The following is a 115,343-nucleotide window of genomic DNA, read 5'->3' as shown; positions in this document are numbered from 1 at the left end:
CATGCCAATCACCGGCTTTGCCTGCAAACCCGATGATGTGCCCGACCTTATCAAGATGGTGGGCGGTGCCCCTCTGGTCATTAAACTGCTGGAAGGCACTCAGGGTATTGGTGTGGTGCTGGCAGAAACCCGCAAGGCGGCAGAAAGCGTGCTGGAAGCTTTTATGGGCCTCAAGGCCAATATCATGGTGCAGGAATTTATTGAAGAAGCCGGTGGTGCCGATATTCGCTGCTTTGTGCTGGGCGACAAAGTCATTGCAGCCATGAAGCGTCAGGCTCAGGAAGGTGAATTTCGCTCCAACCTGCACAGAGGCGGGGAAGCCCGGCTGGTGCGTATTACGCCCGAAGAACGCAAAACTGCGGTAGCATCGGCCAAGGCCATGGGACTGCAAGTAGCCGGAGTAGACTTGTTGCGATCCAGCCGTGGCCCTCTGGTGATGGAAGTAAACTCTTCTCCCGGTCTGGAAGGCATTGAAAAGGCAACCGGGAAAGATGTGGCCGAGCTGATTGTAGAGCATATTGAGAAAAATCTGCACCGCAAAACCCGCAGCCGGGAGCGAGGCTGATGAGCCATCACTTTGAACTGGCGGGTCAGTCAGTGCCGGCAGGCCAGCGCCGGACCATGCAGCTGGCGCTGGCCCAGCTTTATACCCAGTCGCCACTGACAGTACCGGTGGAAGTAGTGAACGGCAAGCAGCCGGGGCCGGTGTTGTTGCTGTGTGCCGCCATTCACGGTGATGAACTGAACGGTATTGAGGTAGTCAATCAGGTGCTGGCGAAAATCAATCCGGCCCGGCTGAAAGGCACTCTGGTGGCCGTGCCTGTGGTCAACGTATTTGGTTTTATTCACAAATCACGCTATCTGCCGGATCGGCGCGATCTGAATCGCTGTTTTCCCGGCTCGGAAAAAGGCTCACTGGGGGCCCGGGTGGCGCACTTTTTTGTCAATGAAATTGTCAGCAAATGCAGTCATATTATCGACTTGCACACGGGGGCCATTCACAGGGCCAATCTGCCACAGATACGGGCTCAGCTAGACTGCCCGGTAACCCGGCAAATGGCAGAAAATTTTGGTGCACCCATTATTCTTGATGCCAGCATTCGCGATGGCTCACTCAGGGCAGTGGCAGAAGCTCAGGGGGTGCCGGTGATCCTCTATGAGGCCGGTGAGGCACTGCGCTTTGACCCTTTGCCCATCAAGGCGGGCGTGCGCGGCGTGATTCGCGTGATGCGTGGCCTGGGTATGCTGAAAAGCAGCACGGTCAAGTCTGCCAGCGAGGCCATTATTGCCCGTAGCAGTACCTGGATACGGGCCGAGCACGACGGCCTGCTGCACCTCAAGGTACGGCTGGGAGATCGTATTCGCAAGGGGGATATTCTGGGGACTATCAGCGCTCCTTTGGGAGCCGAGCAGTGTCTTATTGTGGCTCCGCGCAGCGGTATTGTGATTGGCAGCCTGACCATGCCGCTGGTGAATGAAGGCGATGCCATCTGTCATATTGCCCTGTTTGATGAGATCAAACAGGCGGAGCTGACGGTAGAGCGCTTTGTGGACGAGCTGGATATTCAGCCGCCGGCCATGTGAGCGTCATAGAAAAGGGGCAGCCAGTGGCTGCCCCTTTTGGTGTCGTCGGCTCCTTCCTGAACCTGAGTTGCTCCCTGCATTCCCTGACCTGACCGCTCCGGGTCTTCCCCTTTCCCGCTCCGTCGGGCTTGTCCCTGGCTCTTCCATGAATGGCTGCGCTCCTGCAACCAACCGCTTCGTCCTGAAGGTATCCCTTGGCGTTCCCTTGCCTGTCCCCTTGGTCTTCCCGGACCTTGTCCTTTGCCGTTCCTGGCTGCCGGCTTGCCTGCCAGCACTGTGTTCCTTCTGGAAATAACTATACCTTACCCAGTTCCGGGAGCAATGCAGGCCAGGCACGAACCTGACTGCTCAGATTTCAACCTTAAAATTAAAAGCATTAAAATTCATATACTTATAAAAAGATACAGCTAAAACCATATATCAAAAGCGCCTTTTCCCAGACTGCTTTGAGAGATCGCTTACAAAAAATAAGGGGAATAGGGAATGGGGATTAGGGAATGGCAAAAAAATGCCGGGCTTGCCCGGCATTTTTACAGATTAAAGGTGTTGGCCTCAGCCCATCATTTTCGCTTTCAGGGCGGTGAAATCGGCCGGAATGGTCTCGGACAGCGATTCCATGGCATTATGCTTGGCCAGTGGTCCCGGCAGTTCAACATCCTGCTCCAGAATACGGTCAACACTTTCCTTGAACTTGGCCGGATGGGCAGTACACAGGAAAATGCCCACTTCGTCCTTGCCCCGCTCCTTGTTAAGCAGATCCCAGGCGATGGCACCGTGGGGCTCGCACAGGTAACCCTGTGCAAACAGACGTTTGAGCGCATCTTCGGTCTGCTCGTCGTTGAGCATGCCGGAGGCGATATCAGACAGCTCCCAGCCCTTAACCCGGCACAGCTCTTCCACTCGCGGCCAGTTGTTGGGACGACTGACGTCCATGGCGTTAGACAAAGTAGCCACAGTGGCGTTGGGTGCCCAGTCCCCGCTTTGCAGATAGCGCGGCACCGTATCGTTGGCGTTGGTGGCGGCCACAAAGCGCTTCACCGGCAGGCCGATGGCCTTGGCGATGAGTCCGGCAGTCAGGTTGCCGAAGTTGCCGGACGGCACGGAAATCACCGCCTTGTGGCGTTGCTCGGCGGGCAGCTCGGCCACGGCTTCAAAGTAGTAGCACACCTGGGCCAGCAGCCGGCTGATGTTAATGGAGTTGGCGGAGTTCAGACCCACGGCGGCCTTCAGCTCTTCATCGTCAAAAGCCTGCTTCACCAGCGCCTGACAGGCGTCGAAGTCGCCCTGTACCGCAAAGGTGCGAATGTTGTCCCCAAGCGTAGTGAACAGCTTTTCCTGCAACGGGCTGATTTTGCCCTCGGGATACAGAATAACCACGTCGATATTGGGCAGACCATAGAAAGCATGCGCCACGGCGGCACCGGTGTCGCCGGAGGTGGCAGTCAGAATGGTGATCTTGCCGTCGCTGCGCAAAGTGGCCAGGCACTGGGCCATAAAACGGCCGCCGAAGTCCTTGAACGCCAGGGTCGGGCCGTGGAACAGCTCCAGGGCGTAGGTGTGATCGTCCACCTTCACCAGCGGTGCCGGGAAGGTAAAGGCCTGCTCCACCATGGCGGTCAGGGTGTCTTGTGGGATCTCGTCACCGATAAGATGCTGCAGAATGGCCACGGAGCGCGGCACCAATGGCTGCTCCAGCAAGGCATCCACATTGGCCAGCGGGCTTAACTGCTCCGGAAAGAACAGGCCCTGGCCGCGGCCCAGGCCCTGTTTGACGGCCCCGGCAAAATTGATGGTTTCTGCATTATCCTTGATGTTGTACAACTTCATAGTCTGGTTCCTGTGACTCGTGCGCCTTCGGCGTCGAGTTTGCAAATGTGGCAAAAGCCATCCTGATTCTGAATAAAGTGGTCGGCCAGCCAGGCCTGCAGTTTCTCTGCCTGATGCAGATCCTTCATCACCGTAAACACGGTGGGACCACTGCCGGAAATGCCAGTGGCCAATGCGCCCATAGCGGCAGCATGCTCACGCACTGCATTAAAGCCCGGGATCAGCTGGGCGCGGTAGGGCTCGGCAATCACGTCTTTCAACATGGCGGCGGCCAGTTTTTCCTGGCCGGTATGGCTGGCGTGCACAAAACCCGCCAGCCGGCGGCCGTATTCCAGGCAGTCCTGACGACGATACTGGGCCGGCAGAATTTCCCGGGCGGCAGAGGTAGACACGGCAATGCCCGGGTAGCACACCACCCAGTACCATTCATCGAACGAGGGCAGGGTCTGGCTGACCACGCCGGCTTCGTCCAGCACCAGCTGCATGCCCCCCAAATGACAGGGGGCCACGTTGTCGTAGTGGATGGAACCGGAAATCTGGCCTTCCAGCTCGCCCATCAGCAGCATCAGCTCATGCTCGCTCATGGCGTGGTCATAAAAGGCATTCAGCGCCACAAAGGCGGCAACAATGCTGGTGGCACTGGAGCCCAGCCCCGAGCCCACCGGCAGGTTCTTTTCCAGGGTCATGGTCAGCGGCTTGCGCGCCAGGCCCTTTTTGTCGAGCGCCTTTTCATAGGCCAGCCAGCAATCGTAAACGATGTTCTGGGTATGGTCGTCCGGCAGCTTGTGGGCATAGGGGCCGGCGTTGGTGAGCTGGAATTCGCCGCTGGCATTTTCTACCAGCACTCTGTCTCCCAGCAGAGAGCCGTCGAGGGGGGCCAGTGCGGCCCCCAACACATCAAACCCCACACTGACATTGGCGGTAGAGGCCGGCGCATAGGCTACAACACTCATTTAAATCTCCTGCTTCCAGTTATGGGTGCGCAGCAAGTCGGCAAACACGCCGGCTGCGGTTACATCGGCACCGGCACCATAGCCGCGCAGTACCAGCGGAATGGGCTGGTAATACTGGGTATAAAACGCCAGCGCGTTTTCGCCGTCTTTCACCTTGAACAGGGGATCATCCCCGTCCACGGCCTTGATCACAACCTTGCATTTACCGTCCTCAATGGCACCCACATAGCGCAGTACTTTGCCCTCGCCCGCTTCGGCGGTTTTCTCGGCAAACCAGGCATCGGCTTGTGGCAGACGGGCCATAAAGGTCTCGATATCGCCGCTGGCATCAAACCCCGGCGGCAGCGCCTGCTCTACCTCGATATCGTCGAGATCCAGCTCCATGCCCGCTTCCCGGGCCAGGATCAGCAGCTTGCGGGCCACGTCCATGCCGTTCAGGTCATCCCGTGGGTCCGGCTCGGTAAAGCCATTTTCCCGGGCAATACGAGTGGCTTCGGCAAAGCTCATGCCGTCGTCCAGTTTGCCAAAGATGTAAGACAGGGAGCCGGAGAGAATGCCGCCAAAGGCCTTGAGCTGGTCACCGGCGCGGATCAGGTTCTGCAGGTTTTCAATCACCGGCAGGCCTGCGCCCACGTTGGTTTCATACAGAAATTTGCGGCGGGTGGAGCGGGCCGAGCGACGCAGCTCGCGGTAGTAGTCCAGGCTGGCGGTGTTGGCCTTTTTGTTGGGAGTAACCACATGGAAGCCGGCGGATAAAAAGTCGGCATACTGATCGGCAATAACGTCACTGGTGGTGCAATCTACCAGTACCGGGTTAATCAGATGGCTGTCTTCCACCAGCCGGGTGACCCGCTCCAGGCTGAAGCTGTCCTGAGCCTGCTCCAGCTGATCACGCCAGTCGTTCAGGCTGATGCCATTGCGGTCCAGCAGCATTTTGCGGGAGTTGGCAATGCCCACTACCCGAATGCCGATGTCCTGGGCTTCCAGCACCGGCTGCTGCCGGCGGATTTGCTCCAGCAAAGCGCCGCCCACGCCGCCACAACCCACCAGGAATACATCAATAAACTGGCGGCTGGAGAAAAAGTTCTGGTGACAGGCCTTGATCGCTTCGGTGACCTTCTCTTTACCAATCACCGCCGAGATGGAACGCTCACTGGAGCCCTGCGCAATGGCCACGATATTGATGGAAGCCTCGGCCAGGGAGTTAAAGAAGCGGGCCGACACGCCCCGCACGGTGCGCATGCGATCCCCCACCAGAGAGATAATGGCCAGATCGTCGATGACATCCAGCGGCTCCAGCAGCTTGTTCTTGAACTCCAGCGCAAATTCGTTGGCAATGGCCTTTTGTACCTTTTGCTTGTCAAAGGTGTGAATACAGAAGCTGACACTGTATTCCGAGGAGCTCTGGGTGATCAGCACTATGCTGGCACCGGCGCGGGAAATACAGGAGAACAGCCGGCCGGCCATGCCCACCATGCCCTTCATGCCCGGGCCCGAGATATTGATCATGGTCATGCCAGCCAGATCGGAAATACCTTTTACCTGCAGATCGTCGTCGCTGCATTCGGGGCCGATCAGCGAGCCTTCGCCCTGGGGATTGCCGGTGTTCTTGATAAGACAGGGAATATGAAACTGGGCGATGGGCGCGATGGTTTTCGGATGCAGTACCTTGGCACCGAAATAGGACAGCTCCATGGCTTCCTTGTAGGACAGCTGGCGCAGCAGCTTGGCATCGGGCACCAGGCGCGGATCGCAGTTATACACGCCGTCCACGTCGGTCCAGATCTCGCAGCACTCGGCACCCACACAGGCAGCCAGCACGGCGGCGGAATAATCGGAGCCGTTACGGCCGAGAATAACGGTCTCGCCCTTTTCGTTACCGGCGGTAAAGCCCGGCATCAGGTAGACGCAGTCGCTGCGCAGGCCCTTGTCGATAAACCGCTGACGGGAGACTTCAATATTAACCTGCGCTTCCAGCACACTGCCTTCACCCAGCAGCATGTCCTGCGGCACTATCACTTCCACCTGCTCACCGCGGGTGCGCAACAGCTCGCTCATGGTGGCGATGGACAGGGCTTCGCCCCGGCTGAGAATGCGGGCCTGAATATTGTCGGGGCACTGTTGTAGCAGGCTGACACCCTGCAGCAGCCGGGTCAGCTGGTTCAGCTCCCGCTCTACGGTTATCTTGAGAGCAGCGTCATCCAGACCGGCGTACTTGCTCTTGAGTCCGTCGATAATGCCGTGAAAGATCTGCTCTATGTCTTTCAGTACCGGGGCCGCTTCCAGGCCGCGAATGGTCTGCTCCACCACGGCCACCAGATGATTGGTCACCTTGGCCGGGGCCGACAACACCAGTGCCACCTGGGACTGGCGCTGATTGTTGACCACGATATCGGCCACGGTATCGAACCGCTCGGCATTCGCCAGCGATGTACCGCCAAATTTCAGGACTCGCATTCATTACTCCCTGTGTAAAACTAAAAAAGCCCGTATCTGATGGGGACACGGGCTTTTCGATTCAAATTTTGTTTGTCGTCAGCGCATCAGCCCGCCCCGGTGCCACTCATGGTGGTGCCGGTAATAATAATGGTGGTGGTGCGGATGGAGTGCAGCATGACATACAACCTGTAACAACGAATGGCATAGCAATACCCTGTGGCTGCGGACTTGTCAACCTGGCTCCCCGGGTTTGAGGGCCCGCTCAAGGTCCTTGCAGAGCAGGTGCAGCAGGTTCAGATCGCGCTGCTCCAGCACAGGCAACCGGTCTTTAACCCATTCAGCCAGTTTTTCCTGCTGGGAAACTCCCACCTTACTCAGTAATTGCTCTGTTTTTTGCTGCAACACACGAAGCTGAGCGCTTTCGGTCTGACCGTTGTTTTTTTGCGCGCTTTCTGGTGTCAGTCCCTGGCTCAGCTCCCAGGCATAGAGCATGATGGCCTGACCCAGATTGAGTGACGGATAGCTCACCTTGAGCGGCAGGTAACTGATGATATCGGCCTGGGCCAGATGCTCGTTGCTGAGGCCCGACTCCTCGCAGCCAAACAGTATGGCGACCTTGTGTACCACTTTGTTATTGATCTGGGTCACCGCCTCACGGGGCGTCAGATAGTGCTGATAGCGGCCACGCCGGCGGGCCGTGGTGGCAATCACCAGATCCATGTCGGCCAGCCCCTCGGCCAGGGAGGGAAAATGCTCGGCCTGCGCCAGAATCTCCTGCGCACCGTGGGCCACCCAGCCCGCTTCATCCTGCTCATGCACCCGGCTGTTAATCACCCGCATGCGCTCAAAGCCCATTGTCTTCATGGCCCTGGCGGCAGCCCCCACGTTCTCGGGGCGCGCCGGCGATTCCAGCACGAAGTAAAGCTCCACCGCCATTATTCGTCTTCCTCAAAATACCAGTAGCCCTGGTTCACCAGCGGCAGCAGGCAGTCGAGCAGATTACGGGGTTCTTTCAGGCAGGCCACTTCCGGGCCGCAGATGCGAGCCTGATCGCACAGCAGGGCAATGGCGTCAGTATCAGGCTCGGCCAGCTGATAACGGTCACCGTCAAGATAAAAGACGTTCTCGCTGCTTTCATGGTAGAAACAGCGCACCCCACCCAGGCGGTAGAGATGGTCACCATGATCCAGCCGCAGCACCAGTTCTTCCAGACTGTAGGCCGGCTCGGCCACTTCCAGATCGAGATCATGCCTGGCTTCCGAGATCATTTCGCCAAACCAGTCATTAAGGCGGGCGTCGTCGTTCAGCAGCTCCTGCATCAGGCCTTTTACCTGCGTCATTACGCTGCTATCGAGACGGCCATGAGCGCTGGCGGCCGCCATGCCGGCATCATCAAACCGCGGCGTAATATCCACATGAGCCAGCAGATGATCAGCAAAGCCGGAGAACAGATCTTTGGCGTCGGGGGCACGAAATCCGATGGAGTAGTTCATGGCCGGTGTGTCGGCATAGCCCTCGTGGGGGCAGCCGGGCGGAATATAAATCATGTCGCCGGGCTGCAGCACTTCGTCGATCACTGCTTCAAAGTCATCGCAGTGGCGCAGAGCACCGTGGGCTGCAAATTCGCGCAGGCTTTGACGCTCCCCTACCCGCCAGCGACGGCTGCCACTGCCCTGCAGAATAAAAACACCGTATTGGTCGATATGAGGGCCCACACCGCCACCGGGGGTGGAGAAGCTCACCATCACATCATCAAAGCGCCAGCCGGGAATAAACCGGAACAGCTCGGCCAGGTCCTGTACGCCCGGATGCCACTGGTTCACCGCCTGCACCAGCAGGGTCCAGTCGGTTTCCCCCAGATGATCGTAGCTGTCAAAGGGCCCGGTTTCCGCCTGCCAGCGTTCCTGCTCACGCCACACCCGGCGGGACTCAATATGGGGTTCCAGCGCCAGGCCGGCCAGCTCGTCGGGGCTTAAGGGATCTTCAAAGCCCGGCAGGGCGGCCTTGAACAGACACGGTTTGCGCTGCCAGTCGTGGGCCAGAAAGTGCTCGATATCCAGGTTGAGTGGGCTGTGCATGAAAAACTCGCAACGGGGGCATAAAGTTGGTGAGTATTATGCCCCTGCAAGGGGCACAATGTGAAGCATCAGTGCGGTTGCACTTCGCCGGCAAGCTATGTCAGCCAGCTTCGAGTGTCTCAGGAAATACCTGTCAGCTCTTACAGCTGCTCAAAGGCTGGGTGGTAGGTCACCAGACCGGTGGGTACAGGCTGCTTTAAGGCCAGTGCCATAAAGGCATCGCCGGCATCAGGATAAGGACAGCTCAGCCCCAGCTCGCTGGCCGGACGAAAGCCGAAACGCTGATAATAGGCCGGATTGCCCAGCACCACTATGCCGGCCCAGTCAAAGTCGCTGGCGGCCTGAATGGCTTCGCGGATCATCTCGGTGCCCACCCCCTGATTCTGGCAGTCGGGCCACACACTCACCGGCGCCAGCCCCAGCCAGCCGATGTCTTCACCGTTTACCAGCACCGGACTCATGGCCAGGTGGCCGATAATGGCCCCCTCGTATTCCGCTACCTGACTGACGGTAATGGCCCCCTGCTCGCGCAGGGACAGCACCAGATCCGCCTCGTCAGGGCGGTTAAAGGCGGCAAACACCACCTCGTCTATCTCGTCGCCATCACCGGGACGCTCGGTTCTGCAGATCAGCATGCCAGCCTCTCACATATTCAGGGTGCCAGGCGGGAAATGACCCAACCATCATGTTCGCGCTGATAAATAAAGCGGTCATGCAACCGGTTGGCTCCGCCCTGCCAGAATTCCACCGAGTCGAACTTCACTCTGAAACCGCCCCAGAAGCTCGGCAGTGGCACTTCACCGCTGGCAAACTTCTGCTTCATTTCCAGAAACTTGGCTTCCAGCAGACCGCGGGCTGAAATGCGGGATGATTGCTTTGACACCCAGGCACCAATCTGGCTGTCTTTGGGCCGGCTGGAGAAATATTTCATTACCTCGGTGGCGGCGAGCTTTTCCACCCGGCCGGTGACATGCACCTGACGCTCCAGTGAGTGCCAGGGAAACAGCAGGCTGATACGCGGATTCTGATTCAGGTGTGCCGCCTTGCGGCTGCCCATATTGGTGTAAAACACAAAGCCCTGCTCATCCACCTGCTTGAGCAGCACAATACGCTGATAAGGCTGTCCCTGCTCGTCTACTGTGCCCACTACCATGGCGGTAGGATCGGGCACACCGGCAGCAATGGCCTGCTGCATCCAGGTTTCAAACAAGGCAAGGGGGTCGTCGGGCAGGTCATTGCGGCGCAGACCGCCCTGCAGGTATTCACGTCGGTAATCTGCCAGCTCCATGAAAATGGGTTCCTTTTGCTGAAAGTGGTTTCATTGTGCAAAGCCGCCTGCCAATTGGCAAGCAGCTTTACATAGGCAACAGATACAAAAAAGCCGGAGAAAATTTCCCCGGCTTTCGGTGTTATTGCTCAGGCTTATTCGGCGCTGTCGGATTTGGCTTCTTCGGTTGCCTCGGCGGCAGGCGCGGCTTCTGCCTCTTCCGGCTTGTTGGCTTCCTTGATGGACAGACGAATGCGACCCTGACGGTCCACTTCCAGTACCTTCACCTTGACCTTGTCACCCACTTTCAGGTGATCGGACACATTTTTCACCCGCTCTTCGGTGATCTGAGAAATGTGTACCAGACCGTCCTTGCCGGGCAGAATGTTAACAAAGGCACCGAAGTCGGCCAGACGCACCACCTGACCTTCATAGATGGTGCCGCTTTCCACTTCGGCGGTCAGCTGCTCAATGCGGTGAATGGCCAGTTTGGCGGCTTCACCGTCAACGGCGGCAATTTTCACAATGCCGTTGTCATCCAGCTCAATGGTGGTGCCGGTTTCTTCGGTCAGGGCGCGAATGGTAGCGCCGCCCTTGCCAATCACATCACGGATCTTCTCGGGGTTGATCTTGATGGTGTGAATGCGCGGGGCAAAGTCGGAGATATCGGCACGGGGGGCCTGCAGGGCTTCATCCATCACTTTCAGAATGTGCAGACGAGCATTGCGGGCCTGCTTCAGGGCCACTTCCATGATCTCTTTGGTGATGCCTTCGATCTTGATGTCCATCTGCAGGGCAGTCACACCCTCGTTGGTACCGGCCACCTTGAAGTCCATGTCGCCCAGGTGGTCTTCATCACCCAGAATGTCGGACAGTACCACAAAGCCTTCTTCTTCTTTTACCAGACCCATGGCGATACCGGCCACCGACGCCTTGATCGGCACACCGGCGTCCATCAGGGCCAGTGAAGTACCACACACAGACGCCATGGAGGAAGAGCCGTTGGACTCGGTGATCTCGGACACCACACGCACTGTGTACGGGAACTCTTCCTGGCTCGGCATCACGGCGGCAACGCCGCGCTTGGCCAGACGGCCATGACCAATTTCACGACGCTTGGGGCTGCCGACCATGCCGGTCTCGCCCACACAGTAGGGAGGGAAGTTATAGTGCAGCATAAAGCGGTTGGCGCGCTCACCGGTCAGCTCGTCAATCAGCTGAGCATCACGCTCTGTGCCCAGGGTAGCGGCAACCAGCGCCTGAGTTTCACCACGGGTAAACAGGGCAGAGCCATGGGCACGGGGCAGCAGGCCGGTGGCCACGTTCAGGGCGCGGATCATATCGGGCTCACGGCCGTCGATGCGCGGCTCACCGCGAACCACACGACCACGGACGATGGTTTTTTCCAGCTTGCCCAGCAGCTCCTGAATATCCTTGATTTCCGCTTCCGGGGTGTCGGTCAGAATGGCAGCCTGAACCTTGGCCTTGATGTCGGAGATGGCGTCACGACGGGCGGTTTTGTCGGTGATACGATAGGCTTCACCCAGCTCGGCAGAGGCCAGCTCGGCAATTTTGGCCTTGAGCGCTTCGTTTTCGGCTTTGGGCTGCCAGTCCCAGGGCTGAGTGCCCACTTCGGCAGCAAATTCGTTAATGGCGTTCACGGCGGTCTGCAGTTGCTCGTGACCGTACATAACGGCACCCAGCATCACATCCTCCGGCAGAACGGAAGCTTCGGACTCTACCATCAGCACGGCACCGGCAGTACCGGCCACCACCAGATCCAGCTGGCTGTCTTTCAGCTCGCTGATGCTGGGGTTCAGCACGTATTCACCGTTCATGTAACCCACGCGGGCGGCACCGATGGGACCGGCGAAAGGAATACCGGAAATGGCCAGAGCGGCAGAAGTACCCAGCATGGAAATGATGTCCGGGGCAATTTCCGGGTTAGCGGACATCACGGTGGCAATCACCTGAACTTCGTTTTTGAATCCTTCGGGAAACAGCGGACGAATGGGGCGGTCAATCAGACGCGCGGTCAGTGTTTCGCCTTCAGTGGGGCGGCCTTCACGCTTGAAAAAGCTGCCGGGAATACGGCCGGCGGCGTAGGTACGCTCCTGGTAGTTCACCGTGAGCGGAAAGAAGTCGCGGCTTTCGTCGGCTTCACGCTTGCCAACCACACTCACCAGCACGGAAGTGTCGTCGATGCTGGCCATGACAGCGGCGGTGGCCTGGCGGGCAATCACGCCGGTTTCAAGAGTAACGGTATGCTGACCGTACTGGAAGGTCTTTACGATAGGATTCACGCGGTAGATTCCTTTAATTGTTTGATTCTTTAATACGCCGGCACAGTATACTTGATTCCTGTTTAAAGGACAGAATGACAAACAGAAAACAGCGGGAAGCAGGAAGCGGTAGACTTGTTTGACTTACAGCTGACAGCTTATGGCTTCAAGCTATGTTTTACGGGCATTAAAAAAGGGAGCCGAGGCTCCCTTTTTAACAAGGCTTTGGAGTCGATTAACGACGCAGGCCCAGCTTGCTGATCAGGTCACGGTAGCGCTCTACGTCTTTACGCTTCAGGTAGTCCAGCAGGTTACGACGCTGGGATACCATGCGCAGCAGACCGCGACGGCTGTGGTGATCGTGGATGTGCTGCTTGAAGTGGCCCTGCAGGTGGTTGATCTGGGCGCTCAGCAGAGCTACCTGCACTTCGGGAGAGCCGGTGTCGCCTTCGCCACGGGCGAATTCGGCAACGATCTGGGCTTTGGTTTCAGCATTTAGTGACATTGTGTCTACTCCAAAATAAGCATGAATGAATTCCAGCCGATCACTAATTCAGCCGGAAGGAAGGACGGCATTCTACCAGCAAAGGCGCACTTGGCAACCTTAAATCACCGTCAATTAACGTACCAGACGGCGCGGCGCTACCTTGCCGTCATCGTCGATTTCACCGACACCGACAAAGCGGCGGTCATCGCCCACCGTCATGCGCACAAAGCCGTCGAGGGGCGCGCCGGACACCTGCACCGCCTGGCCGTGCAGCAGATAACCCGCCACCAGCTCGGACAGGTTCACTTCCGGCAGACTCTGCACAGCGGTATCCATGGGCAGCAGCAGCGGATCCAGCTCCAGCCGGGGTGAAATGTCATTGGCCTTGCAGTTATCGAGAATGCACTGCAGCTGCTCCAGGGTCAGCATGCGCTCCGCCGGATAACCGGCTACCGCCAGCCGGCGCAGCACGGCAACGTGAGCACCGCAACCCAGGCGCTCACCCAGATCGTCCACTATGGTACGAATGTAGGTGCCCTTGCTGCAATGTACTTCCAGCTCCACTTCGTCCCCTTCAAAGCGAATGAGCTTGAGCTCAAATACCGTGATGGGGCGCGCTTCCCGGGGTACTTCTATGCCTTCCCGGGCGTACTGGTACAGGGGCTTGCCCTGATATTTGAGCGCTGAGTACATGGACGGCACCTGCATGATGTCGCCGCGGAAATGATCCAGGGCTTCAATCAGCTCGCCGGTGGACACATTGACTGGACGGGTCTCAACCACTTCGCCGTCGGCGTCGCTGGTGTCGGTCCGCTCGCCCAGTTTTGCCACCACCCGGTAGCGCTTGTCGGCATCGAGCAAAAACTGGGAAAACTTGGTGGCCTCACCCAGACAGATCGGCAGCATGCCGGTAGCCAGCGGATCCAGTGCTCCTGTGTGGCCGGCCTTGGCGGCGGCATAGATGCGCTTGACCTGCTGCAGGGCATCGTTGGATGTGATGCCCGCCGGCTTGTCGAGCAGCAAAATGCCGTCTACCTCACGGCCGCGAAAACGTCGCTGACGCCCCATCTCAGTCCTGCTCCTTCTCGTCTTCATCGTTGCGGCCGGCACTGCGGCGCTTGTCTTCTTCCACCGTGCTCGACACCAGGGTGGAGATACGCATGCCTTCCACCAGGCTCTGGTCATAGGAGAAGCGCAGCTCGGGGGTCACCCGCAGGCGCATGGCCTTGGCCACCAGGCTGCGAATATAACCGCTGGCTTCTTTCAGTACTTCCATGCCCTGCTCTACCCGCTCGGCATCGTTGTCGAGAAAGGTCACAAACACTTTTGCATAGTTGAGATCACGGGACACTTCCACACCGGATACGGTGACCATGCCCAGACGGTCGTCTTTGATTTCCCGCTGCAGGATAACGGCAATTTCTTTTTGCAGTTCCTGACCTACCCGGCGGGTTCGGCTGAATTCTCTGGCCATACTTTACTTCCAAGACAAAGGGGGCCTGCCGGCCCCCGTTGATTACTGTGTTCAGACGTGGTTCACCGCCACCTTACAGGGTGCGCTGTACTTCCACAATCTGATAAACCTCGATCTGGTCGCCTACTCGTACGTCATTGTAGTTCTTCACGCCGATGCCGCATTCCATGCCGTTACGCACTTCCTGAACGTCATCCTTGAAGCGACGCAGAGACTCCAGCTCGCCTTCGTAAATCACCACGTTGTCACGCAGCACGCGGATCGGGTTGCTGCGCTTGACGTTACCTTCGGTCACCATACAGCCGGCGATAGCACCCAGTTTGGGTGAGCGGAACACGTCCCGCACTTCCGCCAGACCGATGATTTCCTGCTTGAACTCAGGAGCCAGCATGCCGGTCATGGCCTGCTTCACTTCATCCAGCAGCTCATAGATAACGCTGTAGTAGCGCAGGTCAATCTCTTCCGCTTCAATCATGCGGCGAGCAGAGGCATCGGCACGCACGTTAAAGCCCAGAATGATGGCGTTGGACGCCGCAGCTAGGCTGGCGTCGGTTTCGGTGATGCCACCCACGCCGGAGCCAACTATCTTCACCTTCACTTCGTCGGTGGACAGTTTCATCAGCGAATCGGCAATAGCTTCGATAGAACCCTGTACGTCTGCTTTCAGTACCAGGTTCACCTCGGCCACTTCGCCTTCGTTCATGTTGGCGAACATGTTCTCCAGCTTGGCTTTTTGCTGACGGGCCAGCTTGACTTCGCGGAACTTGCCCTGGCGGTACAGTGCCACTTCACGGGCTTTCTTCTCGTCCCGCACAACAGTGGCTTCATCACCGGCAGTGGGCACGCCGGACAGACCCAGAATTTCCACCGGAATGGACGGACCGGCGGATTTTACTTCGCGGCCCAGCTCATCCTTCATGGCACGTACCCGGCCATATTCCAGACCACACAGTACGATGTCGCCCTGATGCAGAGTACCGTCTTGTACCAGCACGGTAGCAACCGGTCCACGCCCCTTGTCTAGACGGGATTCAATCACTACGCCAGAGGCCATGGCGTCATATACTGCAGTCAGTTCCAGAACTTCGGCCTGCAGCAGAATGGCTTCGAGCAGCTCGTCAATGCCGGTACCGGCCTTGGCAGAAATATGAACAAACATGTTCTCGCCGCCCCACTCTTCCGACATAACGCCGTGCTGGGACAGTTCGCTCTTGACTCGATCCGGATCGGCTTCCGGCTTGTCCATCTTGTTTACCGCCACAATCAGCGGCACTTCAGCGGCCTTGGCGTGCTGAATGGCTTCAATGGTTTGCGGCATCACACCGTCATCGGCCGCCACCACCAGCACTACGATATCGGTGGCCTTGGCACCGCGGGCCCGCATGGAGGTAAAGGCCGCGTGTCCCGGGGTATCCAGGAAGGTGATCATGCCGTTCTCGGTTTCTACATGGTAGGCACCGATATGCTGAGTAATACCACCGGCCTCACCAGACGCTACCTTGGTACGACGAATGTAGTCGAGAGTAGAGGTTTTGCCGTGGTCAACGTGGCCCATAATGGTCACCACAGGAGCACGGGTTTTACGCTCGGCGTCAGTATCACGATCAGACAGTACCCGCTCTTCCAGCTCGTTTTCACGACGCAGCACCACCTTGTGACCCATTTCTTCGGCCACCAGCTGAGCAGTTTCCTGATCGATCACCTGGTTGATGGTCACCATGGCACCCATCTTCATCATGGTTTTGATGACTTCGGCACCTTTTACTGCCATGCGGTTAGCCAGCTCGGCGACAGTGATGGTTTCACCAATTTCCACTTCACGGGTTACCGGCTGAGCCGGTTTCTGGAAGCCGTGCTTCATGGACTTGGGCGTCATTACCTTGGCGCGTTTGCCTTTGCGCTGACGCTCATTGCGGCTTTCGCGGTTTTCCCTATCTTCCTTGGTCTTGCCACCCTTGCGTTTCTTGCCACCGGTGCGACGGGCTTTCTGCTCTTCGCTCTTGTCGGCCTCATCTTCAGCCGCACGGGCGTGCTGATTGGTGGTGACATGATAGTCGGCGTCTTCCGGCTTTTTGGCCGCTTCTTCCGCCCAGCGTTTTTCATTTTCTTCTGCTAGCTTGCGCACTTCTTCTGCCTTTTGCTGGGCTTCCAGCTCGGCTTTGCGCAGTGCTTCCTGTTCGCGCTGCTGCTTGAGTTTTTCTTCTTCGCGCTTGGCCATGTCGTCCGCCTTTTTCTGCTCTTTGCTTTTCGGGGTTGCCCCCTGCTCGGTGTTTTTCTGAGCCTGCAGCTGAGCCTGACGAGCTTTTTCTTCAGCTTCACGTTTGGCCTTTTCTTCGGCTGCACGCTTGGCTTGTTCGGCTGCTTCTCGTTTGGCCGCTTCCTCGGCCTCACGACGCGCCTGAGCCTCGGCTTCCTGGCGCGCCTTTTCTTCCTCTTCACGACGCTGTTCTTCGAGCGCGTCACGTCTTACATAGGTGCGCTTCTTGCGCACTTCTACCTGCACTGCCTTGTTCTTGCCACCGGCACCCTGAACACTGAGGGTACTGATGGTTTTACGCTGCAGGGTCATCCGTTTGGGTTCTTTATCGTCATTGCCACCGTGCTGCTTTTTAAGATGAGCAAGCAGAGCGGCTTTTTCAGTTTCAGAAACGGAATCGTTACCGGATTTCTCCATGCCCGCCTCACGAAACTGCTGGATCAGACGATCAACCGGCGTGTCGATGTCACTGGCAAGTTGCGTTAATGATACTTCTGCCATTCATTTACCTCCGATGATCTTATTCCTGGTTCTGTTCTCCGAACCAGCAGATATTACGGGCAGCCATGATGAGTTCGCCCGCCTGGGCTTCGTCCAGACCTTCAATGCCTTCAAGGTCATCAATGCCCTGCTCTGCCAGCTCTTCCAGATCCGCAACACCGCGGCCAGCCAGCTGATAAGCCAGTTCGCGGGTCATTCCAGGCAGCCCCAGCAGATCGTCTGCCGGCTCTACCCCTTCAAAAGATTCTTCCTGGGCCAGTGCTTTGGTGGTCAGTGCATCTTTGGCTCGAGTACGCAGCTCTTCAACCGTGTCTTCATCCAGCCCTTCTACGCTCAGCAGCTCACTGACCGGCACATAGGCAATCTCCTCCAGAGTGGAGAAACCTTCACCCACCAGCAGAGCAGCGAAGTCGTCGTCAATGTCCAGGTTGTTCACGAACAAATTCATGGTCTTGTCGTTTTCAGCCTGGTGCTTTTGCGCCAGATCTTCATCGGTCATCACGTTCAGCTCCCAGCCGGTGAGCTGAGACGCCAGACGCACGTTCTGACCATTACGACCAATTGCCTGAGCCAGGTTGCCCGCTTCCACGGCGATGTCCATGGAGTGGGCATCTTCGTCCACGATAATGGACGCCACATCCGCCGGAGCCATGGCATTGATCACGAACTGGGCCGGGTTGTCATCCCACAGCACTATGTCTACGCGCTCACCGCCAAGCTCGCCGGATACTGCCTGCACCCGGGCACCACGCATGCCCACACAAGCACCGATGGGATCGATACGGCGATCGTTGGTTTTAACCGCTATCTTGGCACGGCTGCCCGGATCCCGGGCGGCGGCCATGATTTCAATGATTTCTTCGCCAATTTCCGGCACTTCAATGCGGAACAGCTCTTTCAGAAAGTCCGGGCTGGAACGGCTGACAAACAGCTGGGCACCACGGGCTTCGGGGCGAACCGCATAGAGCAGACCACGCACCCGGTCACCGGAGCGGAACGACTCACGAGGCAGCAAATCTTCACGGAAGATCACTGCCTCGGCGTTGTTGCCCAGGTCCAGAATCACGTTATCGCGGGTGGCCTTTTTTACCACGCCGGTAATGATTTCGCCTTCCTGATCCTGGAACTGCTCCACCACCTGCATGCGTTCGGCTTCACGTACTTTCTGCACGATAACCTGTTTGGCGGTCTGAGTAGTAATGCGGTCAAAGACGACAGATTCAATCTGATCTTCAACATAATCACCCACTTCAATTTCCGGCTCATCAATCTGAGCCGCTTCCAGGGTGATTTCCCGGTAAGGGTTAGTCAGGGCTTCCTGATTTTCTACTACCTGCCAGCGGCGGAAAGTGTCGAAGTCACCGCTTTTACGATCAATGGCAACCCGAACGTCGATGTCGCCGTCATATTTTTTCTTGGTGGCCGTAGCCAGCGCGGTTTCCAGCGCCTCAAAGATTTTTTCGCGAGGCACCGCCTTTTCGTTGGAAACGGCGTCTACAACCAGCAATATTTCTTTATTCATGTCCGATGGCCTCGTCAGTCAAAATTCGGAACCAGATTTGCTTTTTGAATGTTGGCGTAGGCCACAGGAAACTCCTGGCCATTCACCTCGAGCCGGACCATGGTGTCGTCAGCAGACACCACTGTGCCCTTGAGTTTACGGCGATTATTCACTGCCATACGCAATGCCAGTTCGGCTTCCTGACCGATAATGGCCTGATAGTGGGCCGGCTTGAACAAGGGTCGTGCGAGCCCCGGGGATGAGACTTCCAGATCATACTCGGTGGAAATGGGATCTTCCACATCCAGCACGGCGCTTACCTGCCGGCTGACTTCGGCACAATCATTGACATCGATGCCCTTCTCGCTGTCGATGTACAGCCGCAGCGTCGAATGCCGGCCGGCGCGAATATACTCGAGCCCCAGCAGCTCAAAGCCCAGGGCCGCAACCGGCTCACTGAGCATTTCGGTTAATCGTTGTTCCAATGTAGCCAAAGCTACCCCCCTTCAAAAACAAAAAAAGGGCTCGCAGCCCAGTTTAAAGTGCATTGATCCTGCCAATGCCGGAATACAGATAACAAAAAGCCCCGATTTTCAAATCGGGGCTATTCACCTGTACCCTGATTGTCGCCTCGCAGCGACCATTCATCGTGAGCAGACGACGAACGTGAAATTGGTTGCGGGGGCCGGATTTGAACCGACGACCTTCGGGTTATGAGCCCGACGAGCTACCAGGCTGCTCCACCCCGCGTCCGAAATCGTGCGAGATTATAGTCAAATTGAGCTAACTTCTCAACTGTCTATAAATTGGTGCCGAGAGCGGGACTTGAACCCGCACGCCCATACGGGCACTACCCCCTCAAGATAGCGTGTCTACCAATTCCACCACCTCGGCTAAAACTTTATTGCGGAACGTCGCTGCTGTTACCAGTAACAGGCACGTCGTTCTGAGCAGGAGCTTCTATAACTTCAGGAGCCGACAGGTCTTCCCACTCACTGCTTTGCTTGGTTGCGTTGGTAGACAAGTTACCAAGCACCAGGCTGACCACAAAGAACCCAGCTGCCAGAAGTGTGGTCGTTTTGGTCAGGAAGTTACCTGAACCGCTGGATCCGAATACTGTATTGGATGCACCTGCTCCGAAAGAGGCGCCCATGTCTGCACCTTTTCCTTGCTGTATCAGCACCAGACCTATCAAGGTCAGTGAAATCAGCAGGTACACCACCAAAAGAATCTCGTACATGTTGCTACCTTTGGTTGGCGCTTGCGTCCCGGACCACTCTGCCCTTGGGAGCGGGGCTAATACTAGCCATACCCTCATCCGGATACAAGCGCAATTTCAAAAAAAACTGCCGACTGCATAAAAAGCCGGCAAAGCGATGATTCAACAACCGTTTAACCCAAGCTGTAAGCGTTCAGCCGCCCGAAGTGGTTTAAAGGCTCCGCATACGGTTATATATCTCAGTTGCCCGTATGAATGCCAAAACCCCGTCGGGTTGCTTACAGCTGACAGCTTCCAGCCTCGGCGCAGCCGGGCGAGCTTACAGCTACGGCGAAGCCGTTAAAGCTCCGGCGAAGCCGGTCAGGCAGGTATGGCGTTGGCGATATGCTCCGCCAGACGGCGCACCTGCGACTCATCAGCCCCTTCTGCCATCACCCGAATGAGCGGCTCAGTGCCCGACTTTCTCAGCAGCACCCGGCCATTGCCGGCCAGCTCGGCTTCGGCGGCGGCCACCCGCTGTTTTACGTCTGCATCGGCCAGCGGATCGGTGCCGGCAGCATAGCGCACATTGATCAGTACCTGCGGGAACAGCGTCAGACCATTGCGCAGTTGCGCCAGGTTACCGCCACTGTTCAGCAGCGCCCGCATGACCTGCAGCGCCGCGACAATGCCGTCGCCGGTGCTGTTGTGATCCAGGCTGATAATATGGCCGGAGTTTTCGCCACCCAGTTTCCAGCCATGCTCCTTGAGCAACTCCATTACATAGCGATCCCCGACTTTTGCCCGTTCAAAGGGAATATTCAGATCGGCCAGGGCCAGCTCCAGCGCCATATTGGTCATCAGGGTGCCAACCACTCCGCCCTGCAGCTTGCCCCGCTGCTGTGCATCCCGGGCGATAATGTAAAGGATTTCATCACCGTCGAGCAGGGCACCGGTATGATCCACCATGGCCAGACGATCGCCGTCGCCGTCAAAGGCAATACCCAAATCCGCGTTATGCGCCAGCACCGCTGCCTGCAACGCTGCCGGTGCAGTGGAGCCGACACCGTCATTAATGTTGAGGCCATTGGGGTTGCCACCGGTACGAATCACCTTTGCCCCCAGCTCTTCAAATACCGCCGGTGCTATGTGATAGGTAGCACCGTGGGCACAGTCCAGCACTATGGTCAGGCCGTCCAGATGCAGACCGGACGGAAAAGTACTTTTACAAAATTCGATATACCGGCCGGCAGCATCATTGATGCGGCTGGCTTTTCCCAGCTGATCCGACGGCACACAGTCCATGGGCTGATCGAGCATGGCTTCAATGGCAAGCTCTACTTCGTCGGGCAGCTTGGTGCCATCGTGAGAGAAGAATTTGATGCCGTTGTCATAATAAGGATTGTGTGAAGCACTGATCACAATGCCCGCCTCGGCTCTGAAAGTTCGGGTGAGGTAGGCAATGGCCGGAGTCGGCATGGGGCCAAGCAGCGCTGCCTGCAGACCGGCAGCAGACAAGCCTGCTTCCAGCGCTGACTCCAGCATATAACCGGAAATACGGGTATCCTTGCCAATCAGTACCTTTTTGGTACCCGTCTGCGACAGCACCTTACCGGCAGCCCAGCCCAGCTTCATCACGAATTCAGGCGTAATGGGGTATTCCCCTACCCGGCCACGAATGCCGTCAGTACCAAAGTATTTTCTGCTCATAAAAACTGTTCCTGATAATGTGCTGCCTTACGCCATACGCGCAGGGCGTCTGCCATTTCCTTAACGTCGTGTACCCGCACAATCTGAACTCCCTGTGCCACCGCAAACAGGTGGGCCGACAGGGTACCGGCCAGACGCTCGTTGACTTCCCGGTTCAGCAGCTGGCCCAGCATGGATTTGCGGGACATGCCTGCCAGCAGCGGCAGACCCAGCCGGTGCAGCTCACCTACCCGCCCCAGCAATTCATAGTTATGCTCCAGAGACTTGCCAAAGCCATAGCCGGGATCCAGGCAAATGCGTTCCCGGGAAATGCCGGCGGCTTCGCAAGCGGCCACCTGTGCCGCCAGAAACTCCGCCACCTCGGCAATCACATTGGCATAATCCGGTGCCTGTTGCATGGTACGAGGCTGGCCCTGCATATGCATCAGGCAAACCGCCGCACCACTGGCAGCGGCGGTTTCCAGTGCGCCCGGTTCACGCAGGGCGCGAATGTCGTTGATCAAGTCAGCGCCAGCGTTTACCGCCTCGCCCATCACTGCCGCCTTACTGGTGTCCACGGATATCCAGCAATCCAGCTCGGCCCGCAGCCGTTCAATCACAGGTACCACCCGCTCCAGCTCTTCCTGTGCAGCCACCTCATCGGCCCCGGGGCGGGTTGACTCTCCGCCTACGTCAATGATGGTGGCACCATCGGTCACCATCTGCAGGGCGTGACGCAATGCGGCATCCTCACCATGGTAACGGCCACCATCAGAAAAAGAATCGGGTGTAATATTTAGCACCCCCATAATCTGTGGGGTAGAAAGATCCAGCGTACGAGTAGAAGAAGATAACAACATAAAGCAGAGTGTCCTGAAAATAAAAAGCCCCGGTAACCATGACCGGGGCTTAATTTATCATAAAAGTTTAATTGCTGGTGGCATCACCGGGCTTGTTCAGGTCGGGAGACGACACTTTCTGCTCATCATCCTCTTCCTTTTTGTCGCCGGTCCCGGCGGCAGGCCCCTGAGGCTTGTTGCCATGCTCGTCTTTCCAGTCGGCAGGCGGACGTACATCCCGACGCGCCATCAGATCATCGATCTGGTGAGCGTCAATGGTCTCGTACTTCATCAGCGCATCTTTCATGGCATGCAGAATATCGATGTTGTCATGAAGAATTTGCTTGGCGCGCTGGAAATTACGCTCAATCACTTCTTTCACTTCCGCATCAATCAGCTTGGCGGTTTCATCAGACATGTGCTTGCTCTTGGCGGCACTGCGTCCGAGGAACACCTCACCCTCTTCTTCTGCATACAGCAAAGGACCCATTTTCTCGGACAGACCCCACTGAGTTACCATCTTGTGGGCAATTTCAGTGGCCCGCTCGATATCGTTGGATGCCCCTGTGGTCACCTTGTCAAAGCCGTAGATAATTTCTTCGGCCAGACGACCGCCATACAGACTGGAAATCATCGACTCCAGATGCTGCTTGCTGTAGCTGAATCTGTCCTGCTCGGGCAAATACATGGTCACACCCAGAGCCCGGCCACGGGGAATAATGGACACCTTGTACACGGGATCGTGCTCGGGCACCACGCGGCCCACTATGGCATGGCCGGCTTCATGATAAGCCGTCATTTCCTTCTCGGACTCGGACATCACCATGGAGCGGCGCTCGGCACCCATCATGATCTTGTCTTTGGCTTTTTCAAACTCTTCCATGGACACCAGACGGCGACCACCACGGGCAGCGAACAGGGCAGCCTCATTCACCAGGTTGGCCAGATCTGCACCACTGAAGCCGGGTGTACCACGGGCAATCAGTGACGGCTCTACGTCATCACCCAGGGGCACGCGACGCATATGCACCTTAAGGATTTGCTCACGGCCACGCACATCGGGCAGGCCTACCACTACCTGGCGGTCGAAACGGCCCGGACGCAGCAGTGCCGGGTCAAGCACGTCGGGACGGTTGGTAGCGGCAATGACAATCACGCCTTCGTTACCTTCAAAGCCGTCCATTTCAACCAGCATCTGGTTCAGGGTCTGCTCACGCTCATCGTGACCACCACCCAGACCGGCACCACGCTGACGGCCTACCGCATCGATTTCATCGATAAAAATGATGCAGGGGGCCGACTTTTTGGCCTGTTCAAACATGTCGCGCACGCGTGATGCACCTACACCCACGAACATCTCAACAAAGTCAGAACCGGAAATGGTAAAGAACGGCACCTTAGCTTCACCGGCAATGGCCTTGGCCAGCAGGGTTTTACCGGTACCGGGCGGGCCCACCAGCAGAATACCGGTAGGAATGCGACCACCCAGCTTCTGAAAGCGACTGGGATCACGCAGATAATCCACCAGCTCTTTTACGTCTTCCTTGGCTTCATCACAGCCGGCCACATCGGCGAAGGTGGTTTTCACCTGATCTTCACCCATCAGCCGCGCCTTGCTCTTGCCAAAGGTCATGGCACCCTTACCGCCACCACCTTGCATCTGGCGCATAAAGAATACCCAGACGCCGATCAGCAGCAACATGGGGAACCAGGAAATAAAGATGGACGTCAGCAGGCTTGGTTCTTCCGGCTTCTCACCCACTACCCGCACATTATTGTTAAGCAGATCGTTGAGCAGCTGAGGATCTTCAGAAGGCATTATGGTGGTAAAACGATCACCACTTCGCTTAACGCCGTTGATGGTCTGACCATCCATCCGCACTTCGCGGATCTGGCCCTGAGCCACTTCCTGTACAAAAGTGGAATAATCCGTCTGGCGGCCGGACGGTTCACCTGGGCTGAAGCTCTGAAATACGGACATCAACACCACGGCAATGACCAACCACAGGATCAAATTTTTCGCCATGTCACTCAAATTACTAACCTCACCGGCTGACAGTTTATGACAGAAACAGGGTACTACAGTTTAAAACCTGTAGCCACAATGTAGACTTCTCGGGATCTGGGCCGCGAAGAGTCGGGTTTTCTTACCTTGACCGTAGCAAAAGACCGGCGTACCTCGCTGAGAAATTCATCAAATCCGGCCCCCTGGAATACTTTCACCACAAAGCTGCCTCTGGACGCCAGCACCTCACGGCACATATCCAGTGCCAGCTCCACCAGATACATGGCTCTTGGCTGGTCTACTTCCGGCGTGCCGCTCATGTTCGGTGCCATGTCCGACAGCAATACGTCGACCTTATCGTCCCCTACCCGTTCAAGCAAGGCATTGAGAACCGCTTCTTCACGAAAATCACCCTGCAGAAAGTCAACACCGGCAATGGGATCCATGGGCAGAATATCGCAGGCAATGACTTTGCCGCTCTGACCGACCTGTTCGGTGGCATACTGGCTCCAGCCGCCCGGAGCAGCCCCCAGATCCACCACCGTCATGCCGGCACGCAGCAGTTTGTCCCGCCCCTGTAACTCTTCCAGCTTGAATACGGCACGCGAGCGCAGGCCCTTCTTTTGTGCCTGTTGTACATATTTATCGTCAAAGTGCTCTTTCAGCCAGCGGGTTGAGCTGGCCGAACGTTTCTTTTTGCCCATTAATTTGTCGCTCTGCTATTACCATTAGTGTCTAGATGGGGGTACAATAACCCCCTTTCAACCTGATTAACTGAAGCATTTTGCAATGACCCTGAACAATAAGCAAAAACAATACCTGAAAGGACTGGCTCACAGCCTGAAGCCGGTGGTGTTGCTTGGCCAGCATGGCCTGACCGAAGGTGTTCTGGCCGAGATTGACCTGGCCCTGAACCATCACGAACTGATCAAGGTAAAGGTTGCCGCCGAAGACAGGGAAGTCAAACAGCTGATCATGGACGCCATTGTACGCGAAACCGGTGCCATCAAGGTACAGAGCATTGGCCATATGCTGACCATCTATCGTCAGAGTGAGCAGCGTAAAATTATTTTGCCCCGGGGCTAACCTGCTCCATGGCGAGGCCTTGTCAGGCTTCGCCTGCTGTTACTGCTGTTTTTACCTTTCTTTCTTCGCGCCATTGCACCTACGCTTTAACAGTGTATTCCAGGTGCCATTATCATGTCTGACAAATATCTCGATGACGACGAGCTTGCCATGCTGGCAGGGCTGTTCGGCGACTCGGCTGATCGTACAGATGTACCTTTAATGATAGCGATGGATGCCAGCCTGCGTGCTCTGCTGGAAAAAGCCTCGGCACTGGAGCTGCGCATGGAACTGAATAATCAGGTGCTGCACTTTCCGGTGCAGCTGCCCGCCCAGTTAAACGAAGCGCAACTGACAGCACCGCTTATCACCTCTGACGGTCTTCATCCCCGCGCCTGGCGGCTTCCTGCGCCGGAAGGCCTGAGCCTGGTCTATCGGAACGGTAAAAGAGTGGCGGCCGATATTCAGGACTTATCGGTCAATGGCATGAGGCTTTTGTCACGCCGCTGTTTATTTGCTCATCGAGCAACACGCAACGTACTGATGAAGCTGAACACGGAGCTGACCATTCCACTGAGTATGACGCTGGTGCGCCAGCACAGAGGGAATCAGTTCTGGCTGACCAGTGTGACGTTTGAACTGGCAGTGGCAGAGCGACTGGTATTGTCGGAGTTCGTCTTCAGAGGGTTTATCAGAGAGCTGAACAAAACAACGAAGCAGCCTGACGAGGCTGCTTCGTAATTACTTACAGATACTCGATCTTGATAATCTCGTATTCCACTTCACCAGCAGGGGTCTTGATCACTGCCACATCGTCTTCTTCCTTGCCGATCAAACCACGGGCAATTGGTGAATTGACGGAAATCAGATTGGCTTTGATATCAGATTCGTCGTCTCCCACGATGCGATAAGTAATTTCCTGCTCGTCATTCACCCGGAACAGCGTCACGGTAGAACCAAAGATGACCTTGCCGTTTTTGGGCATGCGGGTTACATCAATAATCTGGGCATTGGACAGCTTGGCTTCAATTTCCTGAATGCGACCTTCACAAAATCCCTGCTGCTCACGGGCGGCGTGATATTCAGCATTCTCTTTCAGATCGCCATGCTCTCTGGCCTCGGCAATCGCTTCAATAATTTGCGGGCGACGCACGGACTTGAGGTGATCCAGCTCTTCACGCAGTTTTTGCGCACCACGAATGGTCATCGGTGTTTGTGTCATAATGGAAACCCGGTTCCTTTCGAACTACTGAAATAACAAGAGCCCTGCCGGAACAGGGCTCAGATCGCTTATTGTTTGGCGGCTGCAACACGGCTGCAAGCCGGTGGTCAGTTATCCACCCTAATACAGCAGGCTTAACGGGTCAAATCGTCAAAGAAACGCTTTACCCCGTCAAAAAAGCCTTCAGACTTGGGTCTGTGCTTTTTGGCGGCAGAGCCACCACAGGATTCTTCCAGCTGACGCAGCAGCTCTTTTTGCTCGTCGGTCAGGTTTACCGGCGTTTCGATATAGACCTTGCACACCAGATCGCCAAGCTGACCGTTACGCGCTGAGCGTACGCCCTTGCCCTTGAGCCGGAACATGCGTCCGGTCTGGGTTTCAGCCGGAATCTTCAGTTTAACCCGGCCATCCAGGGTCGGCACTTCCACCTCGCCCCCCAGCGCAGCCGCGCTATAGCTGATGGGCACCTCGCAGAACAGGTTATTGCCGTCCCGCACAAAGATATCGTGATCGCGCACGTGCATCTGCACATACAGATCACCTGCCGGTGCGCCGGACTCACCCGCTTCGCCTTCACCGGACAGACGAATGCGATCACCGGTGTCCACACCGGCCGGAATTTTCACCGACAGGGTCTTGGTTTTCTGATAGCGGCCTTCACCATGACACTTGGTGCAGGGGTCACTGACCACCTTGCCCTTGCCACGACAATGGGGGCAAGGCTGCTGTACGGTGAAGAAACCCTGGCGCATCTGTACCTGGCCGTGACCATGACAGGTGGGACAGGTTTTGGCCTGAGTACCGGGCTTGGCACCGCTGCCGTCACAGACATCACAGCCCACCAGTGTGGGTACCTTGATCTCTTTGGTCACGCCCCTGACCGCCTCTTCCAGGGTCAGCTCCATGTTGTAGCGCAGATCCGACCCGCGGGCAGCGCGCTGCTGCCGGCCACGGCCACCGCCAAAGATGTCGCCGAATACGTCACCGAAAATATCACTGAAATCGGCACCGCCACCAAAGCCACCCTGACCACCGTGCTGACCATTAACCGCATCGTGGCCAAACTGGTCGTAGGCGGCCCGCTTCTGGGCGTCAGTCAGCACTTCATAGGCTTCCGTGGCTTCCTTGAATTTATCGGCCGCGTCGGCATCATCCTTGTTGCGATCAGGATGATATTTCATCGCCATTCGCTTGTAGGCTTTCTTGATTTCGCGCTCGTCGGCTCCCTTGGAAACCCCGAGCACTTCATAATAATCTCGTTTCGACATAGCTTGCGTGTTTACCTGCTGATTAACACAAAGGCGGGCGTTGGTATCCCAACGCCCGCACTGTCAGCGTCTGTGCGCCGGGGTTGCCTTATTTTTTGTCGTCTTTGACTTCTTCGAACTCGGCATCCACAACATCATCATCGGCTTTCTTGTTACCGGCATCCTGAGTGCCCGCATCCTGAGCCTGAGACTGCGCCTGGGCCTGAGCGGCCTCCATCAGCTTCTGGGACGCTTCCAGCAGCGCCTGTTGCTTGGCTTCAATCTCGGCCTTGTCTTCACCACGAACGGCGGTTTCCAGGTCGCTCAGAGCAGACTCAATAGCGCTCTTGTCGTCGGCGGCCAGAGCATCACCGGCTTCTTCCAGCTGCTTGCGGGTAGCATGAGCCAGACCGTCAGCCTGGTTGCGTGCTGTCACCAGCTCCTCGAACTTCTTGTCGTCGGCGGCGTTGGCTTCAGCGGCACGCACCATGGCTTCGATCTCTTCCTCGCTCAGACCGGAAGAGGCCTGAATGGTGATCTTCTGCTCCTTACCGGTGTCCTTGTCTTTGGCGGACACGTGCAGAATACCGTCGGCGTCAATGTCAAAGGTGACCTCGATTTGCGGCAGACCACGGGGCGCCGGACGAATGCCTTCCAGATTAAACTGACCCAGCGATTTGTTATCAGCGGCCCGCTTGCGCTCACCCTGAATGACGTGAATGGTCACGGCAGACTGGTTGTCGTCAGCGGTAGAGAACACCTGAGACTTTTTGGTCGGAATCGTGGTGTTCTTCTCAATCAGTGCTGTCATCACACCGCCCATGGTCTCGATACCCAGAGACAGCGGAGTTACGTCGAGCAGCAGCACGTCTTTCTTGTCACCGGACAATACGGCACCCTGAATGGCAGCACCCACAGCCACGGCTTCATCGGGGTTCACGTCTTTACGCGGCTCTTTGCCGAAGAAGTCGCTCACGGCCTTTTGCACCAACGGCATACGAGTCTGACCGCCCACCAGGATCACGTCATCAATGTCGGACACAGACAGACCCGCATCCTGCAGCGCGGTACGAACCGGATCCAGAGACTTCTTGACCATGTCTTCTACCAGCGACTCCAGCTTGGCACGGGTCACCTTGATGTTCAGGTGCTTGGGACCGGAAGCGTCTGCCGTGATGTAAGGCAGGTTTACTTCAGTCTGCTGCGCGGAAGACAGCTCGCACTTGGCTTTTTCGGCGGCTTCTTTCAGCCGCTGCAGCGCCAGCATGTCGTTACGCAGATCAAAGCCCTGCTCACGTTTGAACTCGTCCACCAGGTAGTTGATCAGACGGTTATCAAAGTCTTCACCACCCAGGTGTGTGTCACCGTTGGTAGCCAGTACTTCAAAGGTCTTTTCACCGTCCATGTCATCGATTTCGATGATGGAGATATCAAAGGTACCACCGCCCAGGTCGTACACCGCGACTTTGCGGTCACCCTTGGACTTGTTCACACCGTAAGCAAAAGCAGCAGCGGTCGGCTCGTTAATGATGCGCTTCACATCCAGACCGGCAATGCGGCCGGCGTCTTTGGTGGCCTGACGCTGGGCATCGTTGAAGTAAGCCGGCACGGTAATAACGGCTTCGGTCACCGGCTCGCCGAGGTAATCTTCGGCGGTTTTCTTCATTTTTTTCAGCACTTCGGCAGACACCTGAGGCGGTGCCATTTTCTTGTCTTTGGCTTCTACCCAGGCGTCACCGTTGTCGGCGTTCACGATGTTAAAGGGCATGATCTTGATGTCACGCTGCACTTCTTCATCTTCAAAACGACGGCCAATCAGACGCTTGATGGCAAACAGAGTGTTTTTGGGGTTGGTCACCGCCTGGCGCTTGGCCGGCTGACCTACCAGGGTTTCGCCATCATCGGTATAAGCAATGATGGAGGGAGTGGTGCGGGCACCCTCGGCGTTTTCAATGACCCGTGGAGTATCCCCATCCAGGATCGCAACGCAGGAGTTGGTGGTACCCAGATCGATGCCGATGATTTTACCCATAGAATCCTCTCTTGATATTACAAATTCGGTAACAAACGTTTTAGGTATTTCGCGTTAACGTCTATATGTGGCTGCCGGTCGCGGCTTTCAAGACGACAGTCACATTTTTTTGTTCAGAAGACCGGCTCAGGCCTGAGTGTCGATAGCCGGGCCCTTAGCCACCATCACCATGGCGGGGCGCAGCACACGACCGTTCAGCTCATAGCCTTTCATCATGACGGCCAGCACCGCATTGGGGGCCACTTCGTCACTTTCCACCATGCTCATGGCCTGATGCTTGTTGGGATCAAAAGGCTGGCCCTGAGGATCGATTTGCGCGACACCAAATTTTTCTACTGCACTTATCAACGACTTCAGGGTCAGCTCCACCCCTTCGTGTACCGCTTTAAAAGCATCAGTTTCATCGCTGGTGTGCTCAATGGCCCGCTCCAGGCTGTCGATCACCGGCAGCAGCTCGTTCACAAACTTTTCCAGTGCAAACTTCTGGGCTTTTTCGACGTCCTGAGCGGCACGGCGACGAATATTTTCCATTTCCGCCACGGCACGAAGGGCGGTGTCCTTTTCGGTTTTGGCGGCGGCCTCTGCCTCGGCCAGCTTTTTCTCAAGCTCGGCTACCAGGGCGGCATCGGCCTGAGTACCTTCCTGCAGCTCTGCCTCAGCGGCGGCGTGCTGCTCCTGTTCGGTCTGAAGCTCCTGCTCCTGGTCTACCTGATTCTGCTTGCTGCTCATCTCGTCTCCCGTGAGTATCAATTAGCCTGCAGCCTATATGGGGGTGTCAGTATGCTTTTCAAGGGGGAAAACCCGACAGACTTGCAAGGCCGGCGCTGGTACAAGGGCAAGACTCTGATTAGAATGATGAATATTCACTTTTACCGAACAACACGGCCAGCGGGAACGCAATTAATGGATACCGATTTCAATACCATTGCTCTTATCGGCAAGCCGGATCATAAAGGGGCCAACCAAACGCTGGTGGCACTGTACCGTTATCTCGACCAACTGGGCCTGAATGTAGTGATAGAGCGCCGGGTAGGCGAACAGCTGGGGCTGGATGACGCTGAACTGCTGGAAATGGTGGAGCTGGGCGAACGCGCCGATCTGGCCATTGTAGTGGGCGGCGACGGTAATATGCTGGGTTCAGCCCGGGTGCTGTCACGCTTTGATGTTGCGGTGGTGGGGGTTAACCGGGGCAATCTGGGCTTTCTGACCGACTTGTCTCCCGACAGTTTTGAACAGCCGCTGGAGCGGTTGCTGGCCGGTGATTATCAAACCGAACATCGCTTTCTGCTGGAAGCGCAGGTGCACCGTCACGGTCAGCTCAAGGCCAGCAACACTGCCATGAACGAAGCCGTGCTGCATCCGGGCAAAATTGCTCACATGATAGAGTTTGAGGTCTATATTAACGGCCACTTTATGTACAGCCAGCGTGCCGATGGCATGATAGTGGCCACCCCCACCGGCTCCACCGCCTATTCACTGTCTGCGGGCGGCCCTATTCTCACTCCCAACCTCAACGCCATTACCCTGGTGCCCATGTTTCCGCACACCCTGAGCTGCCGGCCCATCGTTATTGACGCCGACGCCCAGATCAAAATGGTGCTCTCCCCCGCCAACAAGAGCGAACACATGCTGGTCAGCTGCGACGGCCATGTCTCACTGGCAGTGCAGCCCGGCGATGAAATTCACATTAACAAGAGCCCGCACCGGCTGAAGCTGTTGCACCCCCGTGGCCACAGCTATTTTGAAGTGCTGCGCAGCAAACTGGGCTGGGGCAGTAAACTGTTCTGAGCTTGCACTGTATAAAACTACAGTATACTGTATTCCCATACAGCATTCTTTTTGTTGCAGGGGAATCTCCATGTTGCTTCAGCTCACCATCAGCAATTTTGCCATTGTTTCCTTTCTTGAGCTGGACTTGCGCCAGGGCATGACCAGCATTACCGGTGAAACCGGTGCCGGTAAATCCATTGCTATCGATGCCCTGGCCCTTGCCCTGGGAGAGCGGGCCGACGCCGATTCGGTACGCCCCGGTGCCGACAAGGCCGACATCAGCGCCCGCTTTCGCATCGACAAACTTCCCCGGGTAAAAGCATGGCTGAGCGAGCAGGAGCTGGACGAGCAGGATGAATGCATTCTGCGCCGTACTCTGAGCCGGGAAGGCCGCTCCCGCGGCTACATTAACGGCACGCCCGTGCCCTTGTCGCAGCTCAAGGCACTGGGTGCCCTGCTTATCAATATTCACGGTCAGCATGCTCATCAGGAGCTGCAAAAGCCCGATCATCAGCGTGCCCTGCTCGACGCCTACGCCGGACATCATCAACTGGTCAATGGCGTCAGCCGCAATTATCAGCACTGGCGTCAGCTCAGTAATGAACGCAAACGACTGCAGGAAGAGCAGGAAAAATGGCAGGCAGAACGCCAGTTGCTGGAATACCAGGTGGCTGAGCTCGACGAGCTGGCCCTGGACGAAGACGAATTTCCTGAGCTGGAAGCCGAGCACAAGCGGCTGTCCAACGGGGCTGAGCTGGTCACCGACTGCCAGCTGGTGATGGATGTGCTGGCCGACAACGATGAAACCAATGCCCTGCAGCTGGTACGTCAGGGCCTGAAAACCCTGAACGAGCTGGTGACTATGGATGCGCAGCTGGCACCGGTGCTGGAAATGGCAGAAGCCGGCTTGATCCAGCTGGAAGAAAGTCACAATGAGCTGAGCCGCTATCTGGATCGGCTGGAGCTGGACCCGGAGCGCCTGCATGAGGTGGAAAGCCGCATGAGCAAACTGATGGAGCTGTCCCGCAAGCATCATGTACCTGCAGCTGAACTCCATGGTTTTCATCAGGAGCTGAAAGCCAGGCTGGCCAATATGGATGAAAGCAGCCATCGGCTGGAGCATCTTGACGAGGAAGTGGAGCAAGCCAAAGCCGGTTTTATTCAGGCTGCCGAGCGCCTGAGCCAAAGCCGCCAGCGCTACGCCGCTACCCTGAACAAGAAAATCACCCAAAGCCTGCACCAGCTCAGCATGGAAAAGGGCCGTTTTGAAATAGAGGTGCACGCAGATGCAGCAGCGGGCTTTTCACCCCTTGGCATCGACAGGGTCGAGTTTCTGGTGAGCACCAACCCGGGCCAGCCCCTGAGCCCGCTGGCCAAAGTGGCCTCCGGCGGTGAGCTGTCACGCATCAGCCTGGCAATTCAGGTGATTACCGCACAGAAAGTGGAAACCCCGACGCTGATTTTTGATGAGGTGGATGTGGGCGTCAGCGGCCCCACCGCCGCCGTGGTAGGCAAACTGCTGCGCCAGCTGGGCGAGTCTACCCAGGTACTGGTGATTACACACCTGCCCCAGGTAGCAGGCAACGGCCACCAGCACTTTTTTGTGAGCAAGAGCAGCGATGCCGACCATACTGAAACCCGCATGCAGGAGCTGGACGAGCAGCACCGGCTGCAGGAACTGGCCCGGCTGCTGGGCGGCAACCGCATTACCGACAATACGTTGGCCAACGCGCGGGAACTGCTGGTGTGCTGATCACACCAGCCTGCGGGCGGCTCCCACCACAATTTCAATGGCCCTTTGCTCGGTATTTTTCATGGTATTTTCGTCAGGAATCTCCTGCTTGGTGCGGTTAACTATTACGCCGGCCACACAGCCGGCTTTCAGCCCCTGGCTGGCACACATGGTAAACAGGGTGGCTGATTCCATCTCATAGTTCAGCACGCCCATGGACTGCCACTCTTTCATGCTGCCCTGAAAACGGCGTACCACATGGGCGGCGTAAGTGTCGTAACGTTCCTGTCCGGGATAAAAGGTATCGGACGAGGCGGTAATGCCCACATGAGGTGTCACGCCCAGCTCGCGGGCCGCATCCACCAGGGCACATGTGCAGTCAAAATCGGCGACCGCCGGAAATTCCATGGGTGCAAAGTGTGTGCTGGCACCGTCCAGACGCACGGCCCCGGTGGTGACGATGGTATCACCCACCTCCACATTGGGCTGAATGGCACCCGTGGTGCCCACCCGCAAAAAGGTACGCACGCCCAACTGCGCCAGCTCTTCTACCGCAATGGAAGTAGAAGGTCCGCCAATGCCGGTGGAGCACACTACTACCGGCTTGCCGTCAAGCTCCCCCAGCCAGGAAGTAAACTCCCGCTTACTGGCCAGCTTGCGCGGATTGGCAAGGTAGCCGGCAATCCGCTCTACCCGCTCAGGGTCACCGGGAATAATCGCCACGGCAGCCCCCCGCAGATCCTCATCGGTAATACCCAGATGAAATACGTGTTTAGTCATAACCAGCTCCCATAGCAAAAGAGTGAAGCAGTGTATCAGCCTGAAATAGTAAGACAGCCGGGGGTAAATAACCATGTCTCTAAAGGGAACCATTGGCTTTGGTACCGGTCTGTCTTTTACATCGAAACCGGCAGCCGCTATGATGCTTTCAGGATTTTAAGGACAACACTCCCTATGCAACTCAAAAGCTTGATATTACCTCTGTTTCTCGCCCTTCCTCTCACCGGCTGTGGTCTGGTTTACAAAGTGGATATTCCCCAGGGTAATTATCTGGAAGAAAAGCAGGTAGCCCAGCTTCGTCAGGGCATGACCAAAGAGCAGGTGCGTTTTCTGCTGGGTAACCCCATGAGTCTCGACGGTTTTAATCACAATCGCTGGGTCTACATTTATTACTTCAAGCCTGGCCGGGGCGACACCGAGCAAAAGCGGCTGGTGCTGGACTTTATCAATGATGGTCTGGCCACCATGAGCGGTGACTTTGAACTGCCCGACGACTTTCATCAGGGCCTTTAACTGAAAAAGAAGCCTGACGGCTTCTTTTTATCATGTTACTGGCGGCGCTTCGGATCTGGTCGGCCGCCGGTCACTTTATCAGCCCGTCCTTCTTCCTTGGCCTGTTCGGCGCGCCGACGCCGGATTTCTTTTGGATCGGCCAGCAGAGGCCGGTATATCTCTATGCGATCACCTTCATTTACGCTCTGTTCCAGCCTGACCTGACGACTGAAAATGCCCACCGCATTGCGCTCAAGATCAATGTCGGGAAACTGGCGTAAAATACCGGACTGCTCAATGATCTCCTGCACGGTAGCCGTTGGCGGGACCCGCAGGCTCAGCACCGTTTGTTTATCGGGCAGCGCATAAACCACCTCAACCTGAATAAGATTCACTGCCGTAAACCTCCCGAGCCCGTTCACTGAATGCATGCACCATGGCATTGGCCAGCTCCTTGAAAATGCCGCCAAACGCCAGCTCTACCAGTCGTGACTTGAACTCGAAGTGCAGTTTCAGCTCAACCTTGCAGGCATCTTCATCCAGCGGAATAAAAGTCCAGCCACCATTCAGGGATTTAAAAGGCCCGTCTACCAGTTCCACATTAATTTTATGGTCTTTTTCGAGACGATTGCGGGTAGTAAACGTTTTTCGAATGCCAGCCTTGGCCACGTCGAGTGCGGCGGTAATGCTGTGCTCACTCTGCTCCACTACCCGGCTGGCCACACATCCGGGCAAAAACTGCGGATAATCATCGACATTATTGACCAGCTCATACATTTGCTTGGCACTGAACATCACCAGTGCGCTTCGGGTAATACTTGGCATAACCTCTCCTGGCATTCTGACTCGGTGATTTTAACACTTCTGGCCAGCAAGCTCACCTGAGACAATCGTTCAAAAAACAACCGGTCGCCAGTTCACTAATTCCAAAGCGTCATTGGTCACCGTATAATGATTTCACTATGGCAAAAAACAAAACTAAAAAGAAACCCGGCTCCAATACCATTGCGGTTAACCGCAAGGCACGGCACGAATATTCCATTGAGGAAAAATTTGAGGCGGGGCTTGAGCTCCAGGGTTGGGAAGTCAAGGCGCTACGGGCCGGCAAGGCCAACATTGGTGATGCCTATGTATTTATGCGAAATGGTGAGGCCTTTCTGTTTGCCGCCACCATCAACCCGCTGAATATGGCATCAACCCATGTGGTATGCGATCCCATGCGCAACCGCAAACTGTTACTGCACAAACGGGAACTGGACCGTCTCACCGGCCTGATTGAGCGGGAAGGTTATACCCTGGTACCGCTGTCCCTGTACTGGTCCAAATCCTGGGTCAAGGCAGAGATAGGCCTGGTAAAGGGTAAAAAAGCCCACGACAAGCGCCAGGACGTGAAGGAGCGCGACTGGAAGCGGGAAAAAGCACGTATGATGAAACACAAGGGCCGCTAGACCCCTCTTGTGTTTAACGATGATATGCAATATCATCAATCTGTACTTGGGGCTGATTCAGGATTCGACGAGATTCTCGAACTCCAAGGTGCATGCCGAGGTGCGATAGGCCTCGTAAAAAAATCGCAAAAAAATAGTCGCAAACGACGAAAACTACGCACTCGCAGCTTAATAACCTGCAGAGAGCCCTTCTGCCCTAGCTTGCCTGTGACTTAGGGAATCGGAAGGTCATCCTTCACAGGATCGCGTGGATGCCGTGCCTGACGGTTGAAGCGTTAAAACCAATTCAGGATAGTCTGTCTGTGGCGTGTCAGTCCGCAGCAGCTGGCGAATTTAATGACTGACTAAGCATGTAGTACCGACGACGTAGGTTTTTCGGACGCGGGTTCAACTCCCGCCAGCTCCACCAATCGATTGGAAAGGCCCCGCAAGGGGCTTTTTTTCTTTTAAAATCAATGATTTAGTCATTAATTAGCACTTGCTGAAAAACTACCCAAAAACCCGCTTACTGTCACACCTACTGTCACACCTGAAAGCACTTCAGGGGCAGTAATTTCACTCTAATCTCTTCCTCAAATTTTTCCAGCACTCATGACTGGCGGTGGCTTTTTCCGCTTTGTGCCAGACCTGCTGCAAGCACCGGATTCTGATTAGCCTGCGGAGGCTACATAGCCTGAGCAACTTACTCAGCCTGCACTGCCTATGCCTGCTCACACTGTGGAACCTCGGCAGGTTACGGAAGCTAAGCAGCCTGCATAGGTTCAAGAGTCCATTGAGGCTGCTTAGCTACACAGACTCAACTGCCTATGAAAGCTGTTGAGGCTGAGCAGCCTGAGCAGATTCAGTAAGCTCTGTAGGCTCTGTATGTAGGCTCTGTAGGCTACGCAGCCTGGTTATAAATAATTCAAATGGTGCTCCCCCTGTGCCAGAATGGCCAAAAGACTGTGACACGGGACAGCGCAGCCATGACAAAAATAAATAAGTCAGTGCTTACTGAAGCTGACATCATCAGCAAGTTCATCATGCCTTCGGTAAAAGAAGCAGGCTGGGACGACATGACCCAGATCCGCCAGGAAGTGAAGTTGCGCGATGGCAAGGTGATTGTGCGCGGCCAGATGGCGGCGCGGAAGAAGGTGAAATCCGCCGACATTGTGCTCTATCACAAGCCCAATCTGCCGTTGGCGGTGATTGAGGCCAAAGCCAACAAGCACGACATTGCCAAGGGCATGCAGCAGGCGCTGGACTATGCCGGTTTGCTGGAAGTGCCCTTTGTGTTCGCTTCCAATGGCGACGGCTTTGTCTTTCACGACAAAACCAATCCGGCGGCACTGGAAACCCAAGTCAGCCTCGACGACTTCCCCACCCCGGCTCAGCTGTGGGACAAATACTGCACCTGGAAGGGCTACACTCAGGCGCAGCTGCCCATCATCACCCAGCCCTATCATGATGACGGCAGTGGCAAAATGCCCCGCTACTATCAACTGCAGGCCATCAACAAGACCATTGAGGCCATCTCTGCCGGGCAGAAACGCATTCTGCTGGTGATGGCCACCGGCACCGGCAAGACCTATACCGCCTTTCAGATCATCTGGCGACTGTGGAAAGCCCGCAGCAAAAAGCGCATTCTGTTTCTGGCCGACCGCAACATTCTGGTGGATCAGACCCGCATCAACGACTTCCAGCCCTTTGGCTCCGCCATGACCAAGGTGGAAGGCCGCAAGGTTGACCCCGCCTTTGAAATTCACCTGGCGCTGTATCAGGCGTTAACCGGCCCGGAAGAGCAGCAGAAAGCCTACAAGCAGGTGGCTCCCGACTTCTTCGATCTGATTGTGATTGACGAGTGCCACAGAGGCAGTGCCGCCGAAGACAGCGCCTGGCGAGAAATTCTCGAATACTTCAGCAGTGCCACTCAGGTGGGGCTAACCGCCACGCCCAAGGAAACCGACGAGGTCTCCAACTCCGATTACTTTGGCGACCCCGTCTATACCTACTCCCTCAAGGAAGGCATTGAAGACGGCTTTCTCGCCCCCTACAAGGTGGTGCGGGTTGATATCGACATCGACCTGCAAGGCTGGCGTCCTACCAAGGGGCAGACCGACAAGAGCGGCGAGCTGATTGACGACCGCATCTACAACCAGAAAGACTTTGACCGCACCATGGTCATCGACGAGCGCACGCAACTGGTAGCAGAAACCATTAGCAGCTACCTCAAGCGCACCGATCCCATGGCCAAGACCATCGTCTTCTGCAACGACATCGACCATGCCGAGCGCATGCGGCAGGCGCTGGTGAACTGCAACCCCGAGCAGGTGCTGAAAAACGACAAGTATGTGATGAAAATCACCGGCGATGATGAACTGGGCAAGGCGCAGCTCGACAACTTCATCAACCCCAAAAAAGCCTATCCGGTAATTGCCACTACCTCGGAGCTGATGACCACCGGCGTGGATGCCCAGACCTGCAAGTTCGTGGTGCTGGATCAGAACATTCAGTCCATGACCAAGTTCAAGCAGATCATCGGTCGTGGCACCCGTATCAACGATAAATATGGCAAGCTGTGGTTTACCATTCTCGACTTCAAGAAGGCCACCGAGTTGTTTGCCGACGAGCGCTTCGACGGCATTCCCGAGCGGGTGATGACGGTAACGCCGGAGCAAATTAATGAAGACGACGACACCCTTGATGAAATCATCGATGGCGAATCTCAGGAAGAGCTGGACGCCACCACCGAAGATGGCCTGTCCATTGGTGAGCCGGATGCGGACTATGAATTTCCGCCTGCCGAAGACGGCGACCACGGCCCACTGGGCGGTGACGACGATGACGAGCACAAGGTCAGAAAATTCCACGTTAACGGCGTCACCGTCAAGACCATTGCCCAGCGGGTGCAGTATTACGATGCCGATGGCAAGCTGGTCACCGAGTCGTTTCAGGATTACACCCGCAAGACCTTTGTCCGGCAGTTTGCCAGCCTGGATGACTTCACCAAACGCTGGAATGATGCCGAGCGCAAACAGGCCATTATCGACGAGCTGGCCAACGAGGGCATCATCTGGGAAGTGCTGGAACAGGAAGTGGGCAAGGATCTCGATCCCTTCGACCTCATCTGCCATGTGGTTTATGATCAGCCCCCGCTCACCCGCCGTGAACGGGCCAACGAGGTGAGAAAGCGCAACTACTTCACCAGGTATTCCGACACCGCTCAAACGGTGCTGAATGCACTGCTGGACAAGTATGCCGATGCCGGGGTGCAGGAAATAGAAAGCATGAACGTGCTCAAGGTGCAGCCCCTCGACCAGCTCGGCAACCCCATGGAAATCGTCAAGAAGGGCTTTGGCAGCAAGCAGAACTATCAGCAGGCCATCAGTGAGTTGGAAGCCGAAATCTACCAGCTGGCCCCCAAAAAACAGGCCTGAGCCGCTTTGTCGCCCTATTTACACCAGCCTCACACCGGGGCTGGTGTTGTTTGAATAACCGCATAAAAAGAGAAACATCATGTCGATCAGCTCCATTATCAAATCCATTCAGGACATCATGCGTCAGGACGCCGGTGTGGATGGCGATGCCCAGCGTCTGGGGCAATTGTCCTGGCTGCTGTTCCTCAAGGTGTTCGACGCCCAGGAAGAGGCGCTGGAATTTGAACTGGACGATTATCAGTCCCCTATTCCGGAACGGTTTCTGTGGCGCAACTGGGCGGCAGACCCGGAAGGCATGACCGGAGACGAGCTGCTGGAGTTCGTGAACGACGAGCTGTTCCATACGCTCAAGAACATGACCGCCCCCATCGACAAGAACCCCCGTGGCTTTGTGGTGCGCGAAGGCCTGAGCGATGCCTACAACTACATGAAGAACGGCACCCTGCTGCGCCAGGTGATCAACAAGCTCAACAAAATCGATTTCACCAGCTCCAGCGAGCGTCATCTGTTCGGCGACATCTACGAGCAACTGCTGCGGGATCTGCAAAGTGCCGGTAACGCCGGTGAGTTCTATACCCCCCGTGCCGTCACCCGCTTTATGGTTAACCGTGTTGACCCCAGGCTGGGTGAGCGCATTATGGATCCGGCCTGCGGCACCGGCGGCTTTCTGGCCTGCTCCTTCGACCATGTAAAAAACAACTATGTAAAGAACGCCGACGACCATCAGGTGCTGCAACAGCAGATCCTGGGCGTGGAGAAAAAGCAGCTGCCGCACCTGCTGTGCACCACCAACATGATGCTGCATGGCATTGAAGTGCCGGTGCAAATTCGCCACGACAACACCCTGAACCGGCCGCTCTCAAGCTGGGACAGCGACATTGATGTGATTGTGACCAACCCGCCCTTTGGCGGCACTGAAGAGCACGGCATCGAGAAGAACTTTCCGTCCGAGCTGCAAACCCGCGAAACCGCCGATCTGTTCCTGCAACTGATCATCGAGCTGCTGGCCGAGAACGGACGCGCCGCCGTGGTGCTGCCGGACGGCACCCTGTTTGGTGAGGGGGTAAAAACCAAGATCAAAAAGCTGCTTACCGAAGAGTGCAACCTGCACACCATAGTCCGGTTGCCCAACGGCGTGTTCAACCCCTATACCGGCATCAAGACCAACCTGCTGTTCTTTACCAAGGGCAAGCCCACCAAAGACATCTGGTTCTATGAGCATCCCTACCCGGCGGGTGTAAAGAACTACAGCAAGACCCGACCGATGAAGTTTGAGGAGTTTCAGGCCGAAATCGACTGGTGGGGCAGCGAGCAGAATGGCTTTGCCGCCCGCGTGGAGAACGAGCACGCCTGGAAGATGAGCATTGATGAGGTGATTGCCCGCAACTTCAACCTCGACATCAAAAACCCTCATGTTGGCGAAACCGTCAGCCACGATCCTGACGAGCTGCTGGCAACCTATACCCAGCAGCAGCAAAGCATTCGTGATTTGCGTAATCAGCTTAAAACCGTGCTGGGCAACGCCCTGCTGAGCGACGCCGACGAGATTGAAGAAAAGGCCGAAGAAAGCGCCGAGGAGAGCAACGCATGAGCCGGGCGCAGCAACTTATCACCGAGAACATCGCCACCTGGACCGGGGCCATTCAGGCCAGGTCCACCTCCGGTCGTGGCAGCAGCAACAAGTATGAGCTGTATGGCATCAAAAAGCTGCGGGAGCTGATCCTGGAGCTGGCCGTGCGCGGCAAGCTGGTGCCGCAAGACTCAAGCGATGAACCTGCTTCCGTATTGCTGGAGCGCATTGCCGCCGAAAAGGCCGAGCTGATTAAAGCCAAAAAGATCAAAAAGCCCAAGGCACTGCCGCCCATCACTGATGAAGAAAAGCCCTTTGAGCTGCCTGAAGGGTGGGAGTGGGTCAGGCTAAATGAAATAGGTGAATGGGGAGCTGGTGCGACGCCAAGCAGAAGAAACGCTAGTTACTATGGTGGGGAAATTCCTTGGTTTAAATCTGGCGAGCTATCCAGCGATTACATATCCACTTCAGAGGAATCTGTAACCGAGCTGGCATTGGAACAGGTTTCTTTAAGAAAAAACAAGCCCGGCGATGTTCTTATTGCAATGTATGGCGCAACAATAGGAAAGGCATCGATTCTGAGCGTAACCGCCACGACCAACCAAGCTGTATGCGCTTGCACTCCATTTACTGGCATAAGTAATATTTTTTTGCTGACACTTTTAAAGTCTTACAGGCCGAGATTTATCAAAATGGGAGCGGGAGGTGCTCAGCCCAATATCTCAAGAGAAAAAATAATCGCAACAGTCATAGCTCTGCCCCCTCAGAAAGAGCAACAACGCATCGTCCATAAAGTCGATGAGCTGATGGTCCTCTGCGATCAGTTGGAGCAGCAGACCGAGTCCAGCATTGAAGCACATACCACTCTGGTCGATACCCTACTGTCTACCCTCACCAACAGCGCCGATGCCGACGAGTTGCAGCAGAGCTGGGCCAGAATCGCCGGGCACTTTGATACCCTATTCACCACCGAGCGAAGCATAGATGCCCTCAAGCAGACCATACTGCAACTGGCTGTTATGGGTAAGCTGGTGCGCCAGAACCCGAACGACGAACCCGCTTCTGTGCTGCTGAAGCGCATAGCGGCAGAAAAAGACAGGCTGGTAAAAGAGAAAAAGATCAAAAAGCAGAAGCCACTGCCGGAAATCAGTGAAGATGAAAAGCCGTTTGAACTGCCGAACGGGTGGGTATTCACTACACTGTCTCATTTAGGCACATTCTCTGGTGGAAAAACCCCGAGCAAAATGAATCCAGAGTATTGGAATGGCTCCATTCCATGGATCACTCCTAAAGATATGAAGGTGAAGAGAATAGGGGATTCTGAAGACCATATCACTGAGATGGCAATTAAGGATGGTCTATCCTACATCGAACCTAACTCACTCTTATTTGTTGTAAGAAGTGGAATCCTTCGTAGACACTTTCCTGTCGCACTGACACAAGAGCAATGCACAATTAATCAAGATCTTAAAGCCTTAGCTCTAATAGATGAAAGTATATCGGAATATCTGCTACTCATGATGTCAGGTTTTGAGAGCTATATTTTACAAAACCTAACAAAAACAGGGACAACGGTTGAAAGTCTCAAGTTTGAAGAGTTTTCTCAGCACTACTTCATACTCCCTCCTCTTGCGGAGCAGCAACGTATCGTAGCCAAAATCGATGAACTGATGGCCCTCTGCGATCAGCTTAAGCACAAGCTCCGGCAGTCACAGCAAACCCAGGTGCATCTGACCGATGCCATTGTTGAGCAGGCACTGGCATAATCTCGTCAGTTGCGTTGTTGGCCCCAATGGGGCCAACTAACGGCGTTTTCCAGCCCCATAACTCCCTGACAATACACGACCTGAGTCTAGAGCATCAACATACCTCCATGCTTTTTTCTTCTTTACCGATTTCGTTTCTTTTTTAACATCCCTAGACTCGATTCTTATTTTAGGGATATCAATATTCACAAGAGAAAACTTCACATTATCTCCCTGCTCTAACACCTTCAAACCATGCCTTTTCAAAAAGGCCACCGATAAAAAACCTTCCCTTTTATGCCTTCTCAAAAAAACAAAAAAAGATTCAACATAACCACTATCACCATGCTCTCTAAACCAAGAGATAGACTTAGCCAAATCATCATAAAAAACCGCGGAATTCAAATACTTATCAACATCAACAAAATCATTAAAAAATGAACATTCTAAAAGTTGAACCCTCATCTTAAAGTCACTACTCATCTAATTACCTCCCAATAAAAAACATAAACGAACAATAATCTAACACAACAAGATAAGAAAAATACTCTTGATTCATCTCCGCTCCCTACAAGGTTTTGTGATGCACAAAAATTTCAGACTGATGCCATAGTTGAACAGGCACTAGCCTGATCGCCTCCTTCCAAGCCCCGCTCAGTGCGGGGCTGTAGTTATGGCCAAGCTTATTGGCCTGAGAACTTCTCGCTGAACATCCCACCGGATGCCAGAGGCTCATCCACCCTGAACTGCTGCAGCAACAGCATCAGATCCTCCAGTTGATTACGCACCCTGATAACTGACAGAGTGACAGAGCGAGCCGTCTGCTCCAGATTCAGCACATCCTTCTTTGTGCTTACCGACTGCACGACCGAAAGTTGCGAGAGCTGTTCAGCCATGGGAAACAAGTAACACCAGGCTTGCTCCGCCTCGTCCTCGTCAAGATCTTCCGTCTCCGGAAGCCAGGACGATAATTCGGTCAACTGCTTGCGAATGTCATGCACAAGGCACTCCAGAGCAGCAGGCTCAAGCTCGGCCGCACTGCCCTCGGCAAACTGAACCGCCAGAGCATGAAGCCGCTGTATATCGGGCTTGATACCATTCAGAACTTGCAACAATATGCTCATTTGATACTTCCCTTGCTTACCGGAGCCAGCCATGCGCCCTGAACTCGATCTCACCAAACTTGCTCACTACCGCAAGCAGATTAAAAACTGCCCGGCTGCCGAGCTGGCACGCATCAGGCGTGTCCGGCAGCAGAACCTGAAACGGCTGATGACCATGCCGGACAGTGAGCTGAACATAATCGCGGAGATCCCCTTCGATCCCCGCTTTCTGTGACGTTTTAAGCGCTGCCCTACCCTGACGCATCACCGTGCACCAGGAACATCTGTAAACGCCGTTCAGAGCGCGTCAGTGCTGGGTTTGATGAGGCTGATTACCTGCGGCACATTTTGCCCAACAGCCCCTCGTTTTCCATTCGCTGCAACAGCACCACGGTCACCGGCACCGGCCAGTCAGTGCTATCCGGCTGTTCCAGTATCGGGGAGTCTTCTTCGTCCAGCAACTTCGTCTCATCCAGTCCCTCCAGAAGCGTCAGCAGCTCATCCGGCGAGTTGACAATGGTAAGCTTGGTCACACTGTAGAAGGCGAATACCGTTTCACTGAAGCGGTCTGTGAGCGCGACCAGCTCCCGCCCGTCATGCAACAGCTCATGCAAGCCTGTGCCACGCCGCAACACAATCACCTCGTCTTTCAGGCTTTCGGTAAATGGACGACGACACAACAGCAGCGGCACATACTTTCGGCAATTACGCACCGTGATATCGGCTATCGCGGCAAATCGCTCCATGCTCTCATGTATCGGGCAGACACGGTAAATTCCGCAGCTTTTACAGATCAGCTGCGTGCTGGCCAGCACATCCGTGGATTCCATGGTGTAGGCACCGTTATTCAGCTTGCGCACCCAGCGTGCTTTTTTCACATTCAGTGACATGGTCAGCTCTCCAAAGGACTTTTCCGGACGCTAACCCGCTTTCAGTGAGCGGCCAAGCCTTTTTATAAGAGAGAGAACCGGCAAATATACAACCACTTCCTGTGAGAGTGCGCTCAAGCTATAAGGTAGTAACCGTCTGCCATCCCCGGACATATGGCATTTGTCCGTATCTGAGCAGCAAAGCTATAAGGTTGTGTTCAAAAATCATCACAGATAGTGCCTGGACTACCCAAAGAGACCCCGGTTTTTTCTAGGACTTTCAGTTCCCGGTGATTTGCTGTCCGTTCATCTCAATAGAAAGAGATGTAATCATTGTCAGTTCATACCGGACAGTTCATCAGCACAAGAAAAGATCCTGCTGATCTCTAAATGGATCTCTTCACACCAGCACAACATCAAAAGCAGCAAAGAACGCTGGCTATCAAAAAATGAACAATCACAATTTATTCAGCCCAGCAGCATGTCCGGTCAGTCTCAATCAGCTTTCTGAATTTCATTTAAACGCTCTCGGAAGCCCTGTATTGCATTCTTGCACACCTCCTAATACGAATGCGTAGGGGAAACTTCTGGAGTGCTTAAAATCGATTACAGAGGGTATAACTGAATATCTTAACAGTCCGGCGATTTCATGCCCTACCAGGAAAGGCGGTTCCCCTGTAGCAAAGCAACCGCCCAATAAATAATCGCCTCTTCTCCGGGAACTGTTTCATCCTCAGAAGGACGTAGCTTTCACAGCCTGTAGTCTCTAGAGCAGAGCACTCAACACTGCTTAACTATCCGGACAGTCTTAATCAACTTCATGAATAGCATTTAAACGCTCTCAGAAGCTCTATAACGACTTCCAACAAGCTTCCTGCTACGCATGTATATCAATGGGTTCTGAAACGCTTAAAATCGATTACAGAGAGCATTACAAAGAGTATCAGCAATCCGGTGATTTCATACTTCCAGAAAAGACAGCTCCCTGTAGAGAGCAGCACTCAACTCACCTCATCCCTCTCCGGAAGATGACTACCTCGAAAGAACATTACCTTCACAAGCTGTAACCTCCGGAGAAGAACATCACCATAGTGAAAACAGAAAGCTTACCTTCCCCGGAAAGACCATCACTTCATACATCAGTAACAGTATCTGCTCAGAAGACTGAACACCTCACATAACAGCAGAGGCTGAACATTCCTGAAGTAGTAACAGCCGGTCGCTCGCTGCTGTCGCAGGCTCGACGACCGGAAATTTTCGCCGACGAATTTTTTGTGCCTGCATTATGAACATCACTTCTATCAAGCTTACAGGACGACTCGCCGTGACCGGCTCGCCGTCAGGCTACATCAGCAGTAGGGAGAAGACAGAGGATAACCACTCCGGAGAATACTTACTGCTTTCCAGAAGAGAATATCAAACAGTCACCAAGTAAAACGTCAATTTTTTTCTTCAGATTTTTCTCCAAAGTCGTTGACCTTAGATTGAGGTCTTCTTCCTCTGTTCTGAGTGCTGTTCCTGTAGAAGCTGAACTCTGTGAGAGTAGCTACTGTTGATGTTCTTCTCTGTAGAAGGATGACTGTAGAGAGTAACTGTAATAAGTAATATATATTAGAACTACAGTAACAGTTGAACCGGAAGCTGGAGAGAAAGCGCCAGAGCAGAGCTGGCGCGGGTTTCAGAGGATTATGGAAACTAGCGGGGAAGAGCCGTTTTCGGATGTTTTCCCCAAAATCGACGTTACGAACGTGCAGCCGGTGGTGTGTCCAGGTGAGCTCGCCTGACCAGCTCAGGGTCTATCAGTGACTGCGATACAAGCTCGTAGATGTCTTTCGCAGCTCCTCTCAACGCATCTGGGCAGTAGTAGGATGATCCCCCCAGATTTTCGATAGCCCATTTATAATCTTTCCCCATGTAACTCATCCAGCCACATGAATACAGCTCTGACCATTTGAACTGGCGCCATGCATTGTTACTTTTACCAACAGCATCAATCATCATACTCTTCACATGGCTTTTTGCCTCTTCAAAACGTGCCATGTCACCACCATCACTCGGTATAATAACCAAACCATGGATATGAGGGTTATGAAAGTCTTCCTTGCCATTTTTGTCACGACCAAACTCAATTGAAAAAAGAAAGTTCCCCTTCAAACCCTTCATCCTTTCTACTATTTTCCGAACAATCGCTGTTCTAAGATTCTTCTTTATTTCTAAACCACGCTCCCCGCCCTTTTCTAAAATATGAAAATCAGAAGAAAATTTATTAAGGACTCTCATCATAAACTCATTAGGAAGAGAAAGCGTAAACCCCATCACTCTACCATCACATTTACATGCTTTATCAATCAGTGCCACTGCATGAAAAGCAGATCTAAAAATTTCTCTGAACTGCCGATCATCTAACTTATCCTCTTTTTCCTTACCTACTTTTTTACATGGGGCAAGAGAATTTCGATGCCGGCTTACATCATCATAGTCCGGTAGCTTTAGTCCGACAGCACCAACCCTTATCCCATAGGTTTCACGGCAATACTTTGACATCCCAAGCACCACTTCATCTATGTTAAACCTATCAAACTTGATAGCGTCATAGGTAGCATGAGAGGAAACCAAGAAGTCGGCAAAAAGAAATGAAAGCATTCCCTCGGAAACATCAACAAAACCGGTATGTTTCTTTAACTTTTTTAAGTTTTTATCTTGATGATACAGCTTCCTCGTGAATTCCTTACCTTCCAACTCTTTCAATGACTTGTATTTTCTCAGCAAACGCCCATCTCTAACTGAGATATCATCATAAAAATTACAGCTCAAAAAGTTATCAGTAAGCTCCTGCTGACGGTTCTTCCATAACTTCAATTTTTCGACCAGAGGTAAGTCGGGATTGCAAAAAACATTGCTTTTTGAAAAATCTTTATTCATAATACTTCACTAACTATTCTACATTAAATTAACACCACCGTTCACGCGGTGGTTTTTTTTGCCAAAGGCAGGCACTTAAGATGTGTAACAACTTACTTATTTTAATATTGCTAGCTATTTCATTCAAACAATAAGTTAAGGGGGAAGGGTATTAACCCTCCCCTTCTTTTTACTAATTAAATAACACTCTGTGATTGTTTTACATCCCTAGCAACTCGCGCAACAGTTGCCCTTGAGCACTTCATTATCTCCATTATCTTGCTGTAGCTTTTGCCATCCATCAGCAGCTCACGCACGCTGGCATGCAGGCGCTCATCCACAGGACGACCACGGTAACGCCCCTCGGCTTTTGCCTTGTTAATTCCCTGTCTCTGTCTCCGGCGTCTGTCTTCATAGTCCTTGCGGGCAATGGCGGCCAGCATATCGAGCATCATGCCATTGATGGCACCCAGCATACGGTTGGTAAACTCATCACCGGTATGCAGCAGCTGATGACTGGTCGGTAAATCCAGAGCTACCACGCGCACCCCCTTGGACTTGATAAGCCCCTGCAGCCGTTCCCAATCGTTGCTGTTCAAACGGCTCAGGCGGTCTACCTGCTCCACCAGAAGCACGTCATCGGTGCGGGCTATATCCAACAGCCGGAATAATTCCGGACGCTGTAGCGTGGCTCCTGATTCGTTCTCCGTGAACCAGGCGTCCACTGTCAGCCCCTGCTCTGCGGCAAAGGTCAGTAGTGGTGCTCTGGCACGACTGACGTCCTGTTCATTGGTTGATGCTCTCAGATAGCCATACACTCTTGATGTCATTGCTCACCTGTTGGTCTGTCAGAAATGGTTTAACAATTCCGGTCTGCTTTACATTGCCAGCACTGACTTACTGAACCAGCAATGCCGGTGCTGGCGCTGGATTCGTTGAGGTATACTCAAACAGAACCATAATCTAATACCCCAGACGACATCACCGCAGCTGTTTTCGGTTGGCACTTTCATCACTTGTATAAGGACATGGAAATGGCAAGAAGACGCCGACAGTCACCCATTGAAGACATGATAGATATCGCGGCTATGTTGCCCTGGTGGCTGAGCCTGTTGCTTGCACTGATCAGTTACCTGATCCTCGATCATTTTTCCGATCAACCATTTACGGTTGAAATGTCCCCCGGCTCCGGTGTTCCGACCAATCTGACAGAGCTGATGCTGCGACCATTCTTGATAGCCATGCAGTTCTTTATTCCCGTGGCGTTCACTCTAGGGGCTGGATTATCTGCCATAAAGGCACTCAAAGGCCGGCGTCTTGCCCACCGATACGTTGCAACTTCAGCAAAGCCCTCTATCTCCCCTCTTCCGGCTTCTCCTGCTAACGACATGAGCTGGAAAGAGTTTGAGCTACTTGTGGGCCAGGCATTCCGACAACAGGGATACCGTGTTATTGACGGGGGTGAGAATGGCCCCGATGGCGGTGTGGATGTTCAACTGAGAAAGGACGGCCAGCGCTTCTTCGTGCAATGCAAGCACTGGAAGGCCAGAAGTGTAGGAGTGTCAGTAGTGCGCGAGCTTTATGGCGTGATAGCGGGTGCCGGTGCGGACGGAGGATTTGTTGTAACCTCCGGTGATTTCACGGAGGAAGCCAAAATATTTGCCAGTGACAAGCGCCTCAGCCTGATCGATGGCAAGGCGCTGGATAACATGCTTATGCAGGCCAAAATGACGCTGGCGGAGGAAGGACTCAAACGTCAGCGACCTTCCTCTACCAATAGCTCTCCGCCAGCCCTGGCATCAGCTCCAGCCAGTGCTCAATGCCCCAGATGCACAGCTCCCATGGTAAAGCGTAAGGCACGCCAGGGTGCCAACGCCGGACAATCGTTCTGGGGCTGCTCCAGGTTCCCCCAATGCCGGGGAACCCGTTCACTATGAGCTGACCGTTATCATGAGTAACAATATCGCTTACTTAATCCAGAAAGCACCGGCGATAACGAAGCCAGGAAAGCCCGGACAGCTCGATGCCGTAGTCCAGCGACTCCACTATCTGTTGCTTTCTCTTCAAATCAAGCTGGTGAGTGCCATAACGTGAGGTAGTCAGTCCGTCATCCGATGGCAGGTGCCCAACTACAGCAGCAATTTCCCAGTCATGCAGTCTCGTCATGCGCCGCAGATTATCTACAAACGTATGGCGCAGGCTGTGGAACGTCTCTTTACGCTCCTGTGACCAGCCAATCTCTTTGCGAAGTGTGCGCTCAAACCACCTGCTGAAGCTGTTGCTGTCGTCCTCTTGACCAGAGTAGATAACCTCATTGAATAAGTGCTCATTACCTTCGCCCCGGCTGCTCACAAAGTCCAGAAACCCAAGGCTCAACAGGGAAGAATGAATGGGCACCCAGCGTCGGCTGTTATCCGTTTTCAGGCGATTACCCTCATGATTGTCATTCAGATCAAAATACCAGCACTCATGCTGATCGGAATGAATGATGTCACATACTCGCAGTTGCAGGATCTCTCCCACCCTGGCACCACTGAACATACCGATAAGCGGAACCCAGAACTTGTCGGCGGTATAGACCACCTTCTTTCTCTTTTCATATTCCCGGTAATGATGAGCCGATAGCAATGCCGTCAAGTGCTCAGTATTCAATGTCGCAAAGCTGCGCTTCCTCTGACGCTTCGCCTTCGGCACCTTACGAGGGGAGATACCGGTGGTCACATTCACGTCATGAAAGCGAGGAACCGCAAACTCACATATTTGTTTGAAGATGGATAAAAAGCTGTTCGCCGTGGTGGCGTCGATGGTGTCGTAGTCTGATGGCGACATCTTGAATATCTGAGCCAGCGATTTATCCCGGATGTTGGGCATCTTGCCCCTGTTCTTGGGAAAACGGTAAATCTTGTCCCTGATCTCAATCGCCTCCACGCTGGTCAAAGTAGTAAATACCTTGTCTTCACCGACCATCTCGACGATGTTACGCACCTTCGCCGCCCGGTTTTTCAGGGTGCGGCCAGTCCACTCTTCAGAAGCGGTCTTCTCATGGAGAAAAGCCTCAGCCACTTCTTTGAAGGTCGGCCCCACAACTACCTTGGCCTGTAGCTCCGGTGAGGTAATAACTGGCTGTTGACCATTTTTTTGGCTCTGGCCAATCCAGCTCTCTGGTGCATTGTTCATCAATGCCAGCTGCTCTGTATTTTCTGTCAGCACCTCCGCATAACTGCGTGTCATTATCGGATGCTGCCTGAGATTTCTCAGTTCTCGTTCAAGGCAGGATTTTGCCTCGGCATCGCTCAAAGCCAACACTTGCAGCATGACAGAATCCAGATGAAGCAGCAGCACACGAGAGCGGCGTCTGGCCTCCCTAATGCTGTGGGTTCTGAGGGACATACGAAACATGTGCTTAAGGTGAGGGAGCTTCCGTCTCAGTGAGACGGGGTATACATACCGGAAATAAATACTGCCATTCTTACGCTTGAAGCAATAAGGCACTCCACACTTATGATCCATTTTCTTGCTCTCTTAAAAGTTAAAAAAAAGAGCAAGTTGTTACATGTAGTAACTTTAGCCTTCAAAAAACCACAAAATCACATCTAAGTCCATGATTTATAATGGTTTTAAGGGCGCTTTATCAACTCCCGCCAGCTCCACCAATCGATTGGAAAGGCCCCGCAAGGGGCCTTTTTGTTTTGGTAATCCGGGTTTTCTCTTCTGTTGCCGGCAGGCTGGTCATACCAATATTTATCATACAAGGTCAGCCAGGGTGGCCACAGCGGGCAAATTTCATTAGTATCCCTGTCAGATTATCATCAGGCTCAAATAACGCCCGTTCATAGGTTCAGTATTAATGCCCTTCCGTCCCCTGCCCCGGCTAAACCTTCGTAATTTAATGCTGGCCATGGCTATCTTCAGCGTAGTGATCACCCTGTTCAATACGTTTTATGCCACCTACGAGGTACAGCGTACCCTGCTTATCAACAACACGCTGGAGGCCAACCGGGCCTATGCGGCTAAACTGGCAGAAGTAACGGACAGTGTGATTCACTCTACCCGGCAGCAGCTGGCTTATAGTGCTGCTGAGCTGGTCACCCGAATGAACGATGAATCAGCCCTGATGGCGGAAGCGCGCCGGCTGCATGAGCAAACAAATACCTTTAACTCGGTGGTTGTGGTTAATGCAAAAGGGGGAATTGTGGCCACCTCACCGGATACCTTGCAGGTTAAGGGGCTCAGGCTCAGTTCTGCCAGTGCCCTGCAGTCCTTAAAAGCCAGGGCACCACTCATTACAGATCCCTTTGTATCACCGTCAGGGAATTATATTGTCAGTCTGTCACACCCGGTGTTTGCCGCCAGCGGTGAGTATCTCGGGTATATTTCCGGCACCATTTACCTGAAACAAAGCAATATGCTGGGAGAGTTACTCGGCAGGCATTACTACCAGGATGGCTCTTACCTGTATGTGGTTGATCGTAACAAAACACTGATTTATCACCCTGATCCTGCCCGTATTGGCGAACGCGTCAGCGGTAATCCGGCCATAGATGAAGTACTGCAAGGACAGGAACATGCACATCAGGTGGTAAATTCCGCAGGAACCGATATGCTGGCCGGCTTTGCACCGGTTAACAGCACTGGCTGGGGCATAGTGGCCCAGCGGCCAAAGGCCGCCACTCTGGCGGGCATCAAAGAGCATCTGTTACAGGTAGTGCTGAAAAGCGTCCCCGTCGGGCTGCTGACCCTGGCCGGTATCTGGCTGTCGGCCCTGTTTATTTCACAGCCACTGCGGCAACTGGCTACCTCCGCCGGCCTGATGAACCGACAAAGCGCTCAAACGGATATTACCGGTGTGTCTTCCTGGTATTTTGAGGCGGCCCAGCTTAAACAGGCCATACTGCGTGGCATCGGACTGCTGAATGAGCGCATTCACCAGTTACATACCGACAGCCATACCGATGCCCTCACCGGCTTGCTGAACCGCAGGGGGATGCAGCAGGCGTTGGATCATTTTCAGAAAGAACAGGTGCCATTTTCTCTGATCGCACTGGATATTGATCACTTTAAGAGTGTGAATGATCGGTTTGGTCATGACAGTGGTGACCAGGTCATCAGACAGCTGGCCGGCATTATGCAGCATCAGGCTCGTCGCAATGATGTGCTGTGCCGCAGCGGTGGCGAAGAGTTTATGATATTTCTGCCAGGTACCAGCGCCAGCAATGCACTGGACGTAGCAGAGCGGCTGCGACACCAGGTGCAGGCGACCTCAATTGAGCTGGTAGGTCATATCAGCATTTCGCTGGGCGTTACTTATTGTGGTCCGGCAGACTCCATAACAGACGCCCTCAAGCGTGCCGACAAGGCCTTGTATCAGGCCAAACAACAGGGGCGTAACAGAGCCGTGCTAGCTGACCCGGGTGCATAACTGCTGTTGTAGCCGGGCTTCCAGCTGGTCTGCCGGCTTGGGCCTGGCCAGCAGATAGCCCTGATAGTGTTCACAGCCATGCTGATAGAGTAATTGGCGCTGGGCTTCGGTTTCCACCCCTTCCGCGATAACTTCCAGCTTAAGACTGTGAGCCAGCGCAATAATCGCTTTAATAATATTCAGGCTGTTGTTATCGGGCAGAGCCCGCACAAAAGACTGATCAATTTTCAGCTGATCCAGAGGCAACTGCTGCAGATACAGCAACGAAGAATAGCCGGTCCCAAAATCATCAATGGCAAAACGTACGCCGTGCTGTTTCAGTATCTGCATGCGCCCAATCGCCATCGGCATATCATTCAGCAGCATCGACTCGGTAATTTCCAGCTTTATCCGTGCAGGATCGACGCCGGTCTGCCTGAATATGGCTAACACATCATCAATAAACTCTGGCTGATACAAACGGGCAGCACTGATATTCACCGACAGGGTAAAACTGGTTGCTGCAGACAGCTCCGCCCAGGCAGCCATGTAAGAGCAGGCGTGGTGCAATACCTCTCTGTCGATACGGTTCATCAGACCGGCCTGCTCGGCTACTTCAATAAACGCCCCCGGTGCCAGCAAGCCCTGCTCAGGGTGTTGCCAGCGGGCCAGCGCTTCAGCGCCGGTGATATGCCCCTGATAGTCAAACTGAGGCTGAAAGTAAGCAATAAACTCACCATGATCCAGACCACGACTGATATCCTGCTGCAGCAGTAAACGCTGGGCTACCGCTTCCTGCATTTTCGGATCAAAAAAGCGCAGCTTGCCCCGGCCGCCAGACTTGGCGTCATACATGGCCAGCTCTGCCTGTTGTACCAGCTCGTCGGCGGTCGCGCTTGAGTCATTAAGCAGTACCACCCCCAGGCTGGCACTGCATTTGAGCTGATGGCCGTCATGAGTGTAGGCCTGCTCCAGTAATGCCAGTAACCTGAGCCCGGCTGCTTCCAGCTCGGTGGCGGCGGCGGCTTGCTCAGTGGGTAAGCCGGATAGCAGTACCACAAACTCATCGCCGCCCAGGCGGGCAACCATATCTTGCTGGCGCAACGGCCGGCTCAGGCGGCGGGCAGCCTGGCGCAGCAGTTCGTCACCCACCGGCAGCCCCCAGAGATCATTAATGGCCTTGAAATTATCCAGATCAATAAAAATCAGGCCGGCACTTTCCTGCCTCTCTCCGGACAGGTAGTGCTGCAGACGTTCATGTAAAAAACGACGGTTGGGCAAGCCGGTCACTTCATCATAAAAGGCCAGATGGTTGATACGTTCTGCGTCTTTCTTCTGTTGGGTAATGTCGGTAATGGACGCCACATAATGGGTAATATGCTGGTGTTTATCCCGTACCGCACTTACAGACAGCCACTGCGGATAAACCTGGCCAGACTTGCGCTTGTTGATAATCTCGCCCTGCCAGTGGTTATGCTCGTTAATGCTTTGCCACATGTGCTGATAAAAGTCCCGGCTATGCTGGCCCGAGCTGAGAATGGACGGCGTTTTGCCAATTACGTCGTCGCTGCTGAAACCGGTAATGTCGGTAAAGGCACGGTTTACCCGTAATATTTTTTGGTCGGCATCGGTAATCATCATGCCTTCAAAACCTTCAAAAGCAGTGGCGGCAATACGCAGCTCCGTTTCATTCTGCAGGCGCTGGGTAATATCACGGGTAAGGATCACGACGGCGGGCTTACTGCCCTCTCCCCTGTCCATCACCTGCGCCTGACTTTCAAATATACGCATTCCGTCGTGAGTATTAAGCTCATATTCAAGCCGCTGAGTTTTCTGGCTGTTAAGTGTTTGACGGATAAAGGCGACAAAGCGGTTTGCCTGCACCGGCTCAAACAAGTCGTGTACTCGTCTGCCAATGACACTGTCATTGACCGGATAAAGCAGGGACGCATTGGATGCCATGGCTTCCAGGTACCGACCATCTTCATCCATCACAAACATCAAATCAGGCAAGGCGGAAGTAATGGCCCGTAACCGGGACTCGCTGCTCTTGAGCCTGTCCTGCTCCTGCTGCCTGAGAGCCGCATCTTGCAGAATAAGCGCAAGAATCACCGTCAACGGCACCATCACTGCGAGAAAAGGCCACAAGTAGGCAAGCAACGTCAGCCTGTCCTGCACGTTGAGCAGGCTGGCGATGACTGCCAGCGTACTGGTATGCAGCAGCAGCGTCACCGGCAACAAATGAAAAATGTTAACCTTCAGCCACTGACGGTTCACACCATAGCGAAAGCCAAGCCCCAGCAGCACCGACAGCACGATATTCACCGTGCCGGTGAACGCACCGTCGCCGCCAATACCATACCGGAACAGACCGGCAATCAGGGCTGCCATGCCTGCTGATACCGGACCACCAAACAGGCCTGCCACAAACAGCACGCCATTGCGCGCATCCAGCAACACGCCGGGGGCCACATGAAAAGGCTGCAGCATACATACCAGCGCAGCCAGCCCGAACCAGAAGCCGGTAGTAAACACTTGCAAATGAGGATGATGGCGAGCCTTGCGCATATTCAGCGTCAGGGCCCAGCCCATGGCCAGCAGAATAACGGCCTGTTGCATAACGGTGATGAGCATGTGTCTCAAACGGTGACAAAGGATGAAAAAACATAGTATGAACCGCATAAAGTCACCAGCACTTACGGCTGATATTGCGGGTCAAAGCCACAAAACACGCAGTTTATCAGACAAGGCTGATGCTCCCTAAGCAATCCTCTCTGCTGGCAGGGATTTTAAATTAGCGAAAACTGATTATTGTGGTTTATACGTAGAAAAACTTGACGCCAGTCAATGCGTGACCAATAACTAACCAGAGGCGGGATAACGCAAACTCATTGCACTCGCTGCTATCAAGCCAGCCGGCTTTAATGAATTTGGGGGAAAGAGCCATGATTTTGAACCACATCTGGGGTTTGTATGCCCACCCCAAGGATGAGTGGCATACCATAGACGACCACCATGAAAGCCTGTCTTACAGCCTGACCCATCTGGCGTTCATCGCTCTGATCCCTTCAGTCTGTACTTTTATCTCTGCCACCCTGATTGGCTGGCACTTTGGCACCCAGAACACCATCATGATGACCACGGGCAGCGCCCTGTTCATGTCAGTGGGCATGTACTTCACCTTAATTGCCGGTGTGTTTGCGCTCGCCTACCTCACTTTCTGGATGGCCAAGACCTTTGGTGCCAGTCCTACCTTTACCCAAAGTCTGGAGCTGGCTGCCTACACTGCCACCCCCCTGTTTATGACAGGGCTTGCTGTGCTTTATCCCGAGCCGATATTCCTGATGCTGGTGGGTCTGGCTGGGCTGGCCTACTCGGTCTATCTGCTGTATTCCGGTGTCCCCATTATCATGCACATTCCTGAGGAGCGGGGCTTTATCTATGCAAGCTCTGTGGTGACCTGCGGGCTGGTTTTGCTGGTGTGTATTATGGTGGGCTCGGTCATTGTATGGAGCTGGGGGCTGGGCCCCATCTATACTCACTGACCCTCTGCTGATGGCATTAAAAGCCGGGGAACTCCCCGGCTTTCTTATGGTCAGGACTGACCTTCGTTATATATTTCCAGATGACTGTTGTCGATGCAGTCCTGCTGTTTGGCAGTATCGTTACGCAAGGCGTTCAGGGCATCCAGATATTCCTGGTTAACATCCTGAGTCACGTATTCGCCGGTAAACACGGAGGTTTCAAAGCGGCGCAGCTCGGGATTGAAATAACGCACCGCATCTTCCAGGTCTTCCAGATCCTGAAAAATCAGGCCGTCGGCGCCAATCAGCTTGCAAATCTCATCCGACTCGCGGCCATAAGCGATCAGCTCGTTGACGGAAGGCATATCGATGCCGTACACGTTGGGAAAACGGATTTCCGGGGCAGCCGAAGCAAAATACACCTTCTTGGCTCCCGCATCCCGGGCCATTTCAATGATCTGCTCGGAGGTAGTGCCGCGTACGATGGAGTCATCCACCAGCAGTACATTCTTGCCGGCAAATTCCGACGGAATGGCATTCAGCTTGCGGCGCACCGACTGCCGGCGCTGCTGCTGACCGGGCATAATAAAGGTACGGCCGATATAGCGGTTTTTCACAAAACCCTGGCGATAAGGCAGCTGAAGATTGTGGGCAATTTCCAGGGCGATGTCGCAGGACGTTTCCGGAATGGGAATCACCACATCAATGTTCAGGTCTTCCCACTCACGGGCAATTTTGGCACCCAGCTTCTGCCCCATACGCACACGGGCAGCATAGACAGAGACCTTATCAATAAAGGAGTCCGGGCGGGCAAAGTATACATATTCAAAAATACAGGAGTTGTGCTCGGGCTCAGCGGCGCACTGCTCGGTAAAGAGCTCATTCTGCTCGGTAATATAAACCGCTTCACCAGGCGCTACATCGCGTACCAGCTCAAAGCCTACCGCATCCAGCGCCACACTTTCCGAGGCCACCATATACTCGGTGCTGCCGTCTTCAGCATCACGTTTACCCAGTACCAGCGGACGAATGCCGTTGGGATCGCGGAACGCCACCATGCCGTGGCCGATGATCACTGCAACGGCAGCATACGCGCCGCGAACCTTTTCATGTATTTTGGCTACCGCAGCAAACACATGCTCCGGCTCCAGGTGCAGCTTTTGAGTCTGCTGATCCAACTCATGAGCCAGTACGTTAATCAATACCTCAGAATCAGAGGTGGTGTTGATATGACGTCGGGCTACCCGGAACTGCTCTTCCTTCAGCTCGGCGGCATTGGTCAGATTGCCGTTGTGGGCCAGCGCAATACCAAAGGGAGAGTTCACATAAAAAGGCTGAGCCTGAGCCACACTGCTGCTGCCGGCGGTGGGATAGCGCACATGACCAATGCCGACGTTTCCGATAAGACGCTCCATGTGACGCTCTTCAAACACATCCCGGACCAGCCCATTGGCCTTGCGCTGACGGAAGTTGTTACCGGAGATGGTCACGATGCCGGCGGCATCCTGTCCTCTGTGCTGAAGCACTGTGAGCGCGTCGTAAAGCGCCTGGTTGACCGGGGTCGTACCTTGTATACCGACTATCCCACACATGTGAAAATTTCCTCGAATTACTATAGCTTGGGGGGTAAGAAGCTGGATGAATTCTGCAGCATATTAAAAAACCACTGAATAACGATGCCAAACTCGGGAATGAGTACCGACTCCTTCCACCACGGGCTGTGGGAAAAAGCAGTCATGGTATCGGTTAACAGCAGCAGCGCGGCCACAATAAAAACGCCACGCACGGCGCCAAAACAGACGCCCAGCACTCGATCAGTGCCCGACAGGCCGGTGCGGGTGACCAGCTCGCCGATAATGTAGTTGACCAGAGCACCCAGGATCAGGGTAAGCACAAACAAAATGGCAATGGCAGCCCCATTGCGAAAAAGCGGGTCTTTGATATCGAGAAATACTGCCAGGTCGGCATAAAAGCGACTGGCAATAAAAAAAGCAGCCACCCAGGTGGCGAGTGACATGGCTTCCTTGACGAAGCCGCGGACCAGGCTGATGAGGGCCGACAGGCCGATAATGCCGAGTATTACAAAATCTATCCAAACCATCATGTTAGTGCCGAAGCCCTCCTGATTGCCGCGCATTCTATCAAACACGTTTGGTAAAAGGCGACGAAAAAGCGGATAAAGTTCATTCAATATCAAACTAACCGCTGAACAAAGATGAGCACCGGTGCGAAACACATCGCACCGGATCCGGCACTTTATACGATGTTAAAGACCGTTGTAATAGGTAGTCGCTCCCGGCCCTACCGGCAGACCAAATACAAATACCCACAGATAGAAGAGCACAGACCAGCCCACAATAAATACCATGGAGTAAGGCAGCATCATGGCCATCAGGGTGCCTATGCCCATGTCTTTCTTGTAACGGGTGGCCACTGCCATGATCAAGCCGAAGTAGCTCATCATGGGGGTAATGATATTGGTAGTGGAGTCACCAATGCGATAGGCCGCCTGTACTACCTCCGGCGAGTAGCCCACCAGCATCAGCATGGGTACAAAAATCGGTGCCGTTACTGCCCACTGAGCCGAGGCTGAGCCTATCATCAAATTGATAAAGCCACAGACAACAATAAAGCACAGCAACAGTACAGGGCCGGTCAGCCCCAGGCTCTGCAGCAGAGTAGCACCCTGCACCGCAATGACAGTACCAAAGTTGGTCCAGCTGAAAAAAGCCACAAACTGGGCGGCAAAGAACACCAGTACTATGTACATGCCCATGGAGCTCATGCTTTTAGACATGGCATCAATCACGTCCCGGTCACTTTTCATGGTGCCCATCATGCGGCCGTACACAAAGCCCGGAATGGCAAAAAACACAAAAATAAATACCACTATGCCTTTAAGGAACGGCGAGCCGGCCACGGCTCCGGTCACCGGATGCCGTAATACACCGCTCTCGGGCACTATGGTCAACGCCAGCACAGCACACACCGCCAGGGCCGCCAGACCGGCTCCCTTGAGAGCGCGCTTTTCCGCTGACGTTACCCTGCCCATGTCCTGGTTTTCACTGAGATCCCCAGCCTCTTCACTGCGATATGTTCCCAGCTTGGGCTCCACCAGTTTTTCCGTTACCAGCGCACCCAGAATGGAAATCACAAAGGTGCTGATAAACATGAAATACCAATTCACTTCGGGCCCTACCACATAGACAGGGTCAATGATGCGAGCGGCGGTTTGAGTAATGCCTGACAACAGCGGATCGACTGTACCCAACAATAGGTTGGCACTGTAGCCGCCGGACACACCGGCAAAGGCCGCTGCCAGACCGGCCAGCGGATGACGACCGAGGGAATGGAAAATCATGGCCGCCAGCGGGATCAAGACGACATAACCAAGCTCAGCCGCAGTATTGGAAACAATACCGGCAAATACTACGGTCACGGTAACCATACGCCGTGAAGCATTCATCACCAGCGCCCGCATGGCTGCCGACAGCAGTCCGGAATGCTCGGCCACACCGACGCCCAGCAGCGCCACTAGCACGGTGCCAAGAGGAGCGAAACCAGTAAAGTTGCTCACCAGACTGCCTACAATGCGCGCCAGCCCTTCGCCGTTAAGCAGGCTGACCACGGTAATCATGCCATCGGCGGCCCGGCCCGGGGCACCTTCCGGCCGGGGATCCGCCACGCTCACTTCAAAATAACCAGCCACACCGGATGCCAGCAAAATGACGGCACAGAAGATGGCAAACAGGGTAATGGGATGGGGTAACAGGTTACCCAGCCACTCTACCGTATCGAGAAAGCGGGTGAAGCCGCCTTTGTTAGGGGCTGGCTGCTGGCGTTGATTACCATCACAGCGGGTTGAGGATGACGTCATGTCGAAATTCTCCATCGGGATAGACGCAGGCACCGACAGCACAATACTTCATAACAAAAGTTATAAGTAACCGTATATGCCGGCCAGGTTAAAAATTCCGGTGGATTATACACATGACGTTAACACACTCAACAAAATATGATGCCAAAGGTTAGTTAGCCAACAGTTTTATACATTGCAATATGGCCATTTCACGGTGAGATCACATCATCAGAAACCGAGTTAAAACGAATTTATATTTTTCAGGCATAAAAAAACCGGGGTCAGACCCCGGCTTGGTTAACTGAAAAACCAACTCAGCCAATAAACTCCAGCCCGCCCATATAGGGTTTGAGCACGTCCGGCACACGAATGCGGCCGTCTGCCTGCTGGTAGTTTTCCAGCACCGCCACCAGGGTGCGGCCCACCGCCAGGCCGGAGCCGTTCAGGGTGTGCAGCAGCTGCGGCTTGCCGTCGGCACCACGCACCCGTGCCTGCATGCGACGGGCCTGAAAGTCACCACAGTTGGATACGGACGAAATTTCACGGTAGGTGTTCTGGGCCGGCAGCCAGACTTCCAGATCGTAGGTTTTGGCGGCACCAAAGCCCATATCACCAGTGCACAGCGCCATCACCCGATAGGGCAGCTCCAGACGCTGCAGCACCTTTTCGGCGTGGCCGGTCATTTCTTCCAGCGCATCCCATGAGGTGTCGGGGTGCACCAGCTGCACCATTTCCACCTTGTCGAACTGGTGCATGCGAATAAGCCCACGGGTATCACGGCCGTAGGAGCCGGCTTCAGAGCGGAAGCAGGGGGTGTGAGCGGTGAGCTTCATGGGCAGCTGGGCCGCCTCGAAGATCTCGTTGCGGGCCATATTGGTCAGCGGCACTTCCGACGTGGGGATCAGCGAGAAACGGCGTACCTTGCCCTCGTCATCGCCCTCGCCTTCAATGGCGGTGTGGAACAGATCTGCCGAGAATTTGGGCAGCTGGCCGGTGCCGTACAGGCTGTCACTATTGACCAGATAAGGTACATAACATTCGGTGTAGCCATGCTCTGTGGTATGCAGATCCAGCATAAACTGGGCCAGTGCTCGGTGCATGCGGGCTATCTGGCCCTGCATGATCACAAAGCGCGAGCCCGACAGTTTTACCGCGCCTTCAAAATCAATCCCCGCCAGGGCTTCGCCCAGCGCCACATGGTCCTTGGGCTCAAAACCCAGTTGTGTGGGCTCGCCCCAGCTGCGCACGGTAACGTTGTCGTCTTCGTTCTTGCCCACCGGCACCGACTCGTGAGGCAGGTTGGGAATGGCGGCACAAAAGTCCTGAATCTCGTTCAGCAGCTCATCCAGGGTGACCTTGCAGCTGTCGAGCTCGTCGTTGATGGCAGTCACGGCGGCTTTCAGAGGCGCTATGTCTTCGCCGTTACGGGCCGCCTGACCAATGGCCTTGGAGCGGGCGTTGCGCTCCGCCTGCAGCTCCTGAGTGCGGGCCTGCAGGGTTTTACGCTGCTCTTCCAGCCGGTTGAACAGAGCCGTATCAAGGGTGAAACCACGGCTTGCCAGCCGCGCCGCCGTGTCGTCGATATCGCCGCGCAGATATTTGGGATCCAGCATGAGTTACCTTAAATTCGTGTGATGCGTTTGCACGCCAAAGGGGTTAAATGAGTTCTGCTACAGTTTATCAGCATCGGCCGCAACGGGCCAAGAACGCAGATCCTGAGCGCAGCTGCTTTGTTCAGGAACCACCTTTGGCCTGTTGGTCAAGCTGGCTGAGGTAATCGAGCTTGGCCTGAATTTTCTGCTCAAAGCCCCGCTCGTTGGGCATATAATAGCGCCGCCCCATCATGGCTTCGGGCAGATAGGTTTCGCCGGCGGCATAAGCACCCGGCTCGTTATGGGCATAGCGGTATTCGGCACCATGGCCCAGCGCTTTCATCAGTTTGGTGGGGGCGTTGCGTAAATGCACCGGCACCTCAAAATCGGGCAGCTCGCGGGCATCCTGCAGCGCCGCCTTCCAGGCGGTGTAAAGGGCGTTACTCTTGGGCGCGCAGGCCAGATAAACAATGGCCTGGGCAATGGCCCGCTCCCCTTCTGCCGGCCCCACCCGGGTAAAGCAGTCCCAGGCTGCCAGCGCCACCTCCATGGCCTTGGGATCGGCCAGGCCGACATCTTCCGAAGCAATGGCCAGCAGCCGGCGGGCAATATAAAGCGGATCGCAGCCAGCCGTGATCATGCGGGCATACCAGTACAGACCCGCATCGGGATTAGAGCCACGAATGGACTTGTGAATGGCGGAGATCAGATCGTAATACAGGTCGCCCTGATTATCGAACCGGGCCAGCCGCTCGCCGGTCACTTCCGCCAGCAATGCCTTGTCGATACAGCGCTCACCGTTGTGCTCCCCGGCCATGTCCGCCAGCAGCTCCAGATAGTTGAGCGCCTTGCGGCCGTCGCCGTCCACCAGCTCTGCCAGTGCCCGCTGAACGCCGTCGGCAAGCTTGATACCCTGTCCCGCCAGACCGCGTTCATCGTTCAGCGCCTGCTCGATCATGGCTTCCACATCGGCGGTTTCCAGACGCTTGAGCAAGTAGACCCGGGCCCGGGACAGCAATGCATTGTTCAGTTCAAAAGAAGGGTTTTCGGTGGTGGCACCAATAAAGGTGACGGTGCCGTCTTCAATATGGGGCAGAAAAGCATCCTGCTGAGACTTGTTGAAGCGGTGCACCTCGTCCACAAACAAAATAGTACGCCGGCCCGCCAGCTTGTACTCCCGGGCGCGCTCGATGGCGGCGCGAATGTCCTTCACCCCCGAGGTCACCGCCGAGACCCGCTCCACCTGGGCATCGCAGTAGTGGGCCACCAGCTCCGCCAGCGTGGTTTTACCTGTACCCGGCGGCCCCCACAAAATCATGGAATGACAGTGACCGCTTTCAAGCGCCCGGCGCAGGGGCTTGCCCGGCCCCAGAATGTGCTGCTGGCCCAGATATTGTTCAATGCGCGCCGGACGCATCCGTGCCGCCAGCGGCCGAAAGTCGTCCTGCTCAAAGTCCAGACTCAGGGTACTCATGGTATTTCATCCACATAAAACAAAGTGCCGTTTGCTGCATAATGCACTTTCGTCGGCGACACGAAGCGGCAGCGGGGATTGCCGAAGCCGACCGTCAAATGCCAGGAAAGGCATTTGACGAGCGTCCCATGGAGGGGCTTGAAGCGTGTCGGCGTAGCGCAACCCCGCTGTCGCTTTGCATGCCGGGCTCATGCCACCTCAGCGCTGATCGTCCACCATAACGCCCGCCGGCGGGGTAAAACGAAAGGCGTTGGCGGCAAGCTCAGGGCTGGTATTAAATTCACTCAGGGTAAATTCGCTACGCTGGCCGCCGGACTCCACCACGGTAAAACGCGCCAGCCGGCCCTGATTATCAAAGCGCAGCGTAAAGCGCTGAATAAGCTCCGCCGGATCCTTGCTGGTCACCACATAAGTGTCATTCTGCTCACTGATGCGATAGTTCTGCCAGCGGGCCTTATCGCCACCGGAGATCAGCAAAAACGGCGTGTTCTGCACCGCCTGCTCCAAAGGCAGGATGCTCACCTGCTCCACAAAGGGGTCGTACATCCACACATCGGTGCCGTCAGACACAATCAGGCTCTCGTCGGGCGAGGTGGTGTGCCAGCGAAAGCGGTCCGGCCGCGCCAGCTGCATGCTGCCCTCGGCAGTCTGCATGGGCTCACCGCTTTCATCGTAGACCTGCTGAGTAAAATCGGCAGAAAAGCGCCCCAGCGCCGACAGCTTCTGTTGCAGATCCGTCGCTGCGTCCGCCAGCACCTGAGTGCTGGCAGACCACAGCATCATTCCTGCCATTATTACTTTTTTCATTGGTTATCCCCTGGCCGGCGGTGGTGCCAGCACTTCTCGTTGGCCGTTGCTGCCCGCCGGGCTGACAATGCCCTGGGCTTCCATCTGCTCGATAATGCGGGCAGCCCTGTTATAGCCTATCTTGAACTTGCGCTGCACACTGGAGGTAGAGCCGCGGCGCGTCTCAGCGACAAAAGCCACCGCATGATCAAATAACTCGTCCAGTTCGCCATCACCGCCTTCCGGCGCTTCACCGGGCAGAAGGCCGTCGGCCCCCACATCGCCGTTAAGAATATCTTCAATATAATCCGGCTCGCCCCGCTCCTTCCAGGCCGCCACCACCTTGTGTACCTCATGGTCATCCACAAAGGCCCCATGCACACGAGTGGGGTTGCTGTCGCCGGCCGGTAAATAAAGCATATCCCCCATGCCCAGCAAGGATTCGGCCCCCTGCTGATCGAGAATGGTGCGGGAATCGATTTTGCTCGACACCTGGAAAGACATACGGGTGGGTATGTTGGCCTTGATAAGACCGGTGATCACATCCACCGACGGGCGCTGAGTGGCCAGCACCAGATGAATACCGGCCGCCCGGGCCTTCTGGGCGATACGGGCAATCAGCTCTTCCACCTTTTTGCCCACTATCATCATCATGTCGGCAAATTCGTCGATCACCACCACAATATGGGGCAGCTTTTCCAGCGCTGGCGGATAAGTGTCCATGGACTGAGTGGGCTGCCACAGCGGATCCCGCAAAGGTTCTCCGGCATCAATGGCGTCCTGTACCTTGGTGTTGAAGCCCTTGAGGTTACGCACTCCCATGGCCGACATCAGCTTGTAGCGGCGTTCCATCTCGCCCACGCACCAACGCAGGGCATTGGCCGCTTCCTTCATGTCGGTGACCACTTCGGTAAGCAGATGGGGAATACCCTCATACACCGACAGCTCCAGCATTTTGGGGTCGATCATGATAAAACGCACTTCTTCCGGCGTGGCCTTGAACAGCATGGACAGTATCATGACGTTCACCCCCACCGACTTGCCCGAGCCGGTGGTACCGGCCACCAGCACGTGAGGCATTTTGGCCAGATTCACCACCACAGGATCGCCGGCTATGTCCTGCCCCAGCACCATGGTAAGCGGGTGCTTACTGCTGTGAAACAGGTCGCTGTCAATCACCTCCCGCAAATAGACGGTTTCACGGCGGGTATTGGGCAGCTCCAGTCCCACATAAGGCTTGCCGGGGATCACTTCCACCACCCGCACGCTGATGGCAGACAGGGAGCGGGCCAGATCCCGGGCCAGGTTGGTAATTTTGCTGACCTTGACTCCGGGGGCCAGATCCAGTTCAAAGCGGGTGATCACAGGCCCCGGATACACGCCCACCACATTAGCCTGCACGTTATAGTCAGCCAGTTTGGCTTCCACCAGCCGGGCAATGCGCTCCAGCTCTTCTTCACTCACTTCATGCTGACGTGGCTTGGGCGGATCCAGCAGCGTCACATCCGGCAAAGTCGTCAGTTCACTGTTGCGGGGCCTGGATACCGGTGCCGGTGCCGCGGCGGGCTTTTGTGCAACCGGTGCTGGTGTGTCTTCCTCACCGGCCCAGGGCAAATCCAGTTCGTCATCGTCGTCATCATCCATCCAGCCGTTGCTCTCGGCCAGCGTGGCCAGTGGCAGCTCGCTGTCATCGTCATCAGCCATCTGCAGTACCGGCTCCCGGCGCTGCGGTGGCGTTTTTTTACTGATAAGAGTGCGCCGTGCGGAAGGTTCAGGCATGGGAGCCAGCAGCGGATCATCCTGCCCGGCTTCATTGTCATCATGCTTGTCACTGTCCTGCTTGCCGAGGCGCTCACGAAAGCGCTGCCAGCCACTGAAGCCGGCCCTGGCAGCGTCCGGATCACGGGGCTGAGCAGCTGCAGGCACTGCGGCGGCCGGCACCGGCGCATCATCGCCCTGACGGCGGGTTTGCCAGTCGGCGATGCGTGCCGGCAAGGTCGACAGCCAGTTGGGGGCTTCCATTACCATGGCTCCCAGACGCTCTACAATCAGCAGCCAGGACCAGCCGGTAAAAAAAGTAATGCCGGTGGCCAGACAACAGAGCAACACCAGAGTGGTCCCCAGGGTACCAAATACCGGACTCAGGGTACCGGCCAGCATGTCACCTATCAGGCCACCCGCTGAAAAATAATAGATGTCACCTATGTTCATGCTGGCCAGCGCCAGCAAACTGAGCAACACCATTAAAAAGCCGATGATACGCAGGCTCAGGGTCAGGTAGCAGATGTCGATCAGCCCCTTGGGCCGCCACAGGGTAATCCAGCCAACAAACACCATAAAGGGTGGCAGCAGATAGGCTGAGAACCCGAATACAAACTGCAGAATGTCGGCCAGCCAGGCTCCCGCAGGGCCGGCTGCGTTACTGATGTCTGCGCCACGGGCAGTCTGTGACCAGCCCGGATCCGACGGGTGATAGGACACCAGTGACAGCATCATAAATACGGCCAGTAGAATGATGGCTATCAGCCCAGCCTCAAAAAGACGCTGCAAACCAGACATGGGAGTAAACAGCTTTTTCTCCGCCAAACGTCCGCTCCTCGTTGTGATGATTGTGCTCAGAATATCAGGGGAATACGACGGAAAAAGTCGTCACCATGGTTAATACAACGACAAACGAGCGGCCGGAGCCGCTCGCTGAATGATAATCTTCCCGTCCCGCCGGCATCAAAATACCAGAGCGGCATACTTTAGCACAGCTTAACGGGTATTGATTACCAGCCGGTTGCTCTGCTTCACCTCTTCCATCACCACATAGGTGCGGGTGTCATTCACCCCGGGCAAACGCAGCAGGGTTTCCCCCAGTAACTTGCGGTAGGCAGACATATCGGCCACCCGGGTTTTCAGCAGGTAGTCAAAGTCACCGGATACCAGGTGACACTCCTGAATTTCTTCCAGCTTCTGCACGGCGTCATTGAACTCGTCAAACACATCGGGTGTGCCGCGGTTCAGGGTAATTTCCACGAATACCAGCAGTGATGCATCAAGAAACTGCGGGTTAAGAATGGCGGTATAGCCTTCAATGTATCCCTGACGCTCCAGCCGGCGCACTCGCTCCAGACAAGGAGTAGGGCTCAGTCCAACGCGCTTGGACAACTCCACATTGGAGATGCGGCCATCTTGCTGCAGTTCGTTAAGTATGTTGCGGTCAATCCGGTCGAGTTCCTTTAAGGGGCGGTTGTTCGCATCCAACACTTCATCCATCCTTTGGCTCATTTTAGGTACATTCCACTTTGGATTCTGGGCTTCTTCTGCATCGGCACCACTCGAGTGCAAACTCAGAAGGTGTAACGGTTACCGCTGTCACAGCCGTGAAAAACGGCATACCGCCTTACTAAAATAAAAATCTGAAATTATTGATTACATATACAAAATGCAATGAACAGAAGCTTAACATGATAAAAAGGAAACCGGTAGCACAAGTGTTTGTCTGGAACGACAAAAAAGCGTCAAATTATAACTTTAGGTGAAGGCGGCAGGGATTTAGCCTGAATCAGACAACCGAATACCCGGCTCAGAGAAAGCCATGGATACTGCTGAAATAGCGCCACACCTATGGTGCGCACACCGCCAGAGTGCGTGTATTGGCCTTGATATACAGCATATTGTCCGGCCTGAACCAGAATTGAAATAAGATTCCAATATAATGAAGTTATATTGCATAACTATTCGTTATACTTGCTGCCGTCATGATTTTACATTCAGCAGGCCGGCAAAGACGGTTGCAGTTCTTTATTCCCCTTTCTCAATCCCCTACAATCGTTAACCAAAATTATCGCCCATTTGCCACTGGTTGGAGAAATCATGAGTCAAGCCAAACACGCCAAACTGCTTATTCTGGGCTCAGGCCCTGCCGGCTATACCGCTGCCGTTTATGCCGCCCGGGCCAACCTGAGCCCGGTGCTGGTTACCGGTATTCAGCAAGGTGGCCAGCTGACCACTACTACAGAGGTAGAAAACTGGCCCGGTGATGCCGAAGGCCTGACAGGTCCGGCATTGATGGAGCGTATGAAAGAACATGCCGAACGTTTTGAAACAGAAATCGTGTTTGACCACATTAACAGCGTGGAGCTGACCCAGCGCCCCTTCCGTCTGAAAGGTGACAGTGGTGAGTACACCTGTGATGCGCTGATCATTGCCACCGGCGCCTCTGCCAAATATCTGGGACTGCCTTCGGAAGAAGCATTTCAGGGCCGGGGCGTGTCGGCCTGTGCGACCTGTGACGGCTTTTTCTACCGCAACCAGAAAGTCGCGGTGGTGGGCGGCGGCAACACCGCCGTGGAAGAAGCCCTGTATCTGTCCAACATTGCGTCCGAGGTGCACCTTATTCACCGTCGTGATCAGTTCCGTTCCGAGAAGATTCTGATCGACCGGCTGATGGACAAGGTGGCCAACGGTAACATTATTCTGCATACCGACCGCACCCTGGACGAAGTGCTGGGCGACGACATGGGCGTCACCGGCGTGCGCCTGAAAGACACTCAGTCCGATGCCACCGAAGAACTGGCGGTGGCCGGCGTCTTTATTGCTATTGGCCATCAGCCCAACACCGGCATTTTTGCCGGGCAGCTGGAGATGGAAAACGGCTACCTCAAGGTACAGTCCGGTCTGCACGGCAACGCCACCCAAACCAGCATTGAAGGCGTGTTTGCCGCCGGTGATGTAATGGATCACGTTTATCGTCAGGCCATCACTTCTGCCGGCACCGGCTGCATGGCCGCCCTGGACGCCGAACGCTATCTGGACGCCCAACAGTAAAGCTGGAAGCTGCGTAGGTTGGCGATGAGCGTAGCAAATTCACAACATTTTCGCCGTCTGCCGGAATGTTGGGACTCGTCCCAACCTACCTGTAAGGGTAATATCCACTGCCGCTTCATACGAACAAAACGGCGCTGTACTCACAGCGCCGTTTTTATTGATGTTTACGCCACGGCTGTGTTGCCAGGCCGTACGTAATTCAGCGCTTCCTTTAGTGTGGAATGAAAACTCAGGCTGTGCTCTATCGGCGTCATGCCGGAGCGGGCCATGGTTTTCAGCGGCTGAAACTGTAAATCCGCAATCACTACTTCCGTCCCCTGTTTCCGGCAGACGTCAATAAAACGATTCAGCGCCGACAGACCGCCGGCATCCAGTACCGGTACCGCATCCATATACAACACCACACCCCGGCATTCCTTCACCAGCAGCGTCAGCTCGCTGAACACGCGATCGGCAGCGGCAAAAAACAGCGGGCCGTTAATTTTGTAAACCTCCCAGCCCGCAGGCAAGGCAGCCGGCACCATTCTTTCATGCTGGGTAATATTTACGATACGGGTCATATCAGCGATATTTTTCACAAATAACACCATGGCCATCAGAATACCGGCCGTAATGGCAATCACCATGTCAAAGACAATGGTCAGGGAAAAACAGGTAAGAAACACCAGCAAGTCGCCCTTCGGCGCTGTCTTGAACAAATGCACGGCCTTGGGCGCTTCACTCATGTTCCAGGCCACTACCAGCAACAGTGCCGCCATGGCCGGCATGGGCAGCCAGGCCAGCAGCCCCGACAGCAAGACCAGCCCCGCCAGTACCACCAGTGCATGTACCATGGCCGCCACCGGCGAGACACCACCGGCGCGAACGTTGGCCGCCGAGCGGGCAATGGCAGCAGTAGCAGGAATGCCACCAAAAAACGGTGCTATCAGGTTGCCTATGCCCTGCCCCAGCAGCTCACTGTTGGCACTGTGGCGCTTGCCGGTCATGCCGTCCAGCACCACGGCACACAGCAACGACTCTATCGCTCCCAGCATGGCAATGGCAAAGGCACCTGGCAGCAGATCCCGCAACAGCTGAACACTGAGGCCCACCGGACTGCCATCAGGCCCCGGCTGCAGCCAGGGCCAGGTAAAGGCCGGCAGCACCGGAGGTATGCCCGCGCCTGAGCTGCCGTCGGGTAATAAATAACTGAACCGGCTACTGATGGTATCAATACCAAGTCCCTGCTGGTTCAGTAACATCGCCAGCAGACTGGCCAGCAATACCGCCGGCAGATGGGGCGGCACCCCGGTTTTCAGCCGGGGCCAGAGCAGCATGATGACCAGAGTCAGTCCGGCTACCAGCAGGCTGGGCCAGTGCAGCGCCGGCAGATGCCCGGCCAGCGCCAGCAGTCGCGGTACAAAGGCCTCGGGCAATCCGGTGGCCGCGAGGCCAAAAAAGTCCTTCAGCTGCAACCCTGCTATCACTACCGCAATCCCGGCGGTAAAACCCAGGGTTACCGGCTCGGGAATATATTCAACCAGACGGCCCAGCCGCAGCAGCGCCATCAGTACCAGTAAGCCACCGGCCATCAGGGTAGCCAACAGCAGACCACCCAGACCGTAATGTTGCGCAATGGGGTAAAGGATGACCACAAAGGCTGCCGTGGGGCCGGAAATACTCAACCTGGAGCCACCGGTCAGCGCAATCACAAAGCCGCCGATGATGGCGGTATAAAGCCCGTACTGGGGGGCCACACCGCTGGCAATAGCCAGCGCCATGGCCAGCGGAATGGCAATAATACCCACCGTTATCCCTGCCAGCACATCCTTAAGCAGATGTTTGCGGCCATAAGGCTCATGCCGGCAGGCTTCGATCAGAGCGTGACCGGGACGCAGGGAAAACAGATGAGCACGATGAGACATGGCTGGCTCCACGGTGGATGAAGGCATGAACAGACATTGATTGTATTCTCATCATAAATGCATTCAATGGTAATATGATTAACATGTGATATGCACCGGAGGTTTTTATGGAGCAACGTACCGCCCGCCTGACCCTGCTGATAGACCCGCGCAAGAAGGCGCTGTTTGAGCGCCTGTGTGCCGAAGAAGACGTGACGCCGTCCCAGAAGGTAAGGCAGTTTATTCGTGACTATATTGAGCAGCAAACCGGTGAAGACTGGCAGAAATTGTCCGAGTGAGTCACTGTTATGTACCTGACCCAACTGAATGAAACACTCTGGTTTCCTGATCCGGCTACAGCCCTGAAGGAGCCCGACGGGCTGCTGGCAGTGGGGGGCGACCTGCGCCCCGAGCGTTTGCTGCTGGCCTATCGCATGGGCATTTTCCCCTGGTATGATCAATCTCAGCCGCCGTTGTGGTGGTCACCGGATCCCCGTGCCGTGATCTCACCGGACGCCCTTTATGTCAGCCGTAGCCTGGCCAGGCTGGCCCGCAAGCAGCGCTACCGGCTGACCGTCAACCACGCTTTTGAGGCTGTCATTCGCCACTGCCGTGAGCTACGGGAAGACGGCCCGGGCACCTGGATCACCCCCGACATTGAGCACAATTATTGCCGGCTGCACCATCAGGGGCATGCCCATTCCATTGAAGTATGGGACGAGCAGCGGCTGGTGGCCGGGCTCTACGGCATCGGCCTGGGCCGGCTGTTTTGTGGTGAATCCATGTTTCACCTGGTCAGCAACGGCTCCAAGCTGGCCATGCTGGCCCTGTGCCGGCACTTTGCTCACTACGGCGGCGCACTGATTGACTGTCAGTTACCCAATCCGCACCTGCAAAGCCTGGGAGTGAAAAGCTGGCCCAGATCACGCTTTCTGCATAAACTCAGAGAGCTGCAAACCCAATCCGTTTCTGCCCTGTGCTGGCAATCGCAAGAACTGAGTCTATGAGGGAAGTAAATTTAAAGGTCGGTCTGACCCCCAGGCATCCCTGCAGTTATCTGCCCGGCCGGCTGGAGCAGCTGCTGGTGCTGCTGGACCGCGAGCTGCTCTGCCCCGAAGGCTATGAGCAACTGCTGACGGCAGGGTTTCGCCGCAGCGGTAGCGATATATACCGGCCGCGCTGTCAGGCCTGTCAGGCCTGTGAATCATTGCGTATTCCGGTTAACGACTTTGTGCCCAGCCGCAGCCAGAAGCGCATTTTGCGCAATAACCGGGATCTGACCATGGTGGTGAGTGATACTGATAAACCGGAATATTTCGAGCTTTATCAGTATTATATTGAACAACGCCATCAAGACGGGGCCATGTATCCCGCCAGCCGGCAGCAATATGACGGTTTTTTACTGTGCCACTGGCTGACCCCTCTGTTTCTTGAGTTTTATGCTGAAAGCCGTCTGATTGCAGTGGCAGTGACCGACTCGCTGAACGACTCCCTCAGCGCCATGTATACCTTTTATGATCCGGCCGAAGAGCACAGATCCCTGGGCATTTATGCCATTCTCAATCAGATAAAACTGGCACAGAGACTCGGCAAACACTGGCTGTATCTGGGCTATCAGGTCGATGACTGTCGTAAAATGAATTACAAGCAGCAGTTTCGCCCCCATCAACGGCTGATAAACGGCCATTGGCACATCATGAAAGACGGAGCCTAATCTTTACACTGCAGGCGAAATCCGGCATGATCGCAGCCGTTTTTATTGCCTGCGTTAACAAGAGGATTCAATGGCTAAAGAAGACAGTATTGAAATGCAGGGTACCATTCTGGAAACCCTGCCCAACACCATGTTCCGCGTTGAGTTGGAAAACGGCCATGTGGTTACCGCTCATATCTCCGGAAAAATGCGTAAAAACTATATTCGCATCCTGACCGGTGACAAGGTTACTGTTCAGCTGACCCCCTACGACCTGTCCAAGGGCCGCATCGTCTTCCGCTCCCGCTAAACCCCCTCCATTAAGGTTAAGCCAACAGGCTTGATACCCTTGGTTTTGTTGTAGGCCGTGCTTGCCGCACGGCTGAAAGCAAGGCACCTGTTTTATTTTGCTGTATCAATAAAAAAATGCCCGGTGCCTTGCGGGCTCCGGGCATTATTGCTGTATTCAGGCGTGATGCCATCAGGCCATGGACGCCTCCGACTGGAACTCAAAGTGCAATTCGTCATCTTTCAGACTGACCCGCACCGAGCCACCGCCGACAAGCTCACCAAACAGCAGCTCGTTGGCCAGCGGCTTTTTCAGCTGCTCCTGAATCACTCTGCCCATGGGGCGCGCGCCCATCGACTTGTCGTAACCTTTTTCCGCCAGCCAGTGACGGGCAGGTTCACTCACCTCAAGCGACACTCCTTTCGCATCCAGCTGGGCCTGCAGCTCCACAATAAACTTGTCCACCACCCGATGAATAATATCGATATCAAGGTGATTGAACCAGATGATATGGTCGAGCCGGTTGCGGAATTCGGGCGCAAAGGTGCGGTTTATTTCGCTCATGGCATCATGGCTGTGATCCTGCTGCTGAAAGCCAATAGACTTGCGTACGGTTTCCTGTACGCCGGCATTGGTGGTCATCACCAGAATAACGTTGCGAAAATCCGCCTTACGGCCGTTGTTGTCCGTCAGGGTACCGTTGTCCATGACCTGCAGCAGAATATTGAACACATCAGGATGCGCCTTTTCGATTTCATCGAGCAGCAGCACCGCATGAGGATGTTTGATCACCGCATCGGTCAGCAGACCTCCCTGATCAAAGCCCACATAACCGGGAGGCGCGCCGATAAGACGGGACACGGTATGAGCCTCCATGTATTCCGACATATCAAAGCGAATAAGCTCAATGCCGAGAATACGCGCCAGCTGCTGGGTCACCTCGGTTTTGCCCACACCGGTGGGGCCGGCAAACAGGAAAGAGCCAATAGGCCGCTTCTCATTGCCAAGACCGGCACGGGTAAGGCGAATGGCATCGGTCAGCACCGAAATGGCCTTGTCCTGACCAAACACTACCATTTTCAGGTTTGGCTCCAGGTTCTTGAGGTTTTCCTTGTCGGAGCTGGACACCGACTTCTCCGGAATACGGGCAATTTTAGCCACAATGGCTTCAATGTCGCCTACCCCTATGGTCTTTTTCCGCTTTGAGGGTGGCAACATACGAATTTGCGCACCGGCCTCATCAATGACGTCAATGGCCTTGTCGGGCAGGTGACGATCGTTGATGTATTTGGCCGACAGCTCCGCCGCCGCCCGCAGCGCCTTGCTGGTGTAGCGCACATCATGGTGTGACTCATAGCGGCTTTTCAGCCCCTGCAGTATCTTGGCGGTATCCTCTACCGAGGGCTCCAGAATATCGATTTTCTGAAAACGCCGCGCCAGGGCTCGATCTTTTTCAAAAATCTGGCTGTATTCCTGATAGGTGGTCGAGCCGACACAACGGATTTGCCCGCCCGAGAGCAGCGGCTTGAGCAGGTTGGCGGCATCGAGCTGACCGCCAGACGCAGCCCCGGCACCAATAATGGTGTGGATCTCGTCAATAAACAGAATGGCCCCTTTTTGCTTTTCAAACTGCTTGAGCACCGCCTTGAAACGCTTTTCGAAATCACCGCGGTACTTGGTGCCTGCCAGCAAAGCGCCCATATCGAGAGAATAGATAGTGCTGCCGGCAATAATTTCCGGCACATCATCATGCACAATCCGATAGGCCAGGCCTTCGGCAATGGCGGTTTTCCCCACCCCGGCCTCACCCACCAGCAGGGGGTTATTCTTACGCCGGCGACACAGCACCTGAATCGTCCGGTTCACTTCCTGATCCCGGCCAATCAGCGGATCGACGCGGCCATCTTTTACCCACTGGTTCAGATTAATGACAAAGCCTTCGGTCTGGTTGCTGTTACCTTCTTCGCTTTGCTCTTCATGCTGTGAGGAAGAGGCGTCTTCCTGCTCGCCGTCTTTGCGAATGCCGTGAGACAAAAAGTTAACCACATCCAGCCGGCCCACACCGACTTTTTTCAGCAGGTAGGCTGCCTGAGACTCCTGTTCACTGAAAATGGCCACCAGCACATTGGCACCGGTGACCTCGGCATTACCGGAAGACTGAACATGGAACACGGCCCGCTGAAGTACTCGCTGGAATCCAAGCGTGGGCTGCGTTTCGATTTCATCATCACCCACCGGAATGAGCGGCGTGGTCTGCTCGATAAAGCTGTGAGTCTCACGACGCAGCTGTTCCAGATCGGCACCACAGGCCATTAAAGCCTCTTTGGCGGCCGGATTCTCAAGCAGGGCCAGCAACAGGTGCTCCACCGTCATGAACTCGTGGCGAGAGCGACGGGCTTCGTTGAAGGCATCGTTCAGTGTGCTCTCAAGATCTTTGTTCAACATAGGCACCTCCCCTAAAAAACCTCGATAATCCCGCTCAAGGGATTATTTTTACGCCTGCTCCATGGTGCACAACAGCGGATGTTCGTGCGTACGGGCAAACTTGTTCACTTGCGCAACCTTGGTTTCTGCAATCTCTGCGGTAAATTCTCCGCATACCCCTTTACCCTGATAGTGAACCGATAACATCACCTCGGTGGCCTTGTCCATGTCCATGGAAAAAAATTTCTGCAATACTTCTACAACAAAATCCATGGGTGTGTAGTCGTCATTGTTCAGGATGACTTTATACATAGGAGGGGGTTGCAGCGCCGTTTCTTCCGCCTCTTTCAGTTTGTCATCAAGGGTATGCTGTGTTCTCCTGCCCATATCATTACTCTAAATCACGGGATTGATTCCTGCTACTGAAGCAGCGTTAAGGTCACTTTTTCGTGGTGTTGATCCCACCCTACCGGCTGTACCGGGGCTGTCAACCACAAGGCCTGTAAGGCCTTACATTTTGCATTGCCAAGCGGCTGTTCATTCATGCAGCACTTGACTCCCGTCCCGGTTGCTCTAGAGTGATCTCCTGGCAGTCAGTAAAGTTTCGTTCGAAGCTTTGCTGAATGGCCGCATCCGGCGAAAAAGCGCTGTAGTTATAATTGGCCACTGCCATTTTCTCAATGTTGTTTAGGATGTTTGAGTAAAAGGATGCACAGTATGACAACCGGAACGGTTAAGTGGTTTAACAACGCCAAAGGATTTGGTTTTATCTGCCCGACTGAGGGTGGTGAAGATGTATTTGCTCATTTTTCCACCATTCAGATGGACGGATACCGAACCCTTAAAGCGGGCCAGGTCGTTCGCTACGAAATACAAAAAGGCCCCAAGGGCAATCATGCCGTGAGCATAGTGCCCGATGGTCAGCCTGCATAACAAGCACGGGAATGACACATCATTCCAGTAAGCAAGGGGCACATTTTGTGCCCCTTCTTCATTCAGGCATTCAGCCAGTGGCTCAGACCATAACCCAGCACCGCCAGCCCGAGCAGGGCAAAACCCAGCTTTCTGGCATGCTGCTGCCACAGTTGCAGCGCCTTCTCTCCGGTCAGACGCACCAGCAGTGCCAGTCCGAAATAACGAATTCCACGGCCGATGGCTGAAGCCAGTATAAACAGCCAGAGGGAATAGCCGGCCGCGCCGGCTGCCAGCATGGCCACCTGAAAGGGGACTGGCGTTATCCCCACCATGACAATGGCCATAAAGCCGTCCTGCTTCAGCTCCTGAGTAAAACGGTCAAGCGCATCCTGGCCGCCGATCAGCTGTAATAGCTGCTGGCCCAGACTGTCGAACAGCCAGCCCCCCAGCCCATAACCGGCCAATGCGCCCGCCAGGCATCCCAGCAGGGCGGCGGCAGCCAGTGCCCACAGGCGCTTTTGTTCAATCAGAAATAAAGGAATCAATAACAGCTCAAGAGGAATCGGAACTATCACCGCTTCCAGCATGGACGCCACGAACACCACCGGCAGCAGCCAGTGTGACCCGGTGAAACGCTGCAACCAGTGTGGCAGCTGTGCCTGCATATTTGCCATTATGTCGCTCCCGCTCAGTCATGATTTCAGTGTGCCAGAGTTTCTGCGGCTTTGCCCGGTCCACCGGCTTTGTTAAGTTAAAGGCTGACACATAACGCGGACCCGGCATCATGGAACCTAATCTGCTCGCCCCTGCCCTGCTCTCTCCCGATGAGCTGACCATTACCCGCTGCAAAGACATGCTGGCTCGCCTGCAAACCTGGCTGGAACAGCGCTTTGAGGCCGGTGACGACATCAATGAGCTGGTTTCCCTGCGCTCCCAGCATATGGATCAGCTGCTCACCGGCCTGTGGACACGCCATGGTCTGGCTCAGCAGGACAACCTGGCGCTGGTGGCGGTGGGCGGCTACGGCCGGGGCGAGCTGCACCCTTGCTCCGATATTGATCTGCTGATCCTGAGCCGGTATCAGCATAATGAACCTCTGAATGACGCCATTGGCCGCTTTGTGACTCAACTGTGGGATCTGCATCTTGAGGTAGGTCACAGCGTGCGCACCGTGGCCGAGTGTGTGGCTCAGGGTGAGCACGATATTACCGTGGCCACCAATCTGATTGAAGCCAGGCTGATCACCGGCTGTTATGACACCTTTGCTGATCTCACTCGAGCCACGGCACCGGATCACTTCTGGCCCAGCCAGGCCTTTTTTGAAGCCAAGCGTGATGAACAGGCACAGCGCCACCAGCAATTTCACGACAGCAGCTATAAACTGGAGCCGGATATAAAAAACAGCCCCGGCGGCCTGCGCGACATTCAAACCATCAACTGGGTGGCCCGTCGCCACTTTGGTACCAGCACGCTGGGAGAAATGGCCAGCCATGGTTTTCTCAGCGAAGCTGAGTTTGGTGAACTGCAGGACTGCCAGAATTTTTTATGGAAGCTGCGCTTTGCCCTGCATACCGTCACCGGACGGGCTGATAACCGTTTGCTGTTTGACCGGCAAAGAGCGGTGGCCACGGCGCTGGGCTATGCCGGCGAAGGTAATCAGCCCATCGAATGCATGATGAAACGCTATTACCAGACCATTCGCCGGGTGGCGGAGCTGAACGAACTGCTGTTGCAGCTGTTTGATGAAGCCATTCTCGGCCACATTGCCATGGATGTGAAAACCCTTACTCCTGAGTTTCGCCTGCGCGGACGGCTGATTGATCTGGCAGACTCTACCCTGCTTACACGTGAGCCGGCGGCTATTTTGCGGCTGTTTTATCAGATTGCCGCCTGTCCGCAAATTACCGGCATTTATTCCAGCACACTGCGGGAGCTGCGCGAAGCCCGGCGCACTCAACAGGTTTATTTATGCGAGCGGGCCGACTGCCGGCGGCTGTTTATGATGTTACTGCGCCATCAGGGCAGTGGCCGGCTGGCGCTGACCCTGATGCACCGCTATGGAATACTGGCGGCTTATTTTCCACAATGGAGCAAGATTGTCGGGCAAATGCAGTTCGACATGTTCCACGCCTATCCGGTAGACGAGCATACTCACAGAGTATTAAAAAATATCGACCGCTTTCGTCAGCCCGGCAACCAGCGCCGGCACCCGCTGTGTTACGACATCTGCACCCGGTTACGCAAGCCCGAGCTGCTGCTGCTGGCAGGCCTGTTTCATGATATTGCCAAAGGCCGGGGGGGAGATCATTCCACCCTGGGAGCTGACGATGCACTGGAATTTTGTCTGGCTCACGGCCTGGACAAATCCGATGCCCGGCTGGTGTCCTGGCTGGTGCGCCAGCACCTGCTGATGTCGGTGACCGCCCAGCGCCGGGACATTCACGATCCGGATGTGATTCGGGAATTTGCCACTCAGGTGCGCGATGAGCTGCATCTCGATTTTCTGTATTGCCTGACGGTCGCAGACATTTGTGCCACCAACGATACACTGTGGAACGACTGGAAAGGCAGCCTGCTGCGGGAACTGTATTTTTCCACTCAGCGGGCATTGCGCCGGGGGCTCGAAAATCCGCCGGATCTGCGCCTGCGCATTCGGGAAAACCAGCAGCAGGCACGTCATTTGCTGGAACACCTGGATACGTCGTTTGAACATATCAAACCGCTGTGGGCCAGATTGCCCGCGGATTATTTTCTGCGCCATACACCAGAGCAGATTGCCTGGCACAGCCGGCATATTCTGGCCCACAACAAGGCGGGAACGCCACTGGTGCAGATCAGCCAGCAGCCGGGCCGTGGCGGCAGTGAGCTGTTTATCTACTGCCCCGACTCCCCCAACCTGTTTGGCCGGGTGGCGGCGGCGCTGGATCAGAAAAACCTCAATATTCACGATGCCCAGATCATGACCTCCAAAGACGGCTACGCCCTGGATACCTTTATTGTGCTGGAGCCTGACGGCCAGCCGGTCAGCGGTGACCGGCTCACTGATTTATGCCGGGATCTGGCCCGGGCTCTGGCCCGCAGTCAGCCACCGGTGATCCGCGCCCGGCCGCCCTCCCGCCGGCACCGGGAGTTTGATGTTCCTACCCGAGTGCAGTTTCTGCAACCGGTGCGCGCCAGCAAGCGCACCCTGATGGAACTGGTGGCACTGGATACGCCGGGCTTGCTGGCGCGCATCGGGGCCGTGTTCAGCCAGCTCAAACTGAATTTGCATGCCGCCAAGATCACGACCATTGGCGAGCGGGTAGAAGACTTTTTCAGCCTCACTAATGCGCATGATCGGCCATTAACTGAGCAGGAGCAGACGCAATTACGAGAAAAGTTGACTGATGAGCTCAAACAAAGGGGCAAAATGTGATAAAAGGTGCGTCAATTTCAGGAAAGCAACAACATTAACGGAGTGAACACCATGGCAAACTTTGCTTTCGGTCTGGGCGTGGGCACCAAGTCCGCCAAGGGAGACTGGCTTGAGGTTTATTATAATCAGCCGCTGCTGAACGCCAGCGAAACCCTGATCAAGGCCGTTGCCGGCCTGGTCGGTTATCAGGGCGGCAATACCGCCATTGAGCTGAATGCCAGTCAGCTCAATGAACTGAAAGCGGCTTTTGTCTCCGCCGATGCCAGCGAGCAGGCTGATATTGCAGACACCCTGGCTGGCACCGAGCAACCGCTGGTGCTCACCATTCTGGAAAGCGACAGCGCCCCGTCCAGCACCGCCGAGGTGTATCTCAAGCTGGCACTGCTGTCTCATCGCCTGGTCAAACCCCATGGTCTGGATCTGTCCGGCATGTTTGGTCTGCTGCCCAACGTGGCCTGGACCAGCGAAGGGGCCATTGCCGTGGACGAACTGGCCAGGCGTCAGCTGCAGGCACGCGCTCAAGGGCGCACTATCAGCGTGAATTCAGTAGACAAATTCCCCAAAATGACCGACTACGTAGTGCCTGCTGGCGTGCGTATCGGCGATGCCTCCCGCATTCGTCTGGGTGCTCATGTAGGCGAAGGCACCACTGTGATGCACGAAGGCTTTATCAACTTCAATGCCGGTACCCTGGGTGTCAGCATGGTGGAAGGTCGTATTTCTGCCGGTGTAGTAGTGGGTAACGGCTCCGATCTGGGTGGCGGCTGCTCCACCATGGGTACCCTCTCAGGCGGCGGCAACATTGTGATTTCCGTGGGTGAAGGCAGCCTGCTGGGTGCCAACGCCGGCCTGGGCATTCCCCTGGGTGACCGCTGCACTATTGAATCCGGCCTTTACATCACTGCGGGTGCCAAGGTGACCGTACTGGACGACCAGAACAATGAAGTGCAGACCGTAAAGGCTGCCGATCTGGCCGGCAAACCGGATCTGCTGTTCCGCCGCAACTCTCAGACCGGCCGCATTGAGGTGAAGACCAACAAGTCTGCCGTTGAGCTGAACGCCGAGCTGCACAAGCATAACTGAGCCTCGGTCATGCCGGCCTTTGAGCCGGCATCTTCTGAATGCATGACGCAGCCCGGTATAACGGCGCTCTGTCCATGCCAACGGCGCTGTCACTCACAGCGCCGTTATTGTTTTCATCGTCCGGAAAATCGCCACACCCGGTGCATTTCTGCTATTATACTTGCCTGCCGCTTCGGCACTTTCATTTCATTACACAGCGAAACCTTCCGTGACTCATACCGACTTTTCTTCCCTGCCGCTGGACTCAGCGCTGCTGGATAATCTTGCCAGCCTGAATTTTACTCAAATGACCCCTATCCAGGCTCAGGGGCTGCCACTGGTGCTGGCGGGCCAGGATGTCATTGCTCAGGCCAGCACGGGCAGCGGCAAAACCCTGACCTTTGGCCTGGGAGTATTGTCGAGGCTGAATGTTAACCTCAACCGGGTGCAGGCCATGGTTCTGTGCCCCACCCGGGAGCTGGCCGATCAGGTGGCCCGCGAGCTGCGCCGGCTGGCCCGCACACTGGCCAATGTAAAACTGGTCTCACTGTGCGGCGGCAGCCCCTCCGCCGCCCAGACCACTACCCTGCAATTTGGTGCGCATATCGTGGTGGGCACACCGGGGCGCATACTCAAGCACCTGCAGCAAGGCAGCCTTAACCTGGATGCGCTCAATACCCTGGTGCTGGATGAAGCGGATCGCATGCTGGATATGGGCTTTGCCGACGATATTCACAACGTGGTGGAGTTTGTCCCGAAAGCACGCCAGACGCTGCTGTTTTCTGCCACCTATCCCGAAGAAATAGGCACCCTCAGCCGCGGGCTGCAACAACAGCCTGCAGAAATTTCGGTGGCCGATGAGAAAAACGGCAGCAATATTGTGGAACTGTGGTTTGAAGTATCACAGGATCAGCGCCGCAGCGCACTGGCCACCCTGCTAGCCCATTATGCTCCGGCATCGGCGGTGGTGTTCTGCAATACCAAGCGGGCTTGTCAGGAAGTGGCCGATCACCTCGGCAGTCTGGGCTTTGCCGCGCTGGCACTGAACGGCGATCTGGAGCAGAGAGAGCGGGATCAGGTACTGGTGCGCTTTGCCAATGGCAGTGCCAATATTCTGGTGGCCACCGATGTGGCTGCCCGCGGCCTGGATATTCGCGAGCTGGAAGCGGTCATTAACTATGAGGTGACCCAGGATCCTCAAGTACATATACACCGCATCGGCCGCACCGGCCGTGCCGGTCATCAGGGGCTGGCACTGAGTCTGTACAGCGCCAAAGAAGCCTACCGGGTTAACATGATTGAGGAATATCAGCGTGCCCCCATGGCTCATGGGGATTTAAGCTCGCTGAACGGCACCACTGCGCCGCGTCAGCCGGCAATGGTCACGCTGAACATTGCCGGCGGCCGCAAAACCAAAATCCGCGCCGGTGATATTCTCGGTGCCCTGACCCGTGATGCCGGCATCAGTGGTGATCAGATCGGAAAAATTGACATCACGGAAATGCAGTCTTATGTTGCCATTCATAAAGACGTGGCCAAGCAGGCGCTGAAGCACCTACAACAGGGCAAGGTCAAAGGCCGCAGCGTACGGGTCAGCAAACTGGGCTGATTGACATCAGGTGCTTATGACTCGTTAAAGTTGCGATGAATGTAGTCAACTTTGGCCATAAACTGATCCTTCAGTGCCGTGGTGGCATAATCAAAGTGATAACTCTGATGAAAGTTAAGCTGCAGGGTCACACCACTGCCTTCCAGTAATACGCTGTAACCATCAAAATCGCTTTTGGCCACTATGCCTTCCAGCATGTGGCCATCCTCGTAAGGTTCGCCGAAGCGGCGGATCTTGTCGAACACTTCCAGAATAATGCGGTTATTCAGTTCATTTTGCATCTTGCTTTCCTCTGTTATAGCGGCCATACCCACAATAACATGGGCAGGCTGATGGCGACCACCAGCAGCTCCAGGGGCAGGCCCATGCGCCAGTAATCCCCAAATCTGAAGCCTCCCGGCCCCAGAATAAGCGTATTGTTCTGATGACCAATCGGCGTCAGAAAGGCGCAGGAGCCGCCAATGGCCACCGCCATTAAAAAGGGATCGGCATTCACTCCCAGCTGGCTGGCGGCACCCAGTGCAATCGGACACATGACCGCTGCCGTGGCCGCATTATTCATTACATCCGACAGTGTCATGGTCACCACCAGGATCAGCGCCAGTGCCACCAGGGCACTGCCCTGCGCCACGCCATCCAGCAGCCAGGCTGCCACTAAACTGGCGGTGCCAGTGGTTTCCATCACATCTGCTACCGGAATTAATGCTGCCAGCAGTACCACTACCGGCCAGTCTACTGCGTTATATACAGACCGGGGCGGTACGGTACGCAACACCATAGAGGCCAGCACACCGCTGGCAAAGGCCACCGCTGCCGGCAGCCAGCCCAGTGCTGCCACCGTGACCGAGGCCGCCATTATGCCACCTGCCATCAGGGCTTTTTTCTTATCGGGAATGCGCAGCTCCCGCTCCGCCAGTGGCACACACCCCGTGCTGGAAGCAAATTCCGCAATCAGCTCGGGGGAGCCCTGCATCAGCAGCAAATCACCGGCACGAAAGGCCAGCGCCCGCAGTCGCTTGAAGGAGCGCTGGCCCTGACGGGAGACCGCCAGCAGATTAACGCCAAATCGGGTGCGCAGCTGTATGCCCTTGGCAGTACGCCCCAGTAGTTCAGAGCTGGGCAGAATGACCAGCTCCATCAGTACAATTTCATCGGAGCTGTCACTCTCTCCCTTGTCTTTACCATCCTTTTTCTCTTTCTTGCTGTCTGCGCCGACAACCGCTTCGCGGGTGCCGTTATCTTCCTGGCTTTTTTCCTTTTTGCTCTCTTTTTCCTTGTCTGCTTCCTTGGTAGCCAGATCTTCTTCCAGCTTAAGTCCCAGCGAAGACAGCGCCTGTGACAGTGCCTCTGCTTCCGCTTCCAGCATCAGAATATCACCCGCCCGGGTGCGCCGCCGCGGGCTGGGCGGCATCACCCGCACCGAGTTACGCACCAACCCCAGGATCTGAGCATCCGCGTCAGTCAGTGCGGTTTCCAGCTCGCGCAGCGTCAGACCTTCCGCCTTGCTGCCTTCCGGCACCCGCGCTTCGGTGATGTAAGCGCCGGATTCAAACCCTTCCATGCCTGCCTGTTTGCGTCCGGGTACCAGCCGCCAGCCAATCAGGGCAATAAACACTATGCCTGCCAGGGCCACCGCCAGCCCTACCGGTGTGTAATCAAACATGGAAAAGCCATCACCACTGCTGGCCTGGCGAAAGCCGGATACAATCAGGTTAGGGGGTGTGCCTATCAGGGTGGTCATGCCCCCCAAAATAGTGCCAAAGGCCAGGGGCATCAGTATTTTGCCAGGGGGCAGCTGCTGTCGCCTGGCCATTTGCAGCGCAATGGGCATCAGCAGTGCCAGCGCCCCTACGTTGTTCATAAAGGCAGACAGCACGGCTCCCAGGCCGGTGAGCGCCACAATGGACACCACAGGGCCGGACTGAGCGGGCAGAAAGGTACGGGCCAGCACATCAACGGCACCTGAACTTTGTAACCCCTTACTCAGCACCAGCACACAGGCCACCGTGATCACTGCCGGGTGCCCCAGGCCATTAAAAGCAGCGTCAGCCGACACCAGGCCGGTAAAGATACAGGCCAGCAAAGCTGCCGATGCCACCATATCGTGACGCCAGCGTCCCCACATAAACAGCACCACTGTCGCGGCCAGAATAGCCAGAATGGTGATTTGTGATTGATCCATAACCCGTATCTCTCTCAAAGGATGGCATCACGCCCCGGGAGCGAAATCACACCATCACCAACATTTTTCGAGTGTAGCAGCCTTTCTTTTGTGCACAACCGAAAAAATATGATAAACCATTGAACTTTAAGGTTTATATGCCAGATGTACAAAGATGGTGTTTCCGTCTTCAGCGCGCTAAGATCCAGCCTTTAATTCTATTCGGTGACCTCCATGATAAAGCTTGGCGACTATAACTCTCTTCCTCTGTTACGACTGGGCGACAAGGGCGGCTGGCTGGACGGCGGTGATGAGGGCGAATTGTTCCTGCCCCACAGTCAGTTGCCGGCCAATGCCAAGCCGGGCGACAAGATCACCGTTTTCATTTATCTGGACGCGGATCTGGTACCGGTGGTAACCACCGACAGGCCCAAGGGGCGGGTGAACGAGTTTGCCTCACTGCGCGTGGTCACGGTTAACCGTTTGGGTGCCTTTATGGACTGGGGCATGAAGAAAGACATTTTCGTCCCTCAGCGCAATCAGGCCACGCCCATGCAAACCGGCCGCCACTATGTGGTTTACCTGTATCTGGATCACGAAGGCCGCATGGTCGCCACCAGCAAGCTGGAGCCTTTTCTCAGCAAGGATATGCCCGGCTACCACGCCGGAGACGAAGTCAGTCTGTTGATCGTGGCCGGTACGCCGCTGGGACTGAAAGCCATTGTGGATGGCAAATACTGGGGCCAGCTGTTCAAGTCTGAGCTGCCCGAACGTCTGCCCATGGGCAAAAGCCTGCGCGGCTACATCAAGCAGCAGCGCGACGACGGCAAACTGGATCTCACCCTGTTTAAACCCGGCCCGGGTAAAACCGACGAAGCCGCAGAAAAGGTTCTGGCCAGGCTGCAGGCCGCCGGCGGCAGCCTGGCGGTTAATGACAAGACCGATCCCGACACTATTTACCGCCAGTTCGGTATCAGCAAGGGCACGTTTAAAAAAGCCATCGGCGGTCTTTATAAGCAGGGCAAAATCGTGATAGAACCTCATGGTATCCGGCTGTCCTTAGAAAACGAAAACTAAGCACAGCGCCGTGGCCGACAGGGAGGTATGAATGGAGCAGGAAACCGGCAATGCCTGTTCACTGGTACTGACCGGGGGAGGAGCACGGGCAGCTTATCAGGTGGGGGTGCTGAAGGCCGTTGCCGAATGCTACCCACGGGGGCATGCTATTCCCTTCCCCATATTGTGCGGCACGTCAGCCGGTGCCATTAATGCCACCGCGCTGGCCTGCTATGCTTCCTGTTTTCATTTGGGCGTGCGCAAGCTGGAGTATGTGTGGCGTCATCTTAACACCCATAAGGTGCTGCGCCTGCAGCTGGGGCGCATTGTTACGCACTCTGCCAAAAGTCTGATTAAGGGCGCGTTAGGGCAGCCAGCACAGATGGCCATGCCGTTGTTTGATAACAGCCCGCTGGAACGCCTGCTGGAAACCCTGATTGACTTTCAGCGCATCGATAACAACCTGCTTTACGGTGCCCTGGAAGTACTGGCCATTACTGCCTCCAACTATAACACCGGTGATTCCACCACCTTTTTTCAGGGCCGGCCCTATCATCAGCCCTGGGCCAGAGCAGGCCGCTCCGGTCGCTCCTCCATTATTGCCACGCCGCATTTAATGGCCAGCAGTGCCCTGCCTTTTGTATTCAAACCCTGCCGCCTGCAGAACCACTTTTATGGTGACGGCTCCATTCACCAACTGAATCCATTGAGCCCGGCCATTCATCTGGGGGCCAGACGCATTTTAATTGTGAGCCTGGCTCATGAAGAGCAAGACTCGGCACTGCTTTCCGGCAACCCCAGCAGCTCGGACATTGCCGGCCATTTGCTGGATACCATTTTTACCGATGCCCTCACCTCAGACATTGAGCGGCTGCAACGTATTAACAGCACCATAGCGCTGGTGCCGGAGCGTAAGCGCGAGCAACTGGCACTGCGTCATATTGATAATCTGGTATTGCAGCCCAGCCAGAATCTGGATGAATTAACCCATAAACACTTTCATCGCTTACCCGGTAACATTCGTGCAGTATTGCGTTTGTTTGGCGTAGAGGCCGGCGATGCCACCGGTCTGGCAAGCTTTTTGCTGTTTGAGCAGGAATATTGCCGGGAGCTGATTGATCTGGGCTATAAAGATACGCGGGCACGCATGGAAGAAGTGTGTTTGTTTTTGGAAGTGTGATTGAAAAACAAGGGAATGGGGAATGGGGAATGGTGGGCCGGAATCGGGAAGTAAAACCAAAGGATTCCCAATTCCCTGCTCCCTACTCCCTACTCCCTACTCCCTACTCCCCGATTTTCACCCTGCGTTGGCGGCAACAATCAGCTTTTGGCCGGTGCGTAACATATGCTTGCTGCTCAGCTGGTTCCAGCGCAGCAGGTCGGCAATGCTGACGCTGAAGCGGCTGGCAATCACAGACAGCGAGTCACCGGCCTTAACCAGATAAGTGCTTTGCTCAGGCACTGCAGCCGGTGCCGGCGCGGCACTGGAAGGCACCAGCAAGGTCTGGCCAATGCGAATAGTGTTGCTCGTCAGGTTATTGGCCTGTTTAAGCGCGCTGATATGAGTGCCGTGACGACGGGCAATTACTCCCAGGCTGTCTCCCCCTTTTACGCGGTAGCGGGCATAGCTCATACGCTCTTCGGCCGGCAAGTCGGCCATGGCCAGTTCAAACGTTTCTGCATGACGCACCGGCACCAGGATTTCTGCTGCAATCAGCGGTGAAGTGGCCGTGTGCTTGTAAGCCGGGTTCAGTGCTTTTATCTGAGCCCGGCTGACACCGGCAAGATCTGCAGCCATGTGCAAATCTACCTGCCCTTCTACCGCCACGGCCGCAACCTGCGGACGATTGGGAATGGCAGGCACAACCATGCCATAGTGCCCGGGACGCTTGAGAATATCAGCCAGTGCCATCAGCTTGGGCACATAGTTCTGGGTTTCTTTGGGCAAAGACAAAGACCAGTAGTCAGTGGGCTTGCCCTGACGGCGATTGGCACGAATGGCGCGCTGCACCCGGCCTTCGCCGGAGTTATAGGCAGCCAGAGCGTGCGTCCAGTTACCATCAAAGAATTTGTGCAGATACTCAAGGTAATCCAGTGCAGCCCGGGTAGATGCCATCACATCATAACGGCCGTCATACCAGCTGTCGTAGTGCAGGCCAAAGTTCTTGCCGGTGCTTTGCAACATCTGCCACAGACCGGCAGCATGACCGTGAGAATAGGCTTTGGGGTTAAAAGTGCTTTCCACCACCGGCAGCAGGGCCAGCTCCATTGGCATATTCCGTTTTTCTATCTCTTCCTTGATGAGATAGAGAAACGGTCTGGCGCGTTCAGTGACGGAACTCATGTACTGTGTCTGCTTCAGATACCAGTTGCGCTGGGCTACCACTCTTGGGTGATCAGCCGGTATCTCAAGGGTCATGCCGTCGGCAAGATGCTGCCACAGATCCTGCTGCTCCAGCTTGCTCTCCGGGGCACTTGGCGTATCGTCCGAAGAATGCCGGCTGTAACGACCGGAGGCCTTGAGTGAAGCATGGTCTTTCGACTTGGGATAGAGCCGCTGACTGGTTTGCTCGGTGCTGTTATGGCCATGTGTCTGGCGCGCCGAATCGGTGGATACCGCCTGGCAACCCGCCAGCAGCAAGGCACCGGATAAAAGGCAAAGTCTTATCATCGTGTCTGCTTTCCAAAAAAACGGCGGCCAGTGTATGCTTTGTGAGCAGCTTAATCAAGTTCGTTAAAAATGGTCTTTCCAGCGTCTAAGTGCAGCGAATATCTCATGCTCTTCATTTAACTCCCTTAACGCCTGCATCTGGGCAGCGGCTCTTACTTCAGGCTGCGCTACCCGTAAAAACACATTCACGGCATTTTCACGTTCTATGCTGGATGGCAGCGTAGGCACGTCCTGTTGCCGGCATTTAGCCACTTCTTTCATATAACTGAGCAATGCCGTATTACCCGGCTCTACCGCATGACAGAATGCCAGATTGGATTGAGTGTATTCGTGGGCACAATAGACCTGTGTGCTGCCGGGCAAGGCGGCCAGCCGGCTTAACGACCGGTACATCTGCTCTGGCGTTCCTTCAAACAAACGGCCACAGCCCCCCGAAAACAATGTGTCCCCACAAAACAGCATATTGTTGCCGTAATAAGCAATATGCCCCAAAGTATGGCCGGGTACTTCCAGCACCTGCAGCTCAAGCTCCAGTGCCGGTAATGACACCCGGTCACCTTCTTTCAGCGCAATGGCATCAGGAACCGGCAGACGCTCGCCGGCAGGCGCATAAACGGCAACATAGGGATACTGTGCCAGCAGCTGTTTTACACCGCCGGTATGATCATGATGATGATGCGTAATTAATATGGCAGCAAGCGCCAGCTCACGCTCAGCCAGTGCCGTCAGCACAGGCGTGGCATCACCGGGGTCCACCACAACCGCCTGTCGGCCATTGCCTATCAGCCAGATATAGTTATCGTTAAAGGCACGAAGGGAAATTGCATTCATTGTTCTTGCATCCTTGGCATATTCAAACTGCCAAAGCTTACCAGAGGGATTATGGATACAGCCAGCCACACAACACTATCTCCTCCGCTCACCTGGAGCAGTCTGCCCCGGGGGCGCTACATTGCCGCTCAGCTACAGCAGCGCCTGGATGACTGGGCTCCCGGCCTGTTCGGTTTCAGCCTGCTCAAGGTGGATGCACTCAGTGCGGCTTTGTCGCTGGAGCGCAGCCGGCTGCGCCAGGGCGTAGTGATGGCCCAGACCGAGCAGGAAAACATGGATCTGCTGGGCGACGCCACTGCCATGCCTTTTTCCCCGGGCAGCCTGGATGCCTGTCTGCTGGCCCATGTGCTGGAATACAGTGCTCATCCTCATGCCATTCTGCGGGAGGCAGAAACCGCCCTGAGAGATGACGGCTGGCTTATTTTATCGGGCTTTAATCCTTATGGCAGTGCCGGTCTGGCGCGCTGGCTGCCGGGGTGGCGTAAAAGACTGCCCCACTGGCACGCCATGGTGGCACCTGCCAGGGTAGAAGACTGGCTGAAACTGCTGGGGTTTGAAGTGATTAAGCGCGATTACATCGGCTTTACCGGTTTTATGCCCTGGCTGGCCCACTGGCAGCGGCAGCGTTGTCCGCAGTTTTGCCCGTCTCCGGCAGCGGTCTATATTTTACTGGCACGCAAACGCCGTTTTCCGCTTACGCCCATACAGGAACGCAGACGGGCTCCTGCGCCGGTAGCCCGCCCCGAGATGGCCCGTCAGCGCGAATAACCGGTATCCTCCCGGTGGCTGCTTTCCTTCATGGCTGCCTCCCGGGCCAGATCGTCGCACCGCTCGTTTTCCGGATGTCCGCTGTGACCTTTCACCCAATGCCATTCCACCTTGTGACGCTGGCAGGCATCATCCAGCTGTTGCCAGAGATCGGCATTTTTTACCGGTGTTTTCGCCGAGGTCCGCCAGTTATTCCGCTTCCACCCCGAAATCCATTGAGTAATGCCCTGACGCACATATTGACTGTCGGTGGTCAGAGAGACCTCACAAGGGGAGCTGAGTGCTTTGAGGCCTTCAATCGCGGCCAGCAGCTCCATGCGGTTATTCGTGGTCAGCCGAAAGCCGCCGCTCAGCTCTTTTCGGTGCTGCTTGTAGATAAGCACGGCACCATAGCCGCCCGGCCCCGGATTACCAAGGCAGGAGCCATCTGTATAGAGCTGAACCTGTTTCATATCTTGCCTGTTACATGAATATACAAAGGCCGGCAGTCTGCCATAAACACAGGGGGTGAGCCAGCGCACACCCTTATCATATTGTGCTTCAGACGATATACTGACCGCTGCATTTTGCGGAGGATAAACACAGTGTTAACCGAATCTGGCTATCAGCGGCAGGTGGTGCTCGATACCGAAACCACAGGTATGAACATGGACTCGGGCCCTCATTATGTGGGGCACAGAGTGATCGAGATTGGCTGTGTCGAAGTGGTCAACCGGCGCTTAACCGGCCGGCACCTGCATATGTACCTCAGACCAGACCGAAAAGTAGATGAAGAAGCCATTCGGGTTCATGGCATTACTGATGATTTTCTCGCTGACAAACCAGAATTTGCCAGCCAGGCTGATGAATTTATCGACTTTATCCGTGGGGCCGAAATGGTCGCCCACAACGCGCCCTTTGACGTTGGCTTTCTTGATTATGAAATGGAGCTGCTGGGCAGGCCTGAACGCATGGCCCAGCTGTGTAAGGTCACCGATACGCTGGCCATGGCGCGCCAGCTTTATCCGGGCAAGCGCAACAACCTGGACGTGCTTTGTGATCGCTATGGCATAGACAACAGTCACCGTACCCTGCACGGCGCTTTGCTGGATGCCGAGATCCTGGCAGATGTCTACCTGCTGATGACAGGTGGCCAGACCAAACTCAACCTGTACCAGGATGGCGGAGAACAAAGCAACAACGGCAGCGAGCTGCGGCGACTGGCCAGCAGCCGGCCTCCCCTGAAGATCATTCGCGCCCTGAATGCAGAGCTGGAAGCCCACGAACGCCGGCTCGATCTGATTGAAAAACAAGGCGGCTCCTGCCTGTGGCGTCCCTGATGCAACTAACCATGATCAAACAGATGCTGCTGACGGCACTGGCGCTGCTGTCTTTTACCGCGTCAGGCAAAGAGCAACACGCACGCTGGCTTGACAACACCTTCAGAATTGATCCTTCGGTCAAGGAAGTCACCCTGTTTATAGAACGTGAAGCCCCTTCGGTGCCGGTAGTGCTGATTAAACCGGATGGCAGTAAACTCTATTACCAGCGCCACCCTGATAACGTGAGCTGGGCCTCTACCGACAAGCGGGATGTCATTACCCTTTGGCAGCCACAGCCCGGTCCCTGGCAGGCCACCGGTAAAATAGCCGGCGAGCACGCTATTACTTTGCTCAGCGTGTTTCATCTGCAGCTGGATGCCCTGCCCAACCGTGTGTTTCAGAATGAAGTCATTCAGCTGAACGGTCAGCTTGCCTATAAAAATACCACCCTCGATGCCAATTATTATCTTGATGGCCTTTCACTGAAAGCACTGCTTTATGCCGAAAACCCGCAGAACCAGGATGCCTTTTCCCGTGCGCCTGTTGAGCTTGGCACTTTCAAGGATAATGGCACCGGTGCCGACGCCATTCCCGGTGACGGCATCATGACTGCAGAAGTTATTTTTGATGCACTGCCGGGGGATTATTTGTTTCAGGCAGAAGTATCCAATGGTGTGCTGGCCCGCTACGTTCAGCATACACTGCTGCTTTATCCACAGCCGGTACGGGCCCGTTTTACCACCCCCGATTCTGAACGTAACTGGCGTATTGAGCTGGAAACTGACAGTGACGTACTGGCTGACAGTCTGGTGGTGACCGGCGAGCTTATCAACCCGCTGGAGCAGTCGGTGACTATTTCTGGCCAGGGCACCAGCATAGCGCTGCCTGCTGCCCGCCAGCCCGGCAACTATCGCTGGCAGGGAAAAGCGTATGTCACTACCATGGACGGCCGTGAAATTCAGATTAAATTAAAAGACCAGGTTGTGCGAGTGGTAGCCCCCCTGCCTGAGCCCTTTGCCGGCAGCGCCGCTCAGACGCCGCCCGCTCCGCTGTGGCAGCAGTGGTGGCTGTGGGCCGCCCTTGCCCTGGTAGTGATCTCAGCCGTTGCCGGATTGTGGTGGCGTAAACGCCGAAAACAGCCAAAGTGATGTTTTTGGCGTCTTGAGTATAAAAAACAAGCGAACGATTCATAATTGGCATTTCAGGGCTTGACGCCCTTTCCGTTCAGCCATATAGTTTAACCCGCTTGCAGCGAAAGCCAAGCACCGGAGCGGTAGTTCAGTTGGTTAGAATACCGGCCTGTCACGCCGGGGGTCGCGGGTTCGAGTCCCGTCCGCTCCGCCACTTATAAGAAGCCCTTAGCTAGTTGATAGCTAAGGGCTTTTTGCTTTTATGACTTCAGTAAAATTACCCTTCCTCATTCTGTCAAATCTCTCTTCGTGACCAAACCGTGACCATTTTGTGACTCAGGCGCGGTTTTGACCGGTACTCAAAATTGCACTCCTGAACTATTACATCTGATGACCGTAACAATCCGTCTTCATTATTCCGTAAACGCATCTAGAGTTTCGTCCGCCGGCTCGTCATCAGCCGTTGTTTGGGCACACCGCTCGCATGAGTGGAACGATAGTCCGAACCCGAGAACTCGGGTAAGGTGTCTCGGGAGTATAAGCTCTGCAGTCACACCCCGAAATGAAATTTCTCCAAAATCCTACGTTCGTTTTTTGCTCAACTCTACTGTATCCGCACCTTTGTTCATCGAGAAGCCGAAGGCTTCCTCTCTACTATTCAACTAGGTCTGATCGTATACTCCCAATAGCAAACTAATAAGGAGCAATGTGATGAAGCGTAGTGTGGTACAGCTCATCTATGAGCAACCGGAGTGGTTACCACATGTAGGTTGGTGGCGAGTGTTACAAGTGGCTCGGCTTCAACGAAACCAAGAAAAGCTAGCTAACTGCAGCGACATACTGGAAAAAATGCCAAGCGATAGCTAAAGCTAAAAAGTATCAGGGAGTGACGATATGTCGTCAGAAGCAGACACCAGAGCAAACTACATCGACCCAGCGTTAAAAGCCGCGCATTGGCAACCGGGCAACATCATTCGGGAACATTACTTTACCGATGGCCGTAAGCTTGCTGGCGGTGTCCGTGGTCGTCGTTGTTTCGTCGATTATCTGCTCCATAAAGACAATCGTTACCTTGCAGTTGTTGAAGCAAAAAGAGAATCTGAACATCCAACCAAAGGCCTTCAACAAGCCATCGACTATGCCAAGAAGCTACTCGTTCGTTTTGTCTATTCAAGCAACGGCAAACAAACCTATGAGTTCGATTTAGAAACCGGCAAAGGCGACTACATCGAGTTTTACCCAACACCACAAGAGCTTGAAAACCGCTACGTGGGTGTTAACTCGGACCTAGGCCAGCAGCTTCGTAATGTGCCCTTTCATTTAGAAGGCGCAATGCAGCCGCGTTATTACCAAGAATTAGCGGTCCATGCCGCCACAGATGCTATTGGTAAAGGTAAGCCACGCGTGCTGTTAACGCTGGCGACTGGTACAGGTAAAACCTTTATTGCCTTTCAAATCGTCCATAAACTGTTTCAGTCCCGTTGGAACAAAGAATCTCCGGGTACACGTAGGCCTAGAATTTTGTTTTTAGCCGATCGCAATATTTTGGCCGATCAAGCCATTAACACTTTCAATCCATACGAAAAAGATCTCATCAAAATAAATGGTGAGGAGGTACGCAAGCGGGGTGGAGTCGTGCCAACTAATGCGCATATCTTTTTTGCTATCTACCAAGCTATTGCTGAGCGTGAAAATATTGAAGGCTACTACAAAGCGTACCCAAGTGATTTCTTTGACCTCGTAATGATTGACGAGTGTCACCGTGGCAGTGCCAATGAGACAGGCTCTTGGCGAGCGATACTCGATCATTTTGGCAGTGCGGTGCATGTCGGCCTAACAGCTACACCAAAACGTGAAGCTAACGTGGATACCTACGACTACTTTGGTACACCTGCTTTTGAATACTCATTAAAAGACGGCATCAATGATGGCTTCTTAACGCCATATCGTGTCAAACGGGTACGTACCAACTTAGACGAGCTGGTGCTAACTAAAGATGACCAAGTGATCGAAGGTGAATCAGGGCAAGACGTCTACCAGGTTGAAGATTACGACAAAAAAATCGTCGTAGATGAACGTACCGAACTGGTCGCAAAAGCCATTTTGGACAATATCAATCCACTAGAAAAAACCATCGTATTTTGTGAAAACCAAAATCATGCACTGACCATGCGTGACATGATCAACAAACACAAAAAGCTGAAAGATCCGCACTACTGCGTGCGCGTGACCAGTGACGAAGGTAAAGTTGGCCGTGAGCTACTGGAAAAATTCCAAGATAACGACAAAGACATTCCCACCATCATTACCTCATCGCAAATGTTAACCACAGGGGTAGATGCCCGTAATGTGCGTAACGTAGTTCTGGATAGAACCGTAGGCTCAATGGTGGAGTTTAAACAAATTGTTGGTCGCGGCACCCGTGTTTTTGATGGCAAAGATTATTTTACAATTGTCGATTTTCGCGGTGCAACCAATAAGTTTTATGATAAAGATTGGGATGGCGAACCTGAAGCGCCAGAGCCAGGTGGCATTGGAGAGCCAACAACACCACCTTACACACCAGAGCCCCCCGGAGTAACAGATGACCCAGAGCCTGAACCGGGCGAGCCAAAAACTAAGTTAAAAGTAAAGCTAGGTAAACACCGTGAACTGAAAGTCATTGATGTAGAAACCCGTTATATTGATGAAAATGGTAAGCCCCTCACGGTGCAAGAATTTGTTGAGCGCTTGATCACCCAATTGCCAGGTTTGTTTAAATCGGTTGAGGAATTGCGGCAGATATGGTCAGACCCGGACGAGCGCGAAACCTTGCTCGTTAAACTCGTACAAGCAGGCTTTGATAAAGAGCAACTCGCCACACTACGACGCATGTTCGAGGCTGAAGACTGCGATATCTTTGATCTGCTGGCTTTTTTAGCTTTTGAACAGCCCATGGCAACCCGTAAAGCTCGCGCAGATCAAGTTCGTACTAACAGCGCCTTCTTTAAACAATACCAGCAAGAAAAGGCTCAGCAGTTTTTGTACTTTGTACTCAATCGTTATGAGCAAACCGGCAGCACAGAATTATCACGCGAGCGCTTGCCTGCTCTCATTGAGCTGTCAGGCTTGGGTACAGTAAAAGACGCCTCAACAGCATTCGGTGGAAAACCTGCCTATTTGCTGGCGGCTTTTAAACAATTACAACAACAGCTATATCACGTGAATTGAAATGGAACTAACACTAGCGCCTAACCCGTTGCACGATCAGCCGCAGACCCTGCATATCAACAAAGTTGCGACCTTGATTGGTGAAAATGGCAGCGGTAAGTCCAGCATCTTGCAGTCAGTATTTGAAGAGCGGTTAAACAAGCGCGCACATCACCACCTAAATGTGGTGTGCTTTTCTTCAGGGCAGAATGAAAACTACTCTGAAAAGTTTGGTCTTTACTTAAAACGCGAACGTCAAGCCGGTAGAGGGTTGGGTTTAGAGTGCCTTTACTTTGACAAGCCTTGGTCAAAATTACTCATTTTCCTCGCAACGGCGACTAAGCGTAGTGGCAAAGTTCGTTCATTTTTGCGCGAACGAGGTTATGTTACTGAATCGGAATTTGAAGGTGATGACCAAACTACTTACTTAAAATGCGCATTCAAAATTGATAGAAGCTATGTCAATCGAGTCCAAGACGCCCTGAGGCGCGAAGAAAATGGCGAAGTTGATACGCTACGAAATACTCCCTATTTCCGTTCGTTAGACAGCTTTATTAGTAGCTTACTCTCTAATGATTATGAGTTTGAGCAACCTCTGCGTAAGCGAATTATTGAAATACCAGCAAGCCGACTGATCGATGTTTCTTTCGATTACCCAAGACAACCACAAGCAGGTGAAGAAGGTATAGAAGCTGGTGAGGCAAATGCTCAGGCTCAAAATATAGCGTTTGATCCTGAAGTAAACTTTTTTACCCAAGCGGCAGACAACGATTACTTCATTGATAAAAAAGGCTATAAGCTTTTATTTAAAGATGGAATAGAACTTGACCAGTTAAGCGATGGTGAATATCAACTGCTCTTTCTATACGCGTTGATAGACCTTTTTGATGCGCCGAATACTCTATTTCTGTTTGATGAAGCAGATTCGCACCTGCACTACAAAAACGTAGAGAAACTATGGTCACTATTACACAGCATTCAAGGCCATGCGATTACTACGACACACCTGTTGGATTCTATTTCTGCAAAAGAAAATCGCATAGAACACCTGAAAGTTGTGGAACACGGTAGAATCAATGAAGACAACAAAATCAAGCAATTGATCAGCCGACTCAGTGTGTTATCCCGTGCAAAATCTGTAGAGTTTGAAGTGTGTGGAAAACTGCCTAACATCGCCTTATTAGATGACTACAACGACTGGATTATCTTTACCAAACTCGCATCACGTGCGGGGTTAGACGTAAATCGATTAGCCACTGTGCATGCCATGAAGAAGTCATCCAGCTACGCTACAGCTAACGAAACCTTTGGCAAGGGCAAAATAGATTGGTTACATGGCTTAAGCAAGATTGAATCACCTCTTGTCACAACGCAGATTTTCCTAATTTGTGATCGAGATGAGGCGGCATTGAACTGGAATATTGCCAATGGCGTTCAAGTGAACGGGCAAATGTATCGTGAGTTGCTAAATGCTATTCAATGGCCGCGTGGCACCAATGTATTGCCATATCTATTGGCTTGGAAACGCCGCGAAATCAAAAACTATTTGCTCTCATACACCGCATTGGCGCACCATAATCTGCTTGGCCAAATAAACAATGGTGATATTGCGCAGCGCAATCACCTTCAATCCAATAACCCTGGTGATAACGACGATATTCGTAGGATGAACGTCAAAGACATTATTAACCCGCTGATTAACACCGATGGTGAAGGCTTGGACCCAGCAAAACTTCAAGCCTATATCGATCTGATTCCGCCCGCAGAAATCAGCGAAGATATCACTAATATGTACAATTTTATTATCGGAAAACTATAAGCCATGTCATTACAACAAAAAATTGACCGCATAACCGACATACTGCGCCGCGACGATGGCATTAGTGGTGCTATGCACTATACCGAGCAAACCTCGTGGGTGTTGTTCTTAAAGTTTTTGGATGATTACGAGTCTGAAAAAGAAGATGAAGCCGTGCTGTCAGGTAAAGACTACCAACCAGTATTGGATGAAGAGCACCGTTGGTCAAATTGGGCCTGCCCGAAAAATGCTGAGGGCAAGCTAGACATTAACCAAGTTCGCACGGGTGATGACTTAACCGATTATGTGAATAACGAGTTATTCCCTTACTTAAAAAGCTTTGCCAATGCAGCCGTTACGGGCTCCGACCCTAAATCCTTCGCCTATAAGATTGGTGCCATTTTCCAGTATTTAGACAACAAGGTGGCGTCTGGCCATACCTTGCGTGAAGTGCTGGATATTATCGACACGCTTAACTTCCAGTCCAGTGATGAAATGTTTGAGCTCTCGTTAGTTTATGAAGGCTTATTGCAAAACATGGGCGATGCCGGTGGCTATGCGGGTGAATTTTACACCCCGCGCCCAGTAGTGCGTGCCATGATCAAGGCCATTGACCCACAAGCCGGGCAAACCATTTACGATGCCGCAGCTGGCTCGTGTGGATTCCTAGTCGAAGCCTTTGACCACCTGAAAGCTAAAAAGAGTGCGCTTTCTACTGAGCAATGGGACTTTATCCAACGCGATACCTTCTTTGGTTTCGAAAAAACCTCGCTGGCTTATGTGATGGGCATGATGAACATGATTTTGCATGGTATCGAGTCACCCAACTTGTTCCGTGGTAATACCCTGACCCAGAATATCCGAGACATTCAGGAAAAAGACCGTTACGACATTATTCTGGCTAACCCACCGTTTGGCGGGAAAGAAAAAGATCAGATCCAACAGAACTTTCCTATTAAAGCGAATGCCACCGAATTGCTGTTTTTACAGCACTTTATGAAAACGCTAAAAAGTGGCGGCAAAGCTGCCATCGTAGTACCAGAAGGCGTGCTGTTCCAAACCAACAGTGCGTTTAAACAGGTAAAACAAGAACTGCTGGAAAATTTTAACCTACACACCATTTTAAGCCTACCCGCTGGGGTATTTTTGCCATATTCGGGCGTAAAAACCAATGTGCTGTTTTTTGAGCGCAGCGGCGGCACCAGCGATGTCTGGTACTACGAATGTGAGCCTGAGCAAAAGCTCACCAAAAACAAACCAATCACCGACGAGCACCTTAAAGAATTTGTTGAGCTGTATAACAGCCGCGAAACTACGGATCGTTCCTGGACGGTATCCGCCAGCAAATTGGCTGAAGATTTCGACCTGTCTGCCAAAAACCCAGCCAAGCAGAAAGATGCCGAACATTTAGCGCCAAGCGATATTCTTAAGCAGATCCGCACTAAAGAAAAACTCGTGTCAGGCCTGTTGGATGAAATTGAAGACCTGTTGGCGGAGAAATAAGCATGGAGCAGGTTTTGTATAAACTGCCGGAAGGGTGGGATTACACTGATTTAGCCTCACTCTGTAAGTTTGAGAATGGAGATCGAGGGAAAAACTATCCATCCAGAGATGCTTTTGTAGCATCAGGAATTCCTGTCATTAACGCGGGCAATTTAGATGGACGGAAAATAATCGAGGCTGGGCTAAATTATATCCCCCGCGAACGGTACGATATTTTGGGTTCAGGGAAAGTCCGCCAAGGCGACCTACTGTTCTGCTTAAGGGGATCTTTGGGCAAGTGTGCTATTGTGAGCAATCTAAGCGAAGGTGCAATTGCCTCATCCTTGGTAATTGTTAGACCGTCTGAAGCTCTAGATCCAAATTACTTACTGTACTACTTCAACAGTCCCCTATGCTCTACTTTCATTGAGCGATATAACAATGGTGCTGCTCAACCAAATTTGTCTGCAAAAAGTTTGTCCAAGTTTCTCATTCCACTGACATCACAGAAAGAACAAAAACGCATCGTCGAAAAACTCGATGCACTGCTCACCCGGATCGACATCGCCATCGAGCATTTGCAAGAAAGCGTCACACTGAAAAATAGCCTTCTTCAATCAGCACTCGATGGTCAGTTTTCAGCTATCACTGACCGAATGACGATTGAATCGTTGGCTGAGGTAAAAGGCGGCAAGCGCTTACCAAAAGGCGAAAAGCTAAGTGATGAAGAGACTGAGCACCCCTATATCCGAGTGGCAGATTTTACAGATAAAGGAACGATAGATTTATCTGGTATCAAGTACGTATCGAAAGAAATCCACGAACAAATCAAACGCTATGTGATTTCCAAAGACGACCTTTATATTAGTATTGCCGGAACTATAGGTAAGACAGGTTTTGTCCCCCCTGAATTGGACGGTGCAAACCTGACAGAAAACGCCGCTAAGTTGGTTATCAGAGATAAACAACAACTAGATTTAAGCTACCTGTATCTATTTACATTGACCTCTGATTTCTCTGCACAGGCAGGGTTAGCTACCAAGACAGTTGCACAGCCTAAGTTGGCACTAACTCGTTTAAGCAAGATTGAAATCCCAATGTGTTCATTGGAAGAGCAGAAGTCATTGGTATCAACGATTGAAGCGCTGAAAAGTAAAATTCACGATGCGGAAGCAGTGCTTCTAGGGAAAATAGAAGACTTGAAAAGTTTAAAAGCATCAATTCTCGATTCTGCCTTCAAAGGCGAGCTCTAAGGAGGGAGTATGGCATTCGATACCACAGTTTTTGAACAGAAAGAGTTCAGAGAGGCAATTAAAAAACTCGAAGAATTGCTCTCACACTCAAAAGCGGTTCTGTTAGGTGCAGGGGCGAGTTTTTGCGCTGGGCTTCCATTGACCAACCAGCTAACAGAAAGAGCACTAATAAGTGACAAGCTCTCCGACGATTCAAAGCAGATATTGACTGCCATACAAAATTCTTTTGCTGGCGCAAATCCAGCTTCGCATATAGAAGACTACTTAAGCGAACTCGTAGATTGGCTTGCTATCACTACTCGCCGAACAAATCGCAATGTAACGTCTAGCAGCGTATTGATTGGAGGTACTGAATACAGCAACGATCAGCTATTGCAAGCAATAAAAGAGATAAAACTCGCTATTTTTGACGTCATTAATGTTGAAGTAGATTCTGCTGTACATGAGCGTTTTGTTCAGGCATTACACCGACCAATGCGACCAGGGAAAGAGAGCCTACCGAGCACCATTGATTATCTGGTGATGAACTACGACACGTTAATTGAAGACTCACTCGCACTATCACAATTGAGATATGCCGATGGTTTAGAAGGCGGTGTATCAGGATGGTGGAACCCTTTGACGTTTGAACAGAACAATCTTGATGCGCAAGTATTTAAGCTACATGGTTCCATCAATTGGGCTGAACATAGTTCTTCATCAACACCATTGCGTATTGCTCCGCATTTGAAGCGCAGCCAAGATCAAGCTGCGAAGATTATGATTTGGCCTGCATCGACTAAATACCGTGAAACTCAACTCGACCCCTACGCAAATTTAATGCACAGAGCAAGAGCTGTTTTAAACCCGCGAGATGGTAGCCAACGAGTTTTATTGATTGCAGGTTATAGCTTTGGCGATGCCCATATCAATCTAGAAATCGAACGTGGTTTAAGGGCTTCAAATGGCAATTTAACCGTGATTGCGTTTACGAGCGACCCTGTACCTAGTGGCGCGCTGAAAATTTGGTATGAAGACAGCTCGATCAATGAACAAGTACTTATTTTTGCCGATAAAGGTTTTTATCACGCCGATCACAAGGCAACCTCAGAAAATAGCATTGAATGGTGGAAGTTTGAAAACCTAACCCAGATCCTTGAAGGAGGTATTTGATATGGACAACAAATACATAAAACCCATTGAGAATCTCTCTATCGGTAAAATTATTGAGGTCGATGGCTCGCGGATTATCGCCGAACTTGACCCTACGATTTCAGACTTGTCCCGCGTATTTGCTGGTGAAAACTATCCGATTGGACAGTTTGGCTCAATCATCAAAGTTCATTTTGGTCGCCGATCTATTTATGGGTTAGTCAGTCGATTACGTATGAAGGCTGATTATCAGCTAGAAAAGGGCTTGCCTGTCGCCTCTTCAGATGAGCGAATTATTGAAGCTGACTTGTTTGGTGAAGGGGAGTGGCGCAGAAAGGGAGAAAATGAATTTTCTCTTGAGTTTGAACGTGGTGTAGCAACTTACCCTCTGCCGCAGCAAACCATTTATCTGACACCCAAATCAGAGCTTAGGTTTATTTACGGTGATGCCAAAGGCGCGGTTATTCAACTTGGTGAGCATGTTGGCTCAGGCGGTGCTCCTTGTTACGCTGAATTAAATGAATTACTAGGTAAGCACACTGCCATCCTAGGCTCTACCGGTGCCGGTAAATCAGGCACTGTTGCGGCAGTTATTCACAGTATTCTCGAGCGCGGACAGATAGCTAATCATGAGCACTGGCACCCACAAATTATTATCCTCGACCCTCATAATGAATACGGCAAAGCGTTCCCTGCACACCAACGTTTATCGACCGATGAAGGTTCACTAAAACTACCGTATTGGTTACTCGATTTAGAAGAGTCACTGAGCTTGTTTATCGGCAAGACCGAGTTTTCAGCAACATCACAATCAAATATTGTTAAAAATGCCCTAATAGCGGTTCGTGAGGAAGCAGCTGGACAGCTTGGGCTTAATAAGAACCAATTAACAGTTGACTCGCCGATCCCTTACATTATTGGAAGTGCAGAAGGCTTAGATCATTTCGGATTCAAAGATGGGGTACGCTACGAAGAAGGATTAATCGGTGCCATCAACGCGCAGCGACCAGAAAACAAAGACAAAAAACAGCATGAGGATTTTAGCCGAGTTATTCGAAAGATAGATTCATTGCTAAAAGATGGTCGACTCAAATTCATGATGGAAAGTTGGGATGGTGACAAAGATCCGTTACCTACAATCGTCAATCAGTTCTTAACGCAGCAAACCACAGTGCAAATTGTTGACTTATCTGGTGTGCCCAATGAAGTAGCTGGGGTAGCTAGCGCTGCAATCGCGAGAATAGTTTTTCAACTTAAAGTCTGGCAAACCGAGGCTGAACGGCAAAATAGCCCAGTACTTTTGGTGTGTGAAGAAGCACACAGATACGTACCGAATCGTGGTGAAGCTCAGTATGAGGCAGCGCAGTCTGCAATTCGTCGAATTGCGAAGGAAGGCCGTAAGTATGGCGTTGGTCTGTTACTCGTTTCTCAGAGACCTAGTGAAGTTGAGGCAACGGTGTTATCGCAATGCAACTCATGGATTGTACTTCGAATAACCAATGATGCCGACCGTGAACATGTTCGTAGTGTGTTACCGGATTCGATGTCTGGCTTAACAAAAATGCTCTCCGGTTTAAGGCGTCAGGAGGCCATATTTGTCGGTCAAGCTGCAACGTTACCAACTAGAGTGATGATTCGCAGCTTATCTGATGACCAGTTGCCTCGCTCAAATGATGTTAATTTCGATAAAGGTTGGCAGCAACAGGCTATGACAATCGAACAAATTGATGATGTTGTTAAAAAATGGCGGTACCAGAGCAAATGATTAAATTGAGTACGCACAATGACAATATATAACGTCTATTGCGATGAAAGTCGCCATACATCCGATCCTTCTCAGCACTATATTGTTATCGGTGCGCTGCAATGTCCTCGTGAAGAAAAGTACCGTATTGTTGGTCGTTTGCATGGCTTGATGACGAAGCATGGTATAAAAACTGAATTTGGCTGGAAAAAGTTATCTCCCAACAGAGCAGACTTTTATCAAAGTCTTATACAATTATTTTCTGAAGAAGTCTCACTCTCGTTCCGGTGTATTGTGGTCGATCGCAGGCAACTCAATCACGAACAATGGAACGATGGGGATAAAGAGCTTGGGTTTTATAAGCTGTATTACCAATTACTGATCCACTGGCTGAAACCTGGCGACACCTATCACGTTTATCTTGATTGGCAGCAAAATGCGTCTAGTACACGCTTTGAGGAACTACGTCAGATTTTAGTGCACAAATTATCTGGCCGCGCCAGATTGGCTTGTTTAGAACCTGTAGAATCACATAATCAACCATTGATACAGCTCTCTGATTTATTGATGGGTGCTGTAGGGTATAGTTGGAACGAAATGCAGAATCGACCCAATGCCAGTGCTTTTAAAACCGCTTTTGTCGATGAACTTGCAAAATCACTAGGGAAAGTTAGCCTGCGTTACACCACAACCAAAGGCGAGCGAAACTTCAACATCTTCAATTGGCAGGGACGGTAGCTGTGACAGAAAGTCTATGGCCGCAATTGCGGTTAAAAGCTGATAGCGAAGAAGAGCTGATTGAGAAATACCGCCAAGTATATCTGGAAACTTATGTGTATGATGAAAACGGTAATTCTAGAGTGTTTACCGATTGGTGCGGTGTAACCTACAAGTTTGGTGCTGGTGCTTTTGAGCATGCCTTTACGGAGTCTACCAATTACCAAACTAGTGCAGGTATTCACGATGGTGGTTTTTCCAAAAAGCGTGCCAGACGAATAATGTGGATTAAAGAAGTACTGGCTCTATCAGCCGGAACAGTTCAGCGCTACAGCCAGTCTCGTCAAACCGATCGCGGTAAAACAGCAAAGCGTAGAACACTTGTCGTCGTTGAAGAAAAATATGTGGTTGTGTTTGATGACCCTAGGAAAGTCGGTAATCCACATTGGTTTGTAACTGCATTTCCAGCAGATCAAGCCTATCTTGAGCGGATAAAGAGAACGAGTTTTTTGGTGGAAACGAAAAAAGGAGGGAGATAAGCCCCAGTCTTAACGGCGACTGAGGCGCAGCCACGAACCAAAACACTAGGTAAAGGTTCAACCAGTTCCGAAGAACTTAGGTGAATTATGGTGCTCTTGATGAAAAATATCAAGCTATTTATCCAGTTGTTGAGTTTAATTATCATTAGCAAGGAGGGCTGTTCGTTCAAGTGTTCACCGAGAGGAGCTTAACACGTAACGCTCTTCAGAAATGGGATAATTAGTTTTCTCAATACAGATTCGAATGACGTAGCGTGAACTCTCCTGCGTACAGAGCCTCAGTAGCTTGGCAGTTTCAATCGATGACGGGATTCGCTGTCGGAACAGCTACATACGGTGTGATCATGCTCCATAGCTGCTCTTGCCCTGTAACGTAAGGTAAGGCGTGGACGACTTTTTTCCATTTATGTCCTGGTTATAAGATTTCCTGATGACCTTCAATCAGGCCAAACTCCTCTTCCAGTTCCGCACCTTTCTCCGAAAAAATTGTGTTTCCTCGCCTCTGCTCTTTCAGAGAGGCCAAGGTGGTAAAGAAACAGCCTTCGCAAAGGTGGACTTGATAAGACTCGCCGTCATGGGTGGAGCCGTATCCCCAGTCGGCCTGAAGCAGGCCGAACTGCGGGCTGTGTTGGCCATCCTGTGAGGTGCTTTCTCCACAAACATCGCAGAGCACGTCAGTCACTACATCAACCAGCTGCTTACTTGTCACTTTCATAATAGCCTCCAGGTAGCCCCGTGCGGCAGGGAATATTCCGCTTCGAAGCCTTTACCATCCCTTTATCAAGAAGATGATGTTTCATCCTCAACATAGCTCAGCAGTTCACCGGGCTGACACTCGAAGTACTTGCACAAGGCATTGATGGTATCTGTGTTGGTGACGTTACCCGGCACGTTCGCTATACGGGTGAGCGTGGCTCGGCTGATACCTGTCTCCTTACTGACTTCGGACAGTGTGATCCGCCGCTTCTCACGAAACGATTTCTCATCTAAAAGCTGAATCAGCAGCACTCTGATCATAGGTCATCCATAAGTCATATTTTTCACAAGTCTATCAAATGCATCATACATGACGCAAAAAACTCATTGACAATGCTCTCGGGTGAGCTATTTTAATCTCATGTGATTTAAATGACTCATGTGTGATTCAAATGGAGGGTGTTATGAATACCTATCTCACAACTGAAGAGCTGTCTGCCCGTATCAAGTACGACGCGCGTACCATCCGCCAGTGCCTCAAGGATTCGGTGCTGTTTGAGGGCGTGCATTACATCCGTCCCTTTGGCGGCCGCAAGATCCTGTACATCTGGGAGCGGGTTGAAGAGTCCATGCTGCAGGGGGCATCCGCCCAGGATCTAATCCAGAGCATTCAGTAAGGGGGACGTTATGGGTGCAGTGAACGGCCGTGACGGCCGCCTTTATCTCGATTTTCGTTTCCGCGGCAAGCGCTGCCGGGAGCAAACCAAGCTGGCAGATACGCCGGCCAACCGTAAAAAGCTCGGTAAGGTGCTGGCACTGATTGAGCAACAGATCCGGGCCGGCACCTTTGACTATGGCCACCATTTTCCCAACAGCCCCAAGGTGGAGCAATTCCGGCAACTGGAGGTGTTGATCCGCCAAAAGGCGGTGGGGGGTGAAATGGACTTCGCCAGCTTTGCCGGCCAGTGGCTGGAAGAAAAGCGAGTGGAGTGGCGCGACAGTCAGTATGAAACCGTGGAAGGCATTTTGCGCTGCCATCTGGTGCCGGCATTTGGCGAGATGGCCATTGGCTCCATTACCAAGAGTGACATTCTGGCGTTGCGCATGAAGCTGTGTCAGCCCGATGCCGTTACCGGCAAGCGGCTTTCTCCCTCGCGCATCAACCATATCATGACCGCCCTGCGCATGATCGTGAACGAGGCGGCGGAGCGGTTTGAGTACGATAGCCCATGGCGCAATATCAAGGCGTTGCCCATGCCCCGGGCCGAGGTGCAGCCCTTTAGTCTGGAGGAGGTGCAGCTTATTTTGTCCCGGGTGCGGCCTGACTTTCGGCCTTATTACACGGTGCGTTTTTTTACCGGACTGCGCACCGGGGAAATTGACGGCCTGACCTGGGACAACGTGGACTTTGCCGCTCGCAAAATCCATATCCATCAGGCGCTGGTGCGGGGCAAGCTGGAGAAAACCAAAACCAGCAGCTCCTACCGCAGTATCGCCATGTCCCAGCGGGTTTATGACGCTCTGTTTGAACAGTGGGAACAGACCGGCGAGAAAAGCACTTATGTGTTCTGTGCTCGTAATGGTCAGCCGCTGAATCACCGCAACGTCACCCGCCGGGTGTGGTACCCCTTGCTGGAATGGCTGGAGCTGCCCAAACGTAACCCGTACCAGACCCGGCATACGGCGGCCACTCTGTGGCTGGCGGCAGGAGAAAGCCCGGAATGGATTGCCCGTCAGCTGGGCCATGCCAACACCAGCATGCTGTTCCGGGTGTACTCCCGTTATATCCCAAACCTGATCGGCCGGGACGGAGCGGCCTTTGAGTCGCTGCTGGATGAAGAGTTTGAACTGGAGGATGAAGCATGAACCCCATGGTAATGACACATCAACGGCCCCAACTGCTGTGGGCCAGCCAGTTGTTTGACGATGGCGCGCTGGCATCGTGGCAGTTCAGCGCATCGGCGTGGCACTGCTCGCTGTCGCTGGAGCCCTGGAAAATGCAGGGGGTAAGCCCCTATGGTCAGTGGGTGCTGGTGGAATTGAACGAGCAAGAAGGACATTTCCGGCTTAAGTCTGTGCAGACGTTGCCGGAGGGTGTGAGCCGGCAACAAGTGGAGCATCAATTGGCCTGGCTGCCCGAGTCGCAGCAGGCGCTGCTGATGGATGTGTGGAGCATGCTGGCGGTGATTGACGATGAAGTACTGCGGGATTTCTTGCTGGATATTCTGTCCAATGACGCCATTATGGCACCCTTCTGCGAAAGCCGGGCCAGTCACCGGCATCATCATGATCAGCCCGGTGGCCTGCTGGTGCACAGTCACGAAGTGGCCATCACTGCAGCCATGCTCTGCAGCCAGTATGGCTTGGGGCAGCGCAGCATCTGGGTCGCCTTTTTGGGAGGGCTGCTGCACGACATCGGCAAAATTCGGCTGTATTACAACGAGAATGCCGGTATCTGTGGGCAGCATGAATCATTTAATTTCCTGGTGCTGGGGCAGCAGCTGGAGCAGCTGCGGCTAGCTTCGCCCAAGGTATTTGAAGCGCTGAGTGCCTGCCTGGAGACAAAGGTAGGTAAGTACACGGACCCTTATCAGGTCGCCAATATCGTACGCATGTGCGACCGGCTGTCGGCCGACGTTGCCAACTGGAAAAGCGCCTTTGCCGGTGTGCCAGCGCATTTCTGGTATGCCCGTTGTCCACGGGATCAACAGTGGTACAAACGGCTGGGGTAGGGAATAACAGCCAAGAATGTAAGGTAACGGGCAGACGATATTTCTGCCCGTGTTTTTGTATGTGGAATGAGACCTTGCCTTGAGGGAATATCACTTTTTCTGGAACCGGCGCTTGGCCCAGGCTTCCAGCCGGTCAGCGTTTACATAGACCAGCAAGCACATCATCACTATCGCCGCGAGAAAAGCGAGATACCCCAGCAGACCTGCCAGTATATTTACCTGCATTACGCCTCTCTATAACTCAGTAACACACTAACTCTCATTCTAACCCTCTTTCGCTGGCTTGATACTCCATGCCTGCCAAGCAGCAATGTCATCAGTCCTGAACAAAATAATGGCCAGCCTGTGCAGCACTATACGCAGGCTGTGAGAAGCATAGCCGGCTTTCTCTTGTTCTTTGCGGTCATTTTCTTCCTGATGGCGAAGGGTCAGCCAGCCAGAGCCTTGTTCAAAGCGGGCTGCCTGCTTCATAGGGTACGGCTGAATGTTCAATGGGCCACACTGCCAATATTTAATGATGTCTCTGTCGGTGTACCGTAACTGTAACTGCCAGCGCGGCCAGTCAAACAGCTGAGTAGCGACAGCCATATAGCGGTGAAAGGTATCCGCATCGTCAAAGCGCACACCCGATCGTGAGCTGTTGCAATGAGTCAGTGTGTATTGCGCCAGCCATTTCAATTCATCACGTTGTTGGGAGGAGCGATAGAGTTCCCGGCAAGCTGCCAGCGCTTTGGCTACATCGCGTTTTTCTGCCACTCCCACTGGCTCGGGGGGCAGCAGTTGATGTCGTCGGCTGCGAGGGAACAACCGTGGCAGCTGTTTTTCCGTGGTCAGTGCACGCAGTGCCAGGGCGCTTTGGTGCCATTTCTCTATTTGCTCTGTGCAGAGCTGATAAAACCAGGCGATTTCCCGGTGATCATAGCCGGCCTGAATTTTGCTCAGTACCGCCAGCATGGGTTCGTATTGACGTTGTTTGACTGGCTGTAATGATGCGTCAATGCTGGCGGCGCGAGAGGCTCGGGGCGAGGTAGCGGGTCGAATATAGCGATTCAGTCGCTTGCGTAAAAAGCCAGCCGTGTTGGCCGGCGTAATGACTTGTTTTCCCCTGTGACGCAGACGGATACGGTGGTGCCGTAAACCGAGCAGCACTTGTGCCTGATGGCTGGTGAGTTCGCGGCGGTGTTGCTGCAGATACAGCCCCAGCAGCAGATCGGTGAAATGCAGGTAGGTACTGAGGCTGATGTCGGGGCTGCTGTGGCCAGCAAAGGCCGCCAGTGCATGGTACCTGTCTCGCAAACGTCCGTGCCCTGTAATGAGGGTACGGATCTCCTGGCGCTTGGCATCGTCATAGGGAAGCAGTGCATCGACATATGTCGGCAGACGCAGTTGATCGGTGTGCAGCAGCAGTTGCAGGCGCGAAAGCGCACTGTGTCGCAGATGGTAGAGGCGGAAGTAGAGACCTCCGCTCAGATCTTTCAATAGGGTGCTCACCGCCAGCGAAAGCGGGGTGATATCCAGTTGCTCAAATTTGTTTTCAGCTGTTTGGTGAAAGAACAGCTCATTGTCACTTTTGCTTTTAATGCGCTGCTCGCTCAGGTAATGACGAACCACATCGGCTTCTTCAGCGGTTAGTAAAGGAAACAGGGGGACTTTGCGCAGTCCGGCTTCGGTTTTATTGTTGCCATACCGGTTGTTCCTGATGAATAACCAGCCGGTCGGGGATGGCTCAATGTCACTCAAACGCAGCTTGGCCAGTTCACCCGGTCTCAGCCCGGTACGGTAGGCCATGATGAGAAAGCAGATATACGTTCGTTGCAGGTGGGGATCGAGATTGCCAAAGCATTGGAACTGTTTCAGCAAGCCACCAAAAAGCGGCTCGTCCACAACAGCGGAACTGACATGAACGACACTGTCGGTGCCCAGTGTCAGGGGCTCTGGTAACGGAGGAAAACCGAGTTGTTGTACACCAAACACATGCAGATCTTCCAGGCGCCCAGCCTGATACTCTCGTGCCTGCTGTTTTCGAGGCCGGTTCAGCAGGCTCAAATACAGATCATGAAATTCCTCCCCACTGTAGCTGAGCAGATCCTCTTCATTCGTGACCATTAGCCAGTCGGCCGCAATGGCATCAAAATAACGCTTTGCGCTTGAGACGGCATTGTCACGCTCTGCGAGGTGATTGATCAGCCAGTTAACCAGCGTTGCCTCGGGTAACAGCAGCCGTTCATTACTGATCACTTCCAGCTCTTCAATGACGGTACGTTTGCTTTTGGGGCGTGCTCGGTCCTGCTGAAACACTTCTCGTAATCGGGTCAGCAGATAAGGCTGCGAGCGTCGCCCAACCGGCTTGCCGACTGGCCGGGGAGTGAGTTTAGGGAAACGGGTAAAGCGATGAAAGTCGTGCTCATTACAGGTGAGCAGAGCCGGGCGTAACAACCGCTGCCAGTAGTCGTATGGCAGGCTGGCGCTGGGTTGTCTGCCGGTGGCGTATTCAACCAGCACCTGCGGCAGTGATACGCCGTCGAGGTGCTCTGCCACTGTGATCCCGCCGGTGGCTAGCTGAGTGAGCGAGCAGTTAATACCAAGCTCTTGCTTTAGCAAGAACAGGCACTGCTCCGGAGTAGTCGGCGGTTGCCAGTCTCTGGATTTATGTTTTAGAAACTGCCTCAAGAGTCCCAGGCTGATCGGATCAGGCGCATAGAGCACTTCGCAATGAGGTAACCGCTCGTTGGTATCTGGATCATCTATATATAAGTTGCTGGGCTGGCCTCGGCCAGGTACGGGCTCCAGCACCAGCCAGCAAGCTTCATTATTGCCCCTCAGCGGACGAGGCTGGTGTAGTGCTTGAGCCAGTGCAGGCCAGAGTGCAGGTCGGCCGAGGCCACCATAGAGCACCATCGACAGTAACAGCCGTGCAAACAATATATCAGGATCATCAGTCTCTTCCTGCAAACGCTCAAACCAGTGATGTTCGGCTTCGGCAATCAGGTGGGAGCTGTGCTGCCAGCGCAAGGTACGGGAAGGCCGGCGGCGACGTAATGTGATGTAAGGATCTGGTACCTGTACCGACCAAATCCCTTGGCGATTACCGATCTCCAGTTGTTTGCAGATAAAGCTGTAGGCGTACCGGTAGGCCCCTTCACTCTTCAGTTCCTGCTGTAACAGGGTATCGATTTGCTGCCAGGCCTTATCAAAGTCAGTATCGATAGGTGGGATTTGCAGCATGCCTGGCAGATGCTTTCTGAAAATGGCCATGGCAGCACGCAGGATCTGCGCATCCCGTTGCTGACGCTGGGCCTGACGGTGTTCTCTTCCCAGCATGGTCATCAGTGCCGGCTGGGATGGAGGAAGGATCAGCGGATTGTCCATCCGGGAAGCGCCTTAATCTGATGTTTTTTTAATATGGATTCAATCACCTCTGCCAGCTCGCGACATTCCCCCATGCTCACAAAACTGTGTCTCCCCAGTGCTTCTTCCCCCATTTCCTCGTGGCCCATCCAGGAGTCGATGAGCTCTGGATTAACTTTCTGTTTTGCCAATTCTGATCTCAGGTGGTGACGGGCCCAGTTTTTGGCCCAGGGCAGGCAAGGCGCTGGCAGCTTTGCCAGCAAGGACGGAGTGAGATCCGCAGGCTCCTGACTACCTTGTCTGTCCTCAAATGCAAACAGCAGGTTACCCGTACCATCCAGCGACTGCTGGCAACGCGCTGCAAGCTCCGGAGCCTGAAAGCGGCTATAAATACTGAGCTGGCGCAGATGCTCCAGATAGAACTCCACCTGCCTGGCGGCGGTAGCAGGGATCACCAGCGTTCTGGCTGACAGACCATGCCTTCTTTCCTTATCCGAGATCCACCAGGTGCGCTGGTAGGGATTGAAATCACCCAGTTTGCCCATCGGGGCGGTCACATCTCGATGACCCGTCGAGAAAGCCAGCAGCGCCCAGACGTAATAGACGTAGCGATTATGGAATGCTTTGATGTCAGCTTCGGGTTCGATGGCTCCTGCCAGCATGATGAAGATATGTTGCAGTATCTCTGATGGCACATATATCCGGCTGCCCAGGTTGCTGTCTTTTTGAACTCGAGCAGGGAGACCCGGACTTTGCTCAGCCATGGCAAAAATGGCATTGACGTACCGGGCGTGATGCTCGAGCGCATCATCTTGCGACAGATGACTGTATGACAACGCAGGACGGGACTTGTGTGACTCACCGCGAAGCAGGGCAATGATGGCCCTGTCCGCTCCCTGATTCAGTAACCAGTGCTCCAGATATCGCACGATCAGACCTGGTGTCAGCCTGGTTTTGTGTGCCTCATTTATCGGTTTCAGCCACTCTCGCATTTCGCTGGGAGTCGGTGGGCTCATGGATGGATAAAATCGTTCAACCCAGTCGTGCAGCTGGATGGGCAAGGGACGGAAAAAGTGATCCGACACTGCCGGCAGTATCGGGTTCAGCTCATTCGGCTGACTGCTTGCCGGAACGTGATGAGTAAGCCGAATAGATGGATGATTATCGACTATCTCCAGCAATTGCTCCTGATTGGCCCGTGTATGAAGCCAGGCGGGATCCCGCCCCGTAACCAGGGCCAGCAGCATCCAGCCGGCCAGCACATCTTGCTCCTTTAGCTGCTTCAGACAATGCAGTACCAAGTGTTGAATGTCCCACTCGCTGGCTTGATTGTAACTGCATGGCAGCGATTGTTGACGGCTGGAGAGCTGCTCTGCCAGACGCTGGCCTTGTATGGCTTTCACAACCAGCGCTTTCTTACGCTTTAGTGGATCTGCAACCCTCAGCGTGTTGCCAGGAGTAATTCGGGCTGGCTCATCGGCCTGCTGACTATCTGGCGTTTCCGGTGTGAGCTGAAGTAACTGAACATCAAAACCTGATTCATCTGCAGGCTCCAGGGGGACCGTAGTGATGACTTCTGGTCGCTCGAAGGTCAGGTTCACTCTGCGCTTGCGAACAATTCCCTCGATCTGGTGCGCTGCATTGCGGATGACGACGGACAAATAGCCCCGCTCCTTATCCAGCTTATAGTCCGGATATTTCAGCTTAAGTACTTCCAGCTCTTCGCCGAGCTCGATCAGAGAGTCGGTGCTGGTCGCTCTTGGCAGAAACTGCAGTAGCGGCGCATGCTTGGCGCTGGTGGCGATTTGCCGGATTTCCCGTAAGGCGGACTCAATACCTGAATCTTGGTGTCCCAGAATATGTACCTGACAGCAGCACAGCAGGATCACCCCAAGCCATTCTTCAAACTTTTCAGCATCCTCTACTTTGTGCAAGGGGGCGCATAGCGCCGCTGCATAGGGTGCTTCCGTCAGCAGTTTCTGATTTTTTATCCAGTCAAAAGTTTGCTGATAAGTGCCGGTGTCAGGCATGGGAAATTGAGCCAGTGCCTGTAAGCGCTGTTCCATGTGGTCGGAAAACAGGGGCAGGTGCTGCTGAAACTGAGTCAGCATGGGAGTGCACACTTGCGCTAAGCGCAGAAAGACGATTTGCCGGTGAGCTGTTGGTAGTGACGGTGGGGCAATGATTTTACTGAGATATGCCCTTCTGGTGGCAAACGGGCTCTGCTCAGTCATGTGGCGGACTCCACAGTTTGCTGAGCTCTGTAATCACATCGGATGTTGAGCTGGGGATGCTGGCTCTGTTTTTTTGTTCCCGACGTCGCCGCTGCTTACGCTGCGTCATCAGCGTATTGTGAGCTCTGCCTGTCCATGCTGAGAGCATACGGTCCGTAAGCTTGTCAGCGCCCAAGAATTCTTGATGCAAATCCTCAGACATATGAGCAGCCAGCGTATCTCTTATTTCTGACAGGCGATCCGGATCTACTGACTGTATCAAAGAAGATATCACCGAACGCCAGGCTGCTTTTTCTATCTGCGAGGTAGTTATGTGATGCTCAAGATAGGAGATCAATTGAGTGCCGTTTGGTGGCCTGTGTGATGGCCAAATCAGCACTGGCCATAGTGGCGCAAAAAGTAGAAACGTGCGCGGCGACTTCTTCTTTTTCGAAGAATCATCCTTTTTCTCACCCAGTATTATTGCATGGAGAGTTTCCCGGCTGAGCTCCGAGATCAAGGGCTCTGGCAAGACAGATGCGTTAACCCAGCGAGGATAAATAGTGCACCACTCATATGCTGCCCGGGCGGCAGGGTGCAGCTCCACACGGTCTGATGCACTTACTTTTACTATCGCCGGCACGGTATTCCCCACTCATTTGGTCATGATTTATACTGTGCGCGGCGGACTCATGTAGATCAAATCTTGCATCTGAATTTGTGTGGTTTTTGTGACCGTGACCACGAGGTAGACCTCGATTGATGTAAAATCCGCGAAACTGGACATCGATATCAAATCTTTTTATAACAAAGACTTACGCTTTATGTAGAATGGTGTATATTAAGATTATCTGACTGGCACGGCCTGTCACGCCGGGGGTCGCGGGTTCGAGTCCCGTCCGCTCCGCCAAATTTCAAAAGCCCAGCAGAGATGCTGGGCTTTTTTGTTATGGCCGCGGATAAACCAGAACCTACAGAGTGCTGAAGCTGGCCTTAATGGGGGTATGGTCAGAGGCGTGGGTATTGATGCTGTGCGCTGTTATCAGCGTCAGCCCCCGGTAGAAGATGGCGTCCAGCGGATAGCCCCAGAAGCGGGTACGCAGATCGGGCGCGGGAACGGCCTCACTGAGCTGATGGGTAACAGCCCATTGGTTTAACTGCTGCTGGCGGCGCGCATTCCAGCGGTTAAAGTCGCCGGCCACAATCAGCGGACCGCTGTGCCCGGCAATGGCCCGGCTGATCATGTCCAGCTGGGCCTGATAGGTGCGCCCGCGCAGAGAGAAATTGACCGCGTGCAGATTAACCACCAGCAGTTGCTCTTTGGCTCCTGCCAGTGAATAGCGGCTGAACAGCAAGGATTTGGGAATGCGGGTGGCGGGCTCCGTCATGCGCTCGGCACATACCTGAACCGCGGGCTGGCGGCTGGCGGTTAAGACGCCGTTGGGCAGCTGCTGCCACTCAAAGGCATCTGCCTGAAACCAGTGCAGCTGTTGCTGCTCCAGCCACTGATAAAAGTCATCCCGGCCGCTGGCCTCCTGCAGCAGCAGCACATCTGTGTCTGCCATCCAGCGGGAAAGCTCCGGCTGCCAGTTGCGCTGCTGTTTATAAATATTCCAGCTGAGCAGAGAAAACTGCGCCGGCAGCGGCGCTATGGCCGGTAGTGAAGGGTAAAGGCAATGCTCGGCAGGCTGAAACTCATTACTCAGCAGTGTCTGCCGGGGCACTTCCAGGCAGCCGGCAAGGGCCAGCGCCCCTGCCAGCACCAGTCCCTTAACCAGCGTTAACGACACGGGGGCGTCCGTTTTCGTCTATGGCCACATATACAAACTCGGCACCGGCCACCGAATAGCGGGGGCCGCTTTCCGGCGTGAGCACGGGCTTGACCCAGACTTCGACCTTGATGGTAATGGACGTGCGCCCTACTTTTACCAGCTCGCCATAGCAGCAGATCACATCTCCCACCTGCACCGGGCGGGCAAACACCATTTTATCTACCGCTACCGTGCATACCCGGCCACGGGCAATTTCGTTGGCCAGCAGGCTGCCACCCAAATCCATTTGAGACATGATCC

General features: G+C 54.0%; 97 protein-coding genes, 3 tRNA genes, 1 other RNA gene and 2 pseudogenes (2 of these 103 running past the window's edge). 42 read left to right on the top strand and 61 right to left on the bottom strand.

What is annotated here, in order from left to right; all coding sequences use genetic code 11:
* Together rimK and R0I78_RS10825 are read left to right on the top strand one after the other, a co-directional pair.
* Window positions 1-565, top strand: partial view of a 30S ribosomal protein S6--L-glutamate ligase gene (gene rimK / locus R0I78_RS10830; RefSeq protein ID WP_019935566.1) — the 3' portion only. The gene continues 338 nt to the left of window position 1, outside the view; 565 of the gene's 903 nt are visible here — the last part of the coding sequence; its start codon lies off the left edge, out of view; its stop codon occupies window positions 563-565.
* The gene (locus tag R0I78_RS10825; RefSeq protein WP_019935565.1) at window positions 565-1,584 is read left to right on the top strand and encodes a succinylglutamate desuccinylase/aspartoacylase family protein; all 1,020 of its coding nucleotides are present in this window, start codon (window positions 565-567) and stop codon (window positions 1,582-1,584) included. The genes rimK and R0I78_RS10825 overlap by 1 nt, the downstream gene beginning before the upstream one ends.
* Before the next feature lie 552 nt (window positions 1,585-2,136).
* On the opposite strand, the gene thrC is transcribed toward R0I78_RS10825, so the two are convergent.
* The 21 genes from thrC to rlmE form a co-directional block, all read right to left on the bottom strand.
* Entirely contained in the window at window positions 2,137-3,411 is a 1,275-nt protein-coding gene (thrC, locus tag R0I78_RS10820) for a threonine synthase (RefSeq protein ID WP_317075311.1), read from the bottom strand.
* Complete coding sequence (gene thrB / locus R0I78_RS10815; RefSeq protein WP_317075310.1) at window positions 3,408-4,364, bottom strand: homoserine kinase; 957 nt, start codon at window positions 4,362-4,364, stop codon at window positions 3,408-3,410. The genes thrC and thrB overlap by 4 nt, the downstream gene beginning before the upstream one ends.
* Entirely contained in the window at window positions 4,365-6,821 is a 2,457-nt protein-coding gene (gene thrA / locus R0I78_RS10810; protein WP_317075309.1) for a bifunctional aspartate kinase/homoserine dehydrogenase I, read from the bottom strand.
* Window positions 6,822-7,034: 213 nt separating this feature from the next.
* Window positions 7,035-7,733: a tRNA/rRNA methyltransferase gene (locus R0I78_RS10805; RefSeq protein WP_026344902.1), complete on the bottom strand. Its 699-nt coding sequence runs from the start codon at window positions 7,731-7,733 to the stop codon at window positions 7,035-7,037.
* A gap of 5 nt (window positions 7,734-7,738) precedes the next feature.
* The gene (locus R0I78_RS10800) at window positions 7,739-8,881 is read right to left on the bottom strand and encodes a cupin domain-containing protein (protein ID WP_317075308.1); all 1,143 of its coding nucleotides are present in this window, start codon (window positions 8,879-8,881) and stop codon (window positions 7,739-7,741) included.
* 140 nt (window positions 8,882-9,021) lie between these two features.
* Window positions 9,022-9,516, bottom strand: a complete 495-nt coding sequence (locus R0I78_RS10795) for an N-acetyltransferase (protein WP_317075307.1) — start codon at window positions 9,514-9,516, stop codon at window positions 9,022-9,024.
* Between the two features lie 17 nt (window positions 9,517-9,533).
* Window positions 9,534-10,169: a pyridoxamine 5'-phosphate oxidase gene (gene pdxH / locus R0I78_RS10790; RefSeq protein WP_317075306.1), complete on the bottom strand. Its 636-nt coding sequence runs from the start codon at window positions 10,167-10,169 to the stop codon at window positions 9,534-9,536.
* A 134-nt stretch (window positions 10,170-10,303) separates the two neighbouring features.
* On the bottom strand, window positions 10,304-12,451 hold the full coding sequence (gene pnp, locus R0I78_RS10785; RefSeq protein ID WP_410506579.1) for a polyribonucleotide nucleotidyltransferase: 2,148 nt from the start codon (window positions 12,449-12,451) through the stop codon (window positions 10,304-10,306).
* 214 nt (window positions 12,452-12,665) lie between these two features.
* Entirely contained in the window at window positions 12,666-12,935 is a 270-nt protein-coding gene (gene rpsO / locus R0I78_RS10780) for a 30S ribosomal protein S15 (RefSeq protein ID WP_019935556.1), read from the bottom strand.
* Between the two features lie 114 nt (window positions 12,936-13,049).
* Complete coding sequence (truB, locus tag R0I78_RS10775) at window positions 13,050-13,985, bottom strand: tRNA pseudouridine(55) synthase TruB (RefSeq protein WP_019935555.1); 936 nt, start codon at window positions 13,983-13,985, stop codon at window positions 13,050-13,052.
* Between the two features lies 1 nt (window position 13,986).
* The gene (gene rbfA / locus R0I78_RS10770) at window positions 13,987-14,391 is read right to left on the bottom strand and encodes a 30S ribosome-binding factor RbfA (RefSeq protein WP_317075305.1); all 405 of its coding nucleotides are present in this window, start codon (window positions 14,389-14,391) and stop codon (window positions 13,987-13,989) included.
* 73 nt (window positions 14,392-14,464) lie between these two features.
* Window positions 14,465-17,149 carry a translation initiation factor IF-2 gene (gene infB, locus R0I78_RS10765; RefSeq protein WP_317075304.1) on the bottom strand — a complete coding sequence of 895 codons (2,685 nt, stop codon included), beginning with the start codon at window positions 17,147-17,149 and terminating at the stop codon, window positions 14,465-14,467.
* 19 nt (window positions 17,150-17,168) lie between these two features.
* Entirely contained in the window at window positions 17,169-18,671 is a 1,503-nt protein-coding gene (gene nusA / locus R0I78_RS10760; RefSeq protein WP_019935552.1) for a transcription termination factor NusA, read from the bottom strand.
* 14 nt (window positions 18,672-18,685) lie between these two features.
* Window positions 18,686-19,144, bottom strand: a complete 459-nt coding sequence (rimP, locus tag R0I78_RS10755; protein WP_083928721.1) for a ribosome maturation factor RimP — start codon at window positions 19,142-19,144, stop codon at window positions 18,686-18,688.
* A gap of 179 nt (window positions 19,145-19,323) precedes the next feature.
* Window positions 19,324-19,400, bottom strand: a tRNA-Met gene (locus tag R0I78_RS10750).
* Window positions 19,401-19,457: 57 nt separating this feature from the next.
* Window positions 19,458-19,544 (bottom strand) — tRNA-Leu (locus tag R0I78_RS10745).
* A 7-nt stretch (window positions 19,545-19,551) separates the two neighbouring features.
* Window positions 19,552-19,890 (bottom strand): preprotein translocase subunit SecG, encoded by a 339-nt coding sequence (gene secG / locus R0I78_RS10740; protein WP_317075303.1) that lies wholly within the window; start codon window positions 19,888-19,890, stop codon window positions 19,552-19,554.
* 339 nt (window positions 19,891-20,229) lie between these two features.
* Window positions 20,230-21,558, bottom strand: a complete 1,329-nt coding sequence (gene glmM, locus R0I78_RS10735; protein ID WP_317075302.1) for a phosphoglucosamine mutase — start codon at window positions 21,556-21,558, stop codon at window positions 20,230-20,232.
* On the bottom strand, window positions 21,555-22,397 hold the full coding sequence (gene folP / locus R0I78_RS10730) for a dihydropteroate synthase (RefSeq protein ID WP_317075301.1): 843 nt from the start codon (window positions 22,395-22,397) through the stop codon (window positions 21,555-21,557). The genes glmM and folP overlap by 4 nt, the downstream gene beginning before the upstream one ends.
* A 67-nt stretch (window positions 22,398-22,464) precedes the next feature.
* Window positions 22,465-24,411 carry an ATP-dependent zinc metalloprotease FtsH gene (gene ftsH, locus R0I78_RS10725; protein WP_026344899.1) on the bottom strand — a complete coding sequence of 649 codons (1,947 nt, stop codon included), beginning with the start codon at window positions 24,409-24,411 and terminating at the stop codon, window positions 22,465-22,467.
* A gap of 44 nt (window positions 24,412-24,455) precedes the next feature.
* Window positions 24,456-25,085 (bottom strand): 23S rRNA (uridine(2552)-2'-O)-methyltransferase RlmE, encoded by a 630-nt coding sequence (gene rlmE / locus R0I78_RS10720; protein WP_019935546.1) that lies wholly within the window; start codon window positions 25,083-25,085, stop codon window positions 24,456-24,458.
* An 85-nt stretch (window positions 25,086-25,170) separates the two neighbouring features.
* Between rlmE and yhbY the strand changes: the two genes are divergently transcribed.
* Both yhbY and R0I78_RS10710 read left to right on the top strand, forming a co-directional pair.
* A complete protein-coding gene (gene yhbY, locus R0I78_RS10715) occupies window positions 25,171-25,467 on the top strand; it encodes a ribosome assembly RNA-binding protein YhbY (RefSeq protein WP_019935545.1) in 297 nt (98 codons plus the stop codon).
* A gap of 114 nt (window positions 25,468-25,581) precedes the next feature.
* Complete coding sequence (locus tag R0I78_RS10710) at window positions 25,582-26,187, top strand: hypothetical protein (protein ID WP_317075300.1); 606 nt, start codon at window positions 25,582-25,584, stop codon at window positions 26,185-26,187.
* A 4-nt stretch (window positions 26,188-26,191) separates the two neighbouring features.
* Here the strand turns inward: R0I78_RS10710 and greA are convergent, their stop codons facing one another.
* The 4 genes from greA to grpE form a co-directional block, all read right to left on the bottom strand.
* Window positions 26,192-26,668, bottom strand: a complete 477-nt coding sequence (greA, locus tag R0I78_RS10705) for a transcription elongation factor GreA (protein ID WP_026344898.1) — start codon at window positions 26,666-26,668, stop codon at window positions 26,192-26,194.
* A 134-nt stretch (window positions 26,669-26,802) separates the two neighbouring features.
* Window positions 26,803-27,936: a molecular chaperone DnaJ gene (gene dnaJ / locus R0I78_RS10700; RefSeq protein ID WP_026344897.1), complete on the bottom strand. Its 1,134-nt coding sequence runs from the start codon at window positions 27,934-27,936 to the stop codon at window positions 26,803-26,805.
* 88 nt (window positions 27,937-28,024) lie between these two features.
* Window positions 28,025-29,947, bottom strand: coding sequence for a molecular chaperone DnaK (gene dnaK, locus R0I78_RS10695; RefSeq protein ID WP_019935541.1), 1,923 nt, complete (start codon window positions 29,945-29,947; stop codon window positions 28,025-28,027).
* Window positions 29,948-30,073: 126 nt separating this feature from the next.
* Window positions 30,074-30,676, bottom strand: coding sequence for a nucleotide exchange factor GrpE (gene grpE, locus R0I78_RS10690; RefSeq protein WP_019935540.1), 603 nt, complete (start codon window positions 30,674-30,676; stop codon window positions 30,074-30,076).
* 174 nt (window positions 30,677-30,850) lie between these two features.
* Here grpE and nadK point away from each other — a divergent pair, with 174 nt between their 5' ends.
* Both nadK and recN read left to right on the top strand, forming a co-directional pair.
* On the top strand, window positions 30,851-31,735 hold the full coding sequence (gene nadK / locus R0I78_RS10685; RefSeq protein ID WP_019935539.1) for an NAD(+) kinase: 885 nt from the start codon (window positions 30,851-30,853) through the stop codon (window positions 31,733-31,735).
* A gap of 70 nt (window positions 31,736-31,805) precedes the next feature.
* Window positions 31,806-33,470: a DNA repair protein RecN gene (recN, locus tag R0I78_RS10680; protein WP_317075299.1), complete on the top strand. Its 1,665-nt coding sequence runs from the start codon at window positions 31,806-31,808 to the stop codon at window positions 33,468-33,470.
* Here the strand turns inward: recN and udp are convergent, their stop codons facing one another.
* The gene (udp, locus tag R0I78_RS10675) at window positions 33,471-34,229 is read right to left on the bottom strand and encodes a uridine phosphorylase (RefSeq protein ID WP_317075298.1); all 759 of its coding nucleotides are present in this window, start codon (window positions 34,227-34,229) and stop codon (window positions 33,471-33,473) included. It abuts the gene before it with no gap.
* A 174-nt stretch (window positions 34,230-34,403) separates the two neighbouring features.
* Here udp and R0I78_RS10670 point away from each other — a divergent pair, with 174 nt between their 5' ends.
* Window positions 34,404-34,742 carry an outer membrane protein assembly factor BamE gene (locus R0I78_RS10670; RefSeq protein WP_317075297.1) on the top strand — a complete coding sequence of 113 codons (339 nt, stop codon included), beginning with the start codon at window positions 34,404-34,406 and terminating at the stop codon, window positions 34,740-34,742.
* Window positions 34,743-34,777: 35 nt separating this feature from the next.
* Here R0I78_RS10670 and R0I78_RS10665 read toward each other — a convergent pair whose 3' ends face one another.
* Window positions 34,778-35,152, bottom strand: coding sequence for an RnfH family protein (locus tag R0I78_RS10665; RefSeq protein ID WP_051089282.1), 375 nt, complete (start codon window positions 35,150-35,152; stop codon window positions 34,778-34,780).
* Window positions 35,097-35,546 carry an SRPBCC family protein gene (locus R0I78_RS10660; protein WP_019935534.1) on the bottom strand — a complete coding sequence of 150 codons (450 nt, stop codon included), beginning with the start codon at window positions 35,544-35,546 and terminating at the stop codon, window positions 35,097-35,099. Before R0I78_RS10660 ends, R0I78_RS10665 begins: the two co-directional genes overlap by 56 nt.
* A gap of 137 nt (window positions 35,547-35,683) precedes the next feature.
* Between R0I78_RS10660 and smpB the strand changes: the two genes are divergently transcribed.
* The 5 genes from smpB (at window position 35,684) to R0I78_RS10635 (ending at window position 42,921) form a co-directional block, all read left to right on the top strand.
* Entirely contained in the window at window positions 35,684-36,169 is a 486-nt protein-coding gene (gene smpB, locus R0I78_RS10655; protein ID WP_019935533.1) for an SsrA-binding protein SmpB, read from the top strand.
* Window positions 36,170-36,217: 48 nt separating this feature from the next.
* Window positions 36,218-36,578: a transfer-messenger RNA gene (ssrA, locus tag R0I78_RS10650) on the top strand.
* Window positions 36,579-37,134: 556 nt separating this feature from the next.
* A complete protein-coding gene (gene hsdR, locus R0I78_RS10645) occupies window positions 37,135-39,585 on the top strand; it encodes an EcoAI/FtnUII family type I restriction enzme subunit R (RefSeq protein ID WP_317075296.1) in 2,451 nt (816 codons plus the stop codon).
* A 79-nt stretch (window positions 39,586-39,664) separates the two neighbouring features.
* Window positions 39,665-41,176 (top strand): N-6 DNA methylase, encoded by a 1,512-nt coding sequence (locus R0I78_RS10640; RefSeq protein WP_317075295.1) that lies wholly within the window; start codon window positions 39,665-39,667, stop codon window positions 41,174-41,176.
* Entirely contained in the window at window positions 41,173-42,921 is a 1,749-nt protein-coding gene (locus tag R0I78_RS10635; RefSeq protein ID WP_317075294.1) for a restriction endonuclease subunit S, read from the top strand. Before R0I78_RS10640 ends, R0I78_RS10635 begins: the two co-directional genes overlap by 4 nt.
* A 36-nt stretch (window positions 42,922-42,957) precedes the next feature.
* Here R0I78_RS10635 and R0I78_RS10630 read toward each other — a convergent pair whose 3' ends face one another.
* Both R0I78_RS10630 and R0I78_RS10625 read right to left on the bottom strand, forming a co-directional pair.
* Window positions 42,958-43,383: a hypothetical protein gene (locus R0I78_RS10630; protein WP_317075293.1), complete on the bottom strand. Its 426-nt coding sequence runs from the start codon at window positions 43,381-43,383 to the stop codon at window positions 42,958-42,960.
* A 200-nt stretch (window positions 43,384-43,583) separates the two neighbouring features.
* On the bottom strand, window positions 43,584-44,024 hold the full coding sequence (locus tag R0I78_RS10625; protein WP_317075292.1) for a hypothetical protein: 441 nt from the start codon (window positions 44,022-44,024) through the stop codon (window positions 43,584-43,586).
* Window positions 44,025-44,055: 31 nt separating this feature from the next.
* Here R0I78_RS10625 and R0I78_RS10620 point away from each other — a divergent pair, with 31 nt between their 5' ends.
* Window positions 44,056-44,238, top strand: coding sequence for a hypothetical protein (locus R0I78_RS10620; RefSeq protein ID WP_317075291.1), 183 nt, complete (start codon window positions 44,056-44,058; stop codon window positions 44,236-44,238).
* Between the two features lie 97 nt (window positions 44,239-44,335).
* Here the strand turns inward: R0I78_RS10620 and R0I78_RS10615 are convergent, their stop codons facing one another.
* The 3 genes from R0I78_RS10615 to R0I78_RS10605 all read right to left on the bottom strand — a co-directional run bounded on the left by R0I78_RS10615 (window position 44,336) and on the right by R0I78_RS10605 (window position 48,603).
* Window positions 44,336-44,893, bottom strand: a complete 558-nt coding sequence (locus R0I78_RS10615) for a hypothetical protein (protein ID WP_317075290.1) — start codon at window positions 44,891-44,893, stop codon at window positions 44,336-44,338.
* Between the two features lie 1,719 nt (window positions 44,894-46,612).
* On the bottom strand, window positions 46,613-47,794 hold the full coding sequence (locus tag R0I78_RS10610; RefSeq protein WP_317075289.1) for a hypothetical protein: 1,182 nt from the start codon (window positions 47,792-47,794) through the stop codon (window positions 46,613-46,615).
* A 176-nt stretch (window positions 47,795-47,970) separates the two neighbouring features.
* Window positions 47,971-48,603, bottom strand: a complete 633-nt coding sequence (locus R0I78_RS10605; RefSeq protein WP_317075288.1) for a recombinase family protein — start codon at window positions 48,601-48,603, stop codon at window positions 47,971-47,973.
* A gap of 204 nt (window positions 48,604-48,807) precedes the next feature.
* Here R0I78_RS10605 and R0I78_RS10600 point away from each other — a divergent pair, with 204 nt between their 5' ends.
* Window positions 48,808-49,710, top strand: coding sequence for a restriction endonuclease (locus R0I78_RS10600; RefSeq protein WP_317075287.1), 903 nt, complete (start codon window positions 48,808-48,810; stop codon window positions 49,708-49,710).
* A gap of 34 nt (window positions 49,711-49,744) precedes the next feature.
* Here the strand turns inward: R0I78_RS10600 and R0I78_RS10595 are convergent, their stop codons facing one another.
* The gene (locus R0I78_RS10595; RefSeq protein ID WP_317075286.1) at window positions 49,745-51,088 is read right to left on the bottom strand and encodes a site-specific integrase; all 1,344 of its coding nucleotides are present in this window, start codon (window positions 51,086-51,088) and stop codon (window positions 49,745-49,747) included.
* 12 nt (window positions 51,089-51,100) lie between these two features.
* Window positions 51,101-51,283: pseudogene (locus R0I78_RS14930) on the bottom strand (DUF6538 domain-containing protein); the annotation flags it as partial.
* Window positions 51,284-51,620: 337 nt separating this feature from the next.
* Between R0I78_RS14930 and R0I78_RS10590 the strand changes: the two are divergent.
* Complete coding sequence (locus R0I78_RS10590) at window positions 51,621-53,192, top strand: sensor domain-containing diguanylate cyclase (RefSeq protein WP_317075285.1); 1,572 nt, start codon at window positions 51,621-51,623, stop codon at window positions 53,190-53,192.
* Here the strand turns inward: R0I78_RS10590 and R0I78_RS10585 are convergent.
* Window positions 53,172-55,805 (bottom strand): EAL domain-containing protein, encoded by a 2,634-nt coding sequence (locus R0I78_RS10585; protein WP_317075284.1) that lies wholly within the window; start codon window positions 55,803-55,805, stop codon window positions 53,172-53,174. The genes R0I78_RS10590 and R0I78_RS10585 overlap by 21 nt on opposite strands.
* Window positions 55,806-56,116: 311 nt before the next feature.
* Here R0I78_RS10585 and R0I78_RS10580 point away from each other — a divergent pair, with 311 nt between their 5' ends.
* The gene (locus tag R0I78_RS10580) at window positions 56,117-56,716 is read left to right on the top strand and encodes a Yip1 family protein (RefSeq protein WP_019935530.1); all 600 of its coding nucleotides are present in this window, start codon (window positions 56,117-56,119) and stop codon (window positions 56,714-56,716) included.
* A 50-nt stretch (window positions 56,717-56,766) separates the two neighbouring features.
* On the opposite strand, the gene purF is transcribed toward R0I78_RS10580, so the two are convergent.
* The 8 genes from purF to lrp all read right to left on the bottom strand — a co-directional run bounded on the left by purF (window position 56,767) and on the right by lrp (window position 67,667).
* A complete protein-coding gene (gene purF, locus R0I78_RS10575; RefSeq protein ID WP_026344894.1) occupies window positions 56,767-58,287 on the bottom strand; it encodes an amidophosphoribosyltransferase in 1,521 nt (506 codons plus the stop codon).
* Between the two features lie 20 nt (window positions 58,288-58,307).
* A complete protein-coding gene (locus tag R0I78_RS10570) occupies window positions 58,308-58,796 on the bottom strand; it encodes a CvpA family protein (RefSeq protein WP_026344893.1) in 489 nt (162 codons plus the stop codon).
* Between the two features lie 165 nt (window positions 58,797-58,961).
* Window positions 58,962-60,572 carry an AbgT family transporter gene (locus R0I78_RS10565; protein ID WP_317075283.1) on the bottom strand — a complete coding sequence of 537 codons (1,611 nt, stop codon included), beginning with the start codon at window positions 60,570-60,572 and terminating at the stop codon, window positions 58,962-58,964.
* A gap of 296 nt (window positions 60,573-60,868) precedes the next feature.
* Window positions 60,869-62,167, bottom strand: coding sequence for a serine--tRNA ligase (gene serS / locus R0I78_RS10560; RefSeq protein WP_317075282.1), 1,299 nt, complete (start codon window positions 62,165-62,167; stop codon window positions 60,869-60,871).
* Window positions 62,168-62,288: 121 nt separating this feature from the next.
* Window positions 62,289-63,620, bottom strand: a complete 1,332-nt coding sequence (locus R0I78_RS10555) for a replication-associated recombination protein A (RefSeq protein WP_019935525.1) — start codon at window positions 63,618-63,620, stop codon at window positions 62,289-62,291.
* Window positions 63,621-63,818: 198 nt separating this feature from the next.
* Entirely contained in the window at window positions 63,819-64,427 is a 609-nt protein-coding gene (gene lolA, locus R0I78_RS10550) for an outer membrane lipoprotein chaperone LolA (RefSeq protein WP_317075281.1), read from the bottom strand.
* 3 nt (window positions 64,428-64,430) lie between these two features.
* Entirely contained in the window at window positions 64,431-66,992 is a 2,562-nt protein-coding gene (locus R0I78_RS10545) for a DNA translocase FtsK (RefSeq protein WP_317075280.1), read from the bottom strand.
* Window positions 66,993-67,163: 171 nt separating this feature from the next.
* Window positions 67,164-67,667, bottom strand: a complete 504-nt coding sequence (gene lrp / locus R0I78_RS10540; protein ID WP_019935522.1) for a leucine-responsive transcriptional regulator Lrp — start codon at window positions 67,665-67,667, stop codon at window positions 67,164-67,166.
* A 600-nt stretch (window positions 67,668-68,267) separates the two neighbouring features.
* On the opposite strand from lrp, the gene trxB reads away from it, so the two are divergent.
* Window positions 68,268-69,221 carry a thioredoxin-disulfide reductase gene (trxB, locus tag R0I78_RS10535; RefSeq protein WP_019935521.1) on the top strand — a complete coding sequence of 318 codons (954 nt, stop codon included), beginning with the start codon at window positions 68,268-68,270 and terminating at the stop codon, window positions 69,219-69,221.
* Between the two features lie 164 nt (window positions 69,222-69,385).
* On the opposite strand, the gene dauA is transcribed toward trxB, so the two are convergent.
* The gene (gene dauA, locus R0I78_RS10530) at window positions 69,386-71,125 is read right to left on the bottom strand and encodes a C4-dicarboxylic acid transporter DauA (RefSeq protein WP_317075279.1); all 1,740 of its coding nucleotides are present in this window, start codon (window positions 71,123-71,125) and stop codon (window positions 69,386-69,388) included.
* A 107-nt stretch (window positions 71,126-71,232) separates the two neighbouring features.
* On the opposite strand from dauA, the gene R0I78_RS10525 reads away from it, so the two are divergent.
* From R0I78_RS10525 to infA, 4 genes are all read left to right on the top strand, one after another.
* The gene (locus R0I78_RS10525) at window positions 71,233-71,403 is read left to right on the top strand and encodes a hypothetical protein (protein ID WP_019934180.1); all 171 of its coding nucleotides are present in this window, start codon (window positions 71,233-71,235) and stop codon (window positions 71,401-71,403) included.
* A gap of 9 nt (window positions 71,404-71,412) precedes the next feature.
* The gene (aat, locus tag R0I78_RS10520; protein WP_317075278.1) at window positions 71,413-72,111 is read left to right on the top strand and encodes a leucyl/phenylalanyl-tRNA--protein transferase; all 699 of its coding nucleotides are present in this window, start codon (window positions 71,413-71,415) and stop codon (window positions 72,109-72,111) included.
* The gene (locus R0I78_RS10515; protein ID WP_317075277.1) at window positions 72,108-72,818 is read left to right on the top strand and encodes an arginyltransferase; all 711 of its coding nucleotides are present in this window, start codon (window positions 72,108-72,110) and stop codon (window positions 72,816-72,818) included. Before aat ends, R0I78_RS10515 begins: the two co-directional genes overlap by 4 nt.
* A gap of 70 nt (window positions 72,819-72,888) precedes the next feature.
* Window positions 72,889-73,107 carry a translation initiation factor IF-1 gene (gene infA, locus R0I78_RS10510; RefSeq protein WP_014291892.1) on the top strand — a complete coding sequence of 73 codons (219 nt, stop codon included), beginning with the start codon at window positions 72,889-72,891 and terminating at the stop codon, window positions 73,105-73,107.
* A 171-nt stretch (window positions 73,108-73,278) separates the two neighbouring features.
* On the opposite strand, the gene clpA is transcribed toward infA, so the two are convergent.
* Together clpA and clpS are read right to left on the bottom strand one after the other, a co-directional pair.
* Window positions 73,279-75,531, bottom strand: a complete 2,253-nt coding sequence (gene clpA / locus R0I78_RS10505) for an ATP-dependent Clp protease ATP-binding subunit ClpA (RefSeq protein ID WP_317075276.1) — start codon at window positions 75,529-75,531, stop codon at window positions 73,279-73,281.
* Window positions 75,532-75,579: 48 nt separating this feature from the next.
* Complete coding sequence (gene clpS / locus R0I78_RS10500; protein ID WP_019934184.1) at window positions 75,580-75,897, bottom strand: ATP-dependent Clp protease adapter ClpS; 318 nt, start codon at window positions 75,895-75,897, stop codon at window positions 75,580-75,582.
* Window positions 75,898-76,227: 330 nt separating this feature from the next.
* Here clpS and cspD point away from each other — a divergent pair, with 330 nt between their 5' ends.
* Window positions 76,228-76,443: a cold shock domain-containing protein CspD gene (gene cspD / locus R0I78_RS10495; RefSeq protein WP_019934185.1), complete on the top strand. Its 216-nt coding sequence runs from the start codon at window positions 76,228-76,230 to the stop codon at window positions 76,441-76,443.
* Between the two features lie 62 nt (window positions 76,444-76,505).
* Here cspD and R0I78_RS10490 read toward each other — a convergent pair whose 3' ends face one another.
* Window positions 76,506-77,099, bottom strand: a complete 594-nt coding sequence (locus tag R0I78_RS10490) for a YqaA family protein (protein ID WP_317075275.1) — start codon at window positions 77,097-77,099, stop codon at window positions 76,506-76,508.
* Window positions 77,100-77,209: 110 nt separating this feature from the next.
* Here R0I78_RS10490 and glnD point away from each other — a divergent pair, with 110 nt between their 5' ends.
* From glnD to dbpA, 3 genes are all read left to right on the top strand, one after another.
* The gene (gene glnD, locus R0I78_RS10485; RefSeq protein ID WP_019934187.1) at window positions 77,210-79,840 is read left to right on the top strand and encodes a bifunctional uridylyltransferase/uridylyl-removing protein GlnD; all 2,631 of its coding nucleotides are present in this window, start codon (window positions 77,210-77,212) and stop codon (window positions 79,838-79,840) included.
* 51 nt (window positions 79,841-79,891) lie between these two features.
* Window positions 79,892-80,923 carry a 2,3,4,5-tetrahydropyridine-2,6-dicarboxylate N-succinyltransferase gene (gene dapD / locus R0I78_RS10480; protein WP_026344721.1) on the top strand — a complete coding sequence of 344 codons (1,032 nt, stop codon included), beginning with the start codon at window positions 79,892-79,894 and terminating at the stop codon, window positions 80,921-80,923.
* A gap of 208 nt (window positions 80,924-81,131) precedes the next feature.
* Window positions 81,132-82,511, top strand: coding sequence for an ATP-dependent RNA helicase DbpA (dbpA, locus tag R0I78_RS10475; RefSeq protein WP_317075274.1), 1,380 nt, complete (start codon window positions 81,132-81,134; stop codon window positions 82,509-82,511).
* Window positions 82,512-82,525: 14 nt separating this feature from the next.
* Here dbpA and R0I78_RS10470 read toward each other — a convergent pair whose 3' ends face one another.
* Together R0I78_RS10470 and R0I78_RS10465 are read right to left on the bottom strand one after the other, a co-directional pair.
* Window positions 82,526-82,792, bottom strand: a complete 267-nt coding sequence (locus R0I78_RS10470; RefSeq protein WP_019934190.1) for a DUF3081 domain-containing protein — start codon at window positions 82,790-82,792, stop codon at window positions 82,526-82,528.
* Window positions 82,793-82,806: 14 nt separating this feature from the next.
* Window positions 82,807-84,711 (bottom strand): SLC13 family permease, encoded by a 1,905-nt coding sequence (locus R0I78_RS10465; protein ID WP_317075273.1) that lies wholly within the window; start codon window positions 84,709-84,711, stop codon window positions 82,807-82,809.
* Window positions 84,712-84,906: 195 nt separating this feature from the next.
* Between R0I78_RS10465 and R0I78_RS10460 the strand changes: the two genes are divergently transcribed.
* The gene (locus R0I78_RS10460) at window positions 84,907-85,749 is read left to right on the top strand and encodes a S1 RNA-binding domain-containing protein (RefSeq protein ID WP_019934192.1); all 843 of its coding nucleotides are present in this window, start codon (window positions 84,907-84,909) and stop codon (window positions 85,747-85,749) included.
* Between the two features lie 31 nt (window positions 85,750-85,780).
* On the top strand, window positions 85,781-86,908 hold the full coding sequence (locus R0I78_RS10455) for a patatin-like phospholipase family protein (protein ID WP_019934193.1): 1,128 nt from the start codon (window positions 85,781-85,783) through the stop codon (window positions 86,906-86,908).
* A gap of 117 nt (window positions 86,909-87,025) precedes the next feature.
* Here R0I78_RS10455 and R0I78_RS10450 read toward each other — a convergent pair whose 3' ends face one another.
* Entirely contained in the window at window positions 87,026-88,399 is a 1,374-nt protein-coding gene (locus R0I78_RS10450; RefSeq protein ID WP_019934194.1) for a LysM peptidoglycan-binding domain-containing protein, read from the bottom strand.
* Window positions 88,400-88,462: 63 nt separating this feature from the next.
* On the bottom strand, window positions 88,463-89,230 hold the full coding sequence (gloB, locus tag R0I78_RS10445) for a hydroxyacylglutathione hydrolase (RefSeq protein WP_317075272.1): 768 nt from the start codon (window positions 89,228-89,230) through the stop codon (window positions 88,463-88,465).
* A 51-nt stretch (window positions 89,231-89,281) separates the two neighbouring features.
* Here gloB and R0I78_RS10440 point away from each other — a divergent pair, with 51 nt between their 5' ends.
* Window positions 89,282-89,998, top strand: a complete 717-nt coding sequence (locus R0I78_RS10440) for a class I SAM-dependent methyltransferase (protein ID WP_019934196.1) — start codon at window positions 89,282-89,284, stop codon at window positions 89,996-89,998.
* On the opposite strand, the gene rnhA is transcribed toward R0I78_RS10440, so the two are convergent.
* Window positions 89,986-90,450 (bottom strand): ribonuclease HI, encoded by a 465-nt coding sequence (rnhA, locus tag R0I78_RS10435; protein WP_317075271.1) that lies wholly within the window; start codon window positions 90,448-90,450, stop codon window positions 89,986-89,988. The genes R0I78_RS10440 and rnhA overlap by 13 nt on opposite strands.
* A 132-nt stretch (window positions 90,451-90,582) precedes the next feature.
* On the opposite strand from rnhA, the gene dnaQ reads away from it, so the two are divergent.
* The 11 genes from dnaQ to R0I78_RS10380 all read left to right on the top strand — a co-directional run bounded on the left by dnaQ (window position 90,583) and on the right by R0I78_RS10380 (window position 104,282).
* Window positions 90,583-91,317, top strand: coding sequence for a DNA polymerase III subunit epsilon (gene dnaQ / locus R0I78_RS10430; protein WP_019934198.1), 735 nt, complete (start codon window positions 90,583-90,585; stop codon window positions 91,315-91,317).
* A gap of 11 nt (window positions 91,318-91,328) precedes the next feature.
* A complete protein-coding gene (locus R0I78_RS10425) occupies window positions 91,329-92,447 on the top strand; it encodes a choice-of-anchor X domain-containing protein (protein WP_317075270.1) in 1,119 nt (372 codons plus the stop codon).
* A 119-nt stretch (window positions 92,448-92,566) separates the two neighbouring features.
* Window positions 92,567-92,643 (top strand) — tRNA-Asp (locus tag R0I78_RS10420).
* A gap of 680 nt (window positions 92,644-93,323) precedes the next feature.
* Window positions 93,324-95,639, top strand: a complete 2,316-nt coding sequence (gene hsdR / locus R0I78_RS10415) for an EcoAI/FtnUII family type I restriction enzme subunit R (RefSeq protein WP_317075269.1) — start codon at window positions 93,324-93,326, stop codon at window positions 95,637-95,639.
* 1 nt (window position 95,640) lies between these two features.
* Window positions 95,641-97,437, top strand: coding sequence for an AAA family ATPase (locus R0I78_RS10410; RefSeq protein WP_317075268.1), 1,797 nt, complete (start codon window positions 95,641-95,643; stop codon window positions 97,435-97,437).
* A gap of 3 nt (window positions 97,438-97,440) precedes the next feature.
* Window positions 97,441-98,919 (top strand): N-6 DNA methylase, encoded by a 1,479-nt coding sequence (locus R0I78_RS10405; RefSeq protein WP_317075267.1) that lies wholly within the window; start codon window positions 97,441-97,443, stop codon window positions 98,917-98,919.
* A 2-nt stretch (window positions 98,920-98,921) separates the two neighbouring features.
* Window positions 98,922-100,151, top strand: coding sequence for a restriction endonuclease subunit S (locus R0I78_RS10400; RefSeq protein WP_317075266.1), 1,230 nt, complete (start codon window positions 98,922-98,924; stop codon window positions 100,149-100,151).
* Between the two features lie 9 nt (window positions 100,152-100,160).
* The gene (locus tag R0I78_RS10395) at window positions 100,161-101,303 is read left to right on the top strand and encodes an SIR2 family protein (RefSeq protein ID WP_317075265.1); all 1,143 of its coding nucleotides are present in this window, start codon (window positions 100,161-100,163) and stop codon (window positions 101,301-101,303) included.
* A 1-nt stretch (window position 101,304) separates the two neighbouring features.
* Window positions 101,305-103,047 (top strand): ATP-binding protein, encoded by a 1,743-nt coding sequence (locus tag R0I78_RS10390; RefSeq protein WP_317075264.1) that lies wholly within the window; start codon window positions 101,305-101,307, stop codon window positions 103,045-103,047.
* Between the two features lie 18 nt (window positions 103,048-103,065).
* A complete protein-coding gene (locus R0I78_RS10385) occupies window positions 103,066-103,764 on the top strand; it encodes a DUF3800 domain-containing protein (RefSeq protein WP_317075263.1) in 699 nt (232 codons plus the stop codon).
* 2 nt (window positions 103,765-103,766) lie between these two features.
* Window positions 103,767-104,282, top strand: coding sequence for a hypothetical protein (locus R0I78_RS10380; RefSeq protein ID WP_317075262.1), 516 nt, complete (start codon window positions 103,767-103,769; stop codon window positions 104,280-104,282).
* Between the two features lie 174 nt (window positions 104,283-104,456).
* Here the strand turns inward: R0I78_RS10380 and R0I78_RS10375 are convergent.
* The 3 genes and pseudogenes from R0I78_RS10375 to R0I78_RS10365 form a co-directional block, all read right to left on the bottom strand.
* Window positions 104,457-104,609, bottom strand: a pseudogene (locus tag R0I78_RS10375) (IS66 family transposase); the annotation flags it as partial.
* A gap of 88 nt (window positions 104,610-104,697) precedes the next feature.
* Window positions 104,698-104,997: a hypothetical protein gene (locus R0I78_RS10370; RefSeq protein ID WP_317075261.1), complete on the bottom strand. Its 300-nt coding sequence runs from the start codon at window positions 104,995-104,997 to the stop codon at window positions 104,698-104,700.
* 65 nt (window positions 104,998-105,062) lie between these two features.
* Entirely contained in the window at window positions 105,063-105,299 is a 237-nt protein-coding gene (locus tag R0I78_RS10365; protein ID WP_317075260.1) for a helix-turn-helix transcriptional regulator, read from the bottom strand.
* A 143-nt stretch (window positions 105,300-105,442) separates the two neighbouring features.
* Here R0I78_RS10365 and R0I78_RS10360 point away from each other — a divergent pair, with 143 nt between their 5' ends.
* Genes R0I78_RS10360 through R0I78_RS10350 form a run of 3 tightly spaced genes read left to right on the top strand, consistent with a single transcriptional unit; the run spans window position 105,443 to window position 107,710 of the window.
* The gene (locus tag R0I78_RS10360; RefSeq protein ID WP_181256403.1) at window positions 105,443-105,655 is read left to right on the top strand and encodes a hypothetical protein; all 213 of its coding nucleotides are present in this window, start codon (window positions 105,443-105,445) and stop codon (window positions 105,653-105,655) included.
* A gap of 10 nt (window positions 105,656-105,665) precedes the next feature.
* Entirely contained in the window at window positions 105,666-106,844 is a 1,179-nt protein-coding gene (locus R0I78_RS10355; protein ID WP_317075259.1) for a site-specific integrase, read from the top strand.
* Window positions 106,841-107,710, top strand: coding sequence for an HD domain-containing protein (locus R0I78_RS10350; protein ID WP_317075258.1), 870 nt, complete (start codon window positions 106,841-106,843; stop codon window positions 107,708-107,710). The genes R0I78_RS10355 and R0I78_RS10350 overlap by 4 nt, the downstream gene beginning before the upstream one ends.
* Window positions 107,711-107,800: 90 nt before the next feature.
* Here the strand turns inward: R0I78_RS10350 and R0I78_RS10345 are convergent, their stop codons facing one another.
* From R0I78_RS10345 to yciA, 5 genes are all read right to left on the bottom strand, one after another.
* Window positions 107,801-107,935: a hypothetical protein gene (locus R0I78_RS10345; RefSeq protein ID WP_317075257.1), complete on the bottom strand. Its 135-nt coding sequence runs from the start codon at window positions 107,933-107,935 to the stop codon at window positions 107,801-107,803.
* Window positions 107,936-107,974: 39 nt separating this feature from the next.
* Window positions 107,975-111,079, bottom strand: coding sequence for a tyrosine-type recombinase/integrase (locus tag R0I78_RS10340; protein ID WP_317075256.1), 3,105 nt, complete (start codon window positions 111,077-111,079; stop codon window positions 107,975-107,977).
* On the bottom strand, window positions 111,064-113,292 hold the full coding sequence (locus tag R0I78_RS10335; RefSeq protein WP_317075255.1) for a hypothetical protein: 2,229 nt from the start codon (window positions 113,290-113,292) through the stop codon (window positions 111,064-111,066). The genes R0I78_RS10340 and R0I78_RS10335 overlap by 16 nt, the downstream gene beginning before the upstream one ends.
* A gap of 950 nt (window positions 113,293-114,242) precedes the next feature.
* Entirely contained in the window at window positions 114,243-115,061 is an 819-nt protein-coding gene (locus tag R0I78_RS10330; RefSeq protein WP_317075254.1) for an endonuclease/exonuclease/phosphatase family protein, read from the bottom strand.
* Window positions 115,042-115,343, bottom strand: the 3' portion of a protein-coding gene (gene yciA, locus R0I78_RS10325; RefSeq protein WP_019934201.1) for an acyl-CoA thioester hydrolase YciA. Its footprint extends 94 nt past the window's final position; 302 of the gene's 396 nt are visible here — the last part of the coding sequence; the start codon falls outside the window, past its right edge; the stop codon is at window positions 115,042-115,044. Before yciA ends, R0I78_RS10330 begins: the two co-directional genes overlap by 20 nt.

Origin of the sequence: Oceanimonas sp. CAM02, assembly GCF_032842915.1 — a bacterium.
Classification (GTDB): Bacteria; Pseudomonadota; Gammaproteobacteria; order Enterobacterales; family Aeromonadaceae; genus Oceanimonas; species Oceanimonas smirnovii.
This window is presented reverse-complemented; position numbering and strand designations above follow the sequence as displayed.

Coding starts and splice junctions, on each gene's coding strand:
- R0I78_RS10640 (WP_317075295.1), top strand. CDS start 39,665: ATGTCGATCAGCTCCATTATCAAATCCATTCAGGACATCATGCGTCAG.
- greA (WP_026344898.1), bottom strand. CDS start 26,668: ATGACACAAACACCGATGACCATTCGTGGTGCGCAAAAACTGCGTGAA.
- R0I78_RS10825 (WP_019935565.1), top strand. CDS start 565: ATGAGCCATCACTTTGAACTGGCGGGTCAGTCAGTGCCGGCAGGCCAG.
- folP (WP_317075301.1), bottom strand. CDS start 22,397: ATGTTGTTATCTTCTTCTACTCGTACGCTGGATCTTTCTACCCCACAG.
- R0I78_RS10795 (WP_317075307.1), bottom strand. CDS start 9,516: ATGCTGATCTGCAGAACCGAGCGTCCCGGTGATGGCGACGAGATAGAC.
- hsdR (WP_317075269.1), top strand. CDS start 93,324: ATGTCGTCAGAAGCAGACACCAGAGCAAACTACATCGACCCAGCGTTA.
- R0I78_RS10595 (WP_317075286.1), bottom strand. CDS start 51,088: ATGCTGCAAGTGTTGGCTTTGAGCGATGCCGAGGCAAAATCCTGCCTT.
- R0I78_RS10440 (WP_019934196.1), top strand. CDS start 89,282: ATGGATACAGCCAGCCACACAACACTATCTCCTCCGCTCACCTGGAGC.
- thrB (WP_317075310.1), bottom strand. CDS start 4,364: ATGAGTGTTGTAGCCTATGCGCCGGCCTCTACCGCCAATGTCAGTGTG.
- rpsO (WP_019935556.1), bottom strand. CDS start 12,935: ATGTCACTAAATGCTGAAACCAAAGCCCAGATCGTTGCCGAATTCGCC.
- thrC (WP_317075311.1), bottom strand. CDS start 3,411: ATGAAGTTGTACAACATCAAGGATAATGCAGAAACCATCAATTTTGCC.
- R0I78_RS10515 (WP_317075277.1), top strand. CDS start 72,108: ATGAGGGAAGTAAATTTAAAGGTCGGTCTGACCCCCAGGCATCCCTGC.
- gloB (WP_317075272.1), bottom strand. CDS start 89,230: ATGAATGCAATTTCCCTTCGTGCCTTTAACGATAACTATATCTGGCTG.
- purF (WP_026344894.1), bottom strand. CDS start 58,287: ATGTGTGGGATAGTCGGTATACAAGGTACGACCCCGGTCAACCAGGCG.
- infB (WP_317075304.1), bottom strand. CDS start 17,149: ATGGCAGAAGTATCATTAACGCAACTTGCCAGTGACATCGACACGCCG.
- rnhA (WP_317075271.1), bottom strand. CDS start 90,450: ATGAAACAGGTTCAGCTCTATACAGATGGCTCCTGCCTTGGTAATCCG.
- smpB (WP_019935533.1), top strand. CDS start 35,684: ATGGCAAAAAACAAAACTAAAAAGAAACCCGGCTCCAATACCATTGCG.
- R0I78_RS10570 (WP_026344893.1), bottom strand. CDS start 58,796: ATGGTTTGGATAGATTTTGTAATACTCGGCATTATCGGCCTGTCGGCC.
- R0I78_RS10390 (WP_317075264.1), top strand. CDS start 101,305: ATGGACAACAAATACATAAAACCCATTGAGAATCTCTCTATCGGTAAA.
- R0I78_RS10590 (WP_317075285.1), top strand. CDS start 51,621: ATGCCCTTCCGTCCCCTGCCCCGGCTAAACCTTCGTAATTTAATGCTG.
- udp (WP_317075298.1), bottom strand. CDS start 34,229: ATGACTAAACACGTATTTCATCTGGGTATTACCGATGAGGATCTGCGG.
- lrp (WP_019935522.1), bottom strand. CDS start 67,667: ATGGATGAAGTGTTGGATGCGAACAACCGCCCCTTAAAGGAACTCGAC.
- aat (WP_317075278.1), top strand. CDS start 71,413: ATGTACCTGACCCAACTGAATGAAACACTCTGGTTTCCTGATCCGGCT.
- R0I78_RS10355 (WP_317075259.1), top strand. CDS start 105,666: ATGGGTGCAGTGAACGGCCGTGACGGCCGCCTTTATCTCGATTTTCGT.
- R0I78_RS10450 (WP_019934194.1), bottom strand. CDS start 88,399: ATGATAAGACTTTGCCTTTTATCCGGTGCCTTGCTGCTGGCGGGTTGC.
- clpA (WP_317075276.1), bottom strand. CDS start 75,531: ATGTTGAACAAAGATCTTGAGAGCACACTGAACGATGCCTTCAACGAA.
- R0I78_RS10610 (WP_317075289.1), bottom strand. CDS start 47,794: ATGAATAAAGATTTTTCAAAAAGCAATGTTTTTTGCAATCCCGACTTA.
- R0I78_RS10620 (WP_317075291.1), top strand. CDS start 44,056: ATGCGCCCTGAACTCGATCTCACCAAACTTGCTCACTACCGCAAGCAG.
- glmM (WP_317075302.1), bottom strand. CDS start 21,558: ATGAGCAGAAAATACTTTGGTACTGACGGCATTCGTGGCCGGGTAGGG.
- R0I78_RS10395 (WP_317075265.1), top strand. CDS start 100,161: ATGGCATTCGATACCACAGTTTTTGAACAGAAAGAGTTCAGAGAGGCA.
- R0I78_RS10525 (WP_019934180.1), top strand. CDS start 71,233: ATGGAGCAACGTACCGCCCGCCTGACCCTGCTGATAGACCCGCGCAAG.
- dnaK (WP_019935541.1), bottom strand. CDS start 29,947: ATGGGTAAAATCATCGGCATCGATCTGGGTACCACCAACTCCTGCGTT.
- R0I78_RS10460 (WP_019934192.1), top strand. CDS start 84,907: ATGATAAAGCTTGGCGACTATAACTCTCTTCCTCTGTTACGACTGGGC.
- R0I78_RS10555 (WP_019935525.1), bottom strand. CDS start 63,620: ATGAGTACCCTGAGTCTGGACTTTGAGCAGGACGACTTTCGGCCGCTG.
- lolA (WP_317075281.1), bottom strand. CDS start 64,427: ATGAAAAAAGTAATAATGGCAGGAATGATGCTGTGGTCTGCCAGCACT.
- R0I78_RS10585 (WP_317075284.1), bottom strand. CDS start 55,805: ATGCTCATCACCGTTATGCAACAGGCCGTTATTCTGCTGGCCATGGGC.
- hsdR (WP_317075296.1), top strand. CDS start 37,135: ATGACAAAAATAAATAAGTCAGTGCTTACTGAAGCTGACATCATCAGC.
- thrA (WP_317075309.1), bottom strand. CDS start 6,821: ATGCGAGTCCTGAAATTTGGCGGTACATCGCTGGCGAATGCCGAGCGG.
- R0I78_RS10350 (WP_317075258.1), top strand. CDS start 106,841: ATGAACCCCATGGTAATGACACATCAACGGCCCCAACTGCTGTGGGCC.
- R0I78_RS10800 (WP_317075308.1), bottom strand. CDS start 8,881: ATGCACAGCCCACTCAACCTGGATATCGAGCACTTTCTGGCCCACGAC.
- R0I78_RS10565 (WP_317075283.1), bottom strand. CDS start 60,572: ATGACGTCATCCTCAACCCGCTGTGATGGTAATCAACGCCAGCAGCCA.
- R0I78_RS10635 (WP_317075294.1), top strand. CDS start 41,173: ATGAGCCGGGCGCAGCAACTTATCACCGAGAACATCGCCACCTGGACC.
- R0I78_RS10625 (WP_317075292.1), bottom strand. CDS start 44,024: ATGAGCATATTGTTGCAAGTTCTGAATGGTATCAAGCCCGATATACAG.
- R0I78_RS10470 (WP_019934190.1), bottom strand. CDS start 82,792: ATGCAAAATGAACTGAATAACCGCATTATTCTGGAAGTGTTCGACAAG.
- R0I78_RS10665 (WP_051089282.1), bottom strand. CDS start 35,152: ATGCATTCAGTGAACGGGCTCGGGAGGTTTACGGCAGTGAATCTTATT.
- R0I78_RS10615 (WP_317075290.1), bottom strand. CDS start 44,893: ATGTCACTGAATGTGAAAAAAGCACGCTGGGTGCGCAAGCTGAATAAC.
- R0I78_RS10385 (WP_317075263.1), top strand. CDS start 103,066: ATGACAATATATAACGTCTATTGCGATGAAAGTCGCCATACATCCGAT.
- glnD (WP_019934187.1), top strand. CDS start 77,210: ATGGAACCTAATCTGCTCGCCCCTGCCCTGCTCTCTCCCGATGAGCTG.
- rlmE (WP_019935546.1), bottom strand. CDS start 25,085: ATGGGCAAAAAGAAACGTTCGGCCAGCTCAACCCGCTGGCTGAAAGAG.
- R0I78_RS10340 (WP_317075256.1), bottom strand. CDS start 111,079: ATGGACAATCCGCTGATCCTTCCTCCATCCCAGCCGGCACTGATGACC.
- infA (WP_014291892.1), top strand. CDS start 72,889: ATGGCTAAAGAAGACAGTATTGAAATGCAGGGTACCATTCTGGAAACC.
- dapD (WP_026344721.1), top strand. CDS start 79,892: ATGGCAAACTTTGCTTTCGGTCTGGGCGTGGGCACCAAGTCCGCCAAG.
- grpE (WP_019935540.1), bottom strand. CDS start 30,676: ATGAGCAGCAAGCAGAATCAGGTAGACCAGGAGCAGGAGCTTCAGACC.
- yhbY (WP_019935545.1), top strand. CDS start 25,171: ATGACCCTGAACAATAAGCAAAAACAATACCTGAAAGGACTGGCTCAC.
- R0I78_RS10670 (WP_317075297.1), top strand. CDS start 34,404: ATGCAACTCAAAAGCTTGATATTACCTCTGTTTCTCGCCCTTCCTCTC.
- pdxH (WP_317075306.1), bottom strand. CDS start 10,169: ATGGAGCTGGCAGATTACCGACGTGAATACCTGCAGGGCGGTCTGCGC.
- trxB (WP_019935521.1), top strand. CDS start 68,268: ATGAGTCAAGCCAAACACGCCAAACTGCTTATTCTGGGCTCAGGCCCT.
- secG (WP_317075303.1), bottom strand. CDS start 19,890: ATGTACGAGATTCTTTTGGTGGTGTACCTGCTGATTTCACTGACCTTG.
- dauA (WP_317075279.1), bottom strand. CDS start 71,125: ATGTCTCATCGTGCTCATCTGTTTTCCCTGCGTCCCGGTCACGCTCTG.
- clpS (WP_019934184.1), bottom strand. CDS start 75,897: ATGGGCAGGAGAACACAGCATACCCTTGATGACAAACTGAAAGAGGCG.
- R0I78_RS10335 (WP_317075255.1), bottom strand. CDS start 113,292: ATGACTGAGCAGAGCCCGTTTGCCACCAGAAGGGCATATCTCAGTAAA.
- R0I78_RS10400 (WP_317075266.1), top strand. CDS start 98,922: ATGGAGCAGGTTTTGTATAAACTGCCGGAAGGGTGGGATTACACTGAT.
- dnaJ (WP_026344897.1), bottom strand. CDS start 27,936: ATGTCGAAACGAGATTATTATGAAGTGCTCGGGGTTTCCAAGGGAGCC.
- R0I78_RS10365 (WP_317075260.1), bottom strand. CDS start 105,299: ATGATCAGAGTGCTGCTGATTCAGCTTTTAGATGAGAAATCGTTTCGT.
- nusA (WP_019935552.1), bottom strand. CDS start 18,671: ATGAATAAAGAAATATTGCTGGTTGTAGACGCCGTTTCCAACGAAAAG.
- R0I78_RS10360 (WP_181256403.1), top strand. CDS start 105,443: ATGAATACCTATCTCACAACTGAAGAGCTGTCTGCCCGTATCAAGTAC.
- cspD (WP_019934185.1), top strand. CDS start 76,228: ATGACAACCGGAACGGTTAAGTGGTTTAACAACGCCAAAGGATTTGGT.
- R0I78_RS10710 (WP_317075300.1), top strand. CDS start 25,582: ATGTCTGACAAATATCTCGATGACGACGAGCTTGCCATGCTGGCAGGG.
- nadK (WP_019935539.1), top strand. CDS start 30,851: ATGGATACCGATTTCAATACCATTGCTCTTATCGGCAAGCCGGATCAT.
- R0I78_RS10370 (WP_317075261.1), bottom strand. CDS start 104,997: ATGAAAGTGACAAGTAAGCAGCTGGTTGATGTAGTGACTGACGTGCTC.
- R0I78_RS10455 (WP_019934193.1), top strand. CDS start 85,781: ATGGAGCAGGAAACCGGCAATGCCTGTTCACTGGTACTGACCGGGGGA.
- R0I78_RS10580 (WP_019935530.1), top strand. CDS start 56,117: ATGATTTTGAACCACATCTGGGGTTTGTATGCCCACCCCAAGGATGAG.
- R0I78_RS10605 (WP_317075288.1), bottom strand. CDS start 48,603: ATGACATCAAGAGTGTATGGCTATCTGAGAGCATCAACCAATGAACAG.
- R0I78_RS10405 (WP_317075267.1), top strand. CDS start 97,441: ATGTCATTACAACAAAAAATTGACCGCATAACCGACATACTGCGCCGC.
- R0I78_RS10410 (WP_317075268.1), top strand. CDS start 95,641: ATGGAACTAACACTAGCGCCTAACCCGTTGCACGATCAGCCGCAGACC.
- R0I78_RS10345 (WP_317075257.1), bottom strand. CDS start 107,935: ATGCAGGTAAATATACTGGCAGGTCTGCTGGGGTATCTCGCTTTTCTC.
- R0I78_RS10630 (WP_317075293.1), bottom strand. CDS start 43,383: ATGAGTAGTGACTTTAAGATGAGGGTTCAACTTTTAGAATGTTCATTT.
- truB (WP_019935555.1), bottom strand. CDS start 13,985: ATGGGGCGTCAGCGACGTTTTCGCGGCCGTGAGGTAGACGGCATTTTG.
- serS (WP_317075282.1), bottom strand. CDS start 62,167: ATGCTGGATCCCAAATATCTGCGCGGCGATATCGACGACACGGCGGCG.
- R0I78_RS10490 (WP_317075275.1), bottom strand. CDS start 77,099: ATGGCAAATATGCAGGCACAGCTGCCACACTGGTTGCAGCGTTTCACC.
- R0I78_RS10660 (WP_019935534.1), bottom strand. CDS start 35,546: ATGCCAAGTATTACCCGAAGCGCACTGGTGATGTTCAGTGCCAAGCAA.
- rbfA (WP_317075305.1), bottom strand. CDS start 14,391: ATGGCCAGAGAATTCAGCCGAACCCGCCGGGTAGGTCAGGAACTGCAA.
- R0I78_RS10425 (WP_317075270.1), top strand. CDS start 91,329: ATGATCAAACAGATGCTGCTGACGGCACTGGCGCTGCTGTCTTTTACC.
- R0I78_RS10600 (WP_317075287.1), top strand. CDS start 48,808: ATGGCAAGAAGACGCCGACAGTCACCCATTGAAGACATGATAGATATC.
- recN (WP_317075299.1), top strand. CDS start 31,806: ATGTTGCTTCAGCTCACCATCAGCAATTTTGCCATTGTTTCCTTTCTT.